General features: G+C 43.4%; 110 protein-coding genes, 4 tRNA genes, 1 other RNA gene and 1 pseudogene (1 of these 116 running past the window's edge). 34 read left to right on the top strand and 82 right to left on the bottom strand.

What is annotated here, in order from left to right; all coding sequences use genetic code 11:
- Positions 1-204 precede the first annotated feature (204 nt).
- From MHN30_RS12385 to ruvC, 13 genes are all read right to left on the bottom strand, one after another.
- Positions 205-280, bottom strand: a tRNA-Lys gene (locus tag MHN30_RS12385).
- Between the two features lie 29 nt (positions 281-309).
- A tRNA-Lys gene (locus tag MHN30_RS12390) sits at positions 310-385 on the bottom strand.
- Between the two features lie 29 nt (positions 386-414).
- Positions 415-490: transfer RNA gene (locus tag MHN30_RS12395), tRNA-Lys, on the bottom strand.
- Between the two features lie 30 nt (positions 491-520).
- A tRNA-Lys gene (locus tag MHN30_RS12400) sits at positions 521-596 on the bottom strand.
- A 149-nt stretch (positions 597-745) separates the two neighbouring features.
- Entirely contained in the window at positions 746-1,501 is a 756-nt protein-coding gene (gene ybgF, locus MHN30_RS12405) for a tol-pal system protein YbgF (protein ID WP_010377599.1), read from the bottom strand.
- 12 nt (positions 1,502-1,513) lie between these two features.
- Positions 1,514-2,047, bottom strand: coding sequence for a peptidoglycan-associated lipoprotein Pal (gene pal / locus MHN30_RS12410; RefSeq protein ID WP_017215988.1), 534 nt, complete (start codon positions 2,045-2,047; stop codon positions 1,514-1,516).
- 40 nt (positions 2,048-2,087) lie between these two features.
- Positions 2,088-3,446, bottom strand: a complete 1,359-nt coding sequence (gene tolB, locus MHN30_RS12415) for a Tol-Pal system beta propeller repeat protein TolB (protein ID WP_039497305.1) — start codon at positions 3,444-3,446, stop codon at positions 2,088-2,090.
- 9 nt (positions 3,447-3,455) lie between these two features.
- A complete protein-coding gene (gene tolA, locus MHN30_RS12420) occupies positions 3,456-4,397 on the bottom strand; it encodes a cell envelope integrity protein TolA (RefSeq protein ID WP_010377595.1) in 942 nt (313 codons plus the stop codon).
- Positions 4,397-4,825, bottom strand: coding sequence for a protein TolR (gene tolR, locus MHN30_RS12425; protein WP_010377593.1), 429 nt, complete (start codon positions 4,823-4,825; stop codon positions 4,397-4,399). The genes tolA and tolR overlap by 1 nt, the downstream gene beginning before the upstream one ends.
- Positions 4,812-5,516: a protein TolQ gene (gene tolQ, locus MHN30_RS12430; RefSeq protein WP_010377591.1), complete on the bottom strand. Its 705-nt coding sequence runs from the start codon at positions 5,514-5,516 to the stop codon at positions 4,812-4,814. Before tolQ ends, tolR begins: the two co-directional genes overlap by 14 nt.
- Positions 5,517-6,723: 1,207 nt before the next feature.
- Positions 6,724-7,728: a Holliday junction branch migration DNA helicase RuvB gene (gene ruvB, locus MHN30_RS12435; protein ID WP_010377587.1), complete on the bottom strand. Its 1,005-nt coding sequence runs from the start codon at positions 7,726-7,728 to the stop codon at positions 6,724-6,726.
- Positions 7,729-7,730: 2 nt separating this feature from the next.
- Positions 7,731-8,348, bottom strand: coding sequence for a Holliday junction branch migration protein RuvA (ruvA, locus tag MHN30_RS12440; RefSeq protein ID WP_010377584.1), 618 nt, complete (start codon positions 8,346-8,348; stop codon positions 7,731-7,733).
- Positions 8,349-8,350: 2 nt separating this feature from the next.
- Complete coding sequence (ruvC, locus tag MHN30_RS12445; protein ID WP_010605128.1) at positions 8,351-8,872, bottom strand: crossover junction endodeoxyribonuclease RuvC; 522 nt, start codon at positions 8,870-8,872, stop codon at positions 8,351-8,353.
- Positions 8,873-9,118: 246 nt separating this feature from the next.
- Between ruvC and MHN30_RS12450 the strand changes: the two genes are divergently transcribed.
- Positions 9,119-10,225 (top strand): hypothetical protein, encoded by a 1,107-nt coding sequence (locus tag MHN30_RS12450; protein WP_239359817.1) that lies wholly within the window; start codon positions 9,119-9,121, stop codon positions 10,223-10,225.
- A gap of 61 nt (positions 10,226-10,286) precedes the next feature.
- Here MHN30_RS12450 and MHN30_RS12455 read toward each other — a convergent pair whose 3' ends face one another.
- A complete protein-coding gene (locus MHN30_RS12455) occupies positions 10,287-10,454 on the bottom strand; it encodes a hypothetical protein (protein ID WP_239359819.1) in 168 nt (55 codons plus the stop codon).
- Positions 10,455-10,650: 196 nt separating this feature from the next.
- On the opposite strand from MHN30_RS12455, the gene MHN30_RS12460 reads away from it, so the two are divergent.
- Positions 10,651-11,760, top strand: a complete 1,110-nt coding sequence (locus tag MHN30_RS12460; protein WP_239359821.1) for a hypothetical protein — start codon at positions 10,651-10,653, stop codon at positions 11,758-11,760.
- A gap of 76 nt (positions 11,761-11,836) precedes the next feature.
- Here the strand turns inward: MHN30_RS12460 and aspS are convergent, their stop codons facing one another.
- Entirely contained in the window at positions 11,837-13,606 is a 1,770-nt protein-coding gene (gene aspS / locus MHN30_RS12465) for an aspartate--tRNA ligase (protein WP_239359823.1), read from the bottom strand.
- 194 nt (positions 13,607-13,800) lie between these two features.
- Here aspS and MHN30_RS12470 point away from each other — a divergent pair, with 194 nt between their 5' ends.
- Both MHN30_RS12470 and MHN30_RS12475 read left to right on the top strand, forming a co-directional pair.
- Positions 13,801-14,649, top strand: a complete 849-nt coding sequence (locus MHN30_RS12470; RefSeq protein ID WP_158299115.1) for a DUF72 domain-containing protein — start codon at positions 13,801-13,803, stop codon at positions 14,647-14,649.
- Complete coding sequence (locus tag MHN30_RS12475; RefSeq protein ID WP_130163842.1) at positions 14,649-15,155, top strand: YgjP-like metallopeptidase domain-containing protein; 507 nt, start codon at positions 14,649-14,651, stop codon at positions 15,153-15,155. Before MHN30_RS12470 ends, MHN30_RS12475 begins: the two co-directional genes overlap by 1 nt.
- Before the next feature lie 27 nt (positions 15,156-15,182).
- On the opposite strand, the gene MHN30_RS12480 is transcribed toward MHN30_RS12475, so the two are convergent.
- Positions 15,183-15,980, bottom strand: coding sequence for a M48 family metallopeptidase (locus tag MHN30_RS12480; RefSeq protein WP_039497298.1), 798 nt, complete (start codon positions 15,978-15,980; stop codon positions 15,183-15,185).
- Between the two features lie 231 nt (positions 15,981-16,211).
- Between MHN30_RS12480 and MHN30_RS12485 the strand changes: the two genes are divergently transcribed.
- Positions 16,212-17,417, top strand: coding sequence for a Bcr/CflA family multidrug efflux MFS transporter (locus MHN30_RS12485; protein ID WP_045989771.1), 1,206 nt, complete (start codon positions 16,212-16,214; stop codon positions 17,415-17,417).
- A 55-nt stretch (positions 17,418-17,472) separates the two neighbouring features.
- On the opposite strand, the gene MHN30_RS12490 is transcribed toward MHN30_RS12485, so the two are convergent.
- From MHN30_RS12490 to MHN30_RS12510, 5 genes are all read right to left on the bottom strand, one after another.
- Positions 17,473-18,036: a YSC84-related protein gene (locus MHN30_RS12490; protein ID WP_010605134.1), complete on the bottom strand. Its 564-nt coding sequence runs from the start codon at positions 18,034-18,036 to the stop codon at positions 17,473-17,475.
- 74 nt (positions 18,037-18,110) lie between these two features.
- Positions 18,111-19,217, bottom strand: coding sequence for an aminotransferase class I/II-fold pyridoxal phosphate-dependent enzyme (locus MHN30_RS12495; RefSeq protein WP_239359825.1), 1,107 nt, complete (start codon positions 19,215-19,217; stop codon positions 18,111-18,113).
- 53 nt (positions 19,218-19,270) lie between these two features.
- On the bottom strand, positions 19,271-21,376 hold the full coding sequence (ovoA, locus tag MHN30_RS12500; protein ID WP_239359827.1) for a 5-histidylcysteine sulfoxide synthase: 2,106 nt from the start codon (positions 21,374-21,376) through the stop codon (positions 19,271-19,273).
- A 302-nt stretch (positions 21,377-21,678) separates the two neighbouring features.
- Positions 21,679-22,542, bottom strand: coding sequence for a DUF417 family protein (locus MHN30_RS12505; RefSeq protein ID WP_239359829.1), 864 nt, complete (start codon positions 22,540-22,542; stop codon positions 21,679-21,681).
- Between the two features lie 118 nt (positions 22,543-22,660).
- Entirely contained in the window at positions 22,661-23,530 is an 870-nt protein-coding gene (locus MHN30_RS12510) for a LysR family transcriptional regulator (protein WP_239359831.1), read from the bottom strand.
- A 103-nt stretch (positions 23,531-23,633) separates the two neighbouring features.
- Between MHN30_RS12510 and MHN30_RS12515 the strand changes: the two genes are divergently transcribed.
- The 5 genes from MHN30_RS12515 to MHN30_RS12535 all read left to right on the top strand — a co-directional run bounded on the left by MHN30_RS12515 (position 23,634) and on the right by MHN30_RS12535 (position 27,943).
- Positions 23,634-24,611: a TDT family transporter gene (locus MHN30_RS12515; RefSeq protein WP_239359833.1), complete on the top strand. Its 978-nt coding sequence runs from the start codon at positions 23,634-23,636 to the stop codon at positions 24,609-24,611.
- Positions 24,612-24,704: 93 nt separating this feature from the next.
- On the top strand, positions 24,705-25,190 hold the full coding sequence (locus tag MHN30_RS12520) for a MarR family transcriptional regulator (protein WP_045989777.1): 486 nt from the start codon (positions 24,705-24,707) through the stop codon (positions 25,188-25,190).
- Positions 25,183-26,247 (top strand): HlyD family secretion protein, encoded by a 1,065-nt coding sequence (locus MHN30_RS12525; RefSeq protein ID WP_239359835.1) that lies wholly within the window; start codon positions 25,183-25,185, stop codon positions 26,245-26,247. The genes MHN30_RS12520 and MHN30_RS12525 overlap by 8 nt, the downstream gene beginning before the upstream one ends.
- Before the next feature lies 1 nt (position 26,248).
- On the top strand, positions 26,249-27,280 hold the full coding sequence (locus tag MHN30_RS12530) for a DUF2955 domain-containing protein (protein WP_239359837.1): 1,032 nt from the start codon (positions 26,249-26,251) through the stop codon (positions 27,278-27,280).
- Between the two features lie 15 nt (positions 27,281-27,295).
- Positions 27,296-27,943, top strand: a complete 648-nt coding sequence (locus tag MHN30_RS12535; RefSeq protein ID WP_239359839.1) for a tRNA (adenine(22)-N(1))-methyltransferase TrmK — start codon at positions 27,296-27,298, stop codon at positions 27,941-27,943.
- On the opposite strand, the gene MHN30_RS12540 is transcribed toward MHN30_RS12535, so the two are convergent.
- From MHN30_RS12540 to MHN30_RS12555, 4 genes are all read right to left on the bottom strand, one after another.
- A complete protein-coding gene (locus MHN30_RS12540) occupies positions 27,933-28,526 on the bottom strand; it encodes a DUF998 domain-containing protein (protein WP_239359841.1) in 594 nt (197 codons plus the stop codon). The genes MHN30_RS12535 and MHN30_RS12540 overlap by 11 nt on opposite strands.
- Before the next feature lie 85 nt (positions 28,527-28,611).
- Positions 28,612-29,361, bottom strand: coding sequence for a transporter substrate-binding domain-containing protein (locus MHN30_RS12545; RefSeq protein WP_239359842.1), 750 nt, complete (start codon positions 29,359-29,361; stop codon positions 28,612-28,614).
- 156 nt (positions 29,362-29,517) lie between these two features.
- On the bottom strand, positions 29,518-30,099 hold the full coding sequence (locus MHN30_RS12550) for a nucleoside deaminase (RefSeq protein WP_039497274.1): 582 nt from the start codon (positions 30,097-30,099) through the stop codon (positions 29,518-29,520).
- A 40-nt stretch (positions 30,100-30,139) separates the two neighbouring features.
- Entirely contained in the window at positions 30,140-31,534 is a 1,395-nt protein-coding gene (locus MHN30_RS12555) for a PLP-dependent aminotransferase family protein (protein WP_130163833.1), read from the bottom strand.
- A gap of 95 nt (positions 31,535-31,629) precedes the next feature.
- Here MHN30_RS12555 and MHN30_RS12560 point away from each other — a divergent pair, with 95 nt between their 5' ends.
- Positions 31,630-33,012 carry a pyridoxal-dependent decarboxylase gene (locus tag MHN30_RS12560; protein WP_045989784.1) on the top strand — a complete coding sequence of 461 codons (1,383 nt, stop codon included), beginning with the start codon at positions 31,630-31,632 and terminating at the stop codon, positions 33,010-33,012.
- A 17-nt stretch (positions 33,013-33,029) separates the two neighbouring features.
- Here MHN30_RS12560 and MHN30_RS12565 read toward each other — a convergent pair whose 3' ends face one another.
- The 7 genes from MHN30_RS12565 to MHN30_RS12595 all read right to left on the bottom strand — a co-directional run bounded on the left by MHN30_RS12565 (position 33,030) and on the right by MHN30_RS12595 (position 36,792).
- On the bottom strand, positions 33,030-33,872 hold the full coding sequence (locus MHN30_RS12565) for a hypothetical protein (RefSeq protein ID WP_130163832.1): 843 nt from the start codon (positions 33,870-33,872) through the stop codon (positions 33,030-33,032).
- A 15-nt stretch (positions 33,873-33,887) separates the two neighbouring features.
- Positions 33,888-34,709, bottom strand: a complete 822-nt coding sequence (locus MHN30_RS12570) for a hypothetical protein (protein ID WP_130163831.1) — start codon at positions 34,707-34,709, stop codon at positions 33,888-33,890.
- 126 nt (positions 34,710-34,835) lie between these two features.
- Complete coding sequence (locus tag MHN30_RS12575) at positions 34,836-35,216, bottom strand: DUF4440 domain-containing protein (protein WP_130163830.1); 381 nt, start codon at positions 35,214-35,216, stop codon at positions 34,836-34,838.
- Between the two features lie 9 nt (positions 35,217-35,225).
- Positions 35,226-35,633, bottom strand: a complete 408-nt coding sequence (locus MHN30_RS12580; protein ID WP_130126096.1) for a GFA family protein — start codon at positions 35,631-35,633, stop codon at positions 35,226-35,228.
- Between the two features lie 13 nt (positions 35,634-35,646).
- Positions 35,647-36,099 (bottom strand): GNAT family N-acetyltransferase, encoded by a 453-nt coding sequence (locus MHN30_RS12585; RefSeq protein ID WP_130163829.1) that lies wholly within the window; start codon positions 36,097-36,099, stop codon positions 35,647-35,649.
- Positions 36,100-36,114: 15 nt separating this feature from the next.
- On the bottom strand, positions 36,115-36,402 hold the full coding sequence (locus MHN30_RS12590; RefSeq protein ID WP_130126094.1) for a hypothetical protein: 288 nt from the start codon (positions 36,400-36,402) through the stop codon (positions 36,115-36,117).
- Positions 36,403-36,792, bottom strand: a complete 390-nt coding sequence (locus tag MHN30_RS12595) for an HIT family protein (RefSeq protein ID WP_130126093.1) — start codon at positions 36,790-36,792, stop codon at positions 36,403-36,405.
- A 176-nt stretch (positions 36,793-36,968) separates the two neighbouring features.
- On the opposite strand from MHN30_RS12595, the gene MHN30_RS12600 reads away from it, so the two are divergent.
- The 10 genes from MHN30_RS12600 to hisC all read left to right on the top strand — a co-directional run bounded on the left by MHN30_RS12600 (position 36,969) and on the right by hisC (position 50,036).
- Positions 36,969-38,042 (top strand): SGNH/GDSL hydrolase family protein, encoded by a 1,074-nt coding sequence (locus MHN30_RS12600; RefSeq protein WP_130163828.1) that lies wholly within the window; start codon positions 36,969-36,971, stop codon positions 38,040-38,042.
- Positions 38,043-38,444: 402 nt separating this feature from the next.
- Positions 38,445-40,550: a TonB-dependent siderophore receptor gene (locus MHN30_RS12605; protein WP_239359843.1), complete on the top strand. Its 2,106-nt coding sequence runs from the start codon at positions 38,445-38,447 to the stop codon at positions 40,548-40,550.
- Positions 40,551-40,559: 9 nt separating this feature from the next.
- The gene (locus MHN30_RS12610) at positions 40,560-41,279 is read left to right on the top strand and encodes an ABC transporter ATP-binding protein (protein ID WP_130163826.1); all 720 of its coding nucleotides are present in this window, start codon (positions 40,560-40,562) and stop codon (positions 41,277-41,279) included.
- Positions 41,279-42,679, top strand: coding sequence for a DUF3526 domain-containing protein (locus MHN30_RS12615; RefSeq protein WP_239359844.1), 1,401 nt, complete (start codon positions 41,279-41,281; stop codon positions 42,677-42,679). The genes MHN30_RS12610 and MHN30_RS12615 overlap by 1 nt, the downstream gene beginning before the upstream one ends.
- On the top strand, positions 42,676-44,145 hold the full coding sequence (locus tag MHN30_RS12620) for a DUF3526 domain-containing protein (RefSeq protein ID WP_239359845.1): 1,470 nt from the start codon (positions 42,676-42,678) through the stop codon (positions 44,143-44,145). Before MHN30_RS12615 ends, MHN30_RS12620 begins: the two co-directional genes overlap by 4 nt.
- Positions 44,142-45,476 (top strand): alanine racemase, encoded by a 1,335-nt coding sequence (locus tag MHN30_RS12625; protein ID WP_130163823.1) that lies wholly within the window; start codon positions 44,142-44,144, stop codon positions 45,474-45,476. Before MHN30_RS12620 ends, MHN30_RS12625 begins: the two co-directional genes overlap by 4 nt.
- A 36-nt stretch (positions 45,477-45,512) precedes the next feature.
- Complete coding sequence (locus MHN30_RS12630) at positions 45,513-46,571, top strand: cysteine synthase family protein (RefSeq protein WP_239359847.1); 1,059 nt, start codon at positions 45,513-45,515, stop codon at positions 46,569-46,571.
- Positions 46,572-46,573: 2 nt separating this feature from the next.
- The gene (locus tag MHN30_RS12635; RefSeq protein ID WP_239359849.1) at positions 46,574-47,557 is read left to right on the top strand and encodes an ornithine cyclodeaminase; all 984 of its coding nucleotides are present in this window, start codon (positions 46,574-46,576) and stop codon (positions 47,555-47,557) included.
- A complete protein-coding gene (locus MHN30_RS12640; RefSeq protein ID WP_239359851.1) occupies positions 47,551-48,927 on the top strand; it encodes an MATE family efflux transporter in 1,377 nt (458 codons plus the stop codon). The genes MHN30_RS12635 and MHN30_RS12640 overlap by 7 nt, the downstream gene beginning before the upstream one ends.
- Positions 48,924-50,036: a histidinol-phosphate transaminase gene (gene hisC, locus MHN30_RS12645; protein WP_239359853.1), complete on the top strand. Its 1,113-nt coding sequence runs from the start codon at positions 48,924-48,926 to the stop codon at positions 50,034-50,036. The genes MHN30_RS12640 and hisC overlap by 4 nt, the downstream gene beginning before the upstream one ends.
- 22 nt (positions 50,037-50,058) lie before the next feature.
- On the opposite strand, the gene MHN30_RS12650 is transcribed toward hisC, so the two are convergent.
- Both MHN30_RS12650 and MHN30_RS12655 read right to left on the bottom strand, forming a co-directional pair.
- Positions 50,059-50,949, bottom strand: coding sequence for a DUF1015 family protein (locus tag MHN30_RS12650; protein ID WP_239359855.1), 891 nt, complete (start codon positions 50,947-50,949; stop codon positions 50,059-50,061).
- A 154-nt stretch (positions 50,950-51,103) separates the two neighbouring features.
- Positions 51,104-51,559, bottom strand: coding sequence for a GNAT family N-acetyltransferase (locus MHN30_RS12655; protein ID WP_239359861.1), 456 nt, complete (start codon positions 51,557-51,559; stop codon positions 51,104-51,106).
- A 169-nt stretch (positions 51,560-51,728) separates the two neighbouring features.
- Here MHN30_RS12655 and MHN30_RS12660 point away from each other — a divergent pair, with 169 nt between their 5' ends.
- The gene (locus MHN30_RS12660; RefSeq protein WP_130126081.1) at positions 51,729-52,430 is read left to right on the top strand and encodes a hypothetical protein; all 702 of its coding nucleotides are present in this window, start codon (positions 51,729-51,731) and stop codon (positions 52,428-52,430) included.
- A gap of 12 nt (positions 52,431-52,442) precedes the next feature.
- Here MHN30_RS12660 and MHN30_RS12665 read toward each other — a convergent pair whose 3' ends face one another.
- From MHN30_RS12665 to MHN30_RS12770, 22 genes are all read right to left on the bottom strand, one after another.
- A complete protein-coding gene (locus MHN30_RS12665; RefSeq protein WP_239359862.1) occupies positions 52,443-53,789 on the bottom strand; it encodes a DUF2254 domain-containing protein in 1,347 nt (448 codons plus the stop codon).
- A 334-nt stretch (positions 53,790-54,123) separates the two neighbouring features.
- Positions 54,124-55,506, bottom strand: coding sequence for a Na+/H+ antiporter NhaC family protein (locus tag MHN30_RS12670; protein WP_039497221.1), 1,383 nt, complete (start codon positions 55,504-55,506; stop codon positions 54,124-54,126).
- 230 nt (positions 55,507-55,736) lie between these two features.
- Complete coding sequence (locus tag MHN30_RS12675; protein WP_239359863.1) at positions 55,737-56,156, bottom strand: hypothetical protein; 420 nt, start codon at positions 56,154-56,156, stop codon at positions 55,737-55,739.
- Between the two features lie 52 nt (positions 56,157-56,208).
- A complete protein-coding gene (locus MHN30_RS12680) occupies positions 56,209-56,475 on the bottom strand; it encodes a GNAT family N-acetyltransferase (RefSeq protein ID WP_338050475.1) in 267 nt (88 codons plus the stop codon).
- Between the two features lie 139 nt (positions 56,476-56,614).
- On the bottom strand, positions 56,615-56,848 hold the full coding sequence (locus MHN30_RS12685) for a hypothetical protein (protein WP_239359865.1): 234 nt from the start codon (positions 56,846-56,848) through the stop codon (positions 56,615-56,617).
- A 25-nt stretch (positions 56,849-56,873) separates the two neighbouring features.
- Complete coding sequence (locus tag MHN30_RS12690; RefSeq protein WP_239359867.1) at positions 56,874-57,254, bottom strand: GFA family protein; 381 nt, start codon at positions 57,252-57,254, stop codon at positions 56,874-56,876.
- Positions 57,255-57,393: 139 nt separating this feature from the next.
- Complete coding sequence (locus MHN30_RS12695; protein ID WP_239359869.1) at positions 57,394-57,861, bottom strand: DUF4265 domain-containing protein; 468 nt, start codon at positions 57,859-57,861, stop codon at positions 57,394-57,396.
- A 216-nt stretch (positions 57,862-58,077) separates the two neighbouring features.
- Positions 58,078-60,336, bottom strand: coding sequence for a hypothetical protein (locus MHN30_RS12700; RefSeq protein WP_239359871.1), 2,259 nt, complete (start codon positions 60,334-60,336; stop codon positions 58,078-58,080).
- 64 nt (positions 60,337-60,400) lie between these two features.
- Positions 60,401-60,721 (bottom strand): multidrug efflux SMR transporter, encoded by a 321-nt coding sequence (locus tag MHN30_RS12705; protein ID WP_017216036.1) that lies wholly within the window; start codon positions 60,719-60,721, stop codon positions 60,401-60,403.
- Positions 60,722-60,837: 116 nt separating this feature from the next.
- Positions 60,838-61,017 (bottom strand): hypothetical protein, encoded by a 180-nt coding sequence (locus tag MHN30_RS12710; protein ID WP_239359873.1) that lies wholly within the window; start codon positions 61,015-61,017, stop codon positions 60,838-60,840.
- Between the two features lie 214 nt (positions 61,018-61,231).
- Positions 61,232-61,747 carry an adenylate kinase gene (locus tag MHN30_RS12715; protein WP_211857909.1) on the bottom strand — a complete coding sequence of 172 codons (516 nt, stop codon included), beginning with the start codon at positions 61,745-61,747 and terminating at the stop codon, positions 61,232-61,234.
- A 519-nt stretch (positions 61,748-62,266) separates the two neighbouring features.
- On the bottom strand, positions 62,267-62,881 hold the full coding sequence (locus MHN30_RS12720) for a LysE family translocator (RefSeq protein ID WP_239359874.1): 615 nt from the start codon (positions 62,879-62,881) through the stop codon (positions 62,267-62,269).
- Between the two features lie 26 nt (positions 62,882-62,907).
- On the bottom strand, positions 62,908-63,462 hold the full coding sequence (locus tag MHN30_RS12725; RefSeq protein ID WP_069018646.1) for a GNAT family N-acetyltransferase: 555 nt from the start codon (positions 63,460-63,462) through the stop codon (positions 62,908-62,910).
- A 74-nt stretch (positions 63,463-63,536) separates the two neighbouring features.
- Positions 63,537-64,163, bottom strand: a complete 627-nt coding sequence (locus MHN30_RS12730; protein WP_239359875.1) for an SMI1/KNR4 family protein — start codon at positions 64,161-64,163, stop codon at positions 63,537-63,539.
- 78 nt (positions 64,164-64,241) lie between these two features.
- A complete protein-coding gene (locus tag MHN30_RS12735; protein ID WP_239359876.1) occupies positions 64,242-64,766 on the bottom strand; it encodes a DUF4303 domain-containing protein in 525 nt (174 codons plus the stop codon).
- A 54-nt stretch (positions 64,767-64,820) separates the two neighbouring features.
- Complete coding sequence (locus MHN30_RS12740; RefSeq protein WP_239359877.1) at positions 64,821-65,381, bottom strand: hypothetical protein; 561 nt, start codon at positions 65,379-65,381, stop codon at positions 64,821-64,823.
- Between the two features lie 441 nt (positions 65,382-65,822).
- Positions 65,823-66,650, bottom strand: coding sequence for a hypothetical protein (locus tag MHN30_RS12745; protein WP_239359879.1), 828 nt, complete (start codon positions 66,648-66,650; stop codon positions 65,823-65,825).
- A gap of 301 nt (positions 66,651-66,951) precedes the next feature.
- Positions 66,952-67,191 (bottom strand): hypothetical protein, encoded by a 240-nt coding sequence (locus MHN30_RS12750; protein WP_010377465.1) that lies wholly within the window; start codon positions 67,189-67,191, stop codon positions 66,952-66,954.
- An 83-nt stretch (positions 67,192-67,274) separates the two neighbouring features.
- On the bottom strand, positions 67,275-67,580 hold the full coding sequence (locus MHN30_RS12755; protein ID WP_039497194.1) for a hypothetical protein: 306 nt from the start codon (positions 67,578-67,580) through the stop codon (positions 67,275-67,277).
- 88 nt (positions 67,581-67,668) lie between these two features.
- Positions 67,669-68,787 carry a serine hydrolase domain-containing protein gene (locus MHN30_RS12760; RefSeq protein WP_239359880.1) on the bottom strand — a complete coding sequence of 373 codons (1,119 nt, stop codon included), beginning with the start codon at positions 68,785-68,787 and terminating at the stop codon, positions 67,669-67,671.
- A gap of 2 nt (positions 68,788-68,789) precedes the next feature.
- The gene (locus MHN30_RS12765) at positions 68,790-69,155 is read right to left on the bottom strand and encodes a hypothetical protein (RefSeq protein ID WP_239359881.1); all 366 of its coding nucleotides are present in this window, start codon (positions 69,153-69,155) and stop codon (positions 68,790-68,792) included.
- 85 nt (positions 69,156-69,240) lie between these two features.
- Positions 69,241-70,191 carry a DUF5050 domain-containing protein gene (locus MHN30_RS12770; protein ID WP_039497188.1) on the bottom strand — a complete coding sequence of 317 codons (951 nt, stop codon included), beginning with the start codon at positions 70,189-70,191 and terminating at the stop codon, positions 69,241-69,243.
- A gap of 364 nt (positions 70,192-70,555) precedes the next feature.
- On the opposite strand from MHN30_RS12770, the gene MHN30_RS12775 reads away from it, so the two are divergent.
- Positions 70,556-71,764, top strand: a complete 1,209-nt coding sequence (locus MHN30_RS12775) for a porin (RefSeq protein WP_239359882.1) — start codon at positions 70,556-70,558, stop codon at positions 71,762-71,764.
- Positions 71,765-71,898: 134 nt separating this feature from the next.
- Here the strand turns inward: MHN30_RS12775 and MHN30_RS12780 are convergent, their stop codons facing one another.
- Both MHN30_RS12780 and MHN30_RS12785 read right to left on the bottom strand, forming a co-directional pair.
- The gene (locus MHN30_RS12780) at positions 71,899-76,341 is read right to left on the bottom strand and encodes a di-heme oxidoredictase family protein (RefSeq protein WP_239359887.1); all 4,443 of its coding nucleotides are present in this window, start codon (positions 76,339-76,341) and stop codon (positions 71,899-71,901) included.
- Between the two features lie 348 nt (positions 76,342-76,689).
- Positions 76,690-77,202 carry a GNAT family N-acetyltransferase gene (locus MHN30_RS12785; protein WP_069018637.1) on the bottom strand — a complete coding sequence of 171 codons (513 nt, stop codon included), beginning with the start codon at positions 77,200-77,202 and terminating at the stop codon, positions 76,690-76,692.
- 357 nt (positions 77,203-77,559) lie between these two features.
- On the opposite strand from MHN30_RS12785, the gene MHN30_RS12790 reads away from it, so the two are divergent.
- Positions 77,560-77,718: a hypothetical protein gene (locus tag MHN30_RS12790; protein WP_019647551.1), complete on the top strand. Its 159-nt coding sequence runs from the start codon at positions 77,560-77,562 to the stop codon at positions 77,716-77,718.
- 403 nt (positions 77,719-78,121) lie between these two features.
- Here MHN30_RS12790 and MHN30_RS12795 read toward each other — a convergent pair whose 3' ends face one another.
- Positions 78,122-79,009: a LysR family transcriptional regulator gene (locus MHN30_RS12795; RefSeq protein ID WP_239359889.1), complete on the bottom strand. Its 888-nt coding sequence runs from the start codon at positions 79,007-79,009 to the stop codon at positions 78,122-78,124.
- Positions 79,010-79,114: 105 nt separating this feature from the next.
- Here MHN30_RS12795 and MHN30_RS12800 point away from each other — a divergent pair, with 105 nt between their 5' ends.
- Together MHN30_RS12800 and MHN30_RS12805 are read left to right on the top strand one after the other, a co-directional pair.
- Positions 79,115-79,981 carry an MBL fold metallo-hydrolase gene (locus MHN30_RS12800; protein WP_239359891.1) on the top strand — a complete coding sequence of 289 codons (867 nt, stop codon included), beginning with the start codon at positions 79,115-79,117 and terminating at the stop codon, positions 79,979-79,981.
- A complete protein-coding gene (locus tag MHN30_RS12805; RefSeq protein WP_239359893.1) occupies positions 79,975-80,598 on the top strand; it encodes a DsbA family protein in 624 nt (207 codons plus the stop codon). Before MHN30_RS12800 ends, MHN30_RS12805 begins: the two co-directional genes overlap by 7 nt.
- Positions 80,599-80,741: 143 nt before the next feature.
- On the opposite strand, the gene MHN30_RS12810 is transcribed toward MHN30_RS12805, so the two are convergent.
- Positions 80,742-82,217, bottom strand: coding sequence for a serine hydrolase (locus MHN30_RS12810; RefSeq protein ID WP_239359895.1), 1,476 nt, complete (start codon positions 82,215-82,217; stop codon positions 80,742-80,744).
- 142 nt (positions 82,218-82,359) lie between these two features.
- On the opposite strand from MHN30_RS12810, the pseudogene MHN30_RS12815 reads away from it, so the two are divergent.
- Positions 82,360-82,551: pseudogene (locus MHN30_RS12815) on the top strand (helix-turn-helix transcriptional regulator); the annotation flags it as partial.
- 51 nt (positions 82,552-82,602) lie between these two features.
- Here the strand turns inward: MHN30_RS12815 and MHN30_RS12820 are convergent.
- From MHN30_RS12820 to MHN30_RS12830, 3 genes are all read right to left on the bottom strand, one after another.
- Positions 82,603-83,289, bottom strand: a complete 687-nt coding sequence (locus tag MHN30_RS12820) for a hypothetical protein (RefSeq protein ID WP_239359897.1) — start codon at positions 83,287-83,289, stop codon at positions 82,603-82,605.
- Positions 83,290-83,548: 259 nt separating this feature from the next.
- Entirely contained in the window at positions 83,549-83,920 is a 372-nt protein-coding gene (locus MHN30_RS12825) for a hypothetical protein (RefSeq protein ID WP_017216059.1), read from the bottom strand.
- Between the two features lie 86 nt (positions 83,921-84,006).
- Positions 84,007-84,357, bottom strand: a complete 351-nt coding sequence (locus tag MHN30_RS12830; protein WP_239359900.1) for a hypothetical protein — start codon at positions 84,355-84,357, stop codon at positions 84,007-84,009.
- Between the two features lie 165 nt (positions 84,358-84,522).
- Between MHN30_RS12830 and MHN30_RS12835 the strand changes: the two genes are divergently transcribed.
- Positions 84,523-85,713, top strand: coding sequence for a serine hydrolase domain-containing protein (locus tag MHN30_RS12835; RefSeq protein ID WP_239359902.1), 1,191 nt, complete (start codon positions 84,523-84,525; stop codon positions 85,711-85,713).
- An 874-nt stretch (positions 85,714-86,587) separates the two neighbouring features.
- Here the strand turns inward: MHN30_RS12835 and MHN30_RS12840 are convergent.
- The 4 genes from MHN30_RS12840 to MHN30_RS12855 all read right to left on the bottom strand — a co-directional run bounded on the left by MHN30_RS12840 (position 86,588) and on the right by MHN30_RS12855 (position 89,372).
- Entirely contained in the window at positions 86,588-86,887 is a 300-nt protein-coding gene (locus tag MHN30_RS12840; protein ID WP_239359903.1) for a hypothetical protein, read from the bottom strand.
- A gap of 29 nt (positions 86,888-86,916) precedes the next feature.
- Positions 86,917-87,543 carry a hypothetical protein gene (locus MHN30_RS12845; RefSeq protein ID WP_239359904.1) on the bottom strand — a complete coding sequence of 209 codons (627 nt, stop codon included), beginning with the start codon at positions 87,541-87,543 and terminating at the stop codon, positions 86,917-86,919.
- A 50-nt stretch (positions 87,544-87,593) separates the two neighbouring features.
- Positions 87,594-88,490, bottom strand: coding sequence for a hypothetical protein (locus tag MHN30_RS12850; RefSeq protein WP_239359905.1), 897 nt, complete (start codon positions 88,488-88,490; stop codon positions 87,594-87,596).
- A gap of 168 nt (positions 88,491-88,658) precedes the next feature.
- Positions 88,659-89,372, bottom strand: coding sequence for a hypothetical protein (locus MHN30_RS12855; protein WP_239359906.1), 714 nt, complete (start codon positions 89,370-89,372; stop codon positions 88,659-88,661).
- Between the two features lie 159 nt (positions 89,373-89,531).
- Here MHN30_RS12855 and MHN30_RS12860 point away from each other — a divergent pair, with 159 nt between their 5' ends.
- Positions 89,532-90,086, top strand: a complete 555-nt coding sequence (locus MHN30_RS12860) for a recombinase family protein (RefSeq protein ID WP_069018627.1) — start codon at positions 89,532-89,534, stop codon at positions 90,084-90,086.
- A gap of 27 nt (positions 90,087-90,113) precedes the next feature.
- Here MHN30_RS12860 and MHN30_RS12865 read toward each other — a convergent pair whose 3' ends face one another.
- From MHN30_RS12865 to MHN30_RS12895, 7 genes are all read right to left on the bottom strand, one after another.
- Positions 90,114-91,277: a hypothetical protein gene (locus MHN30_RS12865; RefSeq protein WP_239359907.1), complete on the bottom strand. Its 1,164-nt coding sequence runs from the start codon at positions 91,275-91,277 to the stop codon at positions 90,114-90,116.
- Between the two features lie 70 nt (positions 91,278-91,347).
- Complete coding sequence (locus MHN30_RS12870; protein ID WP_239359908.1) at positions 91,348-91,779, bottom strand: hypothetical protein; 432 nt, start codon at positions 91,777-91,779, stop codon at positions 91,348-91,350.
- Positions 91,780-91,904: 125 nt separating this feature from the next.
- Entirely contained in the window at positions 91,905-92,555 is a 651-nt protein-coding gene (gene gmtX / locus MHN30_RS12875) for a gamma-mobile-trio protein GmtX (protein WP_239359909.1), read from the bottom strand.
- Positions 92,548-95,136, bottom strand: coding sequence for an integrase family protein (locus MHN30_RS12880; protein ID WP_239359910.1), 2,589 nt, complete (start codon positions 95,134-95,136; stop codon positions 92,548-92,550). The genes gmtX and MHN30_RS12880 overlap by 8 nt, the downstream gene beginning before the upstream one ends.
- A complete protein-coding gene (gene gmtY / locus MHN30_RS12885) occupies positions 95,133-96,602 on the bottom strand; it encodes a gamma-mobile-trio recombinase GmtY (protein ID WP_239359911.1) in 1,470 nt (489 codons plus the stop codon). The genes MHN30_RS12880 and gmtY overlap by 4 nt, the downstream gene beginning before the upstream one ends.
- Positions 96,603-96,785: 183 nt before the next feature.
- Positions 96,786-96,882, bottom strand: an RNA gene (gene ffs, locus MHN30_RS12890) — signal recognition particle sRNA small type.
- Between the two features lie 146 nt (positions 96,883-97,028).
- Positions 97,029-97,907: a DUF3014 domain-containing protein gene (locus MHN30_RS12895; protein WP_222240891.1), complete on the bottom strand. Its 879-nt coding sequence runs from the start codon at positions 97,905-97,907 to the stop codon at positions 97,029-97,031.
- A gap of 554 nt (positions 97,908-98,461) precedes the next feature.
- Between MHN30_RS12895 and MHN30_RS12900 the strand changes: the two genes are divergently transcribed.
- Genes MHN30_RS12900 through MHN30_RS12910 form a run of 3 tightly spaced genes read left to right on the top strand, consistent with a single transcriptional unit; the run spans position 98,462 to position 101,401 of the window.
- Complete coding sequence (locus MHN30_RS12900; RefSeq protein ID WP_045964207.1) at positions 98,462-99,601, top strand: patatin-like phospholipase family protein; 1,140 nt, start codon at positions 98,462-98,464, stop codon at positions 99,599-99,601.
- Between the two features lie 33 nt (positions 99,602-99,634).
- Positions 99,635-100,813 (top strand): beta-propeller fold lactonase family protein, encoded by a 1,179-nt coding sequence (locus MHN30_RS12905; RefSeq protein WP_239359912.1) that lies wholly within the window; start codon positions 99,635-99,637, stop codon positions 100,811-100,813.
- Positions 100,814-100,819: 6 nt separating this feature from the next.
- The gene (locus MHN30_RS12910) at positions 100,820-101,401 is read left to right on the top strand and encodes a GNAT family protein (protein ID WP_130126050.1); all 582 of its coding nucleotides are present in this window, start codon (positions 100,820-100,822) and stop codon (positions 101,399-101,401) included.
- A gap of 323 nt (positions 101,402-101,724) precedes the next feature.
- Here MHN30_RS12910 and MHN30_RS12915 read toward each other — a convergent pair whose 3' ends face one another.
- Positions 101,725-102,936: an alpha/beta hydrolase-fold protein gene (locus MHN30_RS12915; RefSeq protein WP_239359913.1), complete on the bottom strand. Its 1,212-nt coding sequence runs from the start codon at positions 102,934-102,936 to the stop codon at positions 101,725-101,727.
- A gap of 115 nt (positions 102,937-103,051) precedes the next feature.
- Here MHN30_RS12915 and MHN30_RS12920 point away from each other — a divergent pair, with 115 nt between their 5' ends.
- Positions 103,052-105,142: a winged helix-turn-helix domain-containing protein gene (locus MHN30_RS12920; protein WP_239359914.1), complete on the top strand. Its 2,091-nt coding sequence runs from the start codon at positions 103,052-103,054 to the stop codon at positions 105,140-105,142.
- Positions 105,143-105,240: 98 nt separating this feature from the next.
- Here the strand turns inward: MHN30_RS12920 and MHN30_RS12925 are convergent, their stop codons facing one another.
- A complete protein-coding gene (locus tag MHN30_RS12925; protein ID WP_130163792.1) occupies positions 105,241-107,211 on the bottom strand; it encodes a monovalent cation:proton antiporter-2 (CPA2) family protein in 1,971 nt (656 codons plus the stop codon).
- A gap of 153 nt (positions 107,212-107,364) precedes the next feature.
- Between MHN30_RS12925 and MHN30_RS12930 the strand changes: the two genes are divergently transcribed.
- Positions 107,365-108,261: a GGDEF domain-containing protein gene (locus MHN30_RS12930; protein WP_010371382.1), complete on the top strand. Its 897-nt coding sequence runs from the start codon at positions 107,365-107,367 to the stop codon at positions 108,259-108,261.
- Between the two features lie 34 nt (positions 108,262-108,295).
- Here the strand turns inward: MHN30_RS12930 and MHN30_RS12935 are convergent, their stop codons facing one another.
- The 6 genes from MHN30_RS12935 to lpxB form a co-directional block, all read right to left on the bottom strand.
- Positions 108,296-108,643: a hypothetical protein gene (locus MHN30_RS12935; RefSeq protein ID WP_039497156.1), complete on the bottom strand. Its 348-nt coding sequence runs from the start codon at positions 108,641-108,643 to the stop codon at positions 108,296-108,298.
- A complete protein-coding gene (gene tilS / locus MHN30_RS12940; RefSeq protein WP_239359915.1) occupies positions 108,636-109,943 on the bottom strand; it encodes a tRNA lysidine(34) synthetase TilS in 1,308 nt (435 codons plus the stop codon). The genes MHN30_RS12935 and tilS overlap by 8 nt, the downstream gene beginning before the upstream one ends.
- A gap of 86 nt (positions 109,944-110,029) precedes the next feature.
- Positions 110,030-110,986, bottom strand: coding sequence for an acetyl-CoA carboxylase carboxyl transferase subunit alpha (accA, locus tag MHN30_RS12945; RefSeq protein WP_010371368.1), 957 nt, complete (start codon positions 110,984-110,986; stop codon positions 110,030-110,032).
- Between the two features lie 16 nt (positions 110,987-111,002).
- The gene (gene dnaE, locus MHN30_RS12950; RefSeq protein ID WP_069018614.1) at positions 111,003-114,494 is read right to left on the bottom strand and encodes a DNA polymerase III subunit alpha; all 3,492 of its coding nucleotides are present in this window, start codon (positions 114,492-114,494) and stop codon (positions 111,003-111,005) included.
- Positions 114,495-114,496: 2 nt separating this feature from the next.
- Positions 114,497-115,090 (bottom strand): ribonuclease HII, encoded by a 594-nt coding sequence (gene rnhB, locus MHN30_RS12955; protein WP_130163790.1) that lies wholly within the window; start codon positions 115,088-115,090, stop codon positions 114,497-114,499.
- A protein-coding gene (lpxB, locus tag MHN30_RS12960; RefSeq protein ID WP_010371362.1) for a lipid-A-disaccharide synthase crosses the window boundary here: on the bottom strand, positions 115,080-115,343 show its final stretch. 891 nt of this gene lie beyond the right edge of the window; 264 of the gene's 1,155 nt are visible here — the last part of the coding sequence; its start codon lies beyond the right edge, outside the window; it ends in the stop codon at positions 115,080-115,082. Before lpxB ends, rnhB begins: the two co-directional genes overlap by 11 nt.

A 115,343-nucleotide genomic window follows, 5' to 3' on the forward strand; every position in this document is an offset into this window, starting at 1 on the left:
TCGACCAATGGATTAAAAGTCCACTGCTCTACCAACTGAGCTAATGACCCGCTCAAGCATTAAAAGTGCCATTGATTCATCCTGAAGAGGTGTTCCGGCTCGTCGTCCTGACTCGCGTTCAAAAAGCTGCGAAGCGTTGCTTCGGTCTTTTTTCACCCAACTGAGCTAATGACCCGCTCAAAATCGAATTCATATGCTTGTAAGTGGTGGGTCATGATGGACTCGAACCATCGACCAATGGATTAAAAGTCCACTGCTCTACCAACTGAGCTAATGACCCGCTCAAAATCGAATTCGTAAGCTTGTAAGTGGTGGGTCATGATGGACTCGAACCATCGACCAATGGATTAAAAGTCCACTGCTCTACCAACTGAGCTAATGACCCGCTCAAAATCGAATTCGCAAGCTTATAAGTGGTGGGTCATGATGGACTCGAACCATCGACCAATGGATTAAAAGTCCACTGCTCTACCAACTGAGCTAATGACCCGCTCAAATATGAATTCTAAAGCTTGTAAAGTGGTGGGTCATGATGGACTCGAACCATCGACCAATGGATTAAAAGTCCACTGCTCTACCAACTGAGCTAATGACCCACTTAACGCAGCAGTTTTTTGTTACCAATCGCCTGCTGCGGGCGCTTATAATACTTATTTAAATTTTGAGTGCAACTGAAATAGCTAGTTTTTTTCACTTTTTATGACTAAGCGCCTAATTTTAAGGCACTCAGCTCAAAAAGTGATAATTACATCTTCGCTAAACGCTCTGTTGCCAATTTTGCAGGAGTCGTACTTGGATACTCTTTAATCAATTTATTAAGGAGTGTCTTCGCTTCAGCAGCTTGTCCCTGTTTATGTAAAATAGTACCCAGCTTTAACATCGCTTCTGGACGTTTATTCGATTCAGGGAAATTATCAACAACGGTTGCAAAATGAGACTTAGCTTTACCATCGTCAGATTTTATTAAGAATAGCTGACCTAACCAGTAATGCGCGTTCGGCACATATACTGAGTTTGGATACTGCTGCAAGAAACTTTGAAACTCAGGGATCGCCGCGTCGTAGCGCTTATCCTTCATTATCATGTTTACAGTACGGTCGTACGCTTCATTCTCAGACAGATTACTGCTGAATGCTTGCTCTGGCGTAACATCAGGCGTTACCGCAGCTGCGGTAGATTGTGACTGGTCATAAGCTTGGCTAACGCGATTTTCAATCTCTTGATATAACTCACGTTGACGTTGTAGCACTTTTTCAAGCTTATAGCTCTGCTCTTCTGTCACACCACGCACTTGGCTTACTTCTTCTTGCAAAAGATTAAGCTGTTGCTGTAACTCAGCCTGCAGCAAATTGCGGGTTCTCATCATACTCTCAAGTTGAGAGACACGTTCTTCTAGTGTTTGATTTGAATTTGCAGCTTCTGAAACAGGAGCGGGAGCAGCCCAAACTTGGGCGCTCCCGCTCATGAGTAAGAATGCTGCCAAAATAGTATTCGGCTTCATAATAACTCTTTCTTAGTACACTAATACCGCGCGACGGTTCTTAGCGAACGCTTCTTCTGTACGTGACTTAATCATTGGTTTTTCTTCACCATAGCTCACTACAGAGATTTGGCTGTCAGAAACACCAAGGCTTTGAAGGTATTTAGCCACTGATTTACCACGGCTCTCACCTAGTGCGATGTTGTACTCTGGCGTACCACGCTCATCAGCGTGACCTTCAACAAGTACTTTCACGCTTGGGTTTTTCACTAGGAAATCAGCGTGCGCTTGAAGTAGTTCAGCATATTTGCTTTGAATAGTAGATTTATCGAAATCGAAGTAAACGATCTGTTCTTGACGTAGGGCTTCATATTTCTCACGTAGTTTTTCTTCAGCAGATTTCTCGCGAGACATAGTGTTTACATCAACAGTGTTGTCTTGTGTGGTTGCCGCTTGGTTGCTTTCGCTAGCCGCGCCCTCATCAACACTTGAAGATGAGCTACATGCTGCAAGTGTCATCACTGGCAACGCGACCATTAAGGCTTTTAGAGTTTTGTTAAGTTGCATCGAGTATATTCCTATATCTTTATAAATCTAACCAGCAAAATTACTGTAAAAACGGCGACCAGGCTGGTGCCTTAACTTGACCGTCCAAGACAGGTAACCTTGCCTTGAAACGACCATCCATAGACACCAATGCCAATACCTGCTTATTATTGTGCAAGGTGCTGTATATTATCATCGAACCATTTGGTGCAATACTCGGAGACTCATCTAGTCTCGTACGAGTTAGCACTTGAAACAGCCCGGAATCTAATTCTTTTTTCGCAATGTGGTAACGGCCCAGCGTACGGTTAACCATAATCAGACGTTTACCATCTGGTGTGATCGAACCTGCTAAGTTCATGTCGCCGTCGAACGTAACTCGCTTAGACCTACCAGTTTTTAAATTTAACTTATAAATCTGAGCATTACCACCCCTTTCAGATGTATACACAATTTCTTGACCGTTTGGATGCCAAGAAGGCTCAGTATCTATACTACGATGACGAGTTAAGCGTGTTTCTTGACGAGTTTTCAGGTCAATTAGATATACTTCTGTCGCTCCACCTGCATCCTTAGAGAGTACTGCAAGTAATTTAGTTCCATCAGGAGAAAACTGTGGTGCGCCATTAATACCTGGGTGACTTGTGACAAGTTCGCGTTTCCCAGTGTAAATGTCTTGAATGTAGATTTGCGATTGGCGATTTTCAAAAGTCACGTACGCAAGTTTGTTTGCATCCGGCGACCATGCAGGAGACATTAACGGCTCTTTGGAGCGCAATAACACCTGCTCGTTGTAACCGTCATAATCGGCAACAACTAACTGGTATGGCTTATCTTGGCCGTCACGTACGATGACGTAGGCAATCTTAGTTCTAAATGCGCCTCTTTCACCTGTTAAGGCTTCATATACTACATCACTGATTTGGTGCGCATAGTTTCTAAAGCCTGTACTGCTGACAATGCTTTGGCGTCCTTCAAGTACATGATCGTCGCTTTGCATTAAGCGACCATTTGACATAATGCGAGTTTCACCACCAGTAAGCTGTGCTCTGATCACGTCAATCAGTTCATACTTTACCAAGTAGCGTCCAGCAGATTGCTGGGTCACGGTGCCTACAACTACCGCTTCAACCCCCGCATCAACCCATGCAGCGTAGTCGATTTCCGAGTCAGTGGTTGGTAATTGAGGCATGTCAGCCTCGGCAACAGGCTTAAATTTACCGCTGCGCATCAAGTCCGCAGAAATAACGTCACTTAAACTCGACGGCATTTCACCAGTGCCATTATATTTAAATGGTACAATTGCGATGGGTCTGGCACTGTCTACCCCTTCTGTTATCACAATTTCAAGTGCGGCTTGCGCAAACTGTGATACACCCAGAGTAAAAACCAGCAATAAGGTTGTGAACTTCTTTAGCATGTTCGTCCTTTAAAAATTTGGTTTAATTGTTAAATTGATATTCTTAAGCTGCTCAAACACGTCTTTATCTTTAGAAACAGGTAAAGTATCGGCCATTTTCACAGCACGGATCGCAGCTTCACAAACTAGCTTGTCGCCGCCCAATGACTCTACATGCGTCACAAGGCCGTTAAAGGCTAGGCGAATGTTTACTCGGCATTGTTTACCTTTCATTGTTTCATCGATAAGCAAGTTGGCTTGAATGCGTTGCATGATAAGTGCTTTAAACTTATCCACTTCGCTCAATACTTGCTGCTGACGGATCTTCGCTCTTGCTGCCTGCTCTTTCGCAAGCTGGTCACGCAGCATTTGTTCTTCAAGTGCCTTTTGACGTTGACGCTCCGCTTCTTCCGCTTTTCGTTTTTCCTCAGCTTCGCGACGTTTCCTCGCCTCTTCAGCTTTTCTTAAGCGATCTTCCTCAGCTTGACGCTGGGCTGCAGCCTTTTTAGCAGCTTCTTCCGCAGCGGCTTTTTCAGCCCTCGCTTTATCAGCCTGCTCACGTTGCTTTTTCTCAATTTCGCGAGCGCGTTTGGCTTGCGCCTCAGCTTGGCGAGTCTCTTCCAACTTAGCTTGACGCTCTTGCTCCAGCTTTTTAATGCGCCGCGCTTCGGCTTCACGGTCTTTTCTAGCTTGCTGCGCACGCTGTTCAAGATCGCGAATACGGCGATCTTCAGCAGCTTGCTTTTCTTCTTCACGCTTTTTTAAATCCGCAATCTTTTTCTCAACCGCTTGCTGATCAACCGACACCGCAGAAACCGCCCTTTCAGGCTTTTGATCTTTTTGCTGTGGATTTAAGGTGACTTCCATCACAGTAGGTGTATCAACTTGAAAATTTGCCGTAGCAAATAGCAGACCGCCAATTGCGCCATGAAGCAATACTGACTTAACTACGCTGCTAGATAATGAACTCATTACTCATCCTCAAATGATTTAGTCATTAGGCCAACAGAAGGAACACCCGCTTTTTTCAAGAAGTCCATTAAATAAAGTACTTCTTGATACGACACTCTGCCTGAACCTTTAATCATTACAGGGGTATCTGGATTTTGTTCTAACTTAAGTTTAATCACCGCAGCTACTTCTACTGCATCCATTGGTGCTTCAGGGTCCGTACCAACAGTCACAAAATAGCGACCTTCAGCATCAATGGTGGCAATAATCGGTGGCGAGTCTTTGGTTTCAACCAATTCAGACTCTTCCATCTGAGGTAAGTCTACTTTTACGCCGTGCTGGATAAGTGGAGCCGTTGCCATAAAAATGATTAACAGCACCAACATAACATCAATATAAGGAACGACGTTGATCTCCGCAACGGGACGACGTCTCTTACGCTGATACATTTTGTTTTGCCTCTACTTGTGTTGCAGCCTGACGATAAAGAATATTAGCGAACTCTTCCATAAAGTTAATGTACTGAGTTTCTAGCTTTTCTACATTTTTGGCAAATCGGTTATACGCCATAACCGCTGGAATTGCCGCAAACAGACCCATGGCTGTTGCAATCAACGCCTCAGCAATACCTGGTGCAACCATTTGCAGTGTCGCTTGTTTCACTTCGCCAAGCGCGATGAAAGCATTCATGATCCCCCAAACGGTACCAAAAAGACCGATGTAAGGACTGATAGAGCCAACTGTTGCTAAAAAAGAAAGGCTTGATTCTAACTTTTCGATTTCACGAGAAAGCGCGACACGCATTGAACGGTGAGTACCTTCAACAACAATTGAAGGGGATTGGATATTGCCTTTTTTATGCTTTGCAAACTCTTTAAAGCCAGATACAAATAGCGCTTCTAGTCCTGACGCGCTACCAGTCCTTGCAGCTATTTCATTATAGAGTTTGCTAAGATCCATACCGGACCAAAATTTTTGCTCGAAATTCTTTGATTGGCTTTGGGCTTGAGAAATGACAGTTTTACGTTGAAAAATAATTGCCCAAGAAGCAATAGACAATCCCACCAGGGTCAACATAACAAGTTGTACCAAAAAGCTGGCTTTTAAAATTAGATCGACAAAATTTAGTCCCGATTCCACGTTATTATACTCCCAAAAGTGTTTCGGCAATGGTAGCCATTTATATTCTTGCGCTCTACCGAGCAATATCTAGAGATAGACTAGATTTACTACCAAAAGGTTCAGCTAGTTTAACCACACTATAAATACCTTACAATCTCAATACTGCGAATTCATTGTATTTGACGATAAATAGAGCTAAACAGTTTAACTCCCTTTGCTTTACCCAAACTTAAGCAAATTCGACAATCTCCATCACAGTCTCTAAATATGACTCAAAACTGCATAAAATAGGAGTTTTATGCACAAATAGAGAATAAAACCTCAAAAAACAGATTGGTCTTACCAATTAACAACAGATTATCTAATATTTACATTTTGCGCATTTAACATACAAAACTATATTTTACATAAACTTACACAAATACATCACCACGTTTAAGCTCACTTTTTAACCTCAACAAAAATTCTGATATTAGTTTTTTTTATCTGAAAAAAGAATTTTTCTAGTTTGATGAAAAACTAAAACCTCTTTAATATACACCCTGTACTGAGCGAGCAGCTGAAGTTTCAGCAAAGCACAGTTACTTGCAATAGGATTCTGATTTTTCGTATTGCTTAGATGATGCATTTTGTGGATAAAACCCAAAGTAACTCATCTTGTTCCCTGGATTACTTCCTTCAACTTGTTGTTTTGCCCGCATTATTTGCGGGCTTTTTTTTGCCTGAAATTTGGTGCGAGCTCCTTATTACGCTCCACATTTTCTTTAACACTCGGTCATTTTGCGGTTTTTATTTAGCGCTTGGTTTAAAGGACGAGACAATCTACAAATAGTTTAAGCAACGGTATAGCCCACACAGGTCGAGATAAATTTACCTGAGGTTTAGATAAGAAAGGTTCTCACTCCTTGTTGTTAAGGGGCAACTTAATTTACCTCCTTGTCTAGCCAGAAAGTTTTAGGGGGAAACTAGGCGAATTTACGCACCAATAGCTGGCTATTGGAAGTGAATTCAACGCAGTTAGCGCTAAAACTGGCTGCTAGAAAGGCATTAATTATCCGAAGCTCAGGTAAATTACTTCAGCAGTGATGGATCTTGCCTGAATTTAGCTGACACAAAATAATAGATTTGTGCAAACGCGATTAGCAATAAGTGAGTGTAGAAATGAAATAGCCGAGTGAATACTCGGCTATTATGAAGAATAAAGGTGTTTATTACCCAACTTAGATCATTCTGGCTTGCTTAGCTCAAAATGCATATAGGCTTTGTCAGAGACAATACGTCCTCTTGGCGTGCGTTGAATAAAGCCTTGTTGGATCAAAAATGGTTCTATCACATCTTCGATGGTTTCTTTTTCTTCTCCAATTGCCGCAGCAAGGTTATCCAGACCAACCGGGCCACCAGTAAACTTTTCTATGATTGCCAGCAGATATTTGCGGTCCATATAATCGAAGCCACATTTATCAACATCGACCATATCCAGCGCTAAGTGCGCAATCTCTTCAGTGATAGAGCCATCGCCCTTCACTTCAGCAAAGTCTCTTACCCTGCGTAGTAAACGATTTGCTATTCGTGGTGTACCGCGCGCTCGACGCGCCACTTCAGTTGCGCCCGACTCGCTGATCTCTAGATTTAAATGATACGCTGAGCGAGTCACAATCGAAGACAAATCCGCAACCGAGTAAAACTCCAAGCGCTGCACAATACCAAAGCGGTCTCTCAATGGTGAGGTTAACGAGCCGGCACGTGTCGTTGCGCCAACCAAAGTAAAAGGTGGTAAATCCAGTTTAATTGAGCGTGCTGCAGGGCCTTCACCAATCATGATGTCCAATTGATAGTCTTCCATCGCAGGATAGAGAATTTCTTCCACCTGAGGACTTAAACGATGGATCTCATCAATAAATAACACATCCCCTTCTTCAAGGTTAGTGAGCAACGCAGCTAAATCCCCTGCTTTTTCAAGCACAGGTCCCGAGGTGGTTTTAATATTAACCTCAAGCTCGTTTGCGACAATGTTCGCAAGCGTGGTTTTACCTAAACCCGGCGGACCAAATATCAGCAAGTGATCTAAGGCTTCCTGTCTTGAACGTGCCGCCGCAATAAAAATTTCCATTTGCTTTTTGACATGTGGCTGACCAGTATAATCATTTAGTAATTTAGGTCTAATCGCCCTATCAACTAAATCTTCATTACCTTGGATCTCAGGTTCAATTAATCTATCTGCTTCAATCATAGTTACATCATCGATTTAAGAGCGTCTTTAATGATACTCTCGGTCGTCATGCCTTCTCTGTTTACGGCTTTTACCGCTTTTTGTGCTTGAACTTGTTTATACCCTAATGCCATTAAGGCTGCAATTGCTTCATCTGCTGGGGTATCACTTACCGTCGGATGCTCTTGCGGCGCAAGTACAGCAGCATCGCTAAACGGTGTGAGTAAGTCATTGCCAAAGTCTTTTAGCTTATCTTTCATTTCAAGCACTAGGCGCTCAGCGGTCTTTTTACCAACACCTGGGATCTTAACCAAAGTCGTTGCATCGCCATGATTCACGCAGCTAACAAATTGCTCTGCAGACATGCCAGACAAAATTGCAAGTCCGAGCTTTGGACCGACTCCGTTCGCTTTAATTAACGTTCTAAACAATGCACGTGCGATCTTGGTATTAAAACCAAACAGTAACTGCGCATCTTCACGTACTACAAAGTGAGTAAATACTGAAACCGGCTCGCCCACGCTCGGTAATTCATAAAAACAAGTCATAGGCATTTGCACTTCATAACCTACACCTGCAACATCAATTAATATCTCTGGTGGCTGCTTTTCTAACAGTGTTCCGCTTAATTTTCCTATCATGGTTATCTCAACCTTCCTCTTACGGTTTTACGCGCTGCGCCTGCCATTTTTATTAAGTTTTGCCTTGAGTGCGCGTGACAAATCGCCACCGCCAACGCATCTGCAGCATCAGCTTGGGGTGTGCCAGGCAGCTTTAATATGCGCTTTACCATTTCCTGTACTTGGGCTTTGTCTGCACCACCGGTACCCGCAACGGCTTGTTTAACTTGCCTTGCCGAATATTCACTCACAACCACTGACTGCATGGTCGCTGCAACAATGGCCGCACCTCGCGCTTGACCAAGTTTTAAGGCTGAACTTGGATTATGCGCAACGAACACTTGCTCAATCGCAAAGTCGCTCGGCGAAAACTGCTCTATGAGCTGTGTGATCCCTTGATAGATCATTTTTAATCGAGTGGGAAAGTCATGTTCACCAACTTTAATGCAACCGCTCCCCAAATATTGGAACTTTGCACCTTGATGAGCAATCACACCATAGCCTGTAAATCTTGACCCCGGATCAATTCCTAAAATGACAGCCAAACGCATCGTCTCTTGGTTTTTTGGTTATAATGCCAAAATACTGTATAGATTACCAGTTAAGTTGTAACCCTACTCTGCTTTACCAACTTAAGTTTTTCGGTTTGCCTAACTATCATCATTTTAATACCAGTTAGGTGAGGTATTGGTAATTTAGATAGAGCACAATCATAATGTTTCCAAAATAAAAACACCGTGATAACATAAAAACAACTTCATAAACTTAAGAGTGAACTAAAAGGAAATTCAATGGAAAGAAACTCGATAAAAGCATTACTTTACGGAGCGTTAACAGCTAGTGGTATGGGGATTTCTGTATCTGCAAATGCGGCTATTACTCAGTATCAAACCGAAATTTGCTACTCATGTAGTGCAGGAAATGCCATCGACTTTGCCAAAAAATATCCACCTACGGTGGAGTGTAAGATAAATGGACCATTCGGTTGGGATTATACTCAAGAGTGTTACTCACAACCGCGAGACGTACTAATTATTAATGCGAACTCAGGCCAAAAGTGGTACTACCAACTCAACCACACAAACCAAGGTAAGTTTCGTAACGAGTTAACACTTAATACAACAGAAAAAAACCTACCAGCTGATGCGAATAACCTTGCAGACGAATTATTAAGGTATTATGCAGCTTGGGATAGAGCAGTGTCACTAGTGAATGACCAGTATCAATCTCAAACGATGCAAACAGCTTTCCTCTCAGAGGCGCTTACGCAGAGATTTTCAACAGCTTCAGCATCGCCGAATAACTGTGAAAACGAGCCGATCACCCGCGCAGCCCACTTTGCTTATGATGTAAAAGCAAGAGCAAACTTGCATAAAAGCTTAGTAAATAAATTTCAACAAGAGTACGGAAGTGTTGACGGGGCATTTGAAACAAAGCAAATGACCGCACTCAACTTTTCTGTGAGTAAAGGTGGTGTAGGGCTTGGCGGGAGCTGGCAGTATGTGCCTGAAACTCGCTCAGTGAGTGTAACATTTGCAGATTCCGTCAACGGAGATCACATCATAGTCTACGACATTTTCAAAGGCCCAAGAGGGACAGGACTAGACTTTGAGCTTGCAGAACATACGTCTTTTCTTGGCGGCAGTAGAATTAAAGATATGAGAAGGTCGAGACCTGCTAACGTTTCTAACTGTATGCTTGAAGTATTAAATAAACATCTTGAAGCGAGTATAGCCGGTGGCGGTGGCGGCGGACATGATCCTGTCAACCTTGGTAAAGGTTACGATAGGATCCCTGGACGAGGTTTTGGTGGTATCAGCGGTCCTCAAACCTGTACATGGACTTACTATGACCCGTGGGGCAAGCCATATTTTAGTATGGAAGGCGCTTGTCCTTAGTTAGTGCTTAAAAAATTGAAGAGGCGACCTAAGTCGCCTCTTTTATATTCGGTTGACGAACTTACTCGCCTTCACCTTGCTCTGCTAGTTGCTTTTCTATCGAGATAGCAAGCTCTTTTAGCGCATCTGGGTTTACAGGGCTTGGCGCATCCGTCATCAAGCACGACGCTTGCGTTGTTTTCGGGAATGCAATCACATCACGAATATTGTCAGTGCCACACAGTAGCATTACCAGTTAAGTTGTAACCCTACTCTGCTTTACCAACTTAAGTTTTTCGGTTTGCCTAACTATCATCATTTTAATACCAGTTAGGTGAGGTATTGGTAATTTAGATAGAGCACAATCATAATGTTTCCAAAATAAAAACACCGTGACAACATAAAAACAACTTCATAAACTTAAGAGTGAACTGAAAGGAAATTCAATGAAAAGAAACTCGATAAAAGCATTACTTTACGGAGCGTTAACAGCTAGTGGTATGGGCATTTCTGTATCTGCAAATGCGGCTATTACTCAGTATCAAACCGAAATTTGCTACTCATGTAGTGCAGGAAATGCCATCGACTTTGCCAAAAAATATCCACCTACGGTGGAGTGTAAGATAAATGGACCATTCGGTTGGGATTATACTCAAGAGTGTTACTCACAACCGCGAGACGTAATAATTATTAATGCGAACTCAGGCCAAAAGTGGTACTACCAACTCAACCACACAAACCAAGGTAAGTTTCGTAACGAGTTAATACTTAATACGACAGAAAAAAACCTACCGGCTGATGCGAATAACCTTGCAGACGAATTATTAAGGTATTATGCAGCTTGGGATAGAGCAGTCTCTAAAGTTAGCGCTGAATATCAGTCTAAGTCAGTACAATCGAATTTACTTATTCAGGCCCTTAAAAGTCGGATTTCAGTAGCTTCAGAGTCACCAAACAACTGTGAAAATGAGCCAGTTACTCGCGCAGCTAATTTTGCTTACAATATTACCGCAAAAGCAAACTTACGACGAAGCCTAGCTAGCGCACTTGAACAGGAATACGGTAGCATTAAAGGCTCTTTCGAAACTACACAAATGACCGCATTAAGCTATTCTGTGAGCAGAGGCGCTGCAGCACTATCTGACAGTTGGCAATATGTACCAATAAACCGCTCGACCCGTGTAAATTTCCATGACCCTACAAACGGTAATCATACTATTGTCTATAATGTACTTCCCGGACCTAGAGGTGTTGGTTTAGACATTGAGCTTAACGAAGCCATGAGCTTTCTTGGTGGCCATGCGATTAAAGATTTGAGAACGTCGAGACCCCCTAGCGTTTCTAATTGTATGCTCGAAGTATTAAATCAACATCTTGAAGCGAGTATAGCCGGTGGTGGCGGCGGCGGCGGACATGATCCTGTCAACCTTGGTAAAGGTTACGATAGGATCCCTGGACGAGGTTTTGGTGGTATCAGCGGTCCTCAAACCTGTACATGGACTTACTATGACCCATGGGGAAAGCCATATTTTAGTATGGAAGGCGCTTGTCCTTAGTTAGTGCTTAAAAAATTGAAGAGGCGACCTAAGTCGCCTCTTTTATATTCGGTTGACGAACTTACTCGCCTTCACCTTACTCTACTAACTGCTTTTCTATTGAGATAGCAAGCTCTTTTAGCGCATCTGGGTTTGCAGGGCTTGGTGCATCCGTCATCAAGCACGACGCTTGCGTTGTTTTAGGGAACGCAATAACGTCACGGATGTTGTCAGTGCCACACAGTAGCATCACCAAACGGTCAAGACCGAATGCCAAACCTGCGTGCGGAGGCGTGCCATACTTCAGAGCATCGAGTAAGAAACCAAACTTCTCTTGCTGTTCAGACTCTTCAATGCCTAGGATCCTAAACGCCGCCTGTTGCATTTCGTTGTTGTGAATACGAACCGAACCGCCACCGACTTCGTAGCCGTTAAGTACCATATCGTATGCATCAGAAAGTGTACCTGCTGGATTTGCTTCAAGGTCCGCAGCACTTACGCCTTTAGGCGCAGTAAACGGGTGGTGTACCGCGTGTAAGTTACCTTCGTCGTCTTCTTCAAACATCGGGAAGTCAACAACCCAAAGTGGTGCCCATTTAGTTAGATCAGTGATTTCTAAATCAAGACCAATCTTCAGACGTAGCGCGCCCATGGCTTCGTTTACAGTATTACGCTTGTCTGCGCCGAATAGAATAATGTCACCTGTGTTTGCGCCTGTGCGTTCAAGCAGTGCATTGATCACTTCTTCATTCAAGAACTTAGCGATTGGTGACTGTACGCCTTCGATACCCGCCTCACGGTCATTCACTTTCATCCATGCAAGGCCTTTCGCACCGTAAATACCTACAAACTTAGTGTATTCATCGATTTGCTTACGTGAAAGTTGTGCGCCACCTGGTACTGACAGTACTGCAACACGACCTTTTTCGTCGTTCGCAGGGCCGCTTAGTACTTTAAATTCAACATCTTTTACGATGTCTGCAACGTCGATAAGCTCAAGCGGGTTACGTAGGTCTGGTTTATCTGAACCATATTTGCTCATCGCTTCGCTGTATGGCATCACAGGGAACTCACCCAAATCAACGTCTAGGAAAGACTGCCACATTTCACGGATCATTTTTTCTGTCACGCCACGAACTTGATCTGAGCTCATAAATGACGTTTCGATATCTATCTGAGTGAACTCAGGCTGGCGATCTGCACGTAAGTCTTCATCACGGAAACATTTTACGATTTGATAGTAGCGGTCAAAGCCAGACATCATTAGCAGCTGCTTAAATAGCTGCGGCGACTGCGGTAGCGCATAGAAACTGCCTTTGTGAACACGACTTGGTACTAGATAGTCGCGTGCACCTTCAGGTGTCGCTTTAGTTAGTACTGGCGTTTCAATGTCTAAGAATGCATTTTCATCTAAGAAACGACGCACAAAGCTACTCGCTTTAGCACGCATCTTAATGCGATCGCTCATTTCTAGACGGCGTAGGTCTAAATAACGGTATTTAAGACGACGCTCTTCAGAGTTTTGCTGATTGAAGTCAAGCGGTAATGGTTCTGAACGGTTGATAATGGTTAAGCCAGTGCCTAAGATCTCAACTTCACCGGTTGCCATGTCTTTGTTTACTTGGCTTTCAGGACGCGCACGGACAACACCTTTGATCTGAACACAGAACTCTTGGCGCAACGTATTCGCTTTATCCATTAAGCCTTCCACTTCAGGATCGAATACCACTTGCACAAGCCCTTCTCTATCTCTTAAATCGACAAAGATTAGGCCGCCAAGGTCACGACGTTTATTGATCCAACCACATAGTTCAACTTCCTGATCTACATGGCTCTTATTTAGTTTTCCGCAGTATATAGAGCGCATAAAATTCCTGTCAGTCCAGTTTGCTCTTACGACTAATCACTTCTCACCACACAATATGAATTCACAGTATTGGTAAGCCAGTCGCTAAGACTCATTTTCAATAACCGCCAATTATATAAAAATACGCTGCATTGTCATCCTCAATCTAAGGATCTGATACACTATTCACACATTTAATCGTTGTTTTGATCACTATGTTGTATCTGGGTTGTCCACAATGGAGTAGCGCACACTGGAAAGGTCGAGTATTTTCCAGCCATTGTAGTGCCACAAATATGCTCAAAGAGTATGGCCAAATTTTTAATAGCGTTGAAGGCAATACGACTTTTTATGCCGATCCAAATCCGCAGACCGTATTAAAATGGCTAGAACAAGTGCCCGATGACTTTCGCTTTACGTTTAAAATTCCTAAGCGCTTTAGTCATGAAATGGCACTTAGCCACTGCCAAGATGAATTATTGGCTTGGTGTAAAAACATGGCGCCGCTGTTTCCAAAATTAGGCGTATTAATGCTGCAATTACCTGCGCAGTTTGCGCCTGAACATATAAATAAAATGCGACAATTTTTATCTTGGTTGCCCAAAGCGCTAACTGTTGGTGTTGAAGTACGGCATTGGGACTTTTATCGCAAAGGCGATGCTGAGCGCAGATACAACCAATATTTAATCGAAAATAACTACAACCGCATCGTGATGGATACTCGCGCACTTTTTAGCGAGCCTGCCAGTACCCCTGCGATAGTAGATGCACAGCAAAAAAAGCCGCGATTACCTGTGCATGCTATTGCCACGGGAGACAGCCCTATTCTGCGATTTGTTGGTTGCTCTCAGCTTGAGTCTAATAGAGACTTTTATCAGCCTTGGTTAACTAAACTCAATCAATGGCTCAGCGAAGGTAAATCACCTTATGTGTTTTTCCATACCGCAGACAATTTTGATGCGCCATTTTTAGCAAGACAATTTATCGCTGATTTAGAGATACATCATCAAGTAAGCAATCCATTCCCCGCTGAAAAAGAAGCAAAGCAAGAGGCGCTGTTTTAATGTCCCACCCCTATTTTTTAAACTACTCAGAGCAAGTCCAGACTCAAGTCACTCAATTAATAGAGAGCAAGCGACTCAGTGCTTTTTTCAAAAGCCGCTATCCTGAACCGCATCAAATCAAAAGCGATAAGCTACTTTACGAATATGTAGAAGGATTAAGACAGCAATACTTAAAAAATACCCCACGGGTATCGCAGGCCAAGTTTGAGAAGCGCAACAATATGGTATTGAATGCGTTAGGAACCCATACGTTCAAAACCACACGACACGGGCAAAAACAAAAGACGTCTCATCAAATACACATCGCAGCACAGTTAAAATACGCTCCCGAGGCGGTGCTACGAGCGTTGGTTGTACACGAGCTAGCGCACTTTAAAGAGAAAGACCATAACAAGGCGTTTTACAAGCTTTGTCAGCATATGGAACCCCACTATCATCAACTTGAGCTAGAGTTACGGCTATTTATGCTGATGTGTGAAACGGAAGGCAACACCAATTACACTTAACTGAAGGGTAATTGGTGTTTTGAGAAATTAGCGTTTACAGCTTGGTGCAAAACCACCCGTACGCGCTTTGTTAGCGGTTGCTTGGGCAGTTGTCATGTTTGCTTGTAATTGCTTAATTCGATTTTCAGGCGCAGGGTGCGTCGACATAAATTCTGGTGGACGCTGTTCGCTCATTTTCGCCATATTTTGCCAAAGCGCAACCGAGCCTTCTGGATTAAAGCCAGCCTTAGCCATTAGGTCTAAGCCGATAACATCCGCTTCGCTTTCATGAGAGCGGCTAAATGGCAATGCCACACCATATTGCGCACCAAGACCTAATCCCTGCATAATGGCATTGCGATATTCGATATTATTCATTTCAAGCACCGCCGCACCTGCTTGCAGGCCAAACTGCAACACACTGTTTTGCGATACGCGCTCATTAGCGTGTTCAGCAATAACGTGCCCTACTTCATGACCCATCACCGCAGCAAGTTGATCTTGGTTTTCTGCAACTTTGAGAATCCCCGTATGAACCCCGATTTTACCGCCGGGTAGTGCAAATGCATTAGCAGAGTCATCTTCAAAGACCACGACTTCCCATTGCTGGTTTGCGTAGTTTGTTGGGAGTTGTGCTATCAAGGCATTTGCAATACACTTAACATAGCGATTGGTTTTAGCATCAGTATCGACTTTTTGCTCTTGCTTCATTTGTTCAAAGCTTGCAACACCCATTTGGTCCATTTGCTGCTCGGAATAGAGTGCTAACTGAGTGCGTCCGGTAGGCGATGTTTTGCAGCCAGCAAGCGTTGCCGCCACAGCTATCGCGAGAACCAGTTTTTTCATAACTTGTTCCTTTTCTTATTTTATAACTTAAGTTTCTCTAAGTTTACCGCAATTTCGTCACTTAACGAGACTAACTTAGTACAATATAAAAAATTTTTCATGAACTTCTGCTGATCAGAACGCCGTCTTTTCGTTGCTCTACTCTAGTGCACCGAGTTCCATCTTCATATAAAGCGTCTCTGATTGGTGTATTTATTCTGCTTAACATTAACAAGGTAACAATACCAACATATGAAGTCATCAACACTCCCAGCAATACTCTTGCCATTACTGGCTAGTATTGTCGCGATAACGCCTTTGGCTATCGACTTGTACCTACCTGCGATGCTCGCGATTGCAGATAGCTTGAATAGCCCGCTTGAGCAAGTGCAGGTTTCTCTTAGTAGCTATTTAGCAGGTTATGCTGTCGGCATGATGGTGTTTGGCCCCCTTGCAGATAGATTCTCAAGACAGACGTTAGCTATTTGGGGCTTGGTCGGCTTTACCGCATCGTCAATTGGGCTTGCGCTAACGAATGACATCGATATGTTTTGCTTCTTACGGGTCGTTCAAGCATTTTGTGGTGCCGCAGCAACAGTCGTTGTACCAGGCGTGATCCGCTATTATTACAAAGAGCATACAGCCAAAGGGATGTCTTATGTTTCAATGATCATGATGATCGCGCCACTAATTGCTCCCTCACTTGGTGCGCTGATCTTGTTGTACTTTGATTGGCACGCCATTTTTTGGTTTTTAGCGGTTTATGCTGTACTCGTTATCATCGCATTACAGTTTTTCTGTATTGCAATTCCGACCAAAGCCGATGTACCGCTTAGCTTATCGTTTTTCTTAAAAAGCTATCGTATTGTGTTAACACAAAAGAAGGCCCGCTACGATATTCTTTCTTCGATGCTGGCATCATTCGCATTCTTTTGTTTTTTAACCTCAGTTTCATTTATTTATCTTGAGTATTATGGCGTGTCGGAGCAGCTGTTTGGAGTGTTATTCGCCATGAATGTGATTGCATTGATGCTCGGTAACTTTGCCAACACGCGTTTAGTGCCAAGGCTTGGTTCTAGGAGAATGCTCAATATCGGTCTCGCGATTGGTGTCGTCTGCTCCACGATCTTAGTCATACTCAGTAGCCAATCAGTCTCGGTTTGGGTGCTCGCTTCTGCCATTGCACCTTTGATGATGAGTTTGGGGATCATTGCCAGCAACGCTGATGCACTGATATTACTGAGTTTTGAACATCAAACCGGTACCGCAACCGCGGTGATAGGCACGCTACGATTTGGTAGTGGCGCTTTGGTCGGCCCTTTACTTGCACTCGCGGTTCCTGAGTCACCTTTGCCATTCTCAAGCTTTATGTTCGCTGCCATTGTGCTGACTATCGTCTGCCAATTGTTAAACAGGCGTTTTGAGAAAAGTGTCAACGCTACAGAAATCAAAGAATAATACACAAAAAGCCCCGACTTGCGGGGCTTTTCTCTAAAATCGTTATTAGATCATCTTAATTTAGTTCTTTATCTTTCCAGAACTTAGTGCCTTTTACTGTTGCTTGCAGTGCCAAGCCACTTTCAGTAAAGGTGTACACTGTAACATCGCCATAATAGGCTTCGCCTTCTACCGATGCACCTTTTTTAGCCGCTTTCGCCGCAGCATCTGCATTTCCGCCAAACGTCCAGCCTGAGGTCACAAACTTATTCATTGCTTCAGGAGTATGGAATACCATCACAATACGATAATCTTTTACACCTAGACCAAGGCCGACACCGCCTTCAGCCATATTCATATAAGTGTTACTTCCTACCGTATTATCATGTACGACACCGTAACCTGTTCCAGCTGCAACAAATAGCAGATTAATATTGGCATTAGAAAAAACAGCATAGCCCGGCGCTGCCGCAATTTGCGAACGCGTATCTGGCTTTTTGCTGTAAAGCTGAGTAAGTACATCGTTTTTCATATCTAGGATGGCACGTTGCTTTTCAACCTTGTCACCATCGCCCATTGAAGCACATGCACTAAGCATGACGGCCAAAAAGCCAGCCATTAAATGTTTAACGTTTACCATAGGTTTTTCCTTTCCTGCATTAATTGAAAATAACACTACCTATCATAGACGCTTAGTTTGAATGCTGGATTAATTTAGAGGTATGTTTCGAGCCTTGCCAAACCAGCGGCAAAGTTACGCTTACCCGTACCTAAACGAAAGTGGCACTCGCTCTCCAATAGAAATAACTTTGCGGGTAACAATAGCGTGTTTGAGGTCTCTGCAAATTGACGTGACCACTTTTCAGAGTCCCTTACTGAATTAATCTTCAGCAATGACAACACACCTCCACGAGGCTCAACCCAAGTCACTTTTTGCGAGTATAAACTGACAAATTCACGCATCAATTGGACGTTATTTGCAATGATGTTCGCATTATGCGCTAAGATAGTTTCACTATGCAGTAATGCGGTCGTCGCCAATAAATCATCCACTTTACTGCCACAAATGCTTAAGTAGCTTTTACCGGCCAACAGCGCATCTGCTAGTGCTTTCGAACCGCAAATTGCCCACCCTACTCGGATCCCAGGTAAGCCCATACTTTTAGATAATACGCCTAACGTAATCGACCGCGGATAAGCCGAAAAGCGCCCACTTACTGCGCGGTCATCGCCATGGCTCTGTGCTGATACTTCATCACTTAAAATGTAAGCACCACACTGCTCTGCTAGCAGCTGTATTTGTCCAACTTCTTTGTCAGTCAAGCCTGTGCCCGTTGGATTATGAGGGGCATTGACGATAATGAGTTTGGTTTTTGTCGTCACTGCGTTTTTGAGTCTTTCTATATCAACCTGCCAGTTGTCCTCTTCTCGCAATGGCACCGTGTTGACGATAGCGCCAAACTGTTTGGGGAGTTTTGCAAGCGATGGGTAACTTGGCGTACAGACCACCACCTCATCTTGTGGGTCTAGTAATTGCGCCATCGTAGTGAAAATAGCTTCTTGAGCACCGCTAAACGTCACAATTTGATTAAGATCCACACATGCAGTCGTCGGCAGATGATAAGCTTTAATCGCCGCTTTTAGCCTTTCACTGCCCGCAATCGGGTTATAACCCAGTTCAATATCTGGCATTTTGCCGCCACCAAGCTCAATAAGTTCACCAAGCGTGACGCCTTGAGCGCAGGAATCACTCAAGTTGATATCGATGGGAGCAGCCAAGCTTTGACTAAACTTAATGTGATCGGGTAATACTAATTCCATTCTTTAACCTAAAAAAATCATGCCAGCACTTTGGCTGGCATGGGTATCAACGACTATTTAAGACGCCAAAGCGTAAGTTGGCATCGCTCTAGTTCAACTTTACGTACGTTTTTGCTTATGGCGGACATTACTTCATCTTCAGCCAACAGTTCAAAATCTCGTCCCAGTAAAATTTCTAAACCATCACGGCCCGTGACATTCTCACCACTGACCTTATAACCGCCCAACCAGTTTTGTGCTTGGGTTAGCGCCTTGTCCCACTGATAGGCTGAGCTTATCGCAAGGATCCCGCCTGCATTCAAGCGCGATTTAATTTGGTTTAAAAAGGTTTTTGGTGAATATAAGTATTCCACAACACGATGACACAAGATTAAGTCATACTCGGCGAATTGTGGTTTAAGGTTATGCCCATCCCCTTGGCAAAAATGAATACGCTCACTGAGTTCATTAAATCCCAATTGCGAGGTAGACACTTCGTGGAAGTCCACAATTTCACCTTCAATCTCGGTAGCAAAGCGTACTAGCGTGCCTTCTTTTAAGGCCAACGCGTGTTGAATATTGCGCGCAGTAAAATCAATGCCATCTACTTGAGCAAAGTGTTTCGCTAATTCAAAACTTGCACGACCGACCGAGCAACCTAAGTCCAGCGCTTTATTTGTATTACCTTGATAATGCACCATTAGCTGTGAAACGACACTTTGTAATGGGTTGCCAAAATGCATAACAGGCTTACCGTAGTGGCTATGTAGCGCATTGGCGACGTCCGCATCCATTTCACACAAGTTGACCTTTTGCACTGGCACTTGTGAACTCTCACTTTCGATGTATCTAAATCCGGCATGTTGGAAGAAGTGGCGTCTAAAGGCATAACGAGAATCTCGCACGGCTTCGTTACCTGTAGAAATCCAAGAACCACCTTTTATCAGATTATGTTTACCGTCAAAAGTGGGTGTCGAGAAATCATCGTATAATGGATGCACTTTAAAGCCGCTATATGCGTCAATCGGACTTTCTGTCCATTGCCAAACATTGCCGATGATGTCGAATAAACCTTCAGTTTCAAAACGGTTAACCGGACAGCTTGAAGCACATACCTCAAGGTTAATGTTTCCCGGCGCTTCACTCCATGTTGGCAGATCAACATCGAGCTTATCGCGTAGTACTTGCCACTCTGCTTCTGTTGGTAAGCGTACAAAGTGCTCACTTTGCTCTGATTTCCAGTTACAAAAAGCCTTCGCTTCAAGGTAATTAACCTCAACTGGCCAATTGAGTGGTAACGGGATTTCTTCGGCTAAGTTTCGTTGCCAAAAGCCTGTGTCTTTTTTTACCCAAAAGCGCGGCATGGTTGATTTAGTTGAAGCCAGCCAAGCTTGACCTTCAGCCGTCCAAAACTCAGGCTGATTGTAGCCACCAGCTTCGACAAAGGTTAAAAACTCTTGGTTTGAGACCACATATTTACTGGCCTTGAATGGCTCCACTTTGACGTCTTGTACACCATATTCGTTATCCCAGCCGTAGGTTTGATTTGATTCAGGTTTACCGAGCCGAACATTACAACCGCTTACTGAGATTAGGTTGTTGTCAGGTGTATCACCGTACTCATCACACGCCTCCCAGCCGGGTTGTAAAGTCAAGTCAGCCAGCGGCAGCATCCGCATTATTACAGAAGAGGTTTCTAGGTGGATACGTTCGTGTTCAATACCCATTAGGACAACCCACGCAAGGCTATCTTGAGTGATTGGTAGAGTAATATCCATCTCGTCGATTAACCCATTAATAAGTGCATTCACTTGCTGGCGATAAGCACGCACTTCTGGCACTGTTGGCCAATCGTAATTATTGCTATCAAGGTCGTCCCAAGACATTTCATCTACGCCAACTGCACAGGTAGATTCAATGTGTGGATTAACGCGTTGAGCGATGTATTTCCCTAACATCAACTTATTAACGTAAAAACAAGCGGTATGACCGAAATAGAAAATGAGAGGATGCCGTAACCGCTCAGCCTTCACAAAATAGGCGTCGTCATTGTTGATATTGCTAAATAATGATTCGTACTGCTGCCAGCTATTGTTGAAGTATGCTTTGATCTCAGCGCGCTTTTTCTCTACATCGCCACCTGAAAGCCAGATTGGCTTTAATGTATTTGGTCTTTCCATACAATTATCTTCTTTAAACTTGCTACTTCGATACATACACCATTTCAATGCATGCAGCTTTTAAACTTTGCTCACTTTGCCACTTAATACCAATGGCATCTTGCTGTATACGTTTGATAATCTAGCTTAGACCACTGATATCAACTTTTTATGACCTTAACTTATTCACATTTAATTTTCACTGCCGATAGGGCGATTTTCGGAAAAAACTTCACTTGGCACATCTGGCATATGCGATAAAAATAAAAAGAGCGCAACTAAGGTCACGCTCTTTTGGCAGCGGGGCTGCATCACAATGAAATTTACGCGACCGCTGGCTCTAGAGATTCAACCGAGCTGGACTCCAATGTCAAAAACACCAGCACCATGATATTGGCGATAAACCACAAGTCTTTAATCACAAATTGTCCCAAACCACCAAGCAAACTCATGTCGCTAAACGCACCGGCTGCGGTAAACAAAAAGCTTTGTGTCATAACAAATACCGCAAGACACCCAAGGCTTGCGACGCCAATCAAGACTCGCTGATTAAACCAAATGCCAATGCCGAGCAAGCCTGCCATCAAAACGTCATAGACGCCTATCACGTTTGAGGCTTCTTGCACGGTAAACAACTCATACATCCAAGACATAAACGGTGAAGTTTCCACTAGCGGCACGATTGCCTTTGCCTCAAGTTCAAGAAATTTCATTCCACCAATCCAGACTAAAACCAATGCCACGGGGAAATAGTTCGCCCATACGAGCGTTCGCGTGTTGATCTGATAACGGCAGTAGAGAAATAGTGCGATGGGTACTAACGCAAAATACTTGATGACCCCTTGCCCAGAACCAATAACGGGAAAGCCGCCATGAGCTGCTATCCAGCGGTTTTCGGCAAACAACGTCAGCAGAGTAAATAAACTAATGATGGCGATTAAGGCAAGCGGCCACGCCGCAGGAATAATCTTACATTGCTGTAAAATGACTAGACCCGCGACAACCATTAACGCAAAGCCAAATACAATACCAAGTGTGGCAACAGGCACCCACTCCGTTAACCCGTAAAAGCTAAAGGTGCCTGAAATGGTACTTGGCCCAGCGCCAAACAAAAATGAAATGCCAAGCAGTAATAAGCTCACTGCTAACACGCCTGAAATAGAATAATCGATAGTTCTGAACGACATATCTAACCTCTTAATATGCTATTGTCTATAAGACCCGAGGTTTGAGAAAGTTCATTCAGTGTTTGTGAAGTTTATACCCATTGCCATCTGTGTTGAGTCGTTAGGTCGACAGCCCAGTTCAACGCCAGTGCGCCGCAAAGTCAATGAGTCGCGTTAATATTGGGCTTTGAAATTTATCTTTACGCGTCACCAACCAAAACTGCCTCGGTGCGGCTTTTAAACCTGAAAGCGCCTTAATTCGTTGCTGTGCTATGGCATGTTCAGCGGAGTATTTTGAGATACACGCTACACCGAGCCCTGCCGCAACACCATTTATAATCGCCTCGGTGGAATTTAACTCAAACGCGATTCGCCACGACGCAAGCTGCGCAGCAATATTCGCCAAGAAAAATTCTCGACTGCCGGAGCCTTGTTCCCGCAACAACCAACGAGATTGACTTTGTATCAGCGTTTGAAAGTCAGTTATCGCACAGTCCATTGCACTCACGATACACATTTCATCTTCAAACCAAGGCATGATGTCTAAATCTTCGCCTATCACTCGACCTTCAACAAAACCAATGTCTAATTCGTAATCACGAAGCATGGCACACACCTTCGCCGTATTGGTGATAAACAACTGCTGCTGTGTATGCCCTGTTTGCTGCTGAAAAGCCGCTAACATGGGAGGCAACAAATGATTGCCTAAGGTATCGCTGGCACCAATTTTAATTTCGCCATATAGCCTCTCGCTTTCTTTAAATAAGGACTCTAAGAAGCGACATCTATCAAGCACTTGATGCGCATGCGGTAGTAATAACTCTCCGGCAGGATTTATCATTAATCGATTATTTACACGATCGAATAATGGTTGTTCGAGGTGACGCTCTAACTCCGCCAGAGCCATGCTAACAGCAGCCTTAGTTAAACATAGCTTATCCGCTGCGGCCGTGATCGAACGCTCTTGCACGATTACCGTAAATACATTGAGTTGCTTAAGGGTTATCATTGATGTTAAGAATTACTGAACACTAATTTAAATATATTCAGATATTCTTAATCAAAGCGCAAGCGTATTATCCCTTCACCGAACAATTATTGTGAAATTACGCATGGCTACTCTTCTTTCTTATGGTAAAAAACTCACCGCCAATATCCCCACCCCGATGTCTGGTCTTGCTCTTGGGCTAGCTAGTTTAGGCTGGTGTATCAGTAACCTCTTTCCCGCATTTTTTGTGTTAAAACCTTTAAGTGCACTGCTGGCTGGCTTTATTTTATTGCTGTTAGTGCTTAAGTTTATTCATCAACCAGCTCTATTAAGAGCAGATCTCGCAGATCCAGTAGTTGGGAGTGTATTACCAACCAGTGCCATGACAATCATGGTGATTTCTCATAGCATCTCGGCCTATTCTCATCTTATTGCAACTGTGGTTTGGCTACTCGCCATTGCACTTCATCTAGGGTTGCTAACCAGCTTCGTGTATTTTCGCAGCCGCAATTTTGAGCTTAATCAGCTAGTGCCAAGTTGGTTTATTCCCCCAGTGGGGTTTGTCGTTGCCGATGTCACCTTTAACGGTATGTCAGCGTTGCAACCTTTGGCTATGGGGCTGTGGTACTTGGGAGTGATATTTTATCTGCTGCTGCTACCGTTCATGATTTACCGTTTGTGTAGAGGCAGTGCCATACCACAGCAAACCCAGCCCACAATTGCAGTCATGGCAGCGCCTGCGAGTCTATGTTTAGCAGGATATTTAAGTGTCCATCCAATGCCAGCGGCTGGCGTGGTGTTTGCCCTACTGAGCATTGCTATTATTATGACCCTAGCAATATACCTTGCTTTTATTCAGCTTCTACGGCTGCCATTTAGTCCCGCTTTTGCAGCATATACCTTTCCATTAGTCATCGGCGTCACCGCCATTAGTAAGGTCGTCACTTGGCTCGGCAGCGAACACTTAAGCTTAGGCTGGTTAAGTGTGTTGCAGTACCTAGTTTGGTTTGAACTTGTTGTTGCGATCGCTGTAATTAGCCATGTTTGTATTCACTATACGCGATTCTTACTAAAAATAAGCACCGCCAATTCAGAGAGTTAAAGCTAATATTGCAATAACCTAAACACACACTGTTTACTTAGCATGCTAACTAATCTAAAATACTTAGCATGCTAAGTAAATATATCTTAAGTTATGTCGTCACTTCCATTTCATGAAACGCTCGATCTTAGTCTCTGTGGCAAGTTAGGCCGAGTCCATAGAATTTGCCGTCAAGCCGTAACCCAAGCTGTGGAGCCACTCGGTTTTACCCAGCCTCGCTGGACCGCCATGATGCATATTCATCATTTGGGTGAAGGTTGCACACAACACCAATTGGCATGCAGTTTAGATATCGAAATGCCGAGCCTGACTCGCACGATGAAACAGTTAGAAGAGAATAACGTCATTGAACGCCGCATTGATAAGCAAGACAAACGCTGTCGTAAAATCTACTTTACCGAACACGGGCAAGCCCAGTTAGCGCAGCTAAAGATGCGGATCAGTGAAGTGAAGGCACTTTTATATCATGGGCTTAGCGATGACGAGCTCAATGCTATTGCACATGCTTTGGTCAAACTTGAGAACAATGCTCAGCAATGTTGTGACAATATTTCTGAAAGTGGGGGTACCAGTGAGTAAACTTAGTCCAGATCAGCAATTTTCCCGCTACGTAAAGGTTTCAATCGCCCTTTTTGCACTCTGCTTTAGCTATTTTATCTTTGCTGATCTCTATATACCAATGACGCCTCAGGCACGTGTGTATCATCAAGTAACCAAAGTGACGCCTAAAGTCAGTGGTGAAGTGCTTGCAGTAAATGTCAGCAATAACCAAAGAGTTCAGCAAGGCCAACTACTACTTACTATCGATGAAGCGCCGTATCGTTTAGCATTAGCTAAGGCTGAGCTCGCTTTGGCAGAGGTTAATCAGCAGAACAAACAATTAGACGCACAGGTAGTTGCCCAGCAAGCACAAATAGAGGCTGCTGTAGCCAAGTATGATGAGCAACAGCGACTTTATAAACGCAGCCAATCTTTGCTGTCACAACACGCAATTTCAACGCAGGAATCAGATCAAATTCAAGCAAATTTTGCGACGGCTAAGTCACAGCTTAGTGCACTGAGAGCTAATCTACATGCGCTTGAAGTAAAACGTGGTGCAACCGACGAACAGAATATTGCACTAATGCAAGCACGAAATGCCGTAGAGCAGGCTAAATTGCAACTCAGCTATACCGAAGTCCGCGCGCCCCATGATGGCATCATTAGTAACTTACAGATCACCACGGGAACCTATGCTCGCACGGGTGTGAGTTTAACCAGTTTGGTTTCGGACAATGTTGACTTAGCTGCGGATTTCAGAGAAAAGTCGCTTTACCACGTCAAACTCGGCGAACAAGCGCTAGTGAGCTTTGATGCGTTACCGGGCAAAGTCTATCCCGCCGTGATCCATGAATTTTCTGCAGGCGTCAGTGATGGACAACTCAATGCCGACGGCCAATTGGCTGCCGTTGAGACCTCCAACCGCTGGGTGCGAGATGCGCAGCGTCAACGCGTTCATTTAGCATTTGATGAGCCATTACCTTTACTAGCAAGTGGTGCCAGAGCGACGGTTCAAGTTCTGCCTGAAAGCACTTTGCTTGCAACGCTTGCAAAAGCGCAAATCAAATTCGTCAGTCTACTTCACTACGTTTATTGATATGAAAGTTGCACTGAACGCCAATGACCTGAGACAAATGCTGCGTATTGCAACTGGGAGTACGCTAGGCTTTGCACTAAGCAAACTGCTCAACTGGCCGTACGGTATCTTTTTTACCGTATATCCCATGCTGCTACTTGGGTTAGTACCAATGTTAAACGCACACATAGTGCGCCAGTTTATCTTAAGTGGGTTGGTCTGTGCCTTTTCGGTATTGATGCTACAAGGGCTATTTGGCTTCCACCCTGCGTTAATGTCCATACTCACCTTTGCCTTATTTGCCTTTTTGTTTTTGCAAATGAGCAAAGGCGTTAACTTCTTATTTGGTGCAATGAGTGTGGTGGGACTATCAATCCAACTTCATTTTGCCAGTTATGCTTCAACCAGTGGCGGCTTATATTCACTCATAGCCAGTAACTCTCTGGCTATTATCATTAGTATCGCAACAGCATATGTAATGCATTGGTTATTTCCGGATGTTACTGTGCGTCAATTACCGCCACGGCCAGCGAAAGACGCGGCAAGTATTCGCCATGAAGTCTTACTGTGCGCCACCGTAGCCACACTCTCATTTATGATATTCCAAATCCTAGATTTACAAGATTCCGTTTCCGCCCAAGCGGCATCAATATTAATCCTCTTTCCACTGAGTTGGAAAGCGGCGGGCACAGCGGGCTGGCAACGCGCAGTTGGCACGCTGATAGGTTGTAACTTGGCGTTAGCAGCGCAAATCCTACTGCAAACCTATAGCCAAATTTTACTTTTTCCAATTTTGATTTTATGGATCTTAGTCTTCATTTTTAGTCGCTACCACTTGTTAAGTGGTGGTGCTCCTGGGATTGGCTTTGGTATTATTACCACTTTTGGGATCTTGTTTGGTCAATCTCTCGCACCAAATCAAGATTTAATCTACAGCGCACTGTATCGCTTCAGTTCAGTGAGCGTTGCAATTACGGTAAGTCTCTGTGCAATCTACCTTATTCATCGCCTACTTAACCACTTTAGTGCAACGCGCCACCATACCTACGCCTGAATAAAAGGAATCCACTTGAAGCTTGGAAAACGCTTACAGACTTTGCATGATGTTGTTACTGAAGACTATCAACATATTTGGGACTGCTGCTGCGATCATGGCCAGCTTGGCGCACAATTTTTAGATTCGAGCCAAGCGCACATACACTTTGTTGATGTAGTCCCAGCGCTTATCGCGAAAGTAAAATTGGATCTCGCGCGCTTCTTTCCAGAAGCTGAAACGCGCTATAGCCTTTACACCCAAGACGTTGCGAAGCTCCCTCTTGCACAATACTCAGGCAGGCAGTTAGTGATCATCGCAGGTGTTGGCGGCGACTTAACCGCAGAACTGATGACAAGTCTTTGTTGCAATTTGCGTGACGAGGTCGATTTCTTGCTTTGCCCAGTTCATCATCATTATACCTTGAGGCAAACCTTGCAATCTTTGCCACTTAAGCTGACCTATGAATCACTGGTTGAAGAAAATCGACGTATTTACGAAGTGCTCTATCTCACTTCAGGTAAGACTGGCGCTACCATAACTCCATTGGGCGAAGCGATTTGGCAACAAGGCACGCTGTCCAAACGCTATTTAGAGAAAACGCTGGATCATTATGCACGAGTTGCCAAAGGCAAACCCGAAGCGCAAGCCATTTTATCGGCTTATCAACACCTTACACTATAAAACACAGCGCACTCAGCCAAACTAGCTGAGTGCCATAACTTAATCGCTGATAGAGCCCACTATTACGTTTTTGCTTGTAAGCGTTGGCAAGCTGATAGCTAAAACCGACACAAACAAATACACAAACGGTAGAAAACCAAGCAAATAGCGAGTTTAACGGGCTTACAAACCAAACCAATAAAGGTGCAATGAGTAAGCTTAATAGCATTACCATGCCCGCGAAAGAATGAATATTACACGCTCGACTTGGCGAAGTTGTGTATGGATCCCGATCCATAGGAAAGAAACCTGCAACAGCGGTTGCTAGGCCATGACAAACAATCAAACCGCCAATAACACCTAACGCCCAGCTCCCTTCGGGTACCAAGATGATATAAACACCAAAACAACAAAATAAAAAGGCTAAGGGGTAATTATTAACTGCAGGAGACAATCGCTCTGTTGGGCTGCCACTGGCACCTAACTCACTACAAAATTGATTTTTGTGACTATAATTTGGGTAACGCTTGGCAACGCCATACACCCCTACCAGCATCCATATACTTGCTAGTATGCCAAAATAACTCACCAACTCTTGCAACATCACGCCTATCCTTAATGCGCTAAATTTATATCTACACACTTTATACTAATTTAGGAACATACGAAACCAAGCGGCTGCATTCAATTTAGTGAATTTTCCAGCGCTCCAAAATAGCGTGTTGTTGACCACTTTGACTTAATTCCGCTAGTGCGTGCTGCAAGCGGTTCGCAAGCTCATTGGGAAACTCTGCATTCACCGCTAGAGCCAACTCACTTGGGAAATGCTCAAGAAGTAACTTATGCTCAATTGCTTTTGGGTCCAGCTTAAGGGCGTTTAGCTCTTTCTCGAGTGTTAGTGTGTTGGTTAGTACAAAATCAATCCGGCCCTTAAACAATAAATTCCAAAGACTTTGGTAGTTTGACACTAATACCAACTCATAGCCTTCAGAAAAGCCAGCTTGTTTGAGAAAGGTTTCACTATAATAACCGCGTATGGTTCCGGTACGATAGCGCTTTGCAGCGTCAAGATCGTTTATTGGCGTTTGAGATTGTTTCAGGCCAATGAGTGATGCGGACGTATGGCACATAGTACCCAAAAAGCGGAAATAGACTTCTCGAGTTGGTGTTTTTAGCCAAGATAACAGCACAACATTAGGTTTAGTTTCTAATTCGTGTAACACACGTGCCATCGGCATTATTTCAATTTTAGCAGTAACATTTGCTTTATCTGCTACCGCTTGAGCAAGCTCAACCAGGCCACCATCCACTTCTCCTTGGCCATTAATAAAATGATAGGGAGGTAAATCTTCCGCAACAAAATGCACCGTTTCTTGCGGCGAAGCAATTATTTTGGTTGATGCAAGTAGCGCTATAAGGAATAAAATTTTCCGGATCATTTTATCTCAATAAATTAAATAATCATTCGGTCAGTGTGCCCGTATTTGCATTGCAATTCAATCCGCAGCAATGGCTATATTACTTCGGAAAGTATTTCATTTGATAATCCAGTAAATCATGTAGTAATGGTTTTACCTCGCCATGGGCACAGTTAGCTACTTATGACCTGCGTTTACCGCTGCCAGACCTTGCCAATCTTCTAAATCTTGTTCTGGCTTTTCAGCACGAAATTGTTGATACAATACGATACCTTGCTCATCTTCTAAAATATCGACTTGTACACCCTTGCTTTCAAGTAGCGGCTCATTGCCTGAAGCATTCGTGATATCCCCCACCACGACTCGCTGAAAGCCACGCATGTAGAGTAATGTTGCGCATACGTCACAAGGACTTAGGCTGGTATACAAAGTGGTTTTACTAAAATCAATCCGTCCCGCATCTCGAATTGCCGAGGTTTCACCATGGTTATATGGGTGACTCTCTTGTACTAACGTATTATGTCCTTTACCTACAATTTGATTGGTCTCGTTATCAACAATAACCGCACCAATTGGGCAACCGCCCTCTTCATAACCCTTTTTTGCCAGCAAAACAGCAATGCGCATAAAGTCTTTATCGCAAAGCTTACGCGTAAAGTTGCTATCGAGTAATACGCCAAGACTCTTGGTTGGCATATGTGCAATGGCATTGAGCGCTTCGCTATTTACTTGAGTTTCTGCGTTGAGTAATACAGTCATTTTTTAATTCCTTGTTGTATTATATGAACCGAGCATAACACTATAATTTGGCGCAATTATGAAGTACCCAATCACATAGCTTATCTAACCAAGGTTTTGCCACATCAAGCGGCCAACCGCAATTGATCCGCAAATGATCTTGATACAACTCACGACTTGTAAATAAGCTGCCTTGGCGAATCTCAATCCCAAGTTCAGCGAGCCGTAAAGCGAGTGCATCACAGTCAATATTAGGCAGTTTCAGCCATAATGCCATTCCGCCCTGAGGGGAAGATATTTTACAGCCCTTTGGTAAACGCGATTTCAAATAGCTTTGGTAAGCGAAGCAGTGTGCCGCTAAGGTGCGATTAAGCGTACGTAAATGGCGCTGGTAATGTCCTGTCTCAATAAAGCGTGATACCGCCATTTGTAAACATTGGTTTGGCATGCCGTGAAATGCCTGCATGAGCGCGGCCACTTGGCTTTGATAACGCCCAGCTTCACACCATCCAACTTGCAAGCCCGGCGCTAACGTCTTAGACACTGAGCTACACCAAATTACATATCCGGCTTTATCCCACGCTTTTATCGGTAAAGGCATTGTTTGATTATGGCTCAGCTCCCCAAAGACGTCGTCTTCGATAATCGCCACTTGATACCGCACAGCAAAATCCGCAAGCCACGCTTTTTGTTGCACAGATAGACTGTGTCCCGTTGGATTTTGATGGTTTGCCGTAAGCAAACACGCAGATACCCTTTGCGTTGTCACTACCTGTTCCAAGGCTTCTAGGTCGAGTCCTTCGGGCGTCGTTGGGATCTCAATGACCTTGAGCTGTAGCGTTGCAAGCAGTTGCAATAAACCTTGATAACAAGGTGATGGCACCACCACACAATCCCCCGCTTTTGTAACAGCCTGCAGTCCCGCCATCACGGCTTGTATACAACCGCCCGTCACCACGAGATTATCAGGATTCAGCGCCAACCCCTTTTGTTTAAAGTGCTTGGTTAGATTCTCTCTAAGCGACATCAGTCCCATCGCATTGGGATAATGAAAATGGTGATACTGAGGAGAGTCGAACGCTTGCTTTATAAACTTAGTCAGGCGATTTATGGGCATCAACTCGGGCGCTACTTGCACCGTCGATAACATCGTATTGAGCCCCATGACAGAGGGTCTTAGCGCACTTTTGGGAGATTTTACTTCACTCGTAAACGTGGCAAAGTCAATGTCACTATTTTTCGCTTTCGGTTTACAAATATAAAAACCAGACTTCTCTTGAGAAGCTAAAAAGCCATTATCCTGTAATTCCTCATAGGTTCTAATTGCAGTACTCATGCTCACGCCATGCTGCTTGGCAAAGATCCTAAGTGAAGTCATTTTTTCACCGCATTGACGCTCACCAGCATTTATCTCTGCAATCACCTGCTCACTTAATGTAATAAACTTCCTCGCCATCTGTATCCTTAATAACCAAGAATTCTGTATCTGTACTGCATTTTTATCGAAGTTACACTGTAATTCCAGTATTCGATCACAAATAGGATTGACACATGACGATGACACACAACCAATGGCAAGCATTACCCCAATTACTCACTGAGTTTTCTAAACTTACCGAGGCATTTATACAGTCTAGCAATAGCCGTCCCGTCGCAGGTCGAGATATTGCTCCGCCCGACCTAACACTCACAGAATCAGGGATTGAATTTGAATCACTGATAGAGATTTTTAGTAAACAAGTAGTGCCAAACTTAAGTACCAGCATTGGGCCTAGGTATTGGGGATTTGTCACTGGCGGCGCAACACCTGTTGCCACCTTTGCCGATTGGCTAGTGTCAACCTATGACCAAAATGTCTCAAAGGGCGATGGCTCCATTGCGACCAGTATAGAGCGGCAGGCCATTCGCTGGCTAACCGAATTATTCGACCTACCAGCGAGCTTTGATGGTCTTTTTACTACAGGAGCGACAGCAGCAAATTACTTAGGTGCAGTCATAGCACGCCAGTTTGCAGGGCATCAACAAGGGATCAATGTGGCAGAAGATGGAGCCTTCGGTTTGGAAGTTGAGGTTTTTTGCGCGACGCCCCACGCGAGTATGATTAAGGCGCTTGGTCTTGCAGGCCTTGGTCGCAACCAAATCACGAGAGTCGCAACGCAAGTAGGCAATGAGGCTACGGATATTGCAGCGCTTGAGTCAGCGCTTGCAACAAGTAACGCCAAAGGAAAGGTTGTCATCGCCAGTGCCGCCACGGTTACCGGCACTAATTTTGACGATTTAATGCAGATCCGCCGTCTATGCGATAAACACCAAGCTTGGCTGCATGTTGATGCTGCATTTGGCATTTTCGACCGGCTGGTCTCTGGCTCAGAAGGTCGCACTAAGGGGCTAGAGTTCGCCGATAGTATTACCTTGGATGCACACAAGTGGCTCAATGTGCCATACGACTGTGGGATCTTTCTCACTCGTCATTTGCACTACTTGGTTGAAAGCTGCGACGTTCCAGCTCCATACTTAGTCACATCAAAAGCCGACCCCGACTTTTTTTCGATGGGTGTAGAAAACTCTCGTCGATTTAGGGCACTGCCCGTTTGGATGTCATTACTTGCCTATGGTAAAGACGGGATCCGTCAATGGGTAGGCAAAAATATTGCGCAAACTAAACAGCTTGCAGACTGGTTTGCTGATTCTCCAGACTATGAATTAGTCTACTACGGAGAGCTGAACGTGGTGCTTTTCAAGCCAAGTGGCAAAGACGACGCAGCCACAACCGCCCTTCTTCATGCCATTAATGCGGACGGCCGTATATTTGTCAGCCCAGGGAGTTGGCAAGGGCAGAAGGTGATCCGTGCTGCGCTCAGTAATTGGCAAACGGAGCAAGTCGATTTAGACATAGCAAAAAGCGCATTAACCGAATTAGCTAAGGCGCTTTAAGATTATAATATTTGAAGTTAGCTAACGCTGTGATTAGGAGTAATACTTTGCGCCAACTTGCGACTGTATTCCTCAAAATCGATATTGCTTTGCTCACCAAGTCCAGCCACCGCATGAGAAATAAACTGCGGTGGTACAAATAGATAAGTACGTTTTTTAAATTTCCAATGACGCACGATGTGCTTGGGCTGATGCTTGTCTTCATCTAACCCAGCCAACGAAAATAAGTCTTGCCAGTCACTTTCGGTATCGCCTGTCGACTGGGCAATACTTTGTGGTTCGATACTAAGCAAAATTGCCGACGTTTGTGGCACGCCCATCAACAGCTCACCAATAAAAAAGATGCTACCACTGCGGCAAAGCTGCTGCTGCGCTTCCGTCATCTCAGATTGCTCTGCCATCTTCGCCCTTTGATATTGCATACCATTAAACATGGACTTGGCAAAAGGCAGCTGCTTTTCAGAAAACTCTCGATTTAAGACATGCTGAAACAGCGCTTTGCCGAGCGCATTACCTACGCCATCGTGACTAAAAGTGCCTTCTTCCACATTGGTTTCAATGAAAAGCCCTGACTCTACCAAAATATTTTTCACAGCTTGGTAGTTAAATATTGAAAACGGCTTCCCCGTCACCGGATTTGTTGTCGACGTCACCGCTTTTGTCATCGCGGCAAAAAACACACTAATATCAACGAATGCACTTTTTAAGTCAGTGTCAAAGTTCTGAATGCTATCCGCCGTGGCACACAACATGATATTACCCGTTTCATTAAACACATAATGTTTAGTAATTGGGGTATACATTGGCTGTGACTGCGGTTTTGACGGTTTATCTTGCTTGCTAAACCAAGTTGAGAACATTATTTACTCCCAACATTAACTGTCCTTTTTAGTCGTTTTACTGGCTGCAGTGGTTTGCGGCGGTGCGGCTATGACACTTCGCATTGATTCAATTAGATTATTAAATTCAGGGTCTGACATCGCTTCATTGAGCGATGCCGCTTGCTTAACAAATGCAGGTGGCACAAATAAGTATACTGATTTGCACAGACTTAACTGCACGTCTGTATGCCCGCCTTGTAAGCAAGGGCCCGCTTGCCAAATGGCTTTTACATCATTGGCATCCGCTGAAATGACAATGGGCGCAATAGAAATTGCACCAAGCAGATATTCGCAAACAAAAATAATCGTCCCGACCTTTTTGTCTTGGCTGTCGGAACTCGCACTAATACTTAGCGAGGCTTGCCCCATACCAGCGATCATATCCATCAATGATTTACCTATGGAGGCTAAATTACCACTGAGCCCTAGTAAAGTTTGGATCAGTTGGCTTGATAAGGTGACGCCACTTTGCTTACTTTCAAATTGAATATTGCTATCTGTCACTTTGACAAACAATCCTGAGCTTGACACTAATTTATTGAGTGCATCGTAGTCGTACAGACTTGTCCCAGCTTCTGCCATCGCTTTTGTGAGCGCGGCAAAAAATACGCTGACTTCACCAAACGCATTTTCAGCTTCTTGCGGCAATACACTTCCATCTGCGGTACTGTTTAGTGTACTTGCGATAAATAAGTTGCCGGTGGCATTCACTACAAATTGTTTAGTCGCTGGCACTTCATTGCTGTTTGTCGTCGTTAAATTAGCGGCTCTGGTTTGTGCATTGCTCACTACAGTGCCTGGTTGAGATGTTGGCATACTCGTTCCTTAGATCTTGATCTAGCATATATTCTTCTTATGTCGATTTAGTGTAGTCGCATTTTAAATTACTTAAAATTTACTTTTGTGATTTTTTGCAATCCAAACTATGTCATAACAACAGCACTAAAATAAACTGGTGGGCGTACCCTGATGATGTAACAACTGCCACTTACCATTTTGCTCAACCCATAAAGATGACCGATAAGCATGCTCTGAAAGCGTGCCATCAGTCTCCCTCCATGCAGAGCGATAAGTAAGAAGCAAAGCGTCACTATTCATATAAGCACAGTGAAACTGCTCTGCTACCACCTCCCCATCTGGCCATTCTTCTTCATTCATTAAGCATAGGATCTGGCTCAAGTTATATTGGCTTCCAGAGCGTCCAACCTCAATAAATTGAGGGTGAAGGAGTTCGCGACACAACGCCATATTATGCCTATTTTCTTTGCGATGAAGCGCACACTCCTTCGCGATGACTTGCTCAATAATTGACGTTGAACACATCAGAGCAGGCTAAGGCTGTTTATCAAATACAATGACGCCCTCTGGGATAGTATACCAGTCTTGCTTTTCACTAACCCATGCATGGGCCGTCGGTTGAATAAGGCGAGTATCGTCCAAATTACTTGGTTTGAGTTTAATTGAATTCGGTTCTGCGGGATTAAAGTGGTAAATGCGATTGCCACAAGTTGGGCAAAACTTTGCTCCGCTAACGTTACCGCTATCAGCTGGGCGCCGCCATTCCTTCATCAGACCCGAAAATTCAATATCGTCTTTATCAACAATGGCAGTAATGCTAAATGCGCTGGTTGATAGTTTTTGGCAAGCCTTACAGTGACAGGCGACCACCATTTTAGGTGCTGCTTTTAACGTGTAGCTTACTTCACCACATTGGCACGAGCCATTAATTGGAAATGTCATAAAATATCCTTGCTTAAGTTCGATCTAACCTCATTGGAATAAATCTAATACCGTTTTTCTGTGCTTCTTGCCCTGTCGCCTGAAATCCTAACGCAAGATAAAAAGGTGCTGCATTGAGCGATGAACACAATGAGACTTGAGCTGCGGTTGTACTCGCTAGCACAGTATCTAATAGTCGCCGACCAATCCCTTTACCTTGGGCTGACTTGGCAACAAATAAATGGGTGAGATAGTTACCATCTCTTAATAAAGCAAATCCAATCAGCTCACCGTTTAACAACGCCTTGGCACCGACAAAATTGGCGTTGCGCATCACCTGAGTCACTTCAGGTAATATTTCGTTTAAATAAGTATCTTTTCCAAGCTGCGAAAAATGGGGTAAGACGTCAGCCTCTGAAACTTCGCGCATTAACCTTTCAATGGCATTTGCATCCTCGCCCTGAATAGCATTGATGGTAATCTTCACTTATGACCTTTTGATTTATTGCGTGCTTACATTTCTGGCAAACGTTATCCCAAAAAAGAAATGCATTGCAGCTAGGCTAAATATTAACTTACTTAAACTGGCATCGAAAAACCAAATACCAATAGCAAATACGGGATGCATAGCAACCATTACCCACCAGCACACTCGGCCAATTTTGTAGAGTGGGTAGCCATGCTTGTTTTGAAAATTTAATAATCCAAATGCCCAAGGCAACAAAGTCCAGACGAGTGACATACAAAGCAATAGCGTTACAACAACCTTGATTAATACTTCCCCGAGCATCTATAACCCCTCAAGTGAGGTACGCAAAACCTCTTGAGGTTTAATATTGAGTTCATCACGTCCAAACGCAAAACTATCTCGCTTATAGCGGGGGAAAATATGCAGGTGATAGTGGCTCAATTCGTTAAAGTGCCCGTTGTTTTGCACCAACGTAATCCCATCTGGGGAAAATTTACGCTCAATTCGCACATAAAGGTCACGCGCAACGCCGTGGATTTCAGCCAGTATGGATTCTGGGACCTGAAGAAGCGTTTCATAAGGGGATTTGGGGCAAATTAAGATATGGCCAAAATTTATGGGGTCATGATCGGCAAACGCAATCACCTGCTCTGATTCATATACGATAACCGCTTCTATATTCCGAGCAACTATCTGTTCTACAATCGTCATCAGCTACCTCTCCTTAACCTGATTACATAGCGTAATGTACCTGAGCAACCCTCTTCCTGCCAGTGATATATTCTATTTTTTCCTTTCTTAAGTGAATAATTTTCAAGCCTAAATTCACTCACAACCCATTTAAACCAGTTACATTATTCAATGAATAACCCTACAAGGAATACAACATGTTAAAAACGTTAGTTACGGTGGCTTTATTAGCTTCTGGAAGCGTAGCCAGTGCCGCAAATCACGCAGCGACCCATCATGCGATTCATTATGAAGGACGCGTCAGTAAAAACTATGCCGATGGCAGTGTGAGTTTTAATTGGCCGGGTAGCCAGCTGCATACTAAGTTCACTGGCCGTGCCTTTCATATCGAGTTGATGGGCTACGGCGATCAATTCGATGTACTGATCGATGGCAAATTCACAAAAAAGCTAAAGACCAACGCCAATGGAGTCGCTGAGACCTTCACACTATTTGAGAGCGCAAAGGCAGAAACCGTCACAATTGAACTCGTTAAACGCTGGGAGCACTACGAACACAATACCCAGATCCTAAGTGTTGATGTGGATGGAAAATTAGACTCAATCCAGCAGCCACAGCCCCATATCTTATTTATTGGCGATTCAATTAGCGCAGGCTTTGGCAGTGAGTCCACCCAAAGACAGTGTGAATGGAGTGAAATTCTTGATTTAAGTAACGCGCGTAAAGCATTTCCATATATGAGCGCACAACAGTTGGGTGCCAGTTTTACCCAAGTTTCATACTCAGGTTTAGGCTTAATTCGAAATTGGGGTGGCAATCAGCCACATCATACGCTGCGTAGTTACTATGACAAAATGTCAGCAGTATTTACCGACAACACTGACTTTGAAGATAAGTTTCCACAGCTTATCATCATTGAAGTAGGCACCAATGACTTTAGTACCGATCCAACTCCTGCAGAGCCTTGGCAAACTATTGATGAAGTCAAAACGCAGTGGGTAGAAACAATGGTCGTTTTCACCAAACAGCTGCGTGCAAGATATCCTGCGGTTCCCATTATTTATATGCCTCGTCCAGCATATCCATATAACTTTATTATTCCAGCAACTCACGATGCAATTGCAAGGCTTAATCAGCAAGATATCACTAAGCTATACAGTCATACTTTCGACTCACCATTAGAAGGCTGTGTGTGGCATCCAACCGCTTCGGAACATCAAGACATTGCCGAGAAACTCGTTACCTTTATCAAGCAGCAAACACTTCTCTAAGCATATGTTCGGCGTTATTCAGTGAGATTAAGCTCGATGTACTGAATAACACGCAAACCATTTACAAACTTTCACATTGTTTTTTATACAAAAATTCACAACAAAAAATCAACTCACCCACTTTAAAAACAAATTAATGAGAACGATTTTTATTTATAAAAATAACACTCGTTGAGACTTATACTTTTATCAATACACAAAGCTGTTACTTTGAACAACCCACATTTATTCTGTTTTTTACAACAAAAAGATCCAGAGATAACCTTTTAGCAATAACTTCCCTCTTTTCAAGCACACAAAAACATGATTAAGATCGTTACGTTATAACATTTTTAAAATAATCATTTGTATCAAATAAATGATGGTTCTTTTCACATTCGTTTTTGCAGTTGGAATAACAAAATGACAAGGTCACTCCTGACAGTTAGCGTGCTTAGTAGCTTATATTCTTCACTTAGTGTTGCCGAACAATCCATTGAAACAATTGATGTGCATGGCACTCGCGCGCCTCTTTACAGCACGAGAGACGTGAACGCTTCGGCATTGGGGATGAAAGATCCGCAGCTTCTTCCTATTTCCATTCAATCATTTTCTGAAGAACTGATCAGCAATCAAAGAGTAAAAACGCTAGGCGAAGTGCTTGCCAACGATGCTTCTGTTCAAAATACCTCAATTGGTACGGTTTTCGACTTTGTTAGTCTGCGTGGCTTTCAATTAGATTGGACCAACGGTCTAAGACGCGACGGTTTAGCGCTTGCCCCCTACCAAGATGTACCGCTAGAGAATATTCAGCGCATTGATATCGTTAAAGGCCCGTCAAGTCTCGTATCAGGCTTTAACAACCCCGGCGGTACCATCAACTATGTGACTAAGCGCCCAACCATGGACGCCTTTTTGGATGTCACAACAGAAGTACGTAGCCGTGGAGGAAAGTATTTACACATCGACCTCGGTGGGCCAATTTCCGACGAGCAAACACTCGGCTATCGTATTAATGCAGCAGCAGAGAAAAACGGTGACTTTACCGGTGGTGATGACTTAGAGCGCTATTTCTTTAGTGCAGCACTGGATTGGCAAGTCTCAGATCGCCTATTTATCCGATTAGACGGCGATTACCAAGACAAAAGCACCGTATCACAGCCTTTGATAGGACTTGCCAGCGACCCCAATGATCCTGACCGTAAAATATTACCGCCCTATGTCGACACCAGTGATGTATTGCTCGGACAACCTTGGGCAAAGTATGAAACTGAGTCATATAACCTTGCCGCACGTGCTGATTTTTGGTTGAACGACAACTGGCAATGGGTAAACCAAGCTGCGCTTTCTGGTAATGATAGGTTTACCGTTTTTCCCGATATCTACTCGGTTGATACACAGGGCAATGTGCTGTCTGCCGCTATCCACATTACTCCAGATGAAACGTATGACACGCTCTCGGCACATAGTTTTATCAGCGGTCAACTTACCACCGCTGCAGTTGAACATGAGCTAGTCATCGGCGTTAGTATTCGTGATTATGAGTCGAAGGATGGCCGTTGGTTTGAGTTAACCAACCCCGTTGGCAATATTTTCAATCCAATTCATAGCAGTAAACCGCAGTTCCCTGATTATCCAGAACCAACCAAAACTGAAGCCTCTGAAAGCGCATTATTTATCACAGATACCTTGCACTTTAACGATGTATTTTATGCCACCTTAGGGCTGCGTCATATTCAATACAAAAAAGAGCAAACTCTACCTGGCCAAACTAAAACCACGCTAGACGACCGAACTTTTAATACTCCCATCATAGGTCTTAACTACAACCCAAGCGATCAGCTCGCGTTTTACGCCAGTTACTCAGAAGGCGCGGGGGAAGGCGGCGTTGCAGTCATCGGCAGCGGTGCAATAAACGAGGGCGAATCACTCGGCCCTCAAGAAAGCGAACAAATTGAAGCTGGCATAAAATACCAAACGGACACCATGAACTATTCGATGGCCGTCTTCGAAATAGAAAAAATGTTGGAGTACCACAATCACATTACTAACTATTTCGTGCAAGACGGTGTCCAGTCACATAAAGGTATTGAGCTCAATGCTAGTGGTTCATTGGCTCACGGCCTTGCAACCGTAGCATCCATCACCTTGATGGACCCCAGCTTAGATAAGCTTGACGGCGAGCCCGCGCTTAATGGCAACACGCCAGCCAATGTGCCTGAATTTCAAGCCAATCTCTATGTCGACTATCAGCTGCCATTTTGGGAGGCGTTAAGCATCAATGCGGGTATTTTCCATGTTGGTGAGCGCGAACAAAACGTCAATAACACGCTAAAGCTACCAGCCTACACGCGCTTCGACTTGGGCGCTAAATACCACTTTACTGACATTAACACCACGCTACGACTCAAGGCCGAAAACCTGTTCGACAAAGAATATTGGCTATCTGGCGGTGCCAAAGGCATAGATTGGGGAGTCGCTCCCGGTCGTGGCCGCACCTTTATCGCCTCATTAAGCGTGAGCTTTTAAGGATAATTTATGACTACACCTGTTATTCAAATCAATAACCTGCAAAAGCGCTTTGGTGAATACCAAGCGTTACAGGGATTAAACTTGAGCGTACATCAAGGTGAAATTCTAGCGCTGCTAGGCCCAAATGGTGCGGGTAAAACCACCACGATTAATTGCTTACTGGGCTTTTTACAACCGGAAGCCGGAGAAATCACCATCGCTGGAATTAATCCACAGCATGACGTAGTAACGGCAAGGCAGCAACTGGCTTATATTCCTGAACAAGTCGCGCTCTATCCGCGACTTAGCGGACTTGAGAATCTCGCGTATTTCAGCCAAATGGCCAGCATAGAAAAGACCGACGAGGCCTTTTGCACACTGCTCAGTGAAGTAAAACTGCCAAGTCACGCTGTAGATAAACCCGTTGCAACCTATTCAAAAGGGATGCGACAAAAAGTGGGCATAGCCATTGCCCTTGCAAAACAAGCCAAGGCATTGATCTTAGATGAGCCCACATCAGGTCTTGATCCTTCAGCCAGCCATGAATTTAGCCAGCTCATTCAGTCATTAGCAAAGCAAGGCGTCGCGATTTTAATGGCGACCCACGACTTATACCGTGCTCAAGAAGATGCCCATCGCGTGGCAATTATCAATCAAGGGCAATTAGTCGATACCTTAGTCTATGAACAACTGCAAGAAGTCCAACTTGAATCCGTTTACCTCAAACATATCAAGGTGGGTGTCTGATGTTTCAAACGACATTAAAAAAGGAATGGCTCGATACCAAGCGGCAGGGACAAGCGCTTTGGCTTGGGGGCATTGCAATATTACTACTCTTGCTTGCCTGCTTGACCGGTTTTAAAAGCCACCAAAGCTATCAGCAAGCCGTCACGGAAGTGTCCCAATCAGAGCAATTACGCTGGTTAAATCAAGGTGAAAAAGGTCCCCATTCCGCCGCCCACTACGGTATTTATGTGGTCAAACCCACCACCCCATTGGCTGCACTCGACGCGGGATTACAAGCATATCAAGGGAATGTGTTGAGACTTGAGGCTCATATTCGTAACGATAGTATGTTTCGAAGTGCGCAAGATAACTTGCCAATGTCACGTTTTGGCAGCTTATCGCCCGCCTTTGTGCTGCAAGTGTTACTGCCGCTGTTGATTATATTAATTGGCTACCCACTACTTGCCCGAGAGCGTGAGCAAGGCACCCTAAAACAACTACTCGCATCGGGCGCAAGCCCAGCAAAGCTGTTTATCGCCAAATGTGCGCTGCTTTTTGCTATTTCTTGCTTGTTTTTATTGCCTGTTGCGATTTTTTTACTTTATAGCCAAGTAACAAGCACAGAACCTCATACACTCAGAAGTGGGTTATTTTTACTATTTTATTTGGTTTACCTATTGCTTTGGTCGTTACTCACCACCACGCTTTCAAGTTTACTTCCAACGGCAAGGCGCGCATTGATCTCGCTATTAACCATTTGGGCCTTTACAACGCTTTTACTGCCAAAACTGGCGATGAATATCGCGACCACCATTCATCCTCAAGGTTCAGGTCAAGCGTTTCAAGCAAAGCTTGAAAGTGAGGTTTATACCGAAGCACGAGTTGAAGCAATCGCAAAGTTCAAACAGCAAACATTGACTCAATATGGTGTTAGCAATGTAGAAGACTTGCCCTTTGATTATGCCGGAGCACAACTCCAATTTGGTGAACAGTACGCAGATAAAATTTTTGACCGCCTATTTTCAGCGCGTTTAGCTCAACTAGAAGCGCAATCACAAAGTTATCAACTTGCAGGGATGTTAACGCCGTTTATCGCGATACAAACGCTGTCGATGGCCACCGCCGCCAGCGACTTTACCCACCAGCAAGCATTTGAGAATGCGGCAGAGCAACACCGCCGTATGATGCAAGAAGTGCTTAACTTTAATCAAAGAGATCACGGTCATAAGGCGGGCGGCCATTACACGGCAGGCGAGGAATTATGGCAACAGATCCCAAAGTTCGCATTCCAATATCCTAATTTTATTCGTTACCTGCCTCACTACGTTATCAGCCTGTTTAGCCTGAGCTTTTGGCTAATCGCTCTGGTGTTATTGAGTTTCTTCGCGATTAAAAAGCTGCGCTTGGAGGAGCAAAGATGAAACGCTTAATGTTAGCTACTGAGTTTAAAAATCTCTGGCGAGAAAAGCTCGTACTCGCGCTGTTCTTGACCACCAGCGTGCTTGCACTAATGGCATTTTTTAACGCCCATTACTTTGCTAAAAAACAGCATGATGTGGTGCTTGCCACGCAGCAGATGCAGCAACAGGCCATCCAAGATGCCAAAGCTGGATTACCCGAAAGGCTCGCCAGTACAGCAGACTATAAGTGGTGGGAAGACCCATACGACCTGCGCGGGCAGGCTTTTTACTTGATGCAAAATTACGCCACCAAAGCCCCGCTTGCAACGTCGCCAATCGCAACAGGGCAAGCCGACGTATTACCTTACTATTTTAAGATGCTAATCAAAGAGAAACAGCACATCGTTCATCAATATGACTATGTTCACCCGCTTTCTCTGTTGTTAGGCCAGTTCGATTTAAGTTTTGTGATTGTCTACTTACTGCCATTGCTCATTATTGGCATTTGCTTTAATGCGTTAGCGAGCGAACGCCAAGGTGGACAGCTAAGACTACTGATGCTTCAAGGAGGCAGTGCAACCCGCCTTCTGACCTATCAATTATTGCTGCGAAGTGCGTTAATTGTGCTGCCATTTTTAAGTATTAGTAGCCTGCTTTTAATAACAATACGAGAGCAGCTAGGGGTGATTGAACTGCTGAGTTATAATCTTATCGCACTATGTTATTCTGGGTTTTGGATTGCCTTAACCGCTTGGGTAAATAGCAGAGCTAAAAGTGCGGCAAATAACGCAGCTACCTTGGTCACCTGTTGGCTTGCCTTGGTAATTGTGGTTCCAGCTCTGGTCAATACCAGCATCGCTTTACTCGACCCAACCCCTTCACGAATTCACTATATAGATAGCCTGCGTGCCGCCAGCGACGATGCCCAAAAAGCGAGTGAAAAGACCTTAGCTCAGTATTTTCAAGATCATCCAGAGCTTGCAAAAAATGGCAGTGGTGCCAGCGATTACGCCACCAAAAAAATTGCTACGATTAATTCTGTCGAACGCGCAATGGCAGCCCAAGATGTACGATTTTTTACGGCGCAACAAGCACAGCAACATAATGCGCAAAAGCTACAATATCTCTCCCCCGCACTCATCGCACAAACACTGTTGGTTGATTTAGCGGGCAATGGATTAGCACGTCATCACGCCTTCATGGAAGAAGTTGAAGCTCATCATCAAGCACTACAAGGTTTCTTTGCCAACGAAATTGCCAAAGCCAATCAAAGAGGCGATTTTGCACCTTGTGAGGGTTGTAGCGCAAAGCCAACGCTCACGGATCTTGCGGATATTCCTCAATTTAGCAATGACTTTGCCACACCTGTGAACAACTACACGCCATTAATCTGGTTGCTGCTACTAGCCGTTGGCCTGCTCGTTATAGCAAAACGCCACGTCAACAAGTTAGACAGTGCAAATAACAAAGAGGTGTTAGTCGTATGAGTGATGCCTTCACTGCAAAATTGCATCCGCAAACACAAAGCCTGCTAACGGAGCACCAAGCCAAATTATTTGAATGGACGGCAGCATTGGGAGCGCCGCTACATTTAGTGTTTCCTCAGCGTTTTGCGGAAAATATCGAAACCCTGCAAGCCTACTTTATAACACTCGGGCTTGAGCATGAGATTTATTTTGCCAAAAAAGCCAACAAAGCCCAATGCTTTACTCAAGTCGCGTCTAATCACGATATAGGGATAGACGTGGCTAGTGTGCAAGAGTTTGAACTTGCCCTAAGCGGTGGTATTCAAGGGGTAAAAATTGGTGTATCCGGTCCGCATAAATCAGATGCCTTGCTTAGCTTAGCACTTGTACATCAAGCGCTTATCGCCATTGACTCAAGTGCTGAGTTAAGCTCGGTCATTACACTGGCCCGCCAGCGAAAGCGCCCAGCGCGAGTGCTACTACGTTTACAAACACAACCAACTAAAACCTCACGCTTTGGCAGTCCACTGTGCCAGCTTACGCCATTATTAGCTCAGTGCCGAGAATACAAGGAGTGGGTAAACTTAGAAGGATTTAGCTGCCACTTAAGCGGGTACTGCCAACAAGCACGTGGCCAGAGCATCCATACTTTAATCGATGCGATAGACGAGGCTAGGCAAATAGGACTGTCGCCATCAAAAGTGAATATTGGCGGTGGCCTGCCTGTCTCCTATCTACAAAATGAGCAGTGGCAACAAGCCTTGGACTTTGAATGCTTTTTTGCAGGTAAAACCTTTGCAGGGTTTTATCCCTACCATAATGAGCAAAGCCCTGCGGACACCTTACACGCTATTTTGGCAGTGAAGAACGCACATGGGCAAACCGCATTAGCGGCATTACGCCAAAGGAGCCTAACACTGATGCTCGAGCCTGGCCGGGCACTGCTCGATGAGGCTGGCATTAGCTTGTTTAAAGTGCAAGGGACAAAGCCATACCTAGGCACATCTGACTGCCATATCGCTACACTTTCGGGCTCAAGCTTATCGCTGTCAGAACAGTGGTTTGAAAGTGAATACTTGCCAAGTCCGATGTTACTCACGGCACATTCAAACTGCAAACAAGGAGCGTATCGCGTGGCTTTTGGCGGTGCAACCTGCCTAGATAGCGACATGCTAAGCTGGCGGTTTATTCCCTTGTCGCAACTACCACAACGCGATGACCTCATGATTTACCTCAACACCGCAGGATATCAAATGGATTCAAATGAATCCGAATTTCACTCTATGCCATTGCCACGAAAAATCGCCGTAACGTGGGAGAACAAGACACTTTCTTGGCAGCTACTTAGCTAAAAGTTACCCAACAACACAACGTAAAGGAGCCTATTTATGAACATAAATGCGCAGCATTCGCTCGCCTCGACATTACACCTAACCCCTTATTTAAGGGTATCGCAAAGCATAGGTAATACCCCGCTAATGCAGTTTTTAAGTCTACCAAACGGTAGCAAACTGTATCTTAAGCTTGAGCAGTTTAACCCCACCGGTAGCGCTAAAATCCGAATGGCGAAGTCTATGTTAGATGAAGCAGAAGCCAGCGGCCAACTGAAGCCGGGGGGCTGGGTCGTTGAGTCAACCTCCGGCAATACCGGTGTTGGTCTTGCACTGCTTGCAGCTGAGCGTGGCTATCGCTTTACCGCTCTTGTGGATAACCATGCGGCAAAAGAGAAAATCAGCAATATGAAAGCTTTTGGCGCGGAAGTGATCTGTGTTAGCGAAGCCGGAGACGACAGCTTATCGACTGATATTCGCGATGCGATGGCCGCAAAGCTGGCACAAGAGCAAGGCGCATTTTGGACCGCCCAGCACAATAATTTTGCCAATAGCCGTGGTTATACAGGACTTGCGCAAGAGGTCTTTTATGAACTTGGTGAACACATTACCCACCTTGTCGGTGCGGTTGGCACAGGTGGGTCGCTATGCGGCACAACAAGGGCTCTGCGGGATTTAGGTTGTCATCAACTCACAACGATTGGGGTTGAACCTGTGGGTTCTGTGATCTTCGGTGGACCTGGACTGAATTATCATCAGTCAGGAACGGGGACGCCGGAAGGCGCTGAGATAGGTCCTGTAATTGAGTATGAACTTATCGACAAAGGCGTGAAGGTAACTGACAAACAAGCGTTTAATACCGCCAGATACCTTGCCAAGCACTACGCCCTAATGGTCGGTGGCTCGGCAGGTGGAGTTATATACGAAGCGCTACAGGCGTTAAAAACCGCCCCCGCCGATAGCTTATTTGTAGTGCTCGTTTGTGACGGTGGCGAGAAATATCTCGATACCGTATTCAATGATGATTGGATGGCAAAACACGACCTTATCGACATTAACATCGAGCAAGAGCTCGATGACCTATTAACGCAATATAAACCTGCCGCGAGAGCCTAACCATGACCCAACAAACTGTTCTGCCGATACTAAATGAAGCCCGATTGGCGCAACTTGATTTTCCCTATAGTAAAGTCATTGAGGTGGTGGAAAATGCCTTTCGCTCACTGCATCACCCTGACTCTGCAAACCCACTCAAAGTGATTATGACGCCACAAGATGGCCGCTCCATTGCCTATAGTATGGCTGGCCGAGATGCTGCAAGTAATACCGTAGGGTTTAAGGTGGTCTACGAATACGATCCTGACAGAAGCCGTAACCAATATCAGTTTTACTCTTTTATCTTCCTTTGCGATGATGCCACAGGCCACCCTGTGGCCCTCATGGATGTAAAAGAACTAGGCCCTATGCGCACATCGGCCACCTCCGCTTTGTTTGCAAAATATGCCGTTCATTCAGATGCTAAAAATGCGTTGGTTGTAGGCACAGGTGTTCAAGGGCAAATCGCTTTACCTATGCTCGTCACGGCATTACCACAACTCACACATCTAACCGTCCACGGCAGCTATCAAACAGGTTTGGAAGCGGTTCAGCAAAAACTAAAGGAGCATCACCCACAGCGACAAGTTGCGGTATCACAAGACTTAGAAGCTTCAGTAAGACAAGCCGATGTGATCCTTGCCGTTACTGGGTTGTCCGCCAAAGAGAACATTAAATATGAATGGTTAAAACCCGGCGCTGTGGTGATTTTAGTTGGCTATGGAATCGAAAAGCCAGTGCTACACCGAGCTGATAGATTGCTCACAACGGATGCAGAACAAATGAAGGTCACCGGAGACGATTTATTAGACGAGAACGGTAAACTACCCGCCGTTGATGCAACATTAACGGAAATACTAAACGGTGAGCAGCCAGCACGCACCCACCCTGATGAAATTATCTTTGTCTATAACAGCGGCATGATCATTACTGACGTGGCGCTCGGTCGAGCGGTTGCAGACTTTGCCATCACACAAGGAAACGTGGAGGAAGTAACGCTATGGTAGCTTCAGCACGCGCCGATATTTTTAAAGTAAGCCAGCTTGCAGGGCCGCTTATTCTAACCAATCTGCTCTACGTGGCAATTGCAACGATAGATCTTATCATGCTCGGGATGTTGAGCCCGTTAGAGCTGGCTGCTGGCGGCCTCGCCATTGGTATTTTTAATCAATTTAGAACCATGGGAACGGGCGTAGTCACGGCAACGGGTAATTTGGTGTCTGATGCAATCGGCAAGGCCAAACTAGATCAGATCACTCCTCTTTTTAACGCCAGCATGCTTATCGGAACATTTTTGGGTCTACTATTTGCCTCCGCGATGTTTGCCATAGAGCCATTTTTAAGATTTATCGGTACATCCGAGGCAATTGCCAATTTGACGACCCAATATTTAACCGTTGTCGCTTTGGGCCTATTACCTTGTTTTTGGTTTCAAAGCGTACGGCATTTTAGTGTTGGATTGAAAAGGCCAGGGCCATTGATGTTGATAACCGGCGTATCTGTTGTCCTCACTATCGTGCTCAACTATGGCCTAATTTTTGGTCGGTTTGGTCTACCACAACTCGGTTTTGTGGGGGTTGCGGCCGCCACGTGCATCGTGCTGTATTTATCGTTTTTGCTGTTTATACTATTTGCCAAGCGCGATGACGTACTCAGCCCCTACCTCACTATAAAGTTTTGGCAAACCGACCGCGAAGCACTTAGCAAAACATGGAAAATGGGCATGCCAATTGGCGCAACTTACGGGCTTGAAGCTGGTTTTTTCACCGTGCTTGCGTTGTTTGTGGCAACACTCGGCGTAAATGCCTTAGCCGCCCACAACGTGGTAAGCCAAATGGTGTACATCGTATTTATGGTATCTGCCGGCATTTCATCTGCTTGTTCTATTTACATCAGCGAAGCCAATGCTGCGGGGGACTTTCACCATGCGAAACGCATCGGCAATTTGGGCATTATTTGCGGTGCAGCGGTCATGTCTGTTTTCGCCTTAATCTATTTATTCGTACCCGAATTTGTGCTGCGGCCATTTTTAAGTGCAGAAGAATTACAAAACTCCGACGTCGTTGTTATTGCCATAGAGCTACTCGTTATTGCTGCCTTTTTGCAATTTTTTGACGCATGGCAAAATATCGGGCTCGGTATCCTGCGTGGACTTGGCGATGTTAAAAGCACCTTAATGCTGTCTTTAATTGGTTATTGGTGCATTGGTCTTCCCGGTGCGTGGTTATTTCAAGAGTTTTTCTCTTTGGGGATTTTGGGCGTTTGGTACGCCTTAATGGTAGGACTTGCGGTCACAGCGCTATCTGAGATTTGGCTTTTTAATCATAGGGCTAACCGTTTACTTGAGCCCACATCACTCAAGGAGCAAAACGCATGACAACGACAATGCCAAGCCCAGCCCGAAAAGAAGTCATTGCACTGCCGCCCTATGGTGCAGGACAAACCATTGAGCAAGCAACAGCGCGCAATCTCCACCCCAATATGATAAACCTCTCGGTGAATGAAAACCCTTTAGGGCCGAGCCCTGCAGCGCTTGATGCTTTTAAAGCACAGCTGCATACCGCTAGCTGCTATCCAGACAGCCAATGCACAGAGCTAAACGAGCAGCTGGCAACTATACTAAACGTTGCCAGAGAACAAATTGTACTCGGCAATGGCTCTGAGGATGTACTCTCAATGCTCTGCAAAGCCTTTCTCAGTCGAGGTGATAAAGTGTTAGTGGCTAAGCCTACCTTTGCGCTTCATGGGATTTACGCCAATATGATGGGGGCAAAGGTACTAGAGGTGCCGATGCAAAGCGATTTGTCCTATCGAATTGATGATTGGCTCGATGCTATCGCACATCACCCAGACTTAAAAATGCTGATGCTTGCTAACCCATCCAACCCTATAGGTTGTACGTTTGATGCCAATAATTTGCAGCGCCTCATTGATGCCTGTCCGCTCGATACGGTTATCGTCATCGATGAAGCATACTGCGAGTACGCACAAGGCCATAAACAGTTTGTCGACAGCTTAACGCTACTTCAAACACAGCCCCGCCCCTACGCGGTATTACGGACTTTTTCCAAAGCCTATGGCCTTGCAGGACTTAGAGTGGGCTACGGCGTAATGGCAAATGCACAATTGGCGGATTATCTGCACCGCGTACGTACTCCTTACAATGTAAATCGACTAGCACAACTTGCAGCGATCGCGGTACTACAAGATCCTTCCTATTTGGCAGACACGGTCACGCAAACGAATAGCGAGAGGGAAAAACTCAGCGCCGCCCTCACTGAGCTGGGTTATTTTGTCGCGCCAAGTCTAGCCAACTTTTTATTTATTGATGTCAAGCAGCCGTCTGCGCATGTCGCATCTTTGCTGCTGCAACAAGGAATAATGATAAAACCTTGGCTAGAATCAGGTTTTGATCATTTTGTAAGAGTAAGCATCGGGCTTCCGGAGCAAAACCTTAGGGTGCTTGAAGCCTTTAAACAGTTGTAAGTATCGCCCTCTACGAGGGCTTTTAAGCACAAGCTGCCTGCTGATTTAAATGGTAAAGTACTTGGCTGTCGGCCTTATGAGTAAATAAGGTCGACTTTTCTGGAAAGTACTTACCTGCTTTGGCAGCAGCAAAGATGTCTTCAATTATGGGGGCGCGACAGATGGCGGTTACAATATGAGCGTCATCACTTAGCTCAACTTTATTTTTAGACCACAGCTCCTCAAACGCTGGTATTGCCTGCAGTGCTCTACGCAACTGGGTCTGAATAAGATAAGAATCGCTTGTCGCGCGTTGGAGAGCAAAACATAAAGCTGCTTTCCCCAGCCAAATAGTATAATCGGCCTCAGTCTCCGAGGATTCACAGATATCAAAATCGCTAAGGTGCTGTTTGAATTTGGTAACATCTACAGCTTGTGTGTAAGATGCCTGCACCGCGAAACTCGTTATCACCGCATCTTGCTGTGGGACTAACCATGCCATCATCCGAGATTGACGCGCATGATGTTGGCTTGCTGCAAACATCCTGTGATGTCCATCTGCAATTAGCCATTGCTGGTGCATTGTGATCTGCTGTCTGACTTCTTGTAGCACGTAAGGGCTTTCAACAGCATAGAGGCGATGAGTACACTCACCGCAATCACTGTACCACTGCGCAGTTTCAACACATTCCGCTTGCCATCGCACCTTGTCCAAATTAAGTTTTCCGACCAAAAGACACGGGGGTAACAGCAACTTCTCGCTCTGAACACGCTTTTTCAGCGCCATAGCATGGGAAACCGAAACCGACTCGTGAGGCAAAATTGCTTGCTCAGGTAACGCTGAAACGTCAAGCTCGGCCAAAATGCCTGTAACCAAAATACCACCTTGCTCCACTTGGTAAAGATGAAGTGGTCCATCCGTTATTGTGATCATAAAATAAACCTTGCACCAATTTAGATACAATATAACATACCAACCATTGGGTAACATCAAGTTTACATGACAATTTATACTTAGCTGGCTATTGGAAGTAAATTCAACGCAGTTAGCGCTAAAACTGGCTGCTAGAAAGGCATTAATTATCCGATTAGCTACAAACACCCACCGCCAGCGCTAATTTCTCAATACCATGTGCGGGCAGCCAGCGTTTGTACTCAACAAAACCATGCTTATTATACAATTTTATCGCAGGTGCATTTGCGGTCGCAGTTTCAACAATCACTTTTGCAGCATCAAACTCCGTTAAAGCAAAATTCAGTAATTTACCCGCAATCCCTTTGCGAAAATAACTGGGATCGACAGTCAGGCTATCTATTTCTAGCGTTTTCTCAAAAATGACAATTTCAATGACTGCGGCAAGATTTTGATTTTCAAGATATCCATAAAAGTGACTCGTCGCACCACATATATCTTCTATCGTTCGAGATAAAGGCGGAAAATAACTCACCCCAATTAACTCAGCTTCTATTTTATATGACCGTTGAAATACATTGAAAATCTCTCTCGCCACCGACGCATCGCGATTATTTAATTTTTGGATCATATATTCCGCTTCCCAAATATTCCCATAATTGTACCAATCGGTACTCAAAAAAGTACCAATCTATTGGTCAAAACACAACGCAACCAGTTGAAAAAATTTCCAAGTTTCATGGAAATGCGATATAAATGGAGCAGGATCATTGCTTTTATTAACACCAAGGAGGTGCCCTTTGTCATTAGCCAAACACACTCTCGATTTATCACTCACGGATAAAGTGTGGTTCAAATATGTGACTCTAAAAAACAAAAATGAATTGAACGATAACTCTCAAGTATCACTCAAATCTATCGCTGCGCTGGGCATGCTTTCCGGTGGCACTGAATTTTTATTTGCATTATTAGTCTTCGCCTTGGCTGTCACAGCATCCTTTATTGATGGCGAGTACCCACGCTATATCGCTTTTCCTGCTTGTTTAATCGCATTTTTAATTATCTTTTTTACTAAAAGAGCCATGCTGTACAAAAAATTTGGTTTTGGCTCTCAATGGGTGATGGACGTGTCGAAAAACCAATTAACCATTTCGCCCAAAGCGATAAAAACAAAGGTAACTGGTACGCAAAAAATTGCTAGAGAAGACATTACTGAAATCACCTTTCATTACTTGCTATTGAAAGACCGCAAAGGCGGAAGAATAAAAACCACGGCCAATTTATGCTTTGCCGAAATCTTATTAAAAGATGGTACAAAAGTAGAACTCAATGGCACCCGGGTCGGCTTTTTTGACTTACTCTACTTGCTTATATTTTTTGACTATCCCTTAGTTTATCGAAATACGTCTGCTGGCGGCAGCTCTGATATTGCTATCATTTTACTGAGACTGCTCTCTCTTTCTGCCATTGCCGCCGGTCTTGCTAAGCTTGTGCTGAATTAAAAAGGTTCACGCTTATTCTCGTGTAAATTGTGTAATAAGCGCTTCTCCTTTGTCGCCATTGATTTTCTCAATGGCCTCAAGCATTTCAATGATCCGTTGACGATCAAACGGATTAGTGATGGTATTGCGCACATCGTCGATGATGGCCTCTAAGTAATTAAATAAGCTTTCCGTCGCGTGTTGATCCGCACTTGCGCGAAACAGTATATTTTTAAACGCTTCCAACACATTGACCATGACATAGCCATCGGTCTTTGCATAGTTTCTTATCGGAGTAAAATTATCATGCAGTAATTCATCAAAAGACGCTTCGTGAATATATAAAAGCGGCTCATTTTTAGCGTGTTTAAAGGAGTAGTTCACATCGCAAATATCCAAACGCTGGATAAGTAAAATACTCAGCATATCAATCGCCTTTACCGCTGTACCGGGGTCATTAATGCCTGGGCTCATGGCCTTCACTGCAATCTCCGAGATTTGTGTTAAGCCATAGCGATAATGGTCGCTGATGTACTCTTCGACATAAAAAATAAAACAGCTAAGTAACGCATCATGTAGCGCCTCATCTTCGCTAAGATCCTTGTTGCACTTAAGAAACGGGTAGCCTTTAACGGTAAAAAACCCTTGTTTAACTGCAATATATATTTTTAAGTCATGTTGCTCACACAACGCACACAGTTTGTCACTGTGTACTCCCTTAAAATACCCCTCTTCTGTGCTGGGTAGGTTATGCCAACTTGAGAAGTCAGGAAAGTTATTAAAAGGCTGCTCTTGCTGTTTGGTGATAATATTCTTCATCTCACTTTTGGTGTTGTTAAACAGATCATTTAACACATTATCGACCTGTATGGCGCGGGAAATTGAATGGATAAAAAACACAAAAAAGCCTAAAGAGATCAATCCAAACACCAGCGAAAATAAAACCCCTAACGCCGGGATCCCAGTTTCACCATTGCCTACGCCACGAATGTTTATCAGCATAATGATGGCATAAATGATACTCCCGAGATAAAACCCCAATACCAGCTGGTGCGACTTTCTGGTGATAAGGCCCGGCAGTACTCTAGGTGATAACCCTGCGCTGGCATTATTCAGCACAATCATCACCATTGAAAAACTAAATACCGTCAATGAGATGATACTACCCACGAGCGTGCTTAAAATGGTTCGTGCGTTCTCTTCACTGTCGACCAGTACAATCGCTATAAGCTCCTTAAAGTTGCTGATAGGAGCTGCATATTCAAGTGCCGTGGTTATGAGCGCGAAAATAAAAAATGCAACTGCAAGTAAAGAGGGGTAGAAACCGATACTACTTATCAGTTCGCGATAATTTTCGGCCAACTTGCGAGGTGTGAACATTGCTATCCTTACACTTTGAGAGTCTGGTTATATAGCCTAGCAAGACTTGAGCAATAGAGTAAATAACCTGAACTCAGCATAACAACTTGTTCCCTAGCAGCTGTTATCCCTTACTACTGCGTTAAATTTGCTTGCAATTGGCTAGCTATTGACGCACAAATTTGCCTTGTATTAAGAAATAACTTCTGGCTAGAGTGATATTACACTTTTGAGATTCTGTATTTTAGTCAATTAACTAACTTCTTATCCCGAGTTCAGGTTAAGTAAAACAGCAAGTATTTTGGGAAGTTAGCTTCGAAGGGTTAGCAAAACTAACCCTAAAACGTACTTGCGATTAAGCAATAATCAAGAAGCCAACAAAGGCAATTGCAGCCGCAATCAACGCGTAAGGTAGCTGAGTGATGGCGTGACTGACTAAGTTACAATCTGAGCCTTGGGCTGCTAATACCGTAGAATCCGAGTAGAAACACGCTTGACTTCCAAATGATGATGCCGACAACAATGCGCCTATCACCAGAGGAATATTAGCATCTACAGCAACGGCCAATGGCATCACGATAGGAATAGTCACAGCGAAGATCCCCCAACTAGAGCCTGTTGCAAAAGCCAAAATAGCCATAGATAAAAACACCATCGCAGGCAGTAAACCAGCTGTCATATAAGGACTCAGCGCATTTATCACATATTGTGGCAATAACAGTTGATCGCACACATCCTTAAAGATAAATGCGGCGATAACCGTTCCTATTGCAGGTAGCATGCATTTAAAACCATTGATCATTTGCTCAAGCATGTCTGCAAGCGGCATCAACCTTTGCACCATATAAAATGGGATAGTCACTGCCAAAGTCGCTAACAAGCCTTTCCATACATCAATGTCAAAATACACCGTAAACGCCACCAGCAAACCAATGGGCACCAAAAAGTTAACCAGTTTACCTTGAGTGTCGGCTTGTTCAAATTCCTGCTCAATGGCTTTTGCAGCATAGTGATCCGGTGTATGTACTTCTTCCAAATCAACCTGCTCAAGCGCAGGCTGCCCTTGTTTAGCTGCAAGCTCTGCTTTTTTCATTGGGCCGAATAGTGGCACAACACCAAATATCACCAGTGGCACCATAATTACAGCCACCCAAGCATACAGCATGTAAGGAATGGCCTGAATATACGTACTGATCCCCTGCCCTTCTCCCGCGACACCGTTGTCAACCAGCAAACCACCAAAGAACACCGCCCAAGTCGAAAGTGGTACTAAAACACAGATAGGCGCAGCAGTTGAATCCACTACATAGGCAAGCATTTCCCTAGAAATCTTAAACTTATCGGTAACGCGGCGCATCGTCTCACCAACCGTCAGCGCATTAAGATAATCATCAATAAAAATGATCACACCTAAAAAATAGGTCATAAGCAAAGACGACTTTGGCCCTTTTGCCATTTTCAGGGCATTACGTCCAAATGCTAAGGCACCGCCCGTGTGCACCAACAGCGCTATCAAAGCACCAAACGTACCACATACCAGAATAAGCCAGCCGATGGTTTCATCGCCCATCACTTTTAGCGAAGCATCAGCAAAATTTGCCAATACGGTGGCAGGGTCTAACAATGCGAGTCCTACAAGCGCCCCTAAAACAAGGGACAAGATAGGACGACGTAAGATAATTGCAAGCGTCAATACGACGACTGGGGGAATGATGCTAATTGCACTTGGCTCAGCCATGCGAATTTCCCAAATCAAAGGAATTTGAGCAGCGGAAAAAAGGGACGCAACATCGGCTATAAACAGCGGTTGATGCAGTCTTATCCGTTTCCCAAATTCAGAACAAAAGGTTAAAATCACAGGCACTTAATGCGTGTGAGGATCTGCCTAATATTGGGTTGACGAGTTGACTGTATGGCCCTCATTGAAACATCGCGGAGAAAATATACAGAATTTGACTTTGCGTCAATTTATTTTTTGTCTAATGTTAGTTTTGCCATGTGCTTATTTACTTGCTCTATCTCTTCAGCGGTCAATTCGGCGTAGCGTCTAGGATAAGACCACCCGTACCCCCAACGAAATGGCGTAGGTAAATAAGGCAACCCACCAAGTCGCACACCCGCTAACATCAAGGTTGCCACTTCTTCTTGACCTACCGCAGCAACACATTTTTGCAAGGCAATGTCGGCATTTTCGCGCTCTATAGCGGTACCACCTTTCCAGTAGGCAAGGTCATGCGCCGTACAACAGCTCAACCACAGTTCATTTTGCGCCAAAGTACCATCAGGAAATGCACTACAACCATCGCTTGTGAATGGCTTTAATTCATCGGCACTGCCGTGACTAGATGCAAACAGCAGCGAGAATATAATTACTATTTTTTTTATCATCGTAAATTACCGTATGGCTACTTTCATAACTTCCAAGCTTAGCTGGCGCACCTTACACTTTCATTTCCATCAGCTGCGCATCTTCACCATAACTTTTGCATACCTTAATTGGCTTTGGAACAAAGCCTAGTTTCAACCAAAACCCTACGCTATTTTGTACAGCCACGAGCCGAATGCGACAGTACCCCATTTGGGTCGCCAACTCAACTAAGCGTTTAATCATCAAGGCACCAATTCCCTGCCCAGATACGGCTTGTGAAACAACTAGGTCATGTAGAAACAACGACGAACTAGGCGGCTGTTCAGGAAGTAATACCAATTTGCTGAATTAAGTGCTCTATTTTGAGGCAAGAAAATCTTGTCGATAACAAGGCAAAAATTTTGCTATTTAGTTGTTCTAAATAAGAAATTTTTAACACAGTTAGCGTCAGATTTGCTCCTTCAAATTGAGCAAGTATTTAGTTAGATTGGTATAATGTAAACAGACTCGGCGGCTTTTCATCGTACCAAGGGTGCGCCAGTAAATAGGCATCCACGGCTCGATGTTGTTTAAAAGCAAAACAACTCTTTGGCGAGCGCATCCATTTACTTTTTAGGATATCCACAGTTTCCGGCGCAACATCATGATACGCCTGATTTTGTAGCGTTAGGATCTCAGGCCACGACGCATCTTCGATAGCGTAATAAGTCATAATTTACTCACATACAGCACAGAGACTAATTGCATCCTATACGCCACCATTTTGGCCTTTTTGAAATATAAGAATGGGATTTGGGTTCTAGGGTTTTACGACTATTGCCATCAAAAACGCCGAGCACTAATGCAATGACAGGCGCGTCATCTATTGCACCTAATGTGCTACCACACTCAGGGCAAAAAGCGCGCGATGAATAATCCGATGAACGCCACACCTTAGGCGCACCGCCAGGTCCATCCCAGCTTACTTCTTCACTTGCGAACTCTACCCAAGCGACAGTTAACGCACCACTGTGTCTTTGGCACATTTTACATGAGCAGGTATGAGGGTTACGAGGGACGCCAATCGCGGTAAAACGGATCTGCCCACATAAACATCCTCCAACAAAATTGACAGCCATCCTTGTGTTTCCTTAGTATTTCGCCATTATCCTAAACTAAGTACGATAGTAAATTACCGTGCCTATTAAAGTTCTAAGTGAAACACAAAACTGAACACTAAGCCACTGAATTTGAGAAGAATTAGGTAATTTTCCTTAGCTATGCACTTTTACCATCGAAGCTATCGTGGGGCTCGCCGGTAAGTTCATACTTCAATACGCCAAGCTCCTGATAATAATGCAAGATATCGATAAAAGATTCGTATTCTCTTTGCGGTGAAACCGTCAACGCAAAGCGCCCATCATCAAATTGCTCGCTCTCCACGCCAGATAGAATAAGCTCTTGAAGCAGCTCTATGTTTTTGGCATTTTCTAACTCGTTTGTAAAGCGGATCCGCAAAGAACGATACTCACTTCGAGCCACTATATCGATAACTTCTAAAGCACCTTCGCTATCTGGTGCAACCAAAACGTGGTCGCCGTAGTTAACACCAAAAGCAAAAAACGGAGCGCCTTTTATCTGATAAATGTTATCGCCTACTGCCATAGCAACAATAAATTCTTCAGCACATCCTTGGGGATGGTTTTTAAAAGTAAACCGTACTTTGTCAGTAACTACATCATTCATATGGATACAAACCGCCTTTACATGGACTGATCTCGTTTTATCTAACCGACCGTAAGTCCAACAAATAAAAGTCACCCACAATTACAATGTGTTACTTGTATATGGGCTTAGATTGCCAACATGATGCAGTAGCGAAACTGAAGAGAAAATTAAGCAATGATCTTAAAGAAGAGTGATGGCTGTTCAAGTTTAGAGCGAAGCGAGAGCAATAACCCCCTAGCGTTTGCCCCAAAGCACATCAATTTCTTTACCGTCTTTAACAAACTCTAGCTTCACCGTCACTTTGGTACCATTTTGTGCCTGAGGAAAAGTGCGCGTACATTGCAATACATAATGGGCGAAAAAGCGGTTATAGAATCCATGTTCGCCCATGTCATCAAAAAGATTAAATGCTTGTTCAAGCACAGAATAATCCCCTTCTTGGTGATAAGAGAGTTTAAGTTGTGCAAAACCATCGCATAGGTTTTTAATATCCTGCAAAATCCGCGGATGCAACTCGACTATTCCTGCAAGTGTTTGGAATTTGCTCGCACCTAGCCTGCGCCAATCCCGCTCTTTTCCTGCAAGTTTTCGACATCCCTTTGCTTTGAGATATTGATATGTCGCCAGAGCCACTTCGTTATGAGAGTTAAGTTGCGAATTTAACAATGCCTCAAAAATCGCATCATATAATTTCACCCGATTTTCTATAGTTGCCCGCTCAGGAAGTATTTTATGATTAATGGGTAATGCAGCGGCCAGCGAAATGGCCAGTCTTCGACTATCAAACTGACCTAATAAAGGTAGTAACTGAACAAACGCGTCATGGTCAAGATGTAGGGACTTAACGATTCGCACATTATCGGCATCTTTGAGTACCTCGCTCAATCGGTGTTTTGTATCCTCATATTCAAACTCAGGGATCATACCCCATACCGATAAATCATCGACTAAGTGGTCCAGCTCGTTACTGGTCACACTCGCCTCTTGCTGTTCATGTACGAGTGTCAGACCCAACGTAAACTCGCGTAGCTTAGGCGGCGTTGATGTTGAAAAGGCCACCATCTGAGCATCAAAGCTGAGATAGTAATGACGTTTATCGCCATTAATATCATCTTGATAACCACGCATTCCAAGCGTAGCAAGTTGCACTCTATTTAGCTTGTCTCTCGTTTCAATGGTTTTAAATGAATAGCTGTTACGGCTCATGGCCGACCAAGCACCAAAGCCTAAATTGAACCCATAGGCTTGCTTGATTTCAGTACTGGTTTGAAAGAAGAAGCGCTCTATCTCGATTTCATCTTGGTAACTAGGCTGAGTGATAGTACCAACCCGCCCAAATAACGCATCAAGATGCACCTGCTCTATGCCTTTGGTGGTTAATTTCGCCTCAAGCAGCGATTGATGATTGGATAAACGCGTGTATTCAAACTTAACACTTAACTCGGCTTTTAGCTTTGCAGCTGTTTCAATATTTGCTAACACCGTTTTTTTAATGGTCAGCAGCTCGCTTTGAAGTCGTTCTAAACTGTCCGTTAGTGGATCAAGCTGTAAGCGATCTTTTAATCTTAAGATCAGGTCGTTTTGCGCTTCATCGGGTGATTCTGTTGCGACGAGTGAGAGGATTTCTTCAACCTTATCCAGAGGTGCGTTGAATATCCCTGTCAAAATACTCGAATAAGCTTGCTTAAATCCGGTTTGGTCGGCAAATTTGGCGTTCACTCCCCCAGTGATTGTTAAAGCGGTATTCGACAATGTTGATTTTTTAATTGCGAGGAAAGTATGGTGTGGTTTATCTAAGCGTTTAGAAAAGACAACACGAAAGCCACCACGGATCTCGATATTAAGGTCCACATTCGAAGCCGAATCAAGGTTAATATCAAGTAATTCTCCTTGATCCAACCAGCGGCTAAACATATCGAGATTTTGCGCGATTATATCTGACCACCTAAAATTGGCGCTCACCGTTAACGCCCCTGCCGTTTCCATCATCAATGCATTGTTAGGTGCAAGTGACTTAACATCCTCAACATCGAAAATAACCGGCATAGCTGCAAGGTCGCGGCCTAAGGCAAGACCCACAGCTTCATGTGATTGATGGCAAAGGTAGGCTGCTAGTTTACATTGCGCCTGCCCATCTATATTGATACCAAGCAGCTCCGCTTTGGAGGCACCGGTGAGATCAAAGTCAATGTGTGTGCTGTATTTTATCCAGCACACCTCATCACTATAGGTAAGTGTTGTGGTAGGTTCGAGATCTGCATTAACCTCTTTTTGCTCACCAATAATACCGTCTTCATCGATAACAGTGCTTGCGTTGATAAGCTCTATCTTACTTTCACCGGTAACACTTGCGGTTATCCCCTCCAATGCGAAGCTACGGCTTTCTACTATTTCCCCGCGCCAAGGTAACAAATCACCATGATAGTCTTTAAGTGGTGTGAGGGTAGTCTCGACAAGCGTTTGTAACCCCGCCATATTCAGTTCAATCGTCATCGAATTTCCTTTTCATCTGAAGTGGAATTATCTAACCTAAGCTCCGATTAACTATAGCTGTAATTTAACCCTGAGAGGATAATTTCAGACCAATAATTCCAATCACTATCAACAGCAAACTGAGTAGCTTAAGTGATGACAACGGCTCTTTAAAATAGACAAAGCCAACAATAATCGACCCTAGCATACCAATTCCAACCCAGACAGAATAAGCAACGCTAAGCGGTAAAGTTCGTAGTGCAACACTGAGAAAGTAGAAACTTGCGGCCATCGCCACTAAAGTAATAATTGAGGGAACAGGCTTCGTAAAACCGTTGGTAAATTTCAAACCAATAGCCCAAACGACTTCCAATAAACCTGCAAAAACAAGTAGCAACCAGCTCATGACAACTCCAAAATAGGGTCGTCCCCGCCAGTAAAAGAAAGCTCTGGAGGTCGTCCACCAGAGCGAAAGCAAATTAGCACGCCCGTGAAGCTAATTCAAGCTTCACGGCAGACAAATTAAGACTCAATTAAGATTGTAAAAGAGCCAATATTGCCTAAAAAATCGCAGTTAGCCGTGACAGACAGCACCTTCCAACCATCTTGCTCTATCTGCTCAATCTCTTGGTTGAGTGAGTTAACGTCTGGTCGTGGCCAAAAAAAATGCTTTTTCTTATTAAATATTACAACTCTTCTCACGCGTCTCTCCATGCGCAATTATCAAACCGGCTAAGTATACAGCACAACAAAAAAGGTACAAAGGCAAATAATGGTTACGATTATATGATGATTTATCACCGTTTTAGTGTGGGTAAGACCGCTACAAGTTTTATTATTCATCATGTCCAGCTCAAAAGACGTAACACCAAAGGCTGCAAATCAATACATTACTCACGTTTACCCTTAGGTGGTATTATTTCGCATGTTGGCGTACAAAGCTATCAAGCGCCGCAACCGACTTAATCACATAGAGTGTTTTGGTTTGCGTGCTTTGCTCTAACTGCGATAAGAATTCTTCATTCCAAAATTGTGGACAGCGCCTTAACGTTTTAATACTGGCAATCGTCCCTTTAAACACTGAGCTACCATCTGGCCAGCCTTCAGGCTTAGTGATCATGCTTTTTAAAAGACGTTTTATCACAAACCAATAACTCACTCGATATGGTAAGTCGATGTAGACTAAGGTATCTGCTGCATCTAAGCGCTGTTTAAACGCATCTAACGGACCAAAGCCGTCAATGATCCACGCATCAGTATTCAATATGTTTTGATGTGCTTTATCAAAAGCGGCTCTGTCAACAAACTCGCCATTTGCTTGGTAGAGCATCGAGTCTAATTGATATAACGGGATGCGTATTGCCGCGGCCAGTCCTTTACTCACCGTAGACTTGCCGCTTCCCGGTTTACCAAAAACTGCTACTTTCTTCATGTAACCTCCTTGCTGTGGCCCCACAAGGCAGATACAAAAAAACCCACCTTACTTTGGTGGGTTCATTAAAAAAGCACACAAAACCACCACTCCTAAGGAATGGTAATAATTCGTGTACTTGTGAGAAATAGTTTTATATTCATACCGATACTTTCACGCAATGATTAGGGCCTGTTTATCTTTCAAGTTTGTTTTTGCAGCAGTTTGATTGGTATTTATACAAGGCAGAGCCGGCGTAGCATAGTCATTCTATGTGAGTCAGGCGATAACACAGTAGAAATGCCAATCAAGCGCTGCCCTTCGGGTTCACCTGAGTGCGCTTTGTTCATTGTTGCTCAACTTTTGCCTAGATTACTAGGCGGCAAGTCGAGCGTCGCGACCAAAACACACTCAGGAGAACAAAAGTCAAACAGCAAAGGTCAACAGGCCCTAATTATTGTCAAGCACGCGCAAGGCCAGATGAGTAAATTGAGAAACAGCATCACTTTATGGGCAAGCGAGTCACTAACTTTGGCATCGCTACTGTCTACTCAACAGTAAGTTGCCGCCAGATAGCGCCAAAAATGAAGCACATGCACGATTAAAACGTTTAACCAGTTTAGGTTTACTAAACCACTGCCTTAGATACAGCCCAATAACAGCGTACATAGCGATAGCCACTATTTCCAGAACGAGAAAAGTAGCTCCCAATAGTAAAAATTGCTCTGTCACATTTTTTGCAACGTCGACAAACTGAGGGAGAAAAGCGGTAAATATCAAAATTGCTTTTGGATTACCCGCAGCAAGGGCGAATTCTTGTTTCATCAGTCCGATAATGCTCAGATTGCGGACATCATCTGAAACTGGACTAACGTCTGAGCGCCATAAATTATAAGCAATCCATAATAAATAGAGCGCGCCACAAGTTTTAATGGCTAGAAACAATATTTCCGACGTATACAGCACAACTGCAAGGCCTGACGCGGCAAGCGCTATCATCACACAAAATGCGGCGAGCCTTCCAAACCCTGCAAGTAGAGCTATACGAAAACCATAACGACGAGCGTTATTTAGCGCTAAAAGATTATTTGGCCCTGGTGCCATATTCAAGGCAAAGCACGCTGGGATAAATAAAAGTAGTGTCCAGATGTCCATAGTCTTTCCTTTTAAAAAATATTGGCTCAGCGATTAAATTCTGACTTTAATAACCCAAAGCACGTTAGGTCGTGAAATTGTTCTTTCCAATATCCACTTTGTCGTCTAACCCCCTCAGCTTTAAAACCTAGCTTTTCTAACACAGCCTCTGACGCATGATTCCCCGGCACCGTATCTCCTTGAATTCGATTCAGTGCGCCACATGCTAGTAAACCACCAAACGCGGCGGAGATAATTTGGTGTAATGCTTCAGTGGTATAACCCTTTCCCCAAAATTTCGGCATCAAATCATAACCGATAACTGCATTTTTCATCGCTGAGTTCCATGAGTTAAAACCACACGTACCTATAAGCTGCTCAGTGTCTTTTAATCGGATAGCCCAACGGATCCCAACACCGCTATCAAATCGAGAATGAAAGAAATCTATGAGTTTTTCAGCTTGTAATCGCTCACTAAACGCCTCTAAATCGTAGTATTTCACTACCTCTGGGTTTGAAAATAGTTCAAAAATAGCATTACTGTCGCATTCGGATAGCGCCGTCAACTTCAAGCGTGGTGTTTCAAATTCTGGAAATTGCATATTGATCTCCTTAACATTCAAAGCGCAACACTGAGATAACTTCAAACCGCGATAAATAGCACAGTGAAAGTTATTTATACTGCGCGAAATAGCACTTTGACTGCATCTAAAAAATGGCCGGATTGCGGCTGTTTAGTATTAAAACTTCTACCACCATCGTCTTCGACCACAATACTGTAATTACCTGACTCAAGTTCAGCGGTATACCACTGCATAAACTCAGAGAACGACTTAGCAATCACAAACTTTTCGTCTTCATCACGACCAAAGTTTATCACTTGTCCAACTGTGCCATTTTCGGCCGGATCAAAATCTAAACCAAGGTAGTTGCCTGCCCAATCATGGGCAAACGGTACCCACTTTTTATTGGCATAAACTTCTTTGATAAACCCAGGAACGTGAGAGGTTGAAAACATGCTCAGCTCTTTCATTCCCTCTTCACCTTGTGAATCGATGATTTCAGCCCACGAACACCATTCTTCATAAACTCTGTTCAAAGGTAAAAAATTGAGTCCGTAAAATAAACCAGTATTGATCTCATCTTTCTGGCCGTTATGTTCGAGATACATCGCTTTCAATCGCTCAGGCAGTTCAACACCGAGCTTATTCTCTAGACTTGCTATTTCACTCGCTGTCGCCGGCTGATTAAGATCACACAAAAGCTCAGGTAATGTCGCCTGTACCCATTCCATCAAATTCATTTTAATTACTTCCTTATCACTTAAATCTAAGAGTTAATTCCATTGATATCTAAAATACGCGTGTTTGCTCATCCGCCTTCAACCAAACCGAGCATGCCAATCATTGAATCGGTTCAGCAACTCTGCGCTATTTAGCTTATAATTTGCTGCGCTTTCAAGTTCCAACATATGCTCGCTTGGATCTGTACTTAGCACTGACAGAAAAACATTTTTGGCAAAGACGCCTTCTTGCCTCAACTCTAAAAGCGCCAATACAAAAGCGTTGAAAGTGGGGTTGATAATTTCTTCAAGATAATTTTCATAGAGCTTTGCATCTTCCAGTTCAAGGCGAGTTGCGAGTAAAGTAGCAACACCTTTAAAATGCACATCCCTATCGCTTAAATCCCACTCAACGGGAGAGAACTCAAACTCAGTATTATCATCTTGTGAAAGCCATTGTTGTGTCATGACAACGTGATAGAGCGTCATTACACTGTCATCAGTACATAAGGCATAACCGAGCAACTCATCTGGCTGGTGTATACCTTGGAGGTTTGTAAAAGTAGTTTTTACGGCATCTTTGACGAGACTTTTCAACTTATCAAAGTCAATCAAATCTGACATGGCACAACCTCCATACACTACACTCTGGATAACACACCAAACAGATCCGCAGGCTTATTTATCTGCTAATGACATCGACCCAACTATTTTGCCATTTTCGATTAAAAAGAGCCTATTTGCGATAGGTGCGTTGCCGTAACTATCATCGTTCCAAGCTTCGCTATGTAAATAAATAAACTTATCCAATAAATCGTGCGATGCGTCTCTGGATACCACCATTAATCCGGTACGTCTCGCTATTGAGACAAGTAGCTGTTCGGCATCTAGCATGTCGTGCGCTTTCAGCATTTGCGTTTGAGATAAAATCGCTTCACTACTAAAAGACTCTCCGCTGGCAGTTAATACTTGGTTGTTTAGCACTGCGGACGGGACAAAGGTTACATCTAAAGCATCAATATTTTGAAAAGCCTGTGGAACTACCACATTTAAATCGATCTCTTGACCATCTTGATGTGTTAAAAAAGCGAAGTTATCTGGCGTATCATAACCAAAACCAATCACGACTTCTGGGTCATCTTCTGGGCCAATTAATACTGAATAAACCGCACCGTATTGAATACCAGGCCAATCTCCAGCCTTAATAATGGGGTAAATTGTTCTATCCTTTAAGTCCATTGCTATTTCCTTATCTAAGTTGTTTGGTAAAGTAGTTTCTATTGGCATGTCTGCAACAACATCTCCCGAAAACGCAGCTACCAATAACAGTATTAAAAGACCTTCATAAAAATTTAAGCCTCAATCAAGTAAGACGTACTGCGTAATTGTCGGTTCGAATGTGTTCGTACTTATGCTGACGGTTGTAAGGGAGATAAATAGACGCACTAGATTTTTGGATTTATTTTGCGATATCCATATCATGCTATCTAAATACGATACTATTCTCAGCAATCCCTGGCAGTATCCATGCTTTTTTATTAAATCACCTTTGTTCCTTTTTTCAAGGTAATTTTATTAGACCATTAATAAAAAAATTCAGTGATGTAGAAAAAGGCATGCTTGCATGCATGCCGTTTAGTCTAGGTTTTTAGTGGTAGTATAACCGAGAATAATTGAGTGCTAGCGTGTTGGTCTCAGCGTTTCAATAACCTTCGCATCCATCCAGTATGGATTACCTTCCCAGTAACTGGAGCCGTCTTTTCTGACTTTTTTGTCACCTCGCCAAAAGAATAAATACTTTCCGTCTGGTGATACTTTAGGACGTTGCTCGTACGCAGCCGTATTAATCGCATCTCCCATGTTTATTGCGTTTGTCCATGTGCCATCTTGGTTACGAAAACTAATGTAGATATCAGGCGTGTTTTCACCTTCCTTTTCAGCATCCCACATAATATAAGACTCATCTGGCGCTATGTAGGGATGAGCAATGTACTTTCCTTGATTAATTGCTTTACTCATTTTGTGCGGTGTTTCATATTTGCCATCAACAAGCCGTGAATAACTCAAATGCCCACTGCCGTCTTTCAAATCTAAGACATAAAAGTAGTGTGTCCCTTTTGCTGAGGTAGTATAACCTCTGATTGGAATATCTTTAAAACGCTCGATGTTTTGTATGTGTGAAACCGGTGGGCTAAATTGCTCCTGATATGCTTTTTTATCTGCTTCAGGTATTGATTTTTCAATCCATTGATTGTTTTTATATTGCATCACAATCCATGTTGGTTTTTGATATTCTCCACCAGAGCGAGTAAAAGAAAGCTCTGACATATCAGGCAAAAACAACACTTCAGTCTCGCGGTGCTCATCCGTAGAAACGACACCGGGAGCAAATAATTCGGGTGTTAATCCCGGTGGCTTTTGTCCTAAACCGTAATTGTTTTGGGCATAACTTTTACCACAAATTATTAAACTACAAAACATAGCAATTAGAATGCTCATCTGCTTCATAAACTATCCTTTTATTAGAGCCTTTAGTTTCAAGTAATTATAATTGCACTAGGAAACAGACAAATCCAAGCACCTTTACAAAACCTGACAATGACACCAGTTTGTCTTAATACTTGCTCAATTTGAAGGAGTAAATCTGACGCTAACTGCGTTAAAGATTTCTTATTTAGAATAACTAAATAGCAAAATCTTTGTCTTGCCTACAGGACGTAGGTACCTTAGCGTGAGCAGGATGCGGAAGCGGTGTTATCGACAAGATTTTCTCGCCTCAAAGTAGAGCACTTAATTAAGCAAATTGATGTTACACCGCAAAGCCGCGCCATTGTGGTATCAAAAGGCCTGCAATAAACCAAGGAACTTGTAGTACGAGAATACACAGTGCATACAAACGCAACTGCTCAGCAGTCCATAGCGCAGCAAACCATCCTATGATAAAGAACGACTTCCACCCTTCTATTTTTTCAGCCCCACCAAAATTTAAAATCCAAAGCCAAAATGCCGCAAGTGTGACATGAGAAAGTATCCATGCAAGTAAACTCATATCTTATCCAACTACTAACCCTAAGGCCAAAATCAGTAACTTAGCGCACAACCCACTGCGAAAGCTACCAATAGTAATTTTGGTTATTTGTTTTCTTTCTCACTCGGGATGAAAAACTCAACTTTACCACAAGCTTTACAGGCAAACATATCAAGTGCTTGTCTACTAACAAGTAATTCACCCAAGTTACCTAAAACCCCCCATCGTGAGCCTTCATGAAACTCTTTGGAGCCCAATTTCACCATAGACGAGTCACAACGAAGGCATTGTAATGACGGACTTTTTAATTCTGGTAAGCTCTCTTTTCCTTTCTCACAACCACAGTTCCAACAAACTTCAAAACTTGTTTCTTCAATCTCAGTACTACAATTTTTGCATTTCCAACTCATGATACCTCCTAGTATATGCTTAAATCTGCAAAGGCGACGCTCAAGATATTCAATAGGGTCTGCCATACTTTGAAACTACATTCGCTTGTCATTTTGACTGTCCAACTTGCTCATACTTTTCAACAATCGCATTGGCAATATCATTTAGTTTCCCTTGCGTGTTGTTCGCTGAAACATTCGTGGCAATAAATATTCCTAACTTCTGCTTTGGATAAAGCGCAAGCCAAGTGGAAGTCCCCATAGAGCCTCCGCTGTGATAGAACATAGGATTAGCTGAGTGATACTCGTATGTATTCCAAAAAAATGCGTGGCCATGTTCACTGCTGGTTTCTGTTAATAAGGTGCGCGACAACAGTACTTCTTCTGCTTGGGTGCTGAGTAAATACTGCATATAATCGGCAATCGAAGCTGCAGTGGATGTTAGTCCGCCTTCAGCGAACGAGTGTGGACTGAGTAACGGTGCAATTTTTCCGTTTCTATCTACCCCTCTCGTTATTTTACTTATCTCACTGGGCTCTAAACGAAACCTTGTGTGTACTTCACCCGATTGTTCCGTGATCAATTGCGCAACAAGTGTAGATAATGGTTGGTTATACACGTTTTCCAAAATATACCCAGTCAGGTTTGCGCCAACATTGGAGTATTGAAATGTCTGACCAGGCGTTGAGGTAAGTTGGTACTGAGCTAAATCTTCAAAAAACTTCACTTTTGAATAGTTAGAGAACAGCTCAAAAGCCTTGCCAGACTTTATATCTGCGCTTGTATATGCAAAATCTTGCGGTAAACCACTTCTGTGAGTCGCGAGATGACGCAAAGTGATAGGTTTGCCTAGATGTTGCAGGTTTTGATAATCACCTTTTTGCAAGTACACCCTAATATCTTCATCTAGTTGCACTTTTTTATCTACTACCGCCTTGGCAAGCAACAACCCGGTATAAGTTTTAGTGATGGATGCAATTTCATACACGGTGTCATGGTGTGGCTTTGTACCATCAGGAAACTCGCCAAACTGTTTTTGATAGTTAAGCTTATCATTCACAATGGCGATGGAGGCAACCTGTGCATTTTCCTCAATCAGAAAATCTGTTAGTTCTTTCTCAACAAATGCGTCAAAGTCTAGTTTGCTATCGTTGTTGCAGGCGGTTAAAACCATCAAAAAGAGCATCAAACAAAGTAGGGTTAATGATTTCACTGAACGTAGCTGCATATTTACTCTGTCGCCTTGATTAATTGATTAATGTATGCCAATAGAAAGCTTTTATTTACTTCATTATCAACCAGTCGCACGGCTATTTTGGCGTTTTGCAGCGCTTGCAAGTTATCCTCATTCGCCTCAAACGCCTTTGCTAAAGACTCATAGGCTTGCCAAGAATTAGGTTGATATTGGGTGTAACGTTCTGCGACTTCTATCGCTTCTATGACTCGGCCTTGTCTAATCAAATACGTACTAATGAAGCCGAGCCTATTAACACTATTCCAACGCGTTGATCTTGGCAATATAGTAAAATTATAACGGTCTCTTAATTGGTCGTAGTTGTTATTAATATTTTGTAGAACATTACCAGATTTAGTCACAATATCGCGATACTTCTTTTCCTTTTTTAGGTCGTCTCCAACAACAGCAAAAGTAAATAACTTAAGCTGCGGTCAGCGCACAGGTCTACTGGCGCTCACTTGTTTTCTTTAACTTTTGTAGCGTTTCTTGGTCAAGACCTGGCACAACTGTCGCTTGCGAGCTGTTTTGAAGTATTTTTTTGATAGATGTGCCATCCACATTTATAGAAAAGACATCATAAAAGCCATATACATTCTCTGAAGCGAAATACACCTTTGTGCCGTCTGGAGACCAAGATGGATCCCACTCTTGAATGTCATTACGAGTCAGTCGCTTGTTATTGGCTCCATCAATATCCATGACATATACCTCCTGATTCCCATCTCTATTAGATAGATAGGCTATTTTTTTGCCATCAGGGGAAATTTGAGGAGACATGTTGTCAGTGTCATCTTGAGTGAGTTGAATAGCCTCACTACCATCCAAATTGGCAATGCTAATTTGGCTTGGGCTGGCTTTAGATTGATATAGTAATCGACCATCTGGCATAAATTCTGGAGCACGACCTTCAAGATTTTTAATTTGGCGCTGTTCACTACCATCAGCATTCATTAACCAAATTTCTTCTTGCCAAACGCCTTCCTTATTTTCATATTCTCTGCCAAACGCTATCGTCATTCCATCCAATGACCAAGCAGGTGCACTATCCCACACATATTTTTTACTGGTTAATCTTTTCATATTGCGGCCAGTAATATCAACGGTATGAATTGACCATGTTTTAAAGTTATCGTATTTACCGTAAAAAGTTACTTTTTCTCCTGATGGTGAGACAGCAGGATAACCGTCACTTGACGTGGCTTTCACGATCTTTACTGGCGATTTACCATCTTGATCACTTAAGTAAATCGCTTTGCTATTACCGTCTTTAAAGCCATATATAAAACCATATGACTCTGTTGATGGTTCGCTATATGATTGAACTTCATGAATAAAAAACAACATAATGGTGGAAAAACAAGCCAGTTTTGAGATACCAATTTTTTTAACAAGCATTACTCAATCTCCCTTCTGTAGTTGTGTATCTAATTGGAAGACTACAGAAGTCTATCTACCAAAAACATGATGTTTTATTGATTTTTCGCTGAATTACACCGTTTCGTGCTATTTTGCTGTCACAAAACGTAGATATTGCTATAAACCCTTGCATTTATTGCGTAAAATCAATCAATAACCTCAGAACGCAGCCTTCCCTAACTCATTGATATTTAGACTCAATGAACAGAAAATGAATAAATTTACCAAAAACCACGTTATTTTCTTGATATTTTTTCACTTTTGCCTGTATTTTAGCTTTGATAATCTCCATTTTTTAGCTAATTTAACCCTATTTAGCAACAACATTGAAACAAGGTAATTCATGAAAAGAACACTTGCTGCCACTCTTATCGCTAGCGTGACTACTATTCCAACAGTAAACGCTATCGAGATATTCAAAGATGAAAAGAATAGTGTCACGATTGGCGGCTTTATCGATGCTCGAGTTATTAACACTCAAGGCGAGACTGAGTTGGTAAACGGCGCATCGCGTATTAACTTTGACTTTAAACGCCAATTGAAAAACAACTGGCAGGCTTTCGCACTACTTGAATGGGGTGTAAACCCTGTTGGTAGTAGTGATATTGTTTACAGCAACCGCTTCGAATCAATACAAGACGAGTTTTTATATAACCGATTAGGTTATGTTGGTATTAAGCACGATGAATACGGCCAAATTACCTTAGGAAAACAATGGGGCGCTTGGTACGACGTGGTATACAGCACCAACTACAGCCTAGTTTGGGATGGTAATGCCGCAGGTGTTTACACCTATAACAAAGACGACGGCGCGATCAATGGTACTGGTCGTGGTGATAAAGTGCTGCAATACCGTAATCAATTTGGCAAACTGAGCTTTGCGGTACAAGCTCAGCTAAAATCTGACGATTTTTATACTTGTGATGTCGTTGATATTTCCAGCAGCTCATGTGAAACCCTATTTAATCAAGGGGATAGTGCAGCACAAATGGTAGAGTTTAATTCAACCTACGGCGCTTCACTCACCTATGCAGCAACCGAAAACTTAACCCTCACAGCCGGTGTTAACCGCGGCGAGTTTGATATTGTGTATGCTGCTGGTCGAAATCAATCGGTTAAAGATTTAATTTATGGTGTCGGTATTACCTACGGCGATTTCTATAAGCCAGGTTGGTATGCAGCTGCAAACATCAATAAAAACGAAAACCACGATACCGATAACCTAGGCCGCTTAATCAAAGATGCCGTTGGATTAGAGTCGCTTGTTAGCTACCGTTTTGACAATGACGTGCGTACATTTATCGCTTACAACGTATTTGATGCGGGCGATGACTATGTGATCCAACCAAATTTTAATGCTGATCCTAATGATGTTTTTAAGCGTCAGTTTGCCGTGATAGGCGCACACTACTTTATGTCTGAAGACACCATTTTGTACATTGAAGCGCGTAAGGACTTTAGTGACTTCTCAAGCGCCGATGCCGCGCAAGAAGCACAAATGTCACAAACCGAAGACGACGGTATCGCCATCGGTTTCCATTACACGCTGTAAGACTAAGCACTGTAATAACAACTTCAAGTGCATCAAAGCTCATGACTTTCATGAGCTTCGATGCACTAATTGATTTCAACATTATGCCTGTGGCTGTATCTGGCCAAAATATACGATATTGAAAACTTACAAATTTACAGCGAGTTTAAAAATGCCAACACGGCTGATTTATCATTTGCCGACAAGCTTTCGTAAGCGACCCTCGCCGCTTGTGCTTCACCATCATGCCATAAAATAGCTTCTTCAATCGTTCGCGCACGACCATCGTGCAGATAGCTTGGCTCAGCGGTACAAAACTCATTGCCTTGCCCACCTAACACATTATCAACACCACCTGTCACACAAGCAGACAATCCAATCCCCCATAATGGCGCTGTTCGCCACTCAGCACCGCTCGCGATGCCTTCACCTAAGTTATCCGCAAGACCTGGGCCCATATCATGCAGTAATAAATCGGTATACGGATGGATCGTTTGCGCACGTAACTCCGCAAATGGATGATACTCACTGGTTTCAAATGTTGCTGTATGGCAACCTTCACAGCCAATTGAGGTAAAGCGTGCCTTTCCTAATTGCACCTCAGGGTCGTCAAGCCCACGCTGCGCTCTTACACCCAATAAAGCGATATATTTGCTTAGCGCAGTGAGATGTTGATCAGACACTTCTACACCGCCACCTCCGCAGCTTGATTGTGATGCCCCACAGTCAGGATTTGGAAATACCGAGTTAGTTACCCCCATATCCGTATTAAATGCACTAGCGACTTGGTGTTTAATTGATGCCGCCGCAGCTTTGTAGCCAAAGCGTCCTAACCGTGTTTGACCAGTAATAGGATCGTTCACGCGCTGCGCTTTGCCCGAAATACCGTCGCCGTTACTGTCGTTTTCATCCGCTAGGGCTAACACCGCACTCTCTGGTATCGCTTCAAGTAAGCCCAAGCCTACCAGCTGAGGCGCGATACGGGCTGAATAGCGTGCTGGAGTGGTTTTATTAAATTGGTAATTGGGTGAACGCAAACCATTATTTTCAGTCCACGAAGCAATCGTTACATCTCCCTCGCCTTGCGTCTCGGTATCTATGCCTGTGTTTTTAGGCTGTAACACATTCCCCAATAAGGGATGGGTGTTGCCATTGATATCGGCCACTTTAAACACCCATTTTGCCAATGAGCCGCCAATAGCTGGTGGCGCCGCTCGACCATTGCGGACATGGCAAGCTGCGCAACTGTCGTTGATATAGTGTGGGCCTGACTTTCCAACCACCGCACTAAACACGCCATTTTCTCCGTTGCGTTCATCGTGCTCACCATTAACAAAACTACTGTGGTGAACACGTCGCCCCTGAACAAATGCCTGTCCATTTTGGCTCGATAAATTGGTCGCCATTTGCATAAAGTGATTATCAGGCTCATTAGTGTAATTGTATGGCAATGTGGTTTTGCCTCCTAACCACCCCGCTTCTGCAATCGGGTAAGAATCTTCGCGTTGTGATGATGGATCAGCAAAGTCGCCAACGGTTTTCCATGGGACAAGCCCTTCACCTACCATGTATAAATACGTTGTACCATAATAATTTTCTCGCCCTTCTGGTGGCGCATCAAGAAACTGGCTAACTTCAAACTCCATGCGCTGACCAACTTCAAGAGGCAAAAAGCCTGCCGCTGGGTCCCAATTTAGCGGTCTGTAGTCATCAATGATCACTCTGTAACGATATTGATCACCTGAATCACTTATCTTATTAAAGTTCGTATCATAACTGCCGTTATCAAGCTCAACGACCGCACCGCCACCAAAGTAATTACCGTGGTACTCAGCAACTGTGCCTAACCCACGATACCAAGCACGAAATTCGCGCGCACCGAGTTTCCATTCTGTAATAAAGGTCACTTCAATGCGTGAGCCGCCTTTAGCTACAAAATCAGCGATTTCAAATTGCGCAGTTCGATGCGTCCAATAATGCGATAAATAGTGATCATAGATTTGAAACTGATCTTCTTTTGCATGGCGATCTCGGCCGCGATCAGCAAAACGCGTAATAAGCGCATCTCCACGGTCATAACTCACAGCTTGCTCTAAAGGTGTTGTTGCATCATAAAGTGGCACAATAGTGCCAAAGCTGATCTCACAACCTTGGCTGTCGACTTGGCGGCCCGTAGGTGTATTGGGACATTGGTCTAGATTATCTGGTACACCATCGTTATCGCTATCATTGTTAGATGAGCCAGCGATATTGAACTCAAGCCAGTTTAGATTTAACTCGCCGCCCGCCATTTCAACACGAACGGTATGCACGCCCTCATTTAACGTAATCGACGCAATATTTTGACTAATAAAGGTTTGCCAGCCACCCGTAGCAGGCACAACGGTACTGGCAACTAGATTACCATTAACAACAACATTATATGCTCCATTACCAACTTGGGAGGCAACGCGTGCAGTCAAGTTATAGCTTCCAGCGCCTAAATTAGCCTGATATTCGAGCCACTCTCCCGCCGACGTCCAACCTACGTTGTAACCACCGCCGTTGTCACTGGTCAGCTCAATATCAACATCATCATTGCGATATTCGCCACCTGTATTGCCAGCATCGTTATCAAAATAGTTGCTGTAGTCTTCCGCTTCGATACGAAGTTGTTCAGTAATTAAAATACTACATCCATCGGTGTTTACCACATCCCCCACAGGCGTATCTGGACACTGATCGATACCATCATTCACGCCATCACCATCGCTATCATTACCAGCTGAGGATTCTGAAAGTATATAGGCCTGCTCTGCGGTATCTACGACCGTTCCGTCCTCCTGTAGGTAAGTGAACCAAAAACTAACCACATCCCCCACTGCTAGCCCAGATATTGTCAGCTCATTGCGACCATTAATCACTTGCATGCGGACATTTTGCTGCACACCGCCGTTGACTCGATAATGAACATCCGCCCAGCCGGTAGTGTTAACATAGAAAGTTAAGGTATCCAGAGAGACCTGTTCCAATCCATCGGGTAAATTATTCAGTGGACAGCCATTCGCATCAACTTCTTCATTTGGTTGAGTATTTGGGCACTGATCGAGGCTATCCTCAACACCATCTTGATCGCTATCGACAGGCGCACTACCGCCCCCTGTCCAGGTAATATCGTCAATTGCCATTTGAAAAGAATAGTTAGGTTCTTGCCCAGCGACAGAGACAATATTGAAGTGATTTTTAATTGATTGTAATGCCACTAAGCTACCCGCTAACTCAGTGATCGGAATACGTACTTCACCCCATTGACCATCACGAACAAGGCCATACTGATTGGTGTTCGCGGGGAATGTGATCCAATTCTCATTAGTATAAGTGTCAGCGATGCCAATTCTGAAACTCACATCCGCAGGAATTTTAATCTTAAAATTTAAGTAACCATCCCTAAAGTTGCTCATATCTCGTGCTTGACGGCTTTGAATACCGGCTCCAAACCACTGCGCAGGCGAATACTGCCATGCAATCACTTCATTGCCTTCATAGGCAGGGGTATTACCCTGAGTGAGTGAGTTTTGGTTCCACACATAAATATCCGCGTTGCTTCCCGGCACTAACTGATTATCGCTTGGCCCCTCACTAAAAACACCAAAGGTGCCAACTTCGGGCGCAGTGACATTGCCGCTGAACACTTCACCTTGACCATCTAGCTCATAAATACGCACATAATCCACCACCATTTTCCCAGGAAGTGGCGCGCTCACCTGTTCATTGCTAAGCGCGTCCGTAAATAACCCGCCGACAGCCAAATTCATCAATAGATAAAATGGCGCGTTGAATTCATTTGACTCTTCACTGATGGCAAACGGGCTATCGAACATATCATATTCGACCCCATTATCCTCGACTGTGAAACGGATCGTTTCTTCAGTCCAATAAGTACGATAGATAACAAAGCGATTGGTTAAGGGGGTTGAGGACAAATGTGCATTATCGGTTTTGTATGCCACACTTGCTGCACAGGTTGGATTACCTTCATTGCAGGCGGCATCTGCATAAAAAATTAAGTTTGAGCCTGTATAGTTATTGCTTGGCGCACCGGGAAAGCCTGCATCATTACGAGCGGCTTGAGATTGGCCCATCTCCATGATGTCGATTTCGCCTTTTGCCGGCCAGCTAGCAGTACTCGTCCCTAGCATCCAAAGTGCAGGCCAAAGCCCCGTGTCGACATCAGATACCTTCATTCTGATCTCTATCATGCCATATTGCACGGCAAGCTTATTCTTACTCTGGATCTTACCTGAGGTAAATGCCTTTCCGCCTATCACTTGATTTTTTGCTTCAAGAACAAGGCCTTTGTTTCCCGCCTCGCCTACAATGTCGCTAATATAGACATTATTTTCACTGTACCACTGTAATTCTTGATTACCCCAACCACATATTCCTTGGTCACAACCATCCCCGATATCTATATTCCATGTGTTGGTATCTAAATTATTAAAATTATCTTCCCAAAGTAAATTCCCCACAGCCGCGTTACTTTGCGAAGACGCACAAACAATCAGACTGATAACGCTAATGTTTGCGAGCTTTGCGATTAACTTGCTACTCGTTTTCACTTTATGTCTCCAAATGTAATGTATAAAACTGCTTTAGTGATCAACCACTAAAACACGGATCCTTTTAATCACTTCATAAACCGCAGAAATGAAAGCGCTTACATTTCAATCCATAACAACCCCGAACAATTGAAAATATAGCGCTTTTCAAACACACAAGCTTTGCTACACACTTTTCAGAGCTGTGTAATCGTATGTTGAATGTTAAATCTAACATGTAAGCGCTTACATTAACAAGAAAATAACAACAACTGTTATATTTTTTACTTTTATCAATTGATGGACTAACGACAAATAGAGCGCTGTGACCAAAGCACACTCAGGGAAATAAAAGTCAAACCGCTGAGGTCAACAGACGCGATGGATCTCATATTCAAAGAAAAGTGGACTGTTTTCATCATGCACTTGCTGTGAAAACCCCAGCTTTTTGAGCAACTGAATGGACGCATGGTTGGATTGCTCCACTCCCGCAATTAGGGTACTCCAAAGCTCTACATTGGTAACTGCATGGATAAACCCTTGCAGCAATTCACTGGCGTAACCTTTGCCCCAGTGCTTTTCAGCCAATAAGTAACCGATATGCGCATCACTTTCGTTTTCAACGTAAACAAACAAAAAGCCAATTGTCTCATGCTGCCCAAGCTTAACTTGCAGTAAGCGGCTCTCTGAACGCATACGCTGAAACCAGTTTTCGGCCTGTTTTGTTGAATTAATACCATGAAAATAAGGGGGAAGGTTTTCAACCACATTAGAACTCAGGATATGGGGAATTTGCTCTATCAGCCGTTCACGATCGAGTGCCGGAAGATCGTCGTTAACCTCAATAATGTGCAACCTTAAGGTCTGAAATGATAATGCCATTAGCTTCCTACTTTTTATCAACTCGATTGTTATCCTAACTAGGATACTAGCATTGCTTCTTTTAATGTGTAAGGCGTATACAGCTATTTGCTGCAACAATTGATTGAATATAGGTTGCACAATCAACAAGATTGACATGCACAAAAGTCTAACGCTGTCATTTTTATTTACTTGATAAAAATTCAATATAATAAACAACTTAAAAAACAAACAACTAAAAGATCTACTGAAATTATTTGCCATCCCCGCTTGAAATATGTTGAAAAATTAAACAGATTATTTAACAGGTGAGTACTTAGAAATAGGTATTTATCTACATTACCGAATAATCAAAGATAAAAAATAACTGGATACAACATGAAACTGAAAAAAGTAAAATTAAAAAACCTTAACGCAAATAAAGCGCTAGATGCTAAACAAACGAAAGAAATAGCAGGCGGAACCGGCGCTTACAGTAAAGACTACGGCGCATGCTATACCACTCCTGAATTTTGCCCAACAGTTTATATCTGCTAAGTAACCTGAGCTGCGGATAATTAATGCCTTTCTAGCAGCCAGTTTTAGCGCTAACTGCGTTGAATTCACTTCCAATAGCCAGCTATTGGTGCGTAAATTCGCCTTGCCTACAGGATGTAGGTACCTTAGCGAGAGCAGGACGCGGGAGCGGTGTTTTCCCTAAAACTCTCTGGCTAGAAAAGGAAAAAACTAAGCTGTTCTTTAGAAACAATGAGTTTGAACATTCCTTATCCAAACCTCAGGTTAAGTATGTCAAGCCCAGCAACTAGCTGGGCTTAGTTTTAAGTAAAAAGTAATTGAGAAATAGCGATAATAAAACATTCGTCGTGTTAGCTACTCCCCTGATCAAACAAGCTAGTAACGTAACAACATTAAGATGTAACTCTATAAGATACTTGTAGTTTCACCATGGCGTGCTGGCAAAATAGTGCGACAAATAGTCTATCAATGCCCTCACGGTTGGAGACATATACTTTCTCGAAGAATAGAGCACGTATATATTCATATCGCTTGGCTTCCAATCAGGTAGTACCGGCTTAAGCTCGCCAGATTTGATGTAGCGGTTAACCAAATAAGTGGGTTGAATTGCCAAACCGGCGCCATTTAACGCTGCGTGCATTAAGGCCGTCGCTTCGTTCGCAGTTAAACGACAATTTACGGCTACCGACTGTTGTGAGTTACCTTTGCGCAAATGCCAAATATGCTGCTGAAAATTCTTATACCCAAGGCACAAGTGCTCAGCTAGATCATCTGGCTTTTTGATTTCACTTGCATTCACAAGGTATTGCGGCGACGCCACGATAACTGAGCTACATACTGCAATTGATTTACCAATCAAAGAAGGGTCCGGTGCAGAGGCAATACGAATAGCCAGATCTATCTGACTTTCAGTGAGATCGGCCACAGAATCTTGCAAATCAATGTCAATATTTACGTCAGGATGTGCTGACATAAACTGTTGAATAGCGGGCACTAGTTGAGAAAAGCCAAAAGACATACTGGTTGCTAGTCGAACCGTACCAGACAGTTTGCCGCTGGTATTCGCCAAGCCGGTTATGGTGTCGGCTTGCCTCAGCCACTGTCTCACTTCTTCCAAGCAGCACTCCCCTGCTGTCGTTAAAGACACCCTTCTCGTGGTGCGATGTAATAAACGAATGTTTAGCCAGCTCTCCATTGCTTCAATGTACCGAGTTACCATAGGGCGAGACATATCTAGCCTGTCAGCCGTCGCGGTAAAGCTACCTGTGATTGCAACGTCGGCAAAGACCTTAGCAGCGGTAAGTTTATCCATTTATTTGTTCGATTTATGAAACAATGATGTTTAGTTTGGCATGTTTTTCTGAGCCTATCAATTTCATATCATCTGCTCCGTACTAAACCTATTGAGGCAAAAGATATGAAACACCTAACATTGATAGCAGCATCGACTTTATTAGCAAGCAGTGCGATGGCAGCAAACACCGCCCCACTTACACTGGATGTTTATAACGCTGACAAAAACAGCTTCCACGTTAACTCAACGCTGGTGATTGGTGAGAGTGAAGTGATGGTCGTAGATACAGGTTTTACCAAAGCGGATGCTCTACGCATAGCAGCCAAAGTACTCGACAGCGGCAAAACCTTAAAGACGATTTTTATCAGCCAAGCTGATCCGGATTATTATTTTGGCGCGGAAGTACTACACGCTTTGTTCCCAGAAGCTAAGATCCTAACCACAGCTGCCGTAAAAGCAGTGATTGAAGAAAAACTCGCGGGTAAATTAGCATTTTGGACACCAAAAATGGGGGAAAATGCACCTGTTAAGCCATACATCCCCACAGTTGTAGAGGGAAATACACTCTTTGTAGATGGACACAAAATAGAGATCCACGGCACGCAATCTGAGCTGGCACACCGCCCCTACTTATGGATCCCGTCAAGTAAAGCGGTTCTGGGCAATGTTGCAGTCTACGGTAATGTGCACTTATGGATGGCCGATGCGCAATCCCAACGCAGTCAACAAGCGTGGAGTCGCCACTTAAAAGAGTTAAAAGCACTCAAGCCAGAGGTTGTAATACCTGGTCACATGAAAGCAGGCACCAAACTTGATGCAAGTACCATAAGCTACTCGCAGCAGTATTTAAGCGACTTTAGTCAGGCAAAAAGCAGCAGCAAAAATAGCGCTGAACTGATTGATAGTATGTCTGCACGCTACCCTGATGCAGGATTACCTATGGCGTTGGGTATTGGTGCTAAAGTACATATGGGAGAGATGAAATGGTAAAAGTGCACTACTTCTTCGACCCCATGTGTGGCTGGTGTTACGGTGCGACTTCACTGTTGGATGCAATTGCAGCTAACAGTGACCTCAAGCTTGAGCTGCATCCTGGAGGTATGATTGCCAACCAATCTATAGAGAAAGCGTTCCGCAACCACATTCTCACAAGTGATGCGCGTATAGCCAGCATAACAGGCGCGCAGTTTGGCAAAGGTTACATCCAAAGGGTGGAGAGTAACGAGTCGATGATCCTTGACTCATACATCACCGCTCGTGCCATCATAACCGCTGAGCAATTGGGCATAGCGCCACTTAACATGCTTAAAACTATTCAGCATGCCCACTATATAGAGGGCAAACAGGTTAACCGAACTGAAGTCATAGAAGGACTCGCGGTAGAGCTTGGGCTAGATAAAAACCACTGGCAACGAGCTATGCTGGCAAATCAAGGGACTGAGCAAACAAAAATCGCGCAAAGCCGCCTATTAATGCAAAAGCTTCAAGTTACTGGCTTCCCAACCCTTATCCTTGAAAAGCATGAGAAACAGATAAAGCTTCCGCATACTGCCTATTACGGTAAGCCCGATGCTTGGCGCCAGTTGATTGATGACTATATACACTAGTTCTATGACAAGCTTTGGGGTTGAAATTGGAGCTACTGTTACGCTAATGTGAGCCCCAAAAGGGGCTGCCGGCATATCCGCTACACAACTTTGGCGTTGTCACACTAATTTGCATTTAGATTGCAACTAACCTTGCCTCTGAATTACCTAACTTTTTGGAATTGCCAATCCTTTAATTCGATAACGGACATGCTTTTATCAGCGGTTAGTTCGTAGAACTTACCCGGTCTAAGTTCTACTATAAATTCATTATCTGCTTGTCCACTGTAAATCTTGCTCTGTAAATCCCCCCAAGCAAGATGTAAATCGCTGTCTCTCTGTTTAATAGTCAACCGTCCAACATCCGTGTTTTCGTATACACCTTCAAGTAATGACTTAAGCGAAGGTGATATGCTCCGGCGTTTTGACAAGTCTTCTCTTTTAGCGGCAATTTCTGCCTTTGCTTTCTCGACATAAACAGCAAGATCAGTCATCTCCTCTTGATAGAATTCAATAAGCTTACTCACATCTTGATTAGTTAACATTTTATAAGCGATTTCAGTTATTCTGCCATTTAACTCATTTGCAATAAGCCCACTTTCGTTATGAACAACAACGACACCAAGGTTTTTTTCGGGAGCGTAAGATACTTGAACAGAAGCGCCATCAAATCCCCCTGTGTGCATTAACACACTTTCACCAGCGACTTTTGAGTGCATCCACCCCCATCCATAGCCGGAAAAATAGCTATCGATATCACTGACTAGTAGTTGTTGAGACGCTCTTACAACCGACTTGGGAAACGCTGAGCGCTCTGCATTTATTGGTAACAAGTGGGTTATCAACTTACCCCAATCATTTGGTCTGGCAAAGATACCCACTGAATACAAAGTCGCATTGTTTTTATTCATATAAATCTCAGATTGACCACTTCGAAATTTATATGAATATGGGCTTGGAATAGGCCAATTTTGCAATCTCGCTTGGTCAACATCTGCTGTTGAATTTTTCATTCCTGCTGGTGAAAGCACTAGCTCTTTAATCGCGTTAGGCCATCCTCCTTCATAGTTCTCATCAAACCATATTGCTAAAAGATTGTACCCAAGGTTTGTGTAACCAAACTCACCTTTTTTAATTTTCGGGTGCGGTTTTAGCGAGGAAACAAAATGAAGTCGTTGCTTTTTGTCATGGTTTCCAGTGTAAGAAAAAGTCCATGTCATCGCGTCATTTGTTAATCCAGAGCGATGAGACAATAAATCTTTGACTGAGTAGTTGTCAGGATTGATAAAAGAAAACTTAACGTTTGGAAATAGCTGCCTCAAGGTAGAGTCCTTAGAAAGCAAACCTTCTTTTTCAGCCTGTAATGTCGCCAGCCCCATTATCGCTTTAGTTGTCGAAGCGAAATAGTAAACCGAATTTGTATTGACAGGGATCTGCTTTTCAACATTCGCCATACCAACGTGAACTTCGTGAGTAATTTGACCATCCTTAATCAATACAACGGATGTGCCTGAAGCCGACTTAGTCACGGATTTGGCTTTAACAATAAAGTTGTCTAAAGGCGTATATTCTGACGCTACACTGACCGAGCTGATGAAACAAAGTAAATAAACTAAGCAAACAAAAGTTTTACTAGCCATGTGGTTTCCCTTCCGAATAGATAAGTGCTGCATAGTGCTTTGTAGTACACAATATCACCGAACCACATAACGCACAACATAATGAAAGTTAAACAAAAATCCGTAAGGTTAGACTAAAGGCCATCAGAAAAGAGAGAGCCTCACCCTTGATAAATTGGCCTACATGACAGGTATCTCAAAAGCGATGTTAGAACAAATTGAAAGGTTTGAATCTAGTCCAACAGTTGAATTATTGTGGAAGTTGGCGCGGGGTATTGGCATAGAGTACACAATATTACTTGATCCGAGCGACCCGCAGAATGCGAATAGCTCTAGCATCCAAGAGAATGGGTAAGGCCTGACATTCATGCAAAATGTGAGACTTACCCAAGCTATCGATACTCAATTACACATTTATGTTAATTCTAGGATATATTGCCTCGTTCATTTTCATTGCAAACAGCATTGGGTGGCTATTCACTTTGTCCTCAAGTGTATGATAATCCTGACCAAAGCCCGTATCATGGAATTGGTTTTCGAAGCTTTTACTTAACTCATTCAACCTAATATTGCCATAAAGGTCCTTTGCTTCGATGCCTTGCCGATCTGCACCAGAGAATCGAACAATTTGTGCAAGTCCTTCATGTACCTGTTCATAGGCATTTTTTAGCTTATCGTTTTCGTTAATTATAGACTCAAGATCATCACGCAATTTACCGCCTACACCTCCACCAACGAGCTTTAGTGTGCCATCTTCCTCTTGCGATAAATCTAAAGAGCTCAAATCAATTCCTAGATTTAAGCTACTTTGTTCTTTTTTAAATTTTTCAAACTCGCTTAAGGTGGTTGCAAACGCCTCTTGCGTCTCTCCCATCACTTTATAATTTTGTTTACTAATCTCAAAAGTTTCTTGTTTTAATTTTTGGATTTCTTCTTCAGTTAATACTGGCGTATTTTCGTCTGACAATGCCGCAGCGTTCATCTCCTTCTCTGGTGCTTGAGGTTCGATGTTATGCGCCTTAACCTCCTTTTTAGCGGTTAAGTTACTGGCTAAATTGACCTGCGAATTAACTAGCGGTGAATTAATCTTCACTGTTTCAGTCCTTGATAGTGGTAAATGCCTAATTTAGAAAACATTAACATTTGTGCTGATTTTCTCAAGGAGAAAAGAAAACAACATTTGTAACCGCTTTTAAAAGACTAAAATACTGTATAAGACATGCTGGCATAGAGAAAGTTAACTCTATGCCACTTTAATGAGGAAGTTAAGGTATAGGTCAGCAATGATATTTTCACTACACAAACCAGATTTTGGTGACAAAAAACTGCCTTACTCTTTTCAATATTAACGACTAGACAATTAAGAAATTAATTCTTCGTAATTCGTCATCATTGGGCGAACTTCTATATCCCATTGCTGACACATCTATTTCGCTTTGGTTAGCATTTACTGCAAGACTCTTTACGCCTTCTTGAGGATCTTTAATACTCAATATTTCCAAAGTACCGAGTACGTTACCGCTATCTCCGCCAATAAAATCAATATCTAACTCACCATGGTGGCCTGTTTTAGCGACCACCTGAAAGACGCCATGTTCACCTCGAGGGATGACTTTACCATCAATTGAACTGCCATCACCCTCAACCCAAGAGTCTCGAGTGACTTTCGTAGTAATTGATTGATTTGTTCTATTCTTAATTGTTACATTCGCTGGACTGGACATAAACAAACTCCTTCTTTCGAACTTGTGCTTGAAGGCCTTCCCTCAAGCTGCGCACAAAGTATAGAAACGAAAAATGAGTAAGGACATTACAGCGCATTACAAAAAATACTGATGGGTTTTGCCATATTTTTACTCAGTGATAAACGTATGACAAATGATTGAAACAACTTACTGGCGTCTGAAAATAACCCAGTGTTGGCGTCCATGTACTCGAGCAACAGTTGGCAAGCAAACGTAATGTGATTCATCCATGGCAAACTTTTAACTCCACAACTGGCCGACACCCAGCGATCAGATGAAGGGTTATATGTAGTCTTAACTCTTACCCAATTTACTTGTTGCGCCTCTTGGGCATCAACTTCAATAATGGGGTACGTTTCTCCTGGAGTTGATTCAAGTGAACCGGAGTTGGTTCCTTTACGCTTAGACTGGTACATATCACATGACTGGCTTGCGATAAAACTCCCTTTTGCAGGGGTAGCAGCGGCAGTAAGGCCACACAAATTAGCTAACTATACATTTTTAAACAAATTAATTTTGAGTAATTCAATAATACTTGAGTCTACAAGGGAGCATTAACAACCAACATAAAGGATTTTGCTTTGCTTATAACAAACTTACAATCATCATTTAAATTCGCTCATTTAGCGTTATTACCCTTACTATTAAGCGCGTGTGGTTCGGATATAACTCAAACTTCGCCCTTAATTGATGAAACTGAGCTCCCTAAAGAAGTAGGTATTGCACAAGATGGTGCATTAAAACAGCATTTAGAAAGTATTCGACAGGCATATAATGTACCTGCAATTACGGCTATGACAGTAAAAGATGGCTTAGTGTACGAAATTGCCAGCACAGGCTATCGTGATATACAAAGCCTTGAGCCTGTAAGCGATAATGATCGTTGGGAGATCGGCTCTGTCGCAAAATCTATGACCGCTTTGCTCGCCGCTCGTTTAGTTGAACAAGGCCTCATTACTTTTGACACTACCGTCATAGATATATTTCCTGAACTTAAAGGCCAAATTCGACCAGAACATGAGACCATTACTTTACAGCATCTGTTGAGCATGACATCCGGATTAAAAAAGGACATAGATGTAAAAGATCAGCAGTGGTACGACAATACCAAGCCTTTAACCGAATTAAGATATGAGCTAACAAAAGAGGTGCTTAATACCGCTGCAGTGAAAACCCGAAGCGAGTTTTGGTATAGTAATGTTGGTTATGTGATAGCAGGACATATGTTAGAGCGAGTCAGCAATCAGACTTGGGAGTGGCTTATTGGCGCAGAAGTCTTTGGGCAATTAGGCATCACTAATTATGGTTTTGGTGAACCGAGCTTTGAGAGCGCGAAGCAGCCTAAAGGGCATATTTACGAAAATGGTCACTGGCATGGGGTAACTGAAGAAAAAAAAGTTGCTCCAAAAGTATATGGTCCTGCCGGTACGGTGAATATCAGTTTACCTGAGCTTGCTGTTTATTTTTCTTCGGTATTAGAGGGAATGCAGGGAGGTGACAATATTGTGAGTAAAGAGAGTTACAAAATGTTGCTCTCGCCTTATAGTAAAATTCAAGACAGCCATTCTGAGTATGCGATGGGCTGGTATGTCAAGTCAGATAAAACGGCTTTTGGTCATGACGGCTTTACGGGCGCATTTTCGGTCAGTAGCCTGCTTTATCCTAGTCAAAATAACGCTTATTTTGCGGCAGTAAATGGCGATACAGATAACGCAACCAAAGCACTCTCGCAAGCGTTAGAAGTACTGATGAAAAGAAACTCTATAGAATAGTCAATTTGATAGCGTAGGCAAATGAAGCATCGACGTTATATTCTATTAGGGCCTGAAACCCATCGCGCTTGGTATTCGACGCTGATACCACACCTTAAGGCAGAGGGTCAATCTTGTAGTAACTATTAGGGTCAGATCTTGCTTATTGCCTTCATGTTCTTTTCTAAACGAACAACTGCCGTGAATAAGGTTGGGTATGCGCGAGTTTCGACCACAGATCCGTCTTTAGGTTTACAAGTAGCCAAACTTGAGGAAGCGGATTGCGACAAAGTATTTATTAATATGACTTACTTTGTTGATTTGTAGGTCGAATAAATCGTGCAACGCCGCCATCCGACAAACCTTTTGCACAGCAGTTACACTTTTTTCATAACTCAGTTGAAAAGCGCCTACGACTTTTCCAACCTACGGGAACGCGCTAATAAAGTGTTGTTGATCTAACGAACGAAGAATAAGTGTTTTATTTGATTTAGTTTTTAAATTTAGAAAGATAGGAATTAGTATGTTTTAGTATACTTTTGAGTACTATTAATAAGACTTACACTTCAAACAACAAATATTGGAGTTTGTAGTAACTTACAAATTTATAGTGGAAAGTGTACTAAATATACAATAAATATCTAAAACAATAAGATATGGTGGTAAAAAATTAGTAACCCAAAAAGAAAAGTCAAAAACATAACGATTCATTTGTATTGATCAACTTGACGCGCTTCGTGCCACTACAAACGACTTCAAGACATGAATCTGAAATCCTGCTGGGTGGCGCCTTCGCTTAACCTACCTTTGATGTAGGTCGGCATAACGCGCGCAGCGCCGCCATCCGACAGAAATTATGAATTTGCTCAGAAACAATGTGACTTACCGCGTTACCCTAAACACTCTTTATAGCTTTAGTCATTTCTAAAATTTCAGGGCCATGCAAACCCAGAGTATTACGATTAAGGTTAGCAGCCTTCATGTTTTCAATATGCCTAAGCCAAGTCTTATGGTGACGCTCATTTCTTTTTATAACACTAATTCTAGATTCTTTTGTTTTAATTTTCGTCCAGTTATCATGCTCAGAGTCGATATAGCGATGATAAAGGTAAGAAACGAGAAAAGTAGCACCGATAGTTGTAAGCTGCTCCCCCCCTTCAAACGGAAAAGTATGTCTATGAAATTTAGTCACCATCACTTTCTCCAACTCAAGAGCTTCAATTATTATTTATCCACGCTATCCATAATTCTTTTAAGTAGCTTTTCTTGCTTTCCTTCCAACACATCAATAAGCTGCTTCGAGAGTTCAGTTATATTTTTTATCATCTTTTTATCTGCTCCATAAGCTTTCCAATGAACTGGCAAAACAAATGGTTCAAATCTACTTTTACCATCCACATCTTCTACGTAAAGGACATAGCCATTTTCAAATGGGTCATCACCACTATGAGCCGCAAGGTTATGCCTCATTCTTCGTAACTCATCATGAACAACAATGTATTGCTTAGGTACAAGCTTCCTATTTAACTGAACTCCATGTCGCCCTTTTGTATCGGCGAAACACTTCCAGTAAGTCGTGAGCATTGACACAAATAAACTGTGCAGGATTGGTTTATTTTCAGGTGGTTGAACCTTTCTATCAAGCAAAGTCATAGCAATGTTTCCCCAACTCAACACACTTGCCAAATCAGCAATGATCAACTTATGGCCAATATAGCTTTGAGATAATCTATCACCTAGGACTCGGGTTTTAAGGAGTTTTCTACGGTACGTCACTTTGTGAACTAACTGCCCTTTATCAGAATCAAAGAAAGCTTTAACCTCAAAACCTCCAATTTTTTCGTAGTACACTGAAACTCTCCTTTGGTGCTTACAAATTACTCCCATAGCCCGTGCGATTATTAGTTTCCGGCACTTGCTAAAACCTGCTTATATTCGTCAAACATTTCTTTGAAATTAAATGCCGATTCAGGATGGCTCAGCATGTACACCTCATTAAGCCCTGACTTTGAGCTAAGGTGAAGTTCTCCATACTGAACAACAGGAATTTGATAGTTGTCTGTATAACGTTTATCTCTGCTGCCATCTTTATTTGCCATTGCCCAAGTATGATCAACCACTTCAGCATCACTAGGTACGGATTCACTTTCTATAAAATTTGTCAGAGTAAATTCTACATCAACGTCAAGTAAATCAATCAGAGCGAAGTCATCGCCGCTATCGACAAAGAGAAACTGAGGAAAAATATGCAAATCACCACCGTTAGCATTTTCTAAATGAAGTGCCTTGTAGTCACATTGTATTTTGCTGTTGCTTGTTCTCTTTAAACTGATCTCTTTGCGCTCAATGACATTGTTTGCAACCGTTCTTTCTGCAACACGATCTATCGACTGCGATGTTGTAATATCCCATACTTTCTTTATCTTAAGAACCTCTGAGAACCTATCATCAAGAGTACCAAAAGCGGCTTCAAGCTGGTCAGTCAGCTCAACTTCAAGCCCCAACGTGTGATTTTCATAATCTTGTTCTTTTTTCCTTAGAACCTCGCTAGTTTTTGCTATAGCTTGTTTTTTTGATTCGATCTTACTTTGAAAAAAAAGTTTTAGAGGAAACCAATTAATCCACGAAAGCTCCGACTCCTGTTTTTTAAGCTGTTCGTTTGTGGCTTTGATTTCACTTTCGAGTTTACTCTTTCTACCCTCAATTTCAGTGAGAGTAGATTTGAGCTCATTCAAACTCTGTGATGACAACCTTCCTACTGCTTTGCTTTTGAAGTAAATCTTATCGAAATTATTCATACCTTTCCTATGAAATTACCTTGATGCTCACGCTAGCACTTTAGCTGTTACTAGTTCATTATTCGCGATTCCAATCTCCTTAGCACTGGCGACCCCGAAACAAAAGATTAGGTTCTCGACTTTTACTAAATTAAAAACTCGTAAATAGTTGCTAAACCTGTTGTTTCGCTATCTATTTTGAAGCCTGTTCACTACCCATCTATAACTGCATGGTTTTAGCTCAACTAAATCAGCCTCACGTCTTTCTGCATTAAGCGTATCAAGCTGTTCTAGAAACTGGTCATACACCTTTTGATACCTCACTACCGTATGGATGCGCAGGTATTCGTTGATCACATCATCAATTAGGTCATGTACTTCTTGAGGTAGTTGCTTGGTTCGATTGCCTTTGGCTTTATGCCTTGGCATCAATGCGTTTTTATCCCAGCCGCTTTCCACAAAGGTTTTGTTCCAATAAGCTAGCGTGCGCCATGACGGTGGGCCACTGTCGTTTATTTCAACCGCCTTTTGAGCAATAAACGGGGCTAACCACTTTTGTGTATACGCTGGAACGCTTTGCTCAATTGCGCCTTGCACATACTTATAACGTCGCTCCATTTCTTTTTTGGATGTAAGGTCTTCAACAGACTCCGATTTAGGCTTTTTAACGTTACTGAGTGGTTTAAAGGTTAACTTGGTTGGTAGCTCACGCCGCGCGATGGTTCTGAGCTGGCCGTTTGACACAAGTTGTTCAAGCTTTGGCTTTTCAAAATTGAACCGCCCACCGCTTTCAATATCCGTCAACACCACATCGGTACCCGCAACGCTTTCAACCGCAAAGTAAGAGCATGAATGCTCCGATAAGCGTTTAACTAAAATCAGGTCGGGGTTTTGCAAGTCCATTGTGGTGGCATTTCCTAAAACGACGGCAAAGCATAAGTTCAAATAGCGTATACCCTAGTTGAACATCACCAATACCAATTAAAAGTGTTCATTTAGGGTGGTTTAAGGCGTTAGTACGCACTATATTTATTTAGTCTAGATGCTAAATGAACAATTGCCATGAGTAAGATTGGATATGCGCGAGTTTCGACCACAGATCAGTCTTTAGATTTACAAGTAGTCAAACTTGAGGAAGCTGGTTGTGACAAGGTATTTACCGATATGGCATCAGCATCGAATACCAAACGCGATGGGTTTCAAGCTCTACTTAGCTACCTTCGTGCTGGTGACACGTTAATCGTGACTCGAGTCGACCGCATCGCTCGTTCCGTACTCGACTTACAAACCTTAGTGAAACACCTAAAATCCAACGATATTCAGCTACAAGCGCTTGAGCAACCCATCTCAACCGAATCAGCCTCGGGCAAAGCCTTTTTAGATATGCTTGCCGTGTTCGCAGAGTTTGAACTCAATATCAGAAAAGAGCGACAGCTCGAGGGCATTGCAGCCGCTAAAAAAGCGGGTAAATACAAAGGCCGCAAGCCAATATCTAACCAAATAAGGTCAAAAGCTCAACAACTATATAAGCTGGAACATTCTATTTCTTCTATTTCGAGACAATTAAGTTTATCAAGAACAACAATATACAAACTCGTTAAGAAGAATATTGGTTAAACATATCAGCATACTCTCAAGTTAGTGTTACAGATTCCCTTCTACGGATGTACTAAATTTTATGTATCTACAAATTTGATCAAAAATTAAAAAACCCATCAGTGACTCTTTCATGCCAATCAAGTCTTCAGCAATTGCTCCGTGGGATATAGAGTTCCTACTTACAGGGTTTAGGTCGCTATGGGGATCAAAGTCCTGAAAGAATATACTTTTCAAAAAGCTGCAAAATTGTTCTGGGAAGTACAGGGAAACCGAGTATGATTTTTCAGTAATATGTGTCGCAATATGCTCAGATATAGCCGTCTGCCGCCTTCCTCCTTTAACTGTATTATGCATCAAAAAGTCGTCTCTCAACACCGACTCCAGCCTCGGATACATTAAATGAACAGCCGAATCGTAATCACCGCTTAGGTGAAAATCCAGAGCTCTCTCAACTCTACCTTGGTGTTTGTTTAATGAGTGCGCAGATTTTGAAAAAAGACTTGTTAACCACCTTGTGCTATCAGCACAAAAATCTGTATTTATCTCAGTAAGGAGTTTTGAATAATCCCAACTTAATAGGATATGCTGAATTAAAAGCTGTTGGTTTTGATAGTTTGTGTAAGCAAATGGAAACCAACCAGAGCTTATTACTAAATTCCACTGTTCTTCAGTAATATCGTAGACTTCATAAAACAATGCCCTGCTATATCCATAACTCAAAAAATGATTAACAGAATAATCTATGTCCCTTTTGACGTCTTTATCACTTAACAACGGACCATAGTCGTAATAGAAAATCCGATCCCAATCCTGACTCAATAATACTAGATAAGCAGAATCCTTAGGAAAGGAAACACCTTCAACTGACAACTCCTGAACATGAAGAATATCGTTGATCCTAACAGCCTCACCTTTAGTGAAACCCTCATGCTTATTAACCGCAATTCGAGCTAGGATTTCAACTTCATTAACATAAACCGTTGCTTCTAAATCTTCATTGATAATAACTACAACAGTTTTAATCATAAAAGGATCGTATTGCTCAGGAAGTTTGCTCAAAATACTGTTTAGCGCTTTGATCTTACGCAGAAATTCCCTTCCTTCAGATTGGACCGCAATCCCTCTAAACTCGACCCCCCCCATTTCTCCCTGTTTTGCAGGACCTAAAGCGAAACCCACAGGTCTCTCTGTTAGTTTGATTTTATACACTTTAATTTACCTCTTTAAATCAGGAGTCAAGCTTACTACTTATCCATGTTTCACATCCCTTACTTGAAAGCTAAGATGCTGATCGGTTTGGTGTGGTCACAACAACAGCCCTTGCCCATAATTCATCTGCGTTTTCTACTCTGTCATAAATACTCTCTGAACCACCACCAGAGCCATGTGCAATAACCCATTTAGTTGCTAAAGGGCTACTACCAAATAAGGCTCCACCATCCGCATCAGAGCCAGAGACTCCATAAACGTGAGATAAAGCTGGGTGTGCTTCTAAGTTATTTAGTGATTTTACAGGAAGCACAGATACAAGAAGAGTATGACTCCCTCCGCATTCTGAGTGCTCACATTTAAAAGTAACCTTAAAATCGGGTTTCCAATCTTCTATCGCAGCTGGGTTACTCCGCCATTCCCAACCAGCTAAATCAAAGAACGCAGCCCAAATAGCCTCTAAATCCGTGCCAAATTGTATTCCATTATATTTAGAACTCATTAATAACCCCTTATCCAATATCCGCAATTACTTCATATTAAATATCAATTAAGATACATAAAACTACAATGCCTTTATGTCTACGTAACTTAATTAAAATCAATGTATGTATCGTTTTCGTAGCATCAATTATTTTGTTTGATCACCTTCCTCAACCCATTCACGTACCCGCGCTTATAAATCTCATTCCCCTCAGCATCTTTGACTTGCCCTGTGAGCATAACTTCCCAGCCTTGTTTATTGAAAAATGCATCAGAAATTGCGGCTTTAATGGCTTCAACTTCCAGCGGTACCAATTGCCTATTTTCAAGTGTGGTATTAGCTTTATTGCCTTTAGTTCTGTCGATAAATAAGTCGGAGTTGGCTTTCAGCGTATTAAGTTGGTCACGGTATTTGTTACGTTCGGCAATCAGTGAGCCTACAACGGCTCTAATCACAGGGTCGTCTATAGCATCGAGAATATGTTGGTCGTTGCTATTCAATAGCTGTTTTTGGCGTACTGAGAGCGGCTTTTTACACGTTGTGCCAGCATAGGCTGCCCAAGCCTCAATTAATTGCTGAAAATGCTTACCAGTGCGATTACGGATGGTTTGTGTTGATGGGCCGCCTTGCTCTTTAGACAGCCGCCCGATCGTTGCCATAGAAAAGTCGAGAGGCGTTATTTTACTTTGTTGCTCAAGCACAGCATTCAATACCGTTAAAGCATTGGCGGTTCTTGTGGTGGCGCTTGCGCATAGCTCTTGCAGCACTAGGGTTGGATCAACTGGTTTAGCCATTTTTCTTCACTCCTAAAGTGACTGTTGCCATGTTTGCTAATGTTCTGATGCTAATGCCTGTATTACTTTCAATCGCTTGTACACCTTGCTCGAGTAGGCCTGCGTCTTTCAAGTAAGCTTCAGTATCAAGGTAAGTTGAAAGCATTGTCATGGCTTTGCTTTTGTCTGGCTCTTTAGTGGCATTTAGCATGGCATTGACCATCACATTACCAAGCTTAAGCTGCACTTCGTCGTCGAGCTGCATCAGGATTGGTTGGTAGCCCATGCGCATTAGCATGGTGTTTAGCATGTTTGATCTGTGATTAATGGCCGTGGTTTTCTTTAAATCGTCTTTTAAGTCTGCAAATACTTCTGCGTCATCGCAGATTTGGATCAGCTGCCTAAATTCAGATTTCGTGTCTAAAAAGCTAAAAAATGGTGATATGTCTTGTGCCGAGCCAAGCGCAATTACTTTGTCTTTGTGGTCGTGCTCTTCACGGTGTTGCTCAATGCTTAGTACCTTACGGATCACCTGAAAACATGCTACTAAGTCTTTGCAGTATTCATCGGCTTCGGATTTTTGTCGCTCAATACGCCTGTCTATGCTGTTTAGTTGGTCGCGCTTGCTAAATGGGGTGCCATTTACTTCACAAAAGTATTCTTCATCCAACAAACTAGATTGCTCGCCCTCGAGTTCCGCAGCAATTTTAGCCGCTTCTGTGGCGTGATAACTTAGGTTGTTAAAGTGAGCCGTAAGCGATTGAATATAGCGAATGCTGGTAATAAACCAGCGGCAGCGAATACAGTTCTCAATGCCATGGGGTACTGGCGCGTGTAAATCGGCTTGGTTCCGATTCGCTTTTTTTAGTTTATCACCGCCATTCCAGCACCCTGCAATAGAGGCATGTTCAACCAAGGGTGAGGTGTTGCCACCTGCTAAACAAATGCCTATCGACTTTTCTTGCCACCCAGCTGGGTTACGCACTCTCAATGCAGTTTGTAGCGATTCAATATCTTTAAACGCTGCTTGCAAGCCGATTTCTTCAATGGATTTATTGGCCAAGAATGATTGCAAGCTATCGTCTTCTTTGTCGATTATTTTGCCTTCGGCCTCGCGCATTTTCTTGGCCATCATCACAGGCGTGAGTTTGGTGTAGTGCAAAGTCATGATCAAACGACTGTGGCCAACCAACAACTTTGACAATATCGGTGTGGGTATTTCCCCCTCAATGGCGTAGCAAGTGATCAAAGAAACGCGTAATGCATGCAAAGGAAATAGCGGCCTTCTGGCATTTTTAGGGTCAACAAAATGCACTTTGGCACCATCTCTTAGGGTGTGCTCCTTTTGCGCCACATCTTGCTCGAGTTGGGCAAGTAAAGCCACCCAAAGTGCGTTAACATAACCATCTGTAATTGGCATGCGCCGTTCACGCTTACGATGCGCAGCTGCATTGCGAAATAAAAAGCAAATATCACCAATTTCACTACGCTGAATTTTGGTTTTGGTGCTGCCAAAGTGTTTGTAATCTAAGTCATAAATAGAGGTGGGTTTGCTGATTGGGTTGTACTTTTCTTGCCAGTTTCTTAGCTTTTCTAACCAATACAACACCTCTTCGTGTTGCCACGGAATCACGTATCCCCGAGTTATTTCATCTTTGTTTCTATCGGCGGTTTTATTGGTGTTTATGTACATCCCCGTCATCACATCACCAATATCTGGCGTAATAATGCGGTGGAATACCCCTTTTTGCCATGGACGCTTATCGCTACCTTCAGAAAAATGATGTTGCTCATTCATTTGCCACTCGCCATTGCTGTAACGCCATGTATCAGCCTCGCCTGAGTCCAGCATTCGCACCTGAAAGGTTCGCAAAGGTAGCTGCAATTTAAGATACAAAGCCATGGCACGAACAGGTGACCAAATTAAGTAAATGCTGTCACCCTTTTCTAAGGTTCTAAGTGCGCCATCGATTCTTATTTGCCGCTGTTTATCTAGTGTGTGTTTTTGCCAAACACAATCGGGGTCTGCTTTGTCTATCACCGACTCATCAACCAAAATCCAGTCTTTTAAAAAACGAGCATTGGTGAAGAAAATCTCACTGTAGTCGATGGCCCACTGCCATTGCTTAAAGTGACCCCGGGGCGCGGGGCATAATATGCTGCGCAGTTGCTTAATATAGGCGTAGGGTAAAGCGTTGTAGACCGTTTCCTGCCGTCTTACAGGGTTTTGCTCTTTATCAAAGGGGTTTTGGAATAGCGGTACAGGATCGCCATTATCATCTGGCTCTGAGTAGTAGGTATCAATTATCCAATCAATAAAGCGGCATACATCGTTGTTTTGCCTAACACGGTAGCCTTCGTTCAGCTCAAACGACATAAGAAATTTGTTGTAGTCTTGATCTGCCAGTGTAAAAAGCTCAATGGGGTCGATAATAAATCGCGGTACCAAGTATTCGTCTAAAAAGCGTGAAATAGCTGCGCGTGAGTGGTCAATGCCGTATTGCTTTTGTTCAAGCCAAGCAGAGGCCAACTCCCGCCATGTTTCCCAACCTGAGCCGTTTTTCTTGATAAACCAATTGAACTCATAATCCTGTGTTTTCATGGTTTATATCTCCTTAATTTAGGGTACTTACCGCTAAATAGTCCATCTGGATCAATATCTTCAAAGCCCGATTCCATCACGTTTTGCCAGCTCACGCTGACGTCTTCTTTAAACTCGGCATAGTGTTGACCATCAAGGTTTTTTGACGCTCTTTCACATGCCAACGTCACATCTCTAATACTGGGTTGGGTATATACGGCTTGTGATAACAACGAAGCATGGTGGAGTGCCTTTTTGATCAGCCTTGGATCAATGCCCGCGCTCGACATGCGTCTGCCATAAGCATGACGGTGGGCATGTGGGGTTCGTCCTTCAGGTTTTGACACAACAAGGTTGATACGGGCCATGGCCGCTTTATAACTTTGGTTAAACGCGTTTAGGGTGAGCGATTGACCTTCGTGTGTTTGTGAAAACGACACAAATGCGTAAGGGTGCATTCTTGGCAACGGTAATAGGTAAAGTAAGTATTGCTGCCACAACTTGGTAAATAGCTCACCGTAAAAGGCTGGAAACCAGTGCAGTTGAATGTAGTTTTCGTCATCATCAACCACTTTGGTTTTCCAGCCAACTCGAGCGGTACCCGTCATGCGGTTACGAGGAATTAAGTTAAAGTTCTCAGACAAATACGCTGCGCGTGTTTTTTGTCGTTTGCGGCCAGTCCAATTATTTGGTGCTCTGCCATCTTCAGGATGATATAAGCGTACTATCACACCACTTGGGTTTTCTGGGTCATAAAACACATCATCCACCCAAAGGTGCAAAGCATCACTTTCGCGTACACCGGTGCCATGCATCAGCAGCACAATAAGCTGATCACGCAGTGCCACGCGCTTATCTCTGGCTTTGCCTAAACCTTGAATAAAAAAGGGTTTAAAGAGCTTTTCTGGAAATGAAATGGCATCACCGTCAACCTTTAGCACATCCTTTTTGCCACATACCTTGCGCACGGTTTTAAGCACACTGGGTAAAGGGTTACTTTTGATATGGCCTAAAAAGTTGTACTGATTGCGTTTGTACCACGCCGCATAGTTAAGGCGTTCTTGATGAGAGCTGGCTTGTTCAAATGGATTTAAGCTAGTTGTATTTCTGTTATTGGCGAGCCAATCCGTTAAGCCATTTAGCGCAGATAAAAGTTGATTTACGTTTGCTGTAGAGCGAGGTAACCAATATAAACCCGATGGGTCATTCCCCTCTGGGCTAATGGTACCCAGTGACAAACGCATAACAAATGATTGAAATAACTTGCTGGCGTCTGAAAATAATCCTGTGTTGGCTTCCATGTACTCGAGCAACAGTTGGCAAGCAAACGTAATGCGATTCATCCATGGCAAACTTTTAATATGCGACTGACTTATAACGTAATCAAGTAAGGGGTCGAATACACCATATTCGCTAAGCAACACAGGTACTTCAATCAATAAGCCTGAATTATCTGTTTTTACCTGTGCAAGAACTTTGACTAACACGGTAACTAAACCAATTAGTGCTGATTAGTTTTAGTAGATTAGTATAAGAAGTGCTATTGATCTAATGAACTGAGATCTAGTTTTTTACTTTAAAAAGATAGGAATTAGTATGTTTTAGTATAGTTTTAAGTGCTATTAATAAGACTTACACTACAAACAACAGTATGGAAGTTTGGGTGGCAGTCTTACCAGCCACATCCCGGCACACAAGTCATACGCTGTGGCTGCTTCGTTCCCGACCTGACCAGATTCACGTACTATTGTTGCGAGAGGACCAATAAGACTACCATTGAGGGCCTTGTTTGGCGCGGGAAGAATTATCTCGAAGATTGCAGGGGGATGCAAGGGAAAAGTCAAAAAGCTTGGCTAACTGAGTGATGTTTAAACAGTTTGCCAAGCTTTTGTGGATTTTATGAGGCTGTGTGCTTATTTGTTCAACGCAATTTTGATTTCTTCTAGGCGCTTTTTCACTTTTTTCATGTTTTCAGGGCCCATTCTTAAAAACTGTTTTTGCGCCGAAGAAAGTTGCTCCCATTCTGCATAAGCATATTTATAGGTAACTGAGTCTTTTACCAAAGGCAGTGCGGTGTCTGGAATGGGTGTTGCCAACAACTCGTCGATTGCATCAGTTAACGTGCCGTTGAATGCATCTCCTTCGTAGCCTATTTCTTCGTATGCTTCTTCAAACAATGGTTTGTATTGGTCGTATAATCTAACCACTTGCGCGGTGCTCATGGTGTCGAACATGGCGACATAGGGTGTGTAACGCTCGTAGCTGTTAGGGTCGGTAATAATAATGTCGTCATCAATTACGCTAAAGCCATCTTGCGGCTTCACCACTGGTGCGTGATTTTCTGCCACTTTACCCTTTGCTAGGTTATCTACATAAACCACCGTACGGCGGATCACATCATCGTCTGCCAGCAATTTTACCGCTTGATTAGAAAGATAGTTCGATACCGCTTCTTTAATTTCTGTATCACTTTGTGAAAGCGGTGGTAGTGTTACTTCAGGTTCAACCGGCTCTACTTGCTCTGGCTCGATTTGCTCTCGTTGCGGTGGCAAGGTTACTTCAGGCTCAACCACTTGCTCAGGTGGTGTTTCTCTTGCGGTATTGACCAGTGGCGTTTGGGTTTGTTCAGGCACAACAATATCTTGCTTTACCTTTTGGTTTTCCGTCGATGGAGTGTCTTTTTGTGCTAGCACAAACACAGCCACAATAATCAACGCTAGTACAACTACTGCGGCAAATAACAACTGGCTGTTAGAAGGTCTTTTATTACCTTCTTGATGATTCTCTGACATGGGGACTCCCTCTTCGTCATTGTTGATACGCGTTAATGTAAAACTATCACCAAATACTTGACTAATAACTTAATGCGCGCTGAAACCCTAAAAAAATGCGTTGTGGTGCAAACTCTGGCTACACCTTGTTCAAACATTTGATCTTAATAAAAATACTTGAGCACCGAACTTAAGTTCAGTACATTGAAGTTAAGCTAAATTGCCACTTTATTAAATACAAAATCGCGCCAATTAGCGACTAAATTAAACCGCTAGTTTGTTAAAATTTGTTTGTGCCACCATAGCGCTTTAGTGCTTAAATTTCAAAATAATAGCCTAATATGTTGCGCGGGTTTGTGCACTCAGACAACTTGGGTTTTAGCTAGGTTCAACTAGAATAAATAATACAACCTATAAGCGGCTTAAGGGCAGAGTGGCACTTTACTACTAAAAATAACGCATTTACTGGAGTTATCAACTCTTTGCACCTAAAGCATTACAACATCAACAAAGATAAATAACGCATAAAAAGACCAAATTTAAATTAAGCAAATTTAACAGCAGGATGGCCTCTTTTGAGAAAGCACAGAACGAGTGATAAAAAAATTGCCTTACTACTGACTGGAGGTGGCGCAAGAGCCGCTTATCAAGTTGGGGTATTAAAGGCGCTTGCGCAAAGTATGCCTCGTACTTCTCCCCTCCCCTTTGAGATCATTACTGGTACCTCTGCCGGTGCAATTAACTCGGCGGGGATTGCCTGTTACGCATCTTGCTTTCACCTCGCGGTGAAAAAAGTGGAATATATTTGGAAGAACTTTAGCACCGACATGGTGTACAAAAGCTCGTTTACCGGTGCATACGGCCATTTATTTGCCAATATGATGCGCAGCTTTCAAGCACAATACCTTAATCAGCCACCAGCCAGCTTGTTAAATAACTCGCCGCTTCGAAAGCTGCTGGCTAATGTGCTTGATTTAAATCGCATCGATCACAATCTACACCGCCATTATCTTGATGCAATCGCGATTACGGTTTCGAGCTATTCTACTGGTAAATCAGTGGCGTTTTATCAGGCGAACAATGCTGAACCTTGGCAGCGCTCAAAGCGCGAAGGCGTTCCGGGCACAATTTCGCTCGACTTACTCATGGCAAGTTCGGCTATACCTATGGTGTTTCCAAGCGTGCGCGTTAAGCATCATTACTATGGTGATGGCTCTATCCACCAGCTTTCCCCGCTTAGCCCTGCCATTCATTTAGGTGCGGATAAAATCTTTGTGATCGGTGTTGAGCAGCCTAAACTGCCACAGCCGCTCGGTTATGAGCCGCATTTTCCGGGAATGTCTGTGGTCGCCGGTCACCTGCTAGACAGTGTGTTTAGCGATACCCTAAATTCAGACATCGAACGGCTCGACCGCGTCAACCGCACGGTAAGTTTGCTACCGGCCAGAGAAAAGCACAAAGAGCTTAGGCGAGTAGATCATATGCTCATCAAGCCAACGGTTAATTTTAATGAAGTCGCAGATCATTATTACGAAGATATGCCGTTGGCAATCAAGCTGTTACTCAGAACCATGGGGGTTAAAAAACATTCTCCGTCGAGTTTAACGAGTTACTTGCTGTTTGAGCGTACTTATACACAAAAACTTATTGAGCTTGGATTTGAAGACGGCATGAACCGCTTGGACGAAATGAGAGAGTTTTTGGAACTCAAATAAGATTTACAATAATAAAAATAGGTAGTGAAAAAGATGTATAAACCTACTATAAGTGCACTTCTGCTTATCGCACTTGGGTCAATTTCATTTAGCGCACACAGCCAAACGTTCGACGTTGTTCAAACCATCCAAAATAACACCGCTGGGTTTAGCGGCTTAGATAATCCAAGGCAGCTGCGTTTTAATCGCCAAGGTACGCAGGCCGTTGCAGTAAGTGGCGACGATAACGCAGTGGTTACATTTACGCTTGATGCACATAAGCAGTTAGTCCAAGATCAACTCTTTCAATCGAGCGACGCGCATCCACTTTTACTTACTGGCGCATCCGATGCGGTATTCGTAAATAGCAATCTCATTCTTAACACTAGCTTTTACGATGGTGCATTAAATGTGTTTGCAAAAGATAAAACGGGTAAGTTTAACCTTGTGCAAACCTTTTCTGACGAAGTGTCTTACAAAGTGGTGTTTGATCCAACCAAGAATGCCTCAGCTCATGACACCTTTAGCTTGTTTGCACCTTGGAAAATTAGTTTAAGTGGCGACAAGCGCTATGCATTTATCCCAAGTTTTAAAAGCAATACGGTCACTGCTTTTAGGATCACTCATACAAACAGCGTGACGTGGCTAGGCCCTATTGATAGCGCTGAGCAAACTGATATGGGTGGGCCTGTGGATGTGCTAGTAAGTAAAGAGGCTAACGCGCTTATCGTTGCAGGTTATGAAGGCGATGTCATTACGCTATGGCAACAGACAAAAGGTACTTATACTGTTAAACAGCGCATCGTTAAAAACGACACTAACTTGCTCGCACTCAGTAAACCACAAGCCTTGGTTGCAAGCTCAGATTTCACTGTTTTTTATGTTGCAGCGGCGGGCAGTAACAGCATTTTAGCCTTTGAGCGTCAACAAAATGGTCAATATCAATTGCTCCAGACCATTGATGCAAACCAAGTTGGCAAGCCACTTAACGGTGTCTCCACCTTGTTACTTGCTGCTGATGGCAAAAGGTTGTTCGCAGCGTCTGAGAGTAGCTCTGGTATTGCAGAGTTTAGCGTTACCGCAACGGGCAAGCTCACACATATCGCAACTTTTGATGATTTGACCAATTCCTTAGCCAATATATCGGCCTTGGCTTTTGTGACTGACGCAAATCATTTAGCTGTATCTCTTGCAAAACAAGATACCATCAAAATACTCAAAATAAGGAAGTAGTAACGCATGTGGCCAACTGATAAACCACTGATAGGACACCATGTCACCCTTGAACCATTATCAACAACACATATTAATGCGCTGCAACAGGCAGTAAAAGATGGTGAAGCTTGGAAGCTTTGGTATGCCAATGTCCCCACCCCAGACGATATGGAACGCTATGTTAACACTGCGATAAGCCAAGGATCTGAAGGCAACCTTGCCTATGCGGTAAGGCTAAATAGCAGCAACGAAATCGTGGGAACCACCCGCTATTACAATGTAGATATAGCCAATCGCCGTGCCATGCTAGGCTATACATGGTACAGCGATAAAGTACGTCGAACAGCGGTTAACACGGAGTGTAAGTTTTTGCTGTTACAGCAACTTTTTGAAGATTTTGACGCCATTGCCGTTGAATTTAGAACCCACTTTTTTAATCATGCCTCTCGCAATGCCATTGAGCGGCTTGGCGCCAAACTCGATGGTATCTTGCGCAGCCACCAGATCGGTAGAAACGGCGAGCTAAGAGACACCGTTGTGTATTCAATTATCGCCTCAGAATGGCCCACCGTTAAGCAGCATTTATTGAGCAAGCTCGACAGGTAGTAAAAGCATAAAAGATCGCAGGGTGAACCTGCTCCTACTTTGTGTTGTAGGAGACGCTTTACGCGGCGATCTGTAACAACAAAAACAGCACACAAGATCGCAGGGTAAATCTGCTCCTACTCCGTGTTGTAGGAGACGCTTTACGCGACGAGCAGTAACAACAAAAACAACACACAAGATCGCAGGGTGAACCTGCTCCTATTTTGTGTTGTAGGAGACGCTTTACGCGACGAGCAGTAACAACAAAAACAACACACAAGATCGCAGGGTGAACCTGCTCCTACTCCGTTGTAGGAGGCGCTTTACGCGGCGATCTGTATAGCTTACTGCACGATTTTACTTTTTGCTTGAGCTATCATGCTTTCAAAATAATCATATACTGACGGATCTTCGACTTGCTGTGCTTTCGCAAGTTTCAAGGCGTGATTAAAGCTTTTCAGCGCCTTATTATACGCTTTGTTCTCTATATATCCATGGCCTAGGCTTGCATGGGCATAAGACGAGTCGGGATAACGCGTGACAAATGCATTTAAAGTCGCAAGTGCAGCGTCTAGACGTTTATGGCTGATTTGCGCGTCAGCAAGTGCTCTGTATATAGACTCTGGCACTAACACATCAAACTCATAGCGCTTAGAGAGCTTTAGATAATAATCTTCAATATCAAAGATATGCGCATATTTTCCTGCTTCTTCATTAAGCTCAAAGTAAAAATCGTCAAAAAGTTTCGTTAATCCTTCATAGAGACTTGGGTAAAACGTAGTTTGATGCGTTTCCAATTCTTTGAGGCTAAATTGCCAATTTACTTCTTTTGATCGAAGTGCTTTTAGGTTTGACGCAACTCGCATACCGTTGGTGTAAAAGTCGCCACCTTCCCCTGCGATACTAATATACAGATTGCGACGTAAATCATGAGTTGAGTTGCTGAGTGCTTTAAACTGCTGATCGAGCTCTTCCTCACCCCACCAACCTGGCGGGCTAATAAGCAGATAATTAGTAAATATCTCTGGCGTATTTAGAAAAGTGTGTAGTCCGTAGATCCCACCATTGGAATACCCTACTAACGTACGATTAGGTTTGAGTGAATATTGTGACTCAATGAAAGGAAATAACTCTTGAGTTAAGAAGGCTGTAAACTCGGTTGTCTTGCCAAATTGAGGAAACTTCTCTTTAATCCAGCGCTGTCTATCACTTTGAGCCTCACCGTTAATTGGCGGTAAGTAGTCTCTTGTTCTCACCGTGGTTTTCAACCCAACAACGATGGTAGCTGGTATTTTTCCAGTGCTAACCAAAGACTCCACAATGCCCACGGTTTGGGTAAAAAAGAATTCTGCATCGAGTAAGTACAACACTTGATATTGTTTCTTAGGGTCATAATCATTTGGCGTATAAACCATGACCTCCCTATTCTCACTTAATACCTTAGATGCAAAAGTTATTTTAGACCCAATCGTGATGGCTTGTTGTTCTAATGTTTGCCCATACACCTTGCCCAATGCTGCAAGTAGCATTAACAATAGCAAAATAATAAAACGCATGACTTTCCTTTTTAGTTTATTTTTATCAGTGTGTTACATTAGAAAAAAACAGGGCGATAAAACAGCGAAGTTTGCTGATTTTTCGCTGATAATTCGCTGAAAAAAGAATTTTAAAATGGAATTAAAGCAGTTTTTGGTAGCAGAGCACCTTGTGGATGTAAACCGCAATCATATTGTTATCGACCAACAGACTTATGCGCTCCCCCCTAAAGCAATAGCGGTGCTTTGTGAATTGGCAAAACAACCTAGAGAAGTAGTGAGCTTTGAGCAACTACTTAACACCGTTTGGCACGACAGAGTTGTTTCTCCCAATACATTGCAGCGCTGCATTTTCCAAATTCGCCAAGTATTCAAATATGCTGATAGTGAGTTAGAGTTTATAAAAACGCACAGTAAAAAAGGCTATAGTTTAGAGGCATCCGTTACGTCGACAAGCGATAAGCCGAGCGCGCATAAAGCGACTCAAAAATCTCACCCACGCGCTGCAAGATTTGGGGTAGCGGCACTAGCGATAGTTATCACGGCTTATCTCTTTACGGTTATAATTCAACCAAAAACCAACCCCAGAGTACCGATTCAACCTACTTTTACTCCAATGACCACAAGTGACGCATGGGATGCAAATGCCAGCTACTCACCCAATGGACAATGGATTGTTTTTCAGCGCTTTAGCGATAATTGTCATAGTCAGCTTTGGGTCAAAAATCTAGCCTCGCACAAAACCTCTCGTTTAACCGCTCGCCAGGGCGTGTACGGAAAACCAAGTTGGTCACAGGACGCAAAGCAACTAACTTTTACCGAACGGAGTCATTGCAAGGCTCAAGAGACGTCTCCCTTTTGCTGGTCTTTAAACACACTAAATGTCGATACTGCAATCAACTCACCACAAAATCCACATGCCATTATCGCTTGCCAAGAAAAGCCCATATGGCGTGCAAATTGGATGAAAAACGGCGAGATCAGTTACTTATCTCATTTACGCCCTAAGCAAGTAGTTCCCTACCTTTTTGATTTAAATACAAAAAAAAGCCGCACTACCGAGTATTTGCCAAACTTTGAAAACTACACTCTTGACTATCTTGCAGATCAAAATGTTTTCGCAATGGTGAGCATTGATGAGCACAACTCTCATCACCTGAATATTTACAATCCTGATAAGACACTAACGATCACGGCAAAGATAGTACTACCGCACGAATTGTCACCATTACAGCCAATTGAAGTCAGTTATCATCCAAGCGGCGAGTATTTGCTCGCATCGACGACTAATGGACTTTATAAACTGCAAACCAACGGGAGAATGGTTGCACTTGATACTGGGGGCAGAAAGAATCTAACAGAGGCTTCTTTTTCAGCTGATGGAAAACAGATTTTAGCGACACAGATAAATGCCGATACCGATATTTTTACCTTAAGTCTTGCTCAAATACGAAATCACCAAACCGCTGCGACAGCAAAGATAGCCAGAACAACAATAAAGGAGGACAATCCACAGTTTCAACCTCATGGTGATCATATTGCTTTTACATCTACACGTACCGGCTCAAGACAAATATGGCTTTACAATGACCAAGGTGTTTCACAGCTTACCGATTCACGGCACGACAATATCAGCAAACGAATTGTGTGGTCTCCTGCGGGTAATGAGATAGCTGGCACAACACAACAAGGACTCACTATTTGGTCCTTAAATGGTGAGAAAACCCTCATTGCTAATTCGCTTGCCATTGATTCCGTCCTGCAGTGGCTGACGCCGAAAACGTTGTTGGTCACAGCAAGGGAAAATGGAAGCGCGGGGCTTTACATTATAAATAAAGATACCAAAGAAGCCTCACTCATTGTTTCTGAAAATGTAGTTTGGGCCGCGCAAGTAGATAGTGAGCATTTTCTTTATCAAGATATGAGTCAGCGTTTTTGGCTTGTTAACACAAACGCAGCTCCCGTACCGACTGAGGTCCATGAATTACGCGCTCAGTTAGCGCAGCCATTTGCCGTTTATAAAGACGGTATATTGTACGGCGTAAACAACGACAACCAACTATGGTCTTATCATCTCAGTACAAGGATATATCAACGCCTTGCAGAGGTACCCAGTAACAGTCGCTACTTAGCAGATTTTAACGGTGAAACCTTTTTGTTTACTCAAATGCATTTGATGCAAAAGCATATCGTGTCATTTAATACACCTGATGATCGAGGAACATAGATAGAGCAAGATCGCAGGGTGAACCTGCTCCTACTCCGTGCCGTAGAAGACGCTTTACGCGGCGAGCTGTTAAAAAAGCATAGATTTAAGAACCGTTATTACGGCAGGCCATCGAGTAAAAACTGCTCCGCACGTTCAACGCGGCGGGGTTTTCCCTTTAACAGCAAAACATCATTAACGCGTAAAACGGTTTGCTCATCTGGTTGAGCAATTTCTTCGCCGTCGCGTCTTAACGCAGTAATATCAACGCGCTTAACCTTGAGCTCAAGCTCAGCAATTGACTTGTTAACGGCAAATGCATGGTCTGGCAAAGCAATGGCATGCAGATATTCTAACCGCTCGCCAGTAACTTCATGCAGATCACTACTGTCTCCAGCAAAAAAACCATGTAAATACGGATAACGATTTTCTCGCTCTTTACTGACACGACGAAAAATTCTGCGCATTGGCACGCCAGACATGTACAGCACATGAGAAACCAGCATCAAACTTGCTTCTAAAGTTTCTGGCACAACTTCTGCGACGCCCATGGCTTTTAATTGCTCCATGTAGCTGTCATCTTTCATGCGTACCAAGATCTTCACTTCGTGGGTACGCCGACGAATGGCGTCAACAACCACCTGCGTCTGTTCAAAGTCATCAAAGGTAATGATAACCAAGCGCGCTTTATCAATATTTGCTGACTTTAACAGCGTTTTTTGTGCCGCATGACCAAATAGCACGGGCTCACCCGCAATTTGTGCGTCTTGTACAATTTGCGGGTTGCGCTCTACCGCAATATAAGGAATAGCCTCTGGGCGTAAAAATCGTGCGATAGTTTGACCAACACGCGCATAACCAAAAATCACAACATGATTTTTTAAATCAGCCGCGTTATAACCACTCGGCGCTTCGGGTTGCCAGTCTTTTTCTATTCCCAAGATATTGAGAATATGCGCGGTTTTACTAATAAGATATGGCGTTAACGCCATAGACAACACGCCAAGCGTGATCAAGAAGGACACCGCATTTTGATCCAACAACTGATGTTTACTGGCAAGCGCGAGTAACACAAAGCCAAATTCCCCCATCTGCCAGATCAAAATACCAGCGCCCCAAGCATCTTTTTTACGCTCACCCATTAACTGCGCAACGCCAACGATGATCAACACTTTGATCACAAGCACCGCGGCAAGTGCTGCAACAATATAAATAAACTGGTCGAGCACATAAGGAATATTTAGCTGCATACCCACTGTGACAAAAAAGAGTCCCATTAAAATATCTCGAAATGGTCTAATTTCTGCCTCAAGCTGATGCCGATATTGGCTTTCCCCTAACATCATGCCCGCTAAAAATGCGCCGAGCGCCATTGAAAGTCCGAATGCATAAGTGAGCGAGCCCGCGCACAGGGCTACAACCAAAGTAGATAAAACAAAGAGCTCATCTGTTCTTACTAATGCGATTTCGTTAAATATTCTAGGTAGTAACCACTTACCTATTGCCCATAAAACCAGACACACCACCGCACCCTTAGCAAATGCAAAAAGTAGCGCTGATGCCAGCTCTGAATTACTCGCAGAGGAAATAAGCGGAAACGCGATGAGCAGCGGCACAACGGCAATATCTTGGAATAACAACATGCCAATACCGAGCTGACCATGACGTGTGTTGAGCATCCCCAGCTCTTTTAACAGCTTAACCACAACCGCCGTAGAAGAAAGTGCGATGAGGCTCGCAATCACAAATGCTCCCACCCACTCATATTGCATAAAACGCAATACCAACATACCAATTATCGTGGTCACAATGACCTGTAAACTCCCTAAACCGAATACTACGTTTCGCATTGCCATTAATTTTGGCACGGAAAATTCAAGCCCTAAACTGAACAGTAAAAACACGATCCCAAGCTCAGCCATAAAGTGAATTTCTTGGCTGTCACTCATCCATCCAATGCCGTGACTGCCCGCAATTACTCCAGTGAGCAAATAAGCCAGAATAGGCGGCAAGCCAACCCGCTTAAAGGACCAGACTAAAATTACAGCACATAACAGCAAGGCAAAAACCTGCGCGAAGATACTTTGCAATCTGCCTCCTGAGCGAAAAAATTGACGGGGAATGAAGGTGGATTTCTTTTTCTTTCTCTTAAATATAGCAAGCGTTTGTTTTTAAGCCAGTTTAAATTTTTGGCACAAAGTTCGCATATTAATCATGTATTGTTGTATTTAAGGGGAAGAAATATGGAAAATGTCCATATTTTGACACAAAGATTGCCGACCAGAGGCGATTACTTGCCGTTCAATTCTGAACAGTATAGTACGCAAGGCGGTGAACACTACGCGCGATTAGTCGACAAACTTCAGACAACACTCAACATTGAAGAGCTGTTGACTATTTACGCGGAGCATGTGGCAAGAATTTCAAAAATTTCGGGACTCCAGTTCCATTGTAGCCTTGGCGTCTTTCAGATGAAGGACAGCGATAGCCAATTTCCAGCTAGTACGTTTGATCTTGAGCTCGAAAAAGAACACTTAGGCCAGCTGGTGTATTTCAGTGAGTTTCCATTTAGTGAAGCTATCAAGGCAAAATTGTCAAAATTACACGCCTGTTTAATTTACCCAATGCGTAACGCTTTGATGTATAACCGTGTGTTGCAACTAGCAACCAAGGACTCACTAACTGGACTTTACAATCGCAGCCAGTTTGCAGACAACTTAGAAGAAAAGCTTGAACGATGCCGTCGTCAACATCGTAATTTCAGCTTAATGCTTTTAGATTTAGACAACTTTAAGCAGGTGAATGATGTTCATGGCCATAAAGCCGGTGATGAAGTGTTGGTTGAGTTTTCACGTATTTTGCAAACCTCAACGCGCGCAACTGATTCGGTATTTAGATTCGGTGGTGATGAGTTCGCCATCTTAATTGACGACCCTGCGTTTACAACCAACAAAGTTATCGCAGAAAGAATTATGGAAGCCGTAAGAAAGTCGAGTATGTTGGCTAAATACACGGTGACCACAAGCATTGGCTTTACGCTGGCATCGAGCCATGATACTGCCGACAATATATTTGCTCGTTCGGATAGCGGCTTATACCGCGCAAAAGCAGCCGGACGAAACTGCGCTCGCGCAGTATAAAAAAACCACTTCCCCTTTTGCTCAGCGTTATGCGTTAACGCTGAGCATCTTTTCCTAAGTATAGGTATGCCATCAGGGCAAGTGCCGCGCCGTTAAAAAATCCATTTATTACCCATGCCAGCGCAAGGAAATCGGGTAACTCTGAAAACATCACCGCAAGCATTGGCGCAAGTAAGCCAAGAATAAAATACATTCCGCCCTTACCATGCCAATACAGAAGTAAAAACACAATACTGATAATGCCTGATGCCGAAGCAAATATTTGATTCAGCCACACCACTTCACTCGACATAAAGAGTACGATAAACACCACCGCAGTGAACACCACCGCATAAGGCGCTTTTTGCGCTAACTGTTGGCCAATCTTTTTACTTTCAGTCATCTTTTACTACCCAAATAATGCCATTATCCTCTGCGTGCTCGGCACTCACAAACAGTCCGTTCACCGCCACCGGTGTATCATTGTAATAAACAACCGCAATAGAATCACGCTCCCAGCTTGGAATGTACAAATCTTTTAGCCAGTGTTTCAAGGTATTAGAGCCAGGTTTGCCCTGTGGTTTGATTTTATCTTTAAGTCTACCGTAACGAATGCTAACGATTTCGTCCGTGAAGGGTTTGCGGACCCCCTTGCCCGTTTGTAAAGCAACAGGTGTACTTTGCCCGCTGAGTTCGTTGAGGTTAACGGTCTCAATGTCATGCTTTTGGCTATTTTCCGTTACCCAATAAAGTGCATCACGATAACGCCTCACTGCGCCTTGCTTAAAACGAATTTCAAGTTGACTGTCTTGGCGTGATGAAAACGCCTGTTGTACGATTTCATCCAACTGTTTTTGACTCGGCATCTCTATGCCCTGCTTTGATAACCACAGTCTGATGACATTATCTCTTCTTGCAAAAGAGAGCTGTTGTAAAGCCGTGATATTTAGCGCCATCCGACAACGACACTTTTGCAAGTCTTCTTCACTGACCTCATCAATTATGGTTTGTTGGCGCTGTAAAATATCAATACTGCGCAGTGTGTTAGCGACAAAACCATTGAATCGAGAGGTAAGTAACGGGATCACCTGATTGCGTAAAAAGTTACGGTCAAACGCATCGTCGGCGTTGGACTCATCAGTAATATGCTCAAGACCAAACTGCCGTGCAAATGCTTCAATGTCATTGCGACTAACGGCAAGTAACGGACGAATACAATAGCGCCCTGATGCCAGCTGAGTTGTCGCTCTCATCGCTCCAAGCCCGAGTAATCCAGAGCCGCGCTTTAATCTCAGTAAAAAAGTTTCTACTTGGTCATCGGCATGTTGCCCAAGCACGATTGCAAAACCTGCTTTGGCCGCGTCATCTAATGCTTGATAGCGAGCTTCGCGTGCTTGCGCTTCAAGGCTAGTGCGGGTTTTTCGAGTAATCGAAACCTGTTTTGCAACAAAGGGAACATTAAGTGTTTCACAAAGTGATTGGCAAAATTGCTGCCACTGCGTAGCGTGCTGTGACAAGCCATGATTAACATAAACCGCTTGGAGTATAACGTTATGCTTGTTTGCATATTCTCGACAAAGGTGGAGCAACACAACCGAATCCACACCACCAGATAAGGCAATGCACAACCCTTTGGCGTCAAGGCTGGAACTCAATACCTCTAAACTTGACTCTACTTGTTGGTAAACCCGACTATTAATCATGTTTTCTACAATCAATAAAAAAAGCCGCTCGATAGCGGCTTTTTAACTTAAATTAGCATTGATATCAATACGAGCAGAAACCCGTATTAACAATAACCAAATGACATCAGGCGCTTATAACGCTGATCTAACATCTCTTCGGTGCTTAGCGCTTCAAGATCAGCCAAGTCACGTTTAAGCTGCACTTTCAGGTTTTTCGCCATCGCATCATAATTGCGGTGTGCGCCACCTAGCGGCTCTTCAATGATGTTATTGATAAGGTCCAGCTCTTTTACGCGAGAAGCTGATACACCCATTGCTTCTGCTGCAAGTGAAGCTTTGTCTGCACTCTTCCAAAGAATAGAAGCACACCCTTCAGGTGAAATTACAGAATACGTGCTGTATTGCAGCATGTTTACTCTGTCACCTACCCCGATAGCTAATGCGCCACCAGAACCGCCTTCACCGATCACGGTACAAATTGTTGGTACTTTGAGCGCTGCCATCACTTTAAGGTTACGTGCAATCGCTTCACTTTGACCGCGCTCTTCAGCGCCTACGCCCGGATAAGCTCCCGGTGTATCGATAAAGGTGATGATTGGCATCTTAAAGCGTTCAGCCATTTCCATTAGGCGTAATGCTTTACGGTAACCTTCTGGCTTTGGCATACCAAAGTTACGTTTGATTTTTTCAGCGGTATCACGACCTTTTTGCTGACCGATAATCATTACTGGTTTGTCGTCAAGACGCGCAACACCACCAAGAATAGCCGGATCGTTAGCAAAAGTACGGTCGCCCGCAAACTCGTCAAACTCGGTAAAAATGCGTTCAATATAATCGCGAGTATATGGACGAAGCGGATGACGCGCTAATTGAGACACTTGCCAAGCGCCTAAACCGTCGAAAATTTTCTTTGTTTGCTCAACATTTTTGTCTTTTAAGCGGCTGATCTCTTCTTCAAGGCTAAGATCTAAATCGCCAGAGCGGCTAACGTTTTGTAATTCTTTGATCTTTGCTTCCAATTCAGCGATTGGAAGTTCAAATTCAAGATAATTGAGGCTCATGCTCTAAACTACCTGTTTAGTTAAATTCTAATTCTAATTCCTGCGCCGCCAGCAGTGATAAACGAGTTAAAAGCTCATCACTTGGCGTCACACACCATTGTGTTCCTAATGTTAACTCTGCTAATGCATCAGGACGCTGATATTTAATTTTTACCGGACACGTTCCAAATTTATATGGTTCTAGCACTTTTTTGAAATTATCAAAGAAGTTCGCGTCAATTTGAGCCATATTTAGCGTCATTTTTATTGCACTAATACGCTTTTCTCGCGCCTGAGCAATGGTAGAGATTTCTCTTGCGGTCATTGTAATGCCACCAGAGAAGTTATCAAAGCTGACCTGTCCAGATATTACCAAGATTTGGTTAATTTGCAGCATTTCTTGGTACATTTCAAACTGTTCAGGAAATAAGCGTACATCAATTCGGGCACTTTTGTCATCTAAAGTGATAAGTCCCCAACGCGCTCCTTTTTTGTTTATCAAGGTACGAGCATTGATAACCAGTCCCGCCGCGGTTGCTACCGTATCACGATTACCGGGTTGTAAGTCAACTAACTTGCCAGAGGTATAATATTTTAATTCTTTGCGATATTGATTAATTGGGTGGCCTGTTAGATAAAGACCTAAGGTTTCTTTTTCCCCATTTAACCATTCTTTATCGCTAAGCGGCGTAGCTTTGATAAAGGCTTGTTCAACCTCCTCGGGCTCAACCGCAAGCAAACCAAATAAGTCGCTCTGTCCAAGTGATTCGGCTTTGTGATGCTGCTCTGCCGACTTCATGGCATCCTTTAAGCTTGCCAGTAAAGTCGCGCGCCCTGGCTGATCTCTGTCAGGACCAAGCTTATCAAGCGCTCCCGCGTATATTAGCTTTTCAATCACGCGTTTATTTAGACGCTTTAAATCAACTCTGGCACAGAAGTCGAATAAATCTTTAAATTCTCCCCCTTGGGCTCGCGCTTCAAGGATCGCTTCAACAGGGCCTTCACCCACGCCTTTTATCGCCCCTATACCATAGACGATCTCACCTTGACGATTTACAGCAAATTTGTAGACACCGGCATTCACGTCTGGTGGTAGCAGCGTCAACTTCATGTTTTCGCATTCATCTACCAAGGTTACGATTTTGTCAGTGTTATCCATATCCGCTGACATTACCGCCGCCATAAACTCGGCAGGGAAATGGGTCTTCATCCATAGCGTTTGGTACGACACTAACGCGTAGGCTGCGGAGTGTGATTTGTTAAAGCCGTAACCCGCGAACTTTTCTACCAAGTCGAAGATTTTCATGGCAAGTTCGCCTTCGACGCCATTATCTTTGGCACCATCTTCGAACGTTGCACGTTGCTTCGCCATTTCTTCAGGCTTTTTCTTACCCATCGCACGACGAAGCAAGTCAGCGCCACCTAGGCTATAACCGGCAAGCACCTGCGCTATCTGCATTACCTGTTCTTGGTAAAGGATGATCCCGTAGGTCGGTTCTAGTATAGGTTGTAGACTTTCATGCTGGTATTGTGCATCTGGATACGATACTTCTTCACGACCATGCTTACGGTCGATAAAGTTATCTACCATGCCCGATTGCAAAGGACCCGGACGGAATAGCGCAACCAGTGCGATCATGTCTTCGAAACAGTCTGGCTTCAAGCGACGGATCAAGTCTTTCATACCACGAGATTCCAGCTGGAATACCGCAGTTGTTTGTGCGTCTAGTAACACTTTAAAACTTGCAGGGTCATCCAATGGGATCGCAGCGATATCAATCGGCTCACGACTTTCTCTACCAAGGCGTTCGTTCGCCATGTCGAGCGCCCATTGCAAAATGGTTAGCGTTCTTAGACCGAGGAAGTCAAACTTAACCAGACCTGCGGTTTCTACGTCGTTCTTATCAAACTGGGTAACTGGGAACTTACCTTCTTCGTCGCAATACAGTGCTGCAAAGTCGGTAATGGTGGTAGGCGAGATAACAACACCACCGGCGTGTTTACCCGCGTTACGCGTACAGCCTTCAAGAATGCGACATTTATCAATCAGTTCACGAACTTCTTCATCGCTATCGTAAGCTTCAGGCAAGCGAGGTTCAACATCAAACGCTTTGGCAAGTGTCATACCAGGGTCGCCAGGTACAAGCTTGGAGATCCTATCTACGAAGCCATAAGGGTGACCAAGCACACGACCAACGTCTCGAATTACCGCTTTTGCCGCCATCGTACCAAAGGTGATGATCTGAGATACTGCGTCTCGACCATACAGTTTAGCAACGTGGTCAATTACCTCGTCTCGTCTATCCATACAGAAGTCGACGTCAAAGTCAGGCATCGAAACCCGCTCGGGGTTAAGGAATCGTTCGAATAGGAGATCGAATTCAAGTGGGTCAAGATCCGTGATCTTAAGCGCATATGCCACCAAAGAGCCGGCACCGGAACCACGACCTGGACCTACAGGGATGCCGTTATCCTTACTCCACTGAATGAACTCCATTACGATTAAGAAGTAACCTGGGAATCCCATTTGGTTGATAACGTCGAGTTCAACCTGCAGACGGTCGTCATACTCACCACGCTTTTCTTTGCGGTCATTTTCATCAGGGAATAAGAACTGCAAACGTTCTTCTAGACCATCTCGCGATACTTTTACCAAGAAATCTTCAATCGCCAGATCGCCCGTTGGATAATCTGGTAGGAAGTAGGTGCCAAGCTGTACCGTCACGTTACAGCGCTTAGCGATTTCTACGGTGTTTTCTAAAGCTTCTGGAATGTCACTAAAGAGCGCTTGCATTTGCTCTGAAGTCTTTAAATATTGCTCTTTAGAAAAGCGTTTTGGTCGATTTTTGTCTTCTAATGTATAACCGTCGTGAATAGCAACGCGAATTTCGTGGGCATCAAAGTCTTTTTCGTGTAAAAACACCACTTCATTCGTCGCCACAACAGGTATATTACGTGCAGCCGCGACCTCCACAGCACCATGGAGATATTCTTCTTCTTGTGCACGTGCGGTGCGTTGTAGCTCAATATAAAAATGGTCGCTAAAATGCTGCTCGTAAAACGCCAGCGTTTCTTCAATTAGCTTAGGATTGCCTTTTAAGATAGCTTTGCCTAAATCGCCATCTTTCGCGCCAGAGATAAGGATCAGCCCTTCTTTGTATTTTGCAAGCCACTCTTTATCAATTACAGGGCGATGGAATACATGACCACGAAGATAGGCATCGGAGATCAACAAGGTGAGGTTTTTATAGCCTTGATTGTTCTTGGCGAGAACGAGAATTCGGCTTGGTTCATCAGGAAACTGATCTGACTTTAGCCAAAAATCCGCACCAATTATTGGCTTGATCCCTGCCCCGTGTGCGCCACCATAAAAACGCACCAAACCACATAAGTTCATTTGATCGGTGATGGCAAGCGCAGGCATTGCAAGCTCTTCGGCCCTTGCCACAATTGGTTTGGTCTTCGCTAGACCATCCACCATTGAGAAGTCACTGTGTACACGCAAATGGACAAACTGCGGGGCTGGCATGCTTACTCCTTCTCGGCCAAAATTCGTTGCACAGGCTTAAAGCTTGTACGGTGATGTGGAGTAACCCCATGTGCTTCGAGCGCGGCAAAGTGGGCTTTGGTTGGATAACCTTTGTGGCCTGCAAAACCAAACTCAGGATATTCCGCATCGAGTGCTAACATCTCATTGTCTCGGGTGACTTTCGCCAATATGGATGCCGCACTTATCTCGGCAACTAGGCTATCCCCTTTTACAACTGCGGTTGCCGCAACACTTAGCTTAGGTAAACGATTTCCATCAACAAATACATGATCAGGTTGAATTTCCAATCCTTCAACTGCGCGTGTCATCGCCAACATTGTTGCGTGAAGAATATTCAAATCATCAATTTCTGAAACTGACGCTCTCGCAATGCAGTAACATAATGCCTTTTCTTTTATCTCTTCTGCCAATGCAATGCGCTTTTTCTCTGACAGTTTTTTCGAGTCGGTTAACCCTATTATTGGTTTGGTTGGATCTAAAATGACGGCAGCGGTAACAACGTCACCCACCAACGGGCCACGTCCTACCTCGTCAACGCCTGCAATATACTGCACATCAGGACGTTCAATTTGCATCTATTAACTCCATTACAGCCTGAGCCGCTTGTTTGCTGGCATTTAGGCGAATGTTCTCATGTATCTCGTAAAACTTTCTAACAAGCTTACTATTATTGCCTTTTAACATCGGGAAAAGTGCATCAGCGAGTGCGTCAGGATTACACTCTGCCTGTAAAAACTCAGGCACAAGAGGTGCGTCAGCCAATAAATTCGGCAAGGCAAAGTATTTGATGTTAAAGGTAAAAAAGGTATTAAAAATCCAATAACTTTT

This window comes from Pseudoalteromonas sp. OF7H-1 (assembly GCF_022347825.1).
In the GTDB taxonomy this organism is placed as follows: Bacteria; Pseudomonadota; Gammaproteobacteria; order Enterobacterales; family Alteromonadaceae; genus Pseudoalteromonas; species Pseudoalteromonas maricaloris.

Bases quoted from the DNA above. Each gene is read 5' to 3' on its own strand.
- MHN30_RS12490 (WP_010605134.1), bottom strand. From the start codon at position 18,036: ATGGTAAACGTTAAACATTTAATGGCTGGCTTTTTGGCCGTCATGCTT.
- tolA (WP_010377595.1), bottom strand. From the start codon at position 4,397: ATGAGTTCATTATCTAGCAGCGTAGTTAAGTCAGTATTGCTTCATGGC.
- MHN30_RS12625 (WP_130163823.1), top strand. From the start codon at position 44,142: ATGAGTGATGCCTTCACTGCAAAATTGCATCCGCAAACACAAAGCCTG.
- MHN30_RS12930 (WP_010371382.1), top strand. From the start codon at position 107,365: ATGGAAAATGTCCATATTTTGACACAAAGATTGCCGACCAGAGGCGAT.
- MHN30_RS12915 (WP_239359913.1), bottom strand. From the start codon at position 102,936: ATGCGTTTTATTATTTTGCTATTGTTAATGCTACTTGCAGCATTGGGC.
- MHN30_RS12760 (WP_239359880.1), bottom strand. From the start codon at position 68,787: ATGCAGCTACGTTCAGTGAAATCATTAACCCTACTTTGTTTGATGCTC.
- MHN30_RS12785 (WP_069018637.1), bottom strand. From the start codon at position 77,202: ATGGCATTATCATTTCAGACCTTAAGGTTGCACATTATTGAGGTTAAC.
- tilS (WP_239359915.1), bottom strand. From the start codon at position 109,943: ATGATTAATAGTCGGGTTTACCAACAAGTAGAGTCAAGTTTAGAGGTA.
- MHN30_RS12670 (WP_039497221.1), bottom strand. From the start codon at position 55,506: ATGGCTGAGCCAAGTGCAATTAGCATCATTCCCCCAGTCGTCGTATTG.
- MHN30_RS12860 (WP_069018627.1), top strand. From the start codon at position 89,532: ATGAGTAAGATTGGATATGCGCGAGTTTCGACCACAGATCAGTCTTTA.
- MHN30_RS12650 (WP_239359855.1), bottom strand. From the start codon at position 50,949: ATGATCACAATAACGGATGGACCACTTCATCTTTACCAAGTGGAGCAA.
- MHN30_RS12775 (WP_239359882.1), top strand. From the start codon at position 70,556: ATGAAAAGAACACTTGCTGCCACTCTTATCGCTAGCGTGACTACTATT.
- ybgF (WP_010377599.1), bottom strand. From the start codon at position 1,501: ATGAAGCCGAATACTATTTTGGCAGCATTCTTACTCATGAGCGGGAGC.
- MHN30_RS12880 (WP_239359910.1), bottom strand. From the start codon at position 95,136: ATGAAAACACAGGATTATGAGTTCAATTGGTTTATCAAGAAAAACGGC.
- MHN30_RS12665 (WP_239359862.1), bottom strand. From the start codon at position 53,789: ATGTTCACACCTCGCAAGTTGGCCGAAAATTATCGCGAACTGATAAGT.
- MHN30_RS12570 (WP_130163831.1), bottom strand. From the start codon at position 34,709: ATGCCAACATCTCAACCAGGCACTGTAGTGAGCAATGCACAAACCAGA.
- MHN30_RS12735 (WP_239359876.1), bottom strand. From the start codon at position 64,766: ATGTCAGATTTGATTGACTTTGATAAGTTGAAAAGTCTCGTCAAAGAT.
- MHN30_RS12580 (WP_130126096.1), bottom strand. From the start codon at position 35,633: ATGACATTTCCAATTAATGGCTCGTGCCAATGTGGTGAAGTAAGCTAC.
- MHN30_RS12675 (WP_239359863.1), bottom strand. From the start codon at position 56,156: ATGATAAAAAAAATAGTAATTATATTCTCGCTGCTGTTTGCATCTAGT.
- MHN30_RS12620 (WP_239359845.1), top strand. From the start codon at position 42,676: ATGAAACGCTTAATGTTAGCTACTGAGTTTAAAAATCTCTGGCGAGAA.
- MHN30_RS12520 (WP_045989777.1), top strand. From the start codon at position 24,705: ATGTCGTCACTTCCATTTCATGAAACGCTCGATCTTAGTCTCTGTGGC.
- MHN30_RS12460 (WP_239359821.1), top strand. From the start codon at position 10,651: ATGAAAAGAAACTCGATAAAAGCATTACTTTACGGAGCGTTAACAGCT.
- MHN30_RS12530 (WP_239359837.1), top strand. From the start codon at position 26,249: ATGAAAGTTGCACTGAACGCCAATGACCTGAGACAAATGCTGCGTATT.
- MHN30_RS12705 (WP_017216036.1), bottom strand. From the start codon at position 60,721: ATGAGCTGGTTGCTACTTGTTTTTGCAGGTTTATTGGAAGTCGTTTGG.
- MHN30_RS12610 (WP_130163826.1), top strand. From the start codon at position 40,560: ATGACTACACCTGTTATTCAAATCAATAACCTGCAAAAGCGCTTTGGT.
- MHN30_RS12475 (WP_130163842.1), top strand. From the start codon at position 14,649: ATGTCCCACCCCTATTTTTTAAACTACTCAGAGCAAGTCCAGACTCAA.
- dnaE (WP_069018614.1), bottom strand. From the start codon at position 114,494: ATGCCAGCCCCGCAGTTTGTCCATTTGCGTGTACACAGTGACTTCTCA.
- MHN30_RS12750 (WP_010377465.1), bottom strand. From the start codon at position 67,191: ATGAGTTTACTTGCATGGATACTTTCTCATGTCACACTTGCGGCATTT.
- MHN30_RS12630 (WP_239359847.1), top strand. From the start codon at position 45,513: ATGAACATAAATGCGCAGCATTCGCTCGCCTCGACATTACACCTAACC.
- MHN30_RS12560 (WP_045989784.1), top strand. From the start codon at position 31,630: ATGACGATGACACACAACCAATGGCAAGCATTACCCCAATTACTCACT.
- MHN30_RS12870 (WP_239359908.1), bottom strand. From the start codon at position 91,779: ATGAGTTCTAAATATAATGGAATACAATTTGGCACGGATTTAGAGGCT.
- MHN30_RS12575 (WP_130163830.1), bottom strand. From the start codon at position 35,216: ATGTGTTCAACGTCAATTATTGAGCAAGTCATCGCGAAGGAGTGTGCG.
- MHN30_RS12745 (WP_239359879.1), bottom strand. From the start codon at position 66,650: ATGAAGCAGATGAGCATTCTAATTGCTATGTTTTGTAGTTTAATAATT.
- MHN30_RS12455 (WP_239359819.1), bottom strand. From the start codon at position 10,454: ATGCTACTGTGTGGCACTGACAATATTCGTGATGTGATTGCATTCCCG.
- MHN30_RS12795 (WP_239359889.1), bottom strand. From the start codon at position 79,009: ATGGATAAACTTACCGCTGCTAAGGTCTTTGCCGACGTTGCAATCACA.
- rnhB (WP_130163790.1), bottom strand. From the start codon at position 115,090: ATGCAAATTGAACGTCCTGATGTGCAGTATATTGCAGGCGTTGACGAG.
- MHN30_RS12830 (WP_239359900.1), bottom strand. From the start codon at position 84,357: ATGTACCAGTCTAAGCGTAAAGGAACCAACTCCGGTTCACTTGAATCA.
- MHN30_RS12810 (WP_239359895.1), bottom strand. From the start codon at position 82,217: ATGGCTAGTAAAACTTTTGTTTGCTTAGTTTATTTACTTTGTTTCATC.
- MHN30_RS12685 (WP_239359865.1), bottom strand. From the start codon at position 56,848: ATGACTTATTACGCTATCGAAGATGCGTCGTGGCCTGAGATCCTAACG.
- MHN30_RS12640 (WP_239359851.1), top strand. From the start codon at position 47,551: ATGGTAGCTTCAGCACGCGCCGATATTTTTAAAGTAAGCCAGCTTGCA.
- MHN30_RS12755 (WP_039497194.1), bottom strand. From the start codon at position 67,580: ATGAGTTGGAAATGCAAAAATTGTAGTACTGAGATTGAAGAAACAAGT.
- MHN30_RS12605 (WP_239359843.1), top strand. From the start codon at position 38,445: ATGACAAGGTCACTCCTGACAGTTAGCGTGCTTAGTAGCTTATATTCT.
- MHN30_RS12905 (WP_239359912.1), top strand. From the start codon at position 99,635: ATGTATAAACCTACTATAAGTGCACTTCTGCTTATCGCACTTGGGTCA.
- MHN30_RS12600 (WP_130163828.1), top strand. From the start codon at position 36,969: ATGTTAAAAACGTTAGTTACGGTGGCTTTATTAGCTTCTGGAAGCGTA.
- MHN30_RS12450 (WP_239359817.1), top strand. From the start codon at position 9,119: ATGGAAAGAAACTCGATAAAAGCATTACTTTACGGAGCGTTAACAGCT.
- MHN30_RS12935 (WP_039497156.1), bottom strand. From the start codon at position 108,643: ATGACTGAAAGTAAAAAGATTGGCCAACAGTTAGCGCAAAAAGCGCCT.
- MHN30_RS12740 (WP_239359877.1), bottom strand. From the start codon at position 65,381: ATGGACTTAAAGGATAGAACAATTTACCCCATTATTAAGGCTGGAGAT.
- MHN30_RS12550 (WP_039497274.1), bottom strand. From the start codon at position 30,099: ATGACTGTATTACTCAACGCAGAAACTCAAGTAAATAGCGAAGCGCTC.
- aspS (WP_239359823.1), bottom strand. From the start codon at position 13,606: ATGCGCTCTATATACTGCGGAAAACTAAATAAGAGCCATGTAGATCAG.
- MHN30_RS12590 (WP_130126094.1), bottom strand. From the start codon at position 36,402: ATGCTCGGGGAAGTATTAATCAAGGTTGTTGTAACGCTATTGCTTTGT.
- accA (WP_010371368.1), bottom strand. From the start codon at position 110,986: ATGAGCCTCAATTATCTTGAATTTGAACTTCCAATCGCTGAATTGGAA.
- MHN30_RS12615 (WP_239359844.1), top strand. From the start codon at position 41,279: ATGTTTCAAACGACATTAAAAAAGGAATGGCTCGATACCAAGCGGCAG.
- MHN30_RS12505 (WP_239359829.1), bottom strand. From the start codon at position 22,542: ATGTCGTTCAGAACTATCGATTATTCTATTTCAGGCGTGTTAGCAGTG.
- ovoA (WP_239359827.1), bottom strand. From the start codon at position 21,376: ATGGAAAGACCAAATACATTAAAGCCAATCTGGCTTTCAGGTGGCGAT.
- MHN30_RS12635 (WP_239359849.1), top strand. From the start codon at position 46,574: ATGACCCAACAAACTGTTCTGCCGATACTAAATGAAGCCCGATTGGCG.
- MHN30_RS12840 (WP_239359903.1), bottom strand. From the start codon at position 86,887: ATGGTGACTAAATTTCATAGACATACTTTTCCGTTTGAAGGGGGGGAG.
- MHN30_RS12910 (WP_130126050.1), top strand. From the start codon at position 100,820: ATGTGGCCAACTGATAAACCACTGATAGGACACCATGTCACCCTTGAA.
- MHN30_RS12540 (WP_239359841.1), bottom strand. From the start codon at position 28,526: ATGTTGCAAGAGTTGGTGAGTTATTTTGGCATACTAGCAAGTATATGG.
- MHN30_RS12895 (WP_222240891.1), bottom strand. From the start codon at position 97,907: ATGTCAGAGAATCATCAAGAAGGTAATAAAAGACCTTCTAACAGCCAG.
- MHN30_RS12690 (WP_239359867.1), bottom strand. From the start codon at position 57,254: ATGGCTGTCAATTTTGTTGGAGGATGTTTATGTGGGCAGATCCGTTTT.
- MHN30_RS12700 (WP_239359871.1), bottom strand. From the start codon at position 60,336: ATGACGATTGAACTGAATATGGCGGGGTTACAAACGCTTGTCGAGACT.
- MHN30_RS12825 (WP_017216059.1), bottom strand. From the start codon at position 83,920: ATGTCCAGTCCAGCGAATGTAACAATTAAGAATAGAACAAATCAATCA.
- MHN30_RS12850 (WP_239359905.1), bottom strand. From the start codon at position 88,490: ATGAATAATTTCGATAAGATTTACTTCAAAAGCAAAGCAGTAGGAAGG.
- MHN30_RS12720 (WP_239359874.1), bottom strand. From the start codon at position 62,881: ATGGACATCTGGACACTACTTTTATTTATCCCAGCGTGCTTTGCCTTG.
- MHN30_RS12495 (WP_239359825.1), bottom strand. From the start codon at position 19,217: ATGGAATTAGTATTACCCGATCACATTAAGTTTAGTCAAAGCTTGGCT.
- MHN30_RS12800 (WP_239359891.1), top strand. From the start codon at position 79,115: ATGAAACACCTAACATTGATAGCAGCATCGACTTTATTAGCAAGCAGT.
- MHN30_RS12715 (WP_211857909.1), bottom strand. From the start codon at position 61,747: ATGAAGAAAGTAGCAGTTTTTGGTAAACCGGGAAGCGGCAAGTCTACG.
- MHN30_RS12805 (WP_239359893.1), top strand. From the start codon at position 79,975: ATGGTAAAAGTGCACTACTTCTTCGACCCCATGTGTGGCTGGTGTTAC.
- MHN30_RS12545 (WP_239359842.1), bottom strand. From the start codon at position 29,361: ATGATCCGGAAAATTTTATTCCTTATAGCGCTACTTGCATCAACCAAA.
- gmtX (WP_239359909.1), bottom strand. From the start codon at position 92,555: ATGGCTAAACCAGTTGATCCAACCCTAGTGCTGCAAGAGCTATGCGCA.
- hisC (WP_239359853.1), top strand. From the start codon at position 48,924: ATGACAACGACAATGCCAAGCCCAGCCCGAAAAGAAGTCATTGCACTG.
- ruvA (WP_010377584.1), bottom strand. From the start codon at position 8,348: ATGATAGGAAAATTAAGCGGAACACTGTTAGAAAAGCAGCCACCAGAG.
- tolR (WP_010377593.1), bottom strand. From the start codon at position 4,825: ATGTATCAGCGTAAGAGACGTCGTCCCGTTGCGGAGATCAACGTCGTT.
- MHN30_RS12515 (WP_239359833.1), top strand. From the start codon at position 23,634: ATGGCTACTCTTCTTTCTTATGGTAAAAAACTCACCGCCAATATCCCC.
- tolB (WP_039497305.1), bottom strand. From the start codon at position 3,446: ATGCTAAAGAAGTTCACAACCTTATTGCTGGTTTTTACTCTGGGTGTA.
- MHN30_RS12855 (WP_239359906.1), bottom strand. From the start codon at position 89,372: ATGGACTTGCAAAACCCCGACCTGATTTTAGTTAAACGCTTATCGGAG.
- MHN30_RS12470 (WP_158299115.1), top strand. From the start codon at position 13,801: ATGTTGTATCTGGGTTGTCCACAATGGAGTAGCGCACACTGGAAAGGT.
- ruvB (WP_010377587.1), bottom strand. From the start codon at position 7,728: ATGATTGAAGCAGATAGATTAATTGAACCTGAGATCCAAGGTAATGAA.
- MHN30_RS12790 (WP_019647551.1), top strand. From the start codon at position 77,560: ATGAAACTGAAAAAAGTAAAATTAAAAAACCTTAACGCAAATAAAGCG.
- MHN30_RS12480 (WP_039497298.1), bottom strand. From the start codon at position 15,980: ATGAAAAAACTGGTTCTCGCGATAGCTGTGGCGGCAACGCTTGCTGGC.
- MHN30_RS12485 (WP_045989771.1), top strand. From the start codon at position 16,212: ATGAAGTCATCAACACTCCCAGCAATACTCTTGCCATTACTGGCTAGT.
- MHN30_RS12725 (WP_069018646.1), bottom strand. From the start codon at position 63,462: ATGCAATTTCCAGAATTTGAAACACCACGCTTGAAGTTGACGGCGCTA.
- MHN30_RS12510 (WP_239359831.1), bottom strand. From the start codon at position 23,530: ATGATAACCCTTAAGCAACTCAATGTATTTACGGTAATCGTGCAAGAG.
- MHN30_RS12695 (WP_239359869.1), bottom strand. From the start codon at position 57,861: ATGAATGATGTAGTTACTGACAAAGTACGGTTTACTTTTAAAAACCAT.
- MHN30_RS12595 (WP_130126093.1), bottom strand. From the start codon at position 36,792: ATGACGATTGTAGAACAGATAGTTGCTCGGAATATAGAAGCGGTTATC.
- pal (WP_017215988.1), bottom strand. From the start codon at position 2,047: ATGCAACTTAACAAAACTCTAAAAGCCTTAATGGTCGCGTTGCCAGTG.
- MHN30_RS12565 (WP_130163832.1), bottom strand. From the start codon at position 33,872: ATGTTCTCAACTTGGTTTAGCAAGCAAGATAAACCGTCAAAACCGCAG.
- MHN30_RS12770 (WP_039497188.1), bottom strand. From the start codon at position 70,191: ATGCTTGTTAAAAAAATTGGTATCTCAAAACTGGCTTGTTTTTCCACC.
- MHN30_RS12730 (WP_239359875.1), bottom strand. From the start codon at position 64,163: ATGAATTTGATGGAATGGGTACAGGCGACATTACCTGAGCTTTTGTGT.
- MHN30_RS12655 (WP_239359861.1), bottom strand. From the start codon at position 51,559: ATGATCCAAAAATTAAATAATCGCGATGCGTCGGTGGCGAGAGAGATT.
- MHN30_RS12920 (WP_239359914.1), top strand. From the start codon at position 103,052: ATGGAATTAAAGCAGTTTTTGGTAGCAGAGCACCTTGTGGATGTAAAC.
- MHN30_RS12555 (WP_130163833.1), bottom strand. From the start codon at position 31,534: ATGGCGAGGAAGTTTATTACATTAAGTGAGCAGGTGATTGCAGAGATA.